The sequence below is a fragment of the Vibrio sp. YT-16 genome (genome assembly GCF_033337405.1).
Lineage (GTDB): Bacteria > Pseudomonadota > Gammaproteobacteria > Enterobacterales > Vibrionaceae > Vibrio > Vibrio alginolyticus.
Window position 1 is genome coordinate 115,344 of record NZ_JAWOQQ010000004.1, and the last position, 115,343, is coordinate 230,686.

The 115,343-nt window shown below is 44.5% G+C and carries 111 protein-coding genes, 1 tRNA gene, 1 riboswitch and 1 other annotated feature (2 of these 114 cut by a window edge); of the genes, 77 read left to right on the top strand and 35 right to left on the bottom strand.

What is annotated here, in order from left to right:
• The 21 genes from aspS to R7F07_RS09010 all read left to right on the top strand — a co-directional run.
• Nucleotides 1-1,124, top strand: partial view of an aspartate--tRNA ligase gene (gene aspS, locus R7F07_RS08910; protein ID WP_005378401.1) — the 3' portion only. It extends 655 nt beyond the left edge of the window; the window shows 1,124 of its 1,779 coding nt (coding positions 656-1,779); its start codon lies off the left edge, out of view; the stop codon is at nucleotides 1,122-1,124.
• A gap of 142 nt (nucleotides 1,125-1,266) precedes the next feature.
• Nucleotides 1,267-2,013 (top strand): YebC/PmpR family DNA-binding transcriptional regulator, encoded by a 747-nt coding sequence (locus R7F07_RS08915; protein ID WP_005378402.1) that lies wholly within the window; start codon nucleotides 1,267-1,269, stop codon nucleotides 2,011-2,013.
• A 92-nt stretch (nucleotides 2,014-2,105) separates the two neighbouring features.
• Nucleotides 2,106-2,627 carry a crossover junction endodeoxyribonuclease RuvC gene (gene ruvC / locus R7F07_RS08920; RefSeq protein ID WP_005387909.1) on the top strand — a complete coding sequence of 174 codons (522 nt, stop codon included), beginning with the start codon at nucleotides 2,106-2,108 and terminating at the stop codon, nucleotides 2,625-2,627.
• 67 nt (nucleotides 2,628-2,694) lie between these two features.
• Nucleotides 2,695-3,306 (top strand): Holliday junction branch migration protein RuvA, encoded by a 612-nt coding sequence (gene ruvA, locus R7F07_RS08925; protein ID WP_017820041.1) that lies wholly within the window; start codon nucleotides 2,695-2,697, stop codon nucleotides 3,304-3,306.
• 286 nt (nucleotides 3,307-3,592) lie between these two features.
• Complete coding sequence (gene ruvB, locus R7F07_RS08930) at nucleotides 3,593-4,597, top strand: Holliday junction branch migration DNA helicase RuvB (protein WP_005378312.1); 1,005 nt, start codon at nucleotides 3,593-3,595, stop codon at nucleotides 4,595-4,597.
• Between the two features lie 461 nt (nucleotides 4,598-5,058).
• Entirely contained in the window at nucleotides 5,059-6,645 is a 1,587-nt protein-coding gene (cydA, locus tag R7F07_RS08935) for a cytochrome ubiquinol oxidase subunit I (RefSeq protein ID WP_005378311.1), read from the top strand.
• Between the two features lie 17 nt (nucleotides 6,646-6,662).
• Nucleotides 6,663-7,799 carry a cytochrome d ubiquinol oxidase subunit II gene (gene cydB / locus R7F07_RS08940; RefSeq protein WP_318110483.1) on the top strand — a complete coding sequence of 379 codons (1,137 nt, stop codon included), beginning with the start codon at nucleotides 6,663-6,665 and terminating at the stop codon, nucleotides 7,797-7,799.
• A gap of 12 nt (nucleotides 7,800-7,811) precedes the next feature.
• Nucleotides 7,812-7,919, top strand: a complete 108-nt coding sequence (cydX, locus tag R7F07_RS08945) for a cytochrome bd-I oxidase subunit CydX (protein WP_000270284.1) — start codon at nucleotides 7,812-7,814, stop codon at nucleotides 7,917-7,919.
• Nucleotides 7,912-8,214, top strand: coding sequence for a cyd operon protein YbgE (ybgE, locus tag R7F07_RS08950; RefSeq protein WP_033905055.1), 303 nt, complete (start codon nucleotides 7,912-7,914; stop codon nucleotides 8,212-8,214). Before cydX ends, ybgE begins: the two co-directional genes overlap by 8 nt.
• Nucleotides 8,215-8,386: 172 nt before the next feature.
• Nucleotides 8,387-8,806 (top strand): tol-pal system-associated acyl-CoA thioesterase, encoded by a 420-nt coding sequence (gene ybgC, locus R7F07_RS08955; RefSeq protein ID WP_318110484.1) that lies wholly within the window; start codon nucleotides 8,387-8,389, stop codon nucleotides 8,804-8,806.
• Complete coding sequence (gene tolQ, locus R7F07_RS08960) at nucleotides 8,796-9,494, top strand: protein TolQ (protein ID WP_005378301.1); 699 nt, start codon at nucleotides 8,796-8,798, stop codon at nucleotides 9,492-9,494. The genes ybgC and tolQ overlap by 11 nt, the downstream gene beginning before the upstream one ends.
• A gap of 3 nt (nucleotides 9,495-9,497) precedes the next feature.
• Nucleotides 9,498-9,941 (top strand): ExbD/TolR family protein, encoded by a 444-nt coding sequence (locus R7F07_RS08965; protein ID WP_005378298.1) that lies wholly within the window; start codon nucleotides 9,498-9,500, stop codon nucleotides 9,939-9,941.
• A 13-nt stretch (nucleotides 9,942-9,954) separates the two neighbouring features.
• On the top strand, nucleotides 9,955-11,022 hold the full coding sequence (gene tolA / locus R7F07_RS08970; protein ID WP_054575111.1) for a cell envelope integrity protein TolA: 1,068 nt from the start codon (nucleotides 9,955-9,957) through the stop codon (nucleotides 11,020-11,022).
• Between the two features lie 12 nt (nucleotides 11,023-11,034).
• The gene (gene tolB, locus R7F07_RS08975; RefSeq protein WP_005387925.1) at nucleotides 11,035-12,387 is read left to right on the top strand and encodes a Tol-Pal system beta propeller repeat protein TolB; all 1,353 of its coding nucleotides are present in this window, start codon (nucleotides 11,035-11,037) and stop codon (nucleotides 12,385-12,387) included.
• Nucleotides 12,388-12,417: 30 nt separating this feature from the next.
• Entirely contained in the window at nucleotides 12,418-12,942 is a 525-nt protein-coding gene (gene pal, locus R7F07_RS08980; RefSeq protein ID WP_054575112.1) for a peptidoglycan-associated lipoprotein Pal, read from the top strand.
• 15 nt (nucleotides 12,943-12,957) lie between these two features.
• On the top strand, nucleotides 12,958-13,710 hold the full coding sequence (ybgF, locus tag R7F07_RS08985) for a tol-pal system protein YbgF (RefSeq protein ID WP_005387926.1): 753 nt from the start codon (nucleotides 12,958-12,960) through the stop codon (nucleotides 13,708-13,710).
• Between the two features lie 251 nt (nucleotides 13,711-13,961).
• Entirely contained in the window at nucleotides 13,962-15,023 is a 1,062-nt protein-coding gene (gene nadA, locus R7F07_RS08990; RefSeq protein WP_053349445.1) for a quinolinate synthase NadA, read from the top strand.
• A 118-nt stretch (nucleotides 15,024-15,141) separates the two neighbouring features.
• Nucleotides 15,142-16,185, top strand: coding sequence for a potassium channel protein (locus tag R7F07_RS08995; RefSeq protein ID WP_053349446.1), 1,044 nt, complete (start codon nucleotides 15,142-15,144; stop codon nucleotides 16,183-16,185).
• The gene (locus tag R7F07_RS09000; RefSeq protein ID WP_005378281.1) at nucleotides 16,185-16,601 is read left to right on the top strand and encodes a DUF350 domain-containing protein; all 417 of its coding nucleotides are present in this window, start codon (nucleotides 16,185-16,187) and stop codon (nucleotides 16,599-16,601) included. Before R7F07_RS08995 ends, R7F07_RS09000 begins: the two co-directional genes overlap by 1 nt.
• 8 nt (nucleotides 16,602-16,609) lie before the next feature.
• Nucleotides 16,610-17,179 (top strand): DUF1190 domain-containing protein, encoded by a 570-nt coding sequence (locus R7F07_RS09005; protein WP_318110485.1) that lies wholly within the window; start codon nucleotides 16,610-16,612, stop codon nucleotides 17,177-17,179.
• A gap of 8 nt (nucleotides 17,180-17,187) precedes the next feature.
• Complete coding sequence (locus R7F07_RS09010; RefSeq protein ID WP_171342749.1) at nucleotides 17,188-18,354, top strand: glutathionylspermidine synthase family protein; 1,167 nt, start codon at nucleotides 17,188-17,190, stop codon at nucleotides 18,352-18,354.
• Nucleotides 18,355-18,427: 73 nt separating this feature from the next.
• On the opposite strand, the gene R7F07_RS09015 is transcribed toward R7F07_RS09010, so the two are convergent.
• Nucleotides 18,428-19,039, bottom strand: a complete 612-nt coding sequence (locus R7F07_RS09015; protein ID WP_005378278.1) for a YecA family protein — start codon at nucleotides 19,037-19,039, stop codon at nucleotides 18,428-18,430.
• 51 nt (nucleotides 19,040-19,090) lie between these two features.
• Here R7F07_RS09015 and R7F07_RS09020 point away from each other — a divergent pair, with 51 nt between their 5' ends.
• From R7F07_RS09020 to R7F07_RS09035, 4 genes are all read left to right on the top strand, one after another.
• The gene (locus R7F07_RS09020) at nucleotides 19,091-21,511 is read left to right on the top strand and encodes a hybrid sensor histidine kinase/response regulator (RefSeq protein WP_171342762.1); all 2,421 of its coding nucleotides are present in this window, start codon (nucleotides 19,091-19,093) and stop codon (nucleotides 21,509-21,511) included.
• Between the two features lie 502 nt (nucleotides 21,512-22,013).
• Complete coding sequence (locus R7F07_RS09025) at nucleotides 22,014-22,463, top strand: L-alanine exporter AlaE (protein ID WP_005378276.1); 450 nt, start codon at nucleotides 22,014-22,016, stop codon at nucleotides 22,461-22,463.
• 144 nt (nucleotides 22,464-22,607) lie between these two features.
• Nucleotides 22,608-22,695, top strand: a tRNA-Ser gene (locus R7F07_RS09030).
• 93 nt (nucleotides 22,696-22,788) lie between these two features.
• Nucleotides 22,789-24,492 (top strand): site-specific integrase, encoded by a 1,704-nt coding sequence (locus tag R7F07_RS09035; protein ID WP_318110486.1) that lies wholly within the window; start codon nucleotides 22,789-22,791, stop codon nucleotides 24,490-24,492.
• Nucleotides 24,493-24,619: 127 nt separating this feature from the next.
• On the opposite strand, the gene R7F07_RS09040 is transcribed toward R7F07_RS09035, so the two are convergent.
• From R7F07_RS09040 to R7F07_RS09065, 6 genes are all read right to left on the bottom strand, one after another.
• Nucleotides 24,620-25,558 carry a hypothetical protein gene (locus R7F07_RS09040; RefSeq protein ID WP_234702563.1) on the bottom strand — a complete coding sequence of 313 codons (939 nt, stop codon included), beginning with the start codon at nucleotides 25,556-25,558 and terminating at the stop codon, nucleotides 24,620-24,622.
• A 191-nt stretch (nucleotides 25,559-25,749) separates the two neighbouring features.
• Nucleotides 25,750-26,304, bottom strand: coding sequence for a recombinase family protein (locus R7F07_RS09045; RefSeq protein ID WP_025794773.1), 555 nt, complete (start codon nucleotides 26,302-26,304; stop codon nucleotides 25,750-25,752).
• 159 nt (nucleotides 26,305-26,463) lie between these two features.
• Nucleotides 26,464-27,279, bottom strand: coding sequence for a YecA family protein (locus R7F07_RS09050; protein WP_258484312.1), 816 nt, complete (start codon nucleotides 27,277-27,279; stop codon nucleotides 26,464-26,466).
• A 504-nt stretch (nucleotides 27,280-27,783) separates the two neighbouring features.
• Nucleotides 27,784-27,912, bottom strand: coding sequence for a hypothetical protein (locus R7F07_RS09055; protein ID WP_005378275.1), 129 nt, complete (start codon nucleotides 27,910-27,912; stop codon nucleotides 27,784-27,786).
• Between the two features lie 349 nt (nucleotides 27,913-28,261).
• The gene (locus R7F07_RS09060; protein WP_171342748.1) at nucleotides 28,262-29,254 is read right to left on the bottom strand and encodes a cytochrome d ubiquinol oxidase subunit II; all 993 of its coding nucleotides are present in this window, start codon (nucleotides 29,252-29,254) and stop codon (nucleotides 28,262-28,264) included.
• A 2-nt stretch (nucleotides 29,255-29,256) separates the two neighbouring features.
• Complete coding sequence (locus R7F07_RS09065; RefSeq protein WP_005388402.1) at nucleotides 29,257-30,588, bottom strand: cytochrome ubiquinol oxidase subunit I; 1,332 nt, start codon at nucleotides 30,586-30,588, stop codon at nucleotides 29,257-29,259.
• Between the two features lie 816 nt (nucleotides 30,589-31,404).
• Here R7F07_RS09065 and R7F07_RS09070 point away from each other — a divergent pair.
• Nucleotides 31,405-31,653, top strand: a complete 249-nt coding sequence (locus R7F07_RS09070; protein ID WP_005378271.1) for a hypothetical protein — start codon at nucleotides 31,405-31,407, stop codon at nucleotides 31,651-31,653.
• A gap of 5 nt (nucleotides 31,654-31,658) precedes the next feature.
• Here R7F07_RS09070 and R7F07_RS09075 read toward each other — a convergent pair whose 3' ends face one another.
• On the bottom strand, nucleotides 31,659-32,648 hold the full coding sequence (locus tag R7F07_RS09075; protein ID WP_005388404.1) for a Solitary outer membrane autotransporter beta-barrel domain: 990 nt from the start codon (nucleotides 32,646-32,648) through the stop codon (nucleotides 31,659-31,661).
• Nucleotides 32,649-33,422: 774 nt separating this feature from the next.
• On the opposite strand from R7F07_RS09075, the gene R7F07_RS09080 reads away from it, so the two are divergent.
• The 4 genes from R7F07_RS09080 to R7F07_RS09095 all read left to right on the top strand — a co-directional run bounded on the left by R7F07_RS09080 (nucleotide 33,423) and on the right by R7F07_RS09095 (nucleotide 40,472).
• On the top strand, nucleotides 33,423-35,060 hold the full coding sequence (locus R7F07_RS09080) for a methyl-accepting chemotaxis protein (protein ID WP_017635041.1): 1,638 nt from the start codon (nucleotides 33,423-33,425) through the stop codon (nucleotides 35,058-35,060).
• Nucleotides 35,061-35,525: 465 nt separating this feature from the next.
• Nucleotides 35,526-36,665, top strand: a complete 1,140-nt coding sequence (locus R7F07_RS09085; RefSeq protein ID WP_042522092.1) for an efflux RND transporter periplasmic adaptor subunit — start codon at nucleotides 35,526-35,528, stop codon at nucleotides 36,663-36,665.
• Nucleotides 36,666-36,667: 2 nt separating this feature from the next.
• Nucleotides 36,668-39,829, top strand: a complete 3,162-nt coding sequence (locus R7F07_RS09090; RefSeq protein ID WP_171342747.1) for an efflux RND transporter permease subunit — start codon at nucleotides 36,668-36,670, stop codon at nucleotides 39,827-39,829.
• 187 nt (nucleotides 39,830-40,016) lie between these two features.
• The gene (locus R7F07_RS09095; RefSeq protein WP_017635039.1) at nucleotides 40,017-40,472 is read left to right on the top strand and encodes a MarR family winged helix-turn-helix transcriptional regulator; all 456 of its coding nucleotides are present in this window, start codon (nucleotides 40,017-40,019) and stop codon (nucleotides 40,470-40,472) included.
• A gap of 44 nt (nucleotides 40,473-40,516) precedes the next feature.
• Here the strand turns inward: R7F07_RS09095 and R7F07_RS09100 are convergent, their stop codons facing one another.
• A complete protein-coding gene (locus tag R7F07_RS09100) occupies nucleotides 40,517-41,473 on the bottom strand; it encodes an AEC family transporter (RefSeq protein WP_005388415.1) in 957 nt (318 codons plus the stop codon).
• A 601-nt stretch (nucleotides 41,474-42,074) separates the two neighbouring features.
• Between R7F07_RS09100 and trpS the strand changes: the two genes are divergently transcribed.
• Entirely contained in the window at nucleotides 42,075-43,097 is a 1,023-nt protein-coding gene (gene trpS / locus R7F07_RS09105) for a tryptophan--tRNA ligase (RefSeq protein ID WP_025766897.1), read from the top strand.
• 84 nt (nucleotides 43,098-43,181) lie between these two features.
• On the opposite strand, the gene R7F07_RS09110 is transcribed toward trpS, so the two are convergent.
• A complete protein-coding gene (locus R7F07_RS09110) occupies nucleotides 43,182-44,138 on the bottom strand; it encodes an ATP-dependent dsDNA exonuclease (protein ID WP_171342746.1) in 957 nt (318 codons plus the stop codon).
• On the bottom strand, nucleotides 44,135-45,463 hold the full coding sequence (locus R7F07_RS09115; RefSeq protein ID WP_171342745.1) for a sphingomyelin phosphodiesterase: 1,329 nt from the start codon (nucleotides 45,461-45,463) through the stop codon (nucleotides 44,135-44,137). Before R7F07_RS09115 ends, R7F07_RS09110 begins: the two co-directional genes overlap by 4 nt.
• Before the next feature lie 291 nt (nucleotides 45,464-45,754).
• On the opposite strand from R7F07_RS09115, the gene R7F07_RS09120 reads away from it, so the two are divergent.
• Both R7F07_RS09120 and R7F07_RS09125 read left to right on the top strand, forming a co-directional pair.
• Nucleotides 45,755-46,021 (top strand): hypothetical protein, encoded by a 267-nt coding sequence (locus R7F07_RS09120; protein ID WP_025766895.1) that lies wholly within the window; start codon nucleotides 45,755-45,757, stop codon nucleotides 46,019-46,021.
• Nucleotides 46,022-46,176: 155 nt separating this feature from the next.
• Entirely contained in the window at nucleotides 46,177-47,805 is a 1,629-nt protein-coding gene (locus R7F07_RS09125) for a methyl-accepting chemotaxis protein (protein ID WP_047100808.1), read from the top strand.
• A gap of 125 nt (nucleotides 47,806-47,930) precedes the next feature.
• Here the strand turns inward: R7F07_RS09125 and miaE are convergent, their stop codons facing one another.
• The gene (miaE, locus tag R7F07_RS09130; RefSeq protein ID WP_005388968.1) at nucleotides 47,931-48,701 is read right to left on the bottom strand and encodes a tRNA isopentenyl-2-thiomethyl-A-37 hydroxylase MiaE; all 771 of its coding nucleotides are present in this window, start codon (nucleotides 48,699-48,701) and stop codon (nucleotides 47,931-47,933) included.
• Nucleotides 48,702-48,798: 97 nt separating this feature from the next.
• Nucleotides 48,799-49,563, bottom strand: coding sequence for a hypothetical protein (locus tag R7F07_RS09135; protein WP_005378247.1), 765 nt, complete (start codon nucleotides 49,561-49,563; stop codon nucleotides 48,799-48,801).
• Nucleotides 49,564-49,876: 313 nt separating this feature from the next.
• Here R7F07_RS09135 and cysB point away from each other — a divergent pair, with 313 nt between their 5' ends.
• Nucleotides 49,877-50,851, top strand: a complete 975-nt coding sequence (cysB, locus tag R7F07_RS09140; protein WP_005388967.1) for an HTH-type transcriptional regulator CysB — start codon at nucleotides 49,877-49,879, stop codon at nucleotides 50,849-50,851.
• 53 nt (nucleotides 50,852-50,904) lie between these two features.
• Complete coding sequence (locus tag R7F07_RS09145; RefSeq protein WP_171342743.1) at nucleotides 50,905-52,101, top strand: methyltransferase; 1,197 nt, start codon at nucleotides 50,905-50,907, stop codon at nucleotides 52,099-52,101.
• A 93-nt stretch (nucleotides 52,102-52,194) separates the two neighbouring features.
• Here R7F07_RS09145 and ald read toward each other — a convergent pair whose 3' ends face one another.
• Nucleotides 52,195-53,319: an alanine dehydrogenase gene (ald, locus tag R7F07_RS09150; protein WP_005378241.1), complete on the bottom strand. Its 1,125-nt coding sequence runs from the start codon at nucleotides 53,317-53,319 to the stop codon at nucleotides 52,195-52,197.
• Nucleotides 53,320-53,475: 156 nt separating this feature from the next.
• Here ald and lrp point away from each other — a divergent pair, with 156 nt between their 5' ends.
• From lrp to R7F07_RS09190, 8 genes are all read left to right on the top strand, one after another.
• Nucleotides 53,476-53,970 (top strand): leucine-responsive transcriptional regulator Lrp, encoded by a 495-nt coding sequence (lrp, locus tag R7F07_RS09155; RefSeq protein WP_005378234.1) that lies wholly within the window; start codon nucleotides 53,476-53,478, stop codon nucleotides 53,968-53,970.
• 152 nt (nucleotides 53,971-54,122) lie between these two features.
• Nucleotides 54,123-57,170 (top strand): DNA translocase FtsK 4TM domain-containing protein, encoded by a 3,048-nt coding sequence (locus tag R7F07_RS09160; protein ID WP_171342742.1) that lies wholly within the window; start codon nucleotides 54,123-54,125, stop codon nucleotides 57,168-57,170.
• A gap of 61 nt (nucleotides 57,171-57,231) precedes the next feature.
• Nucleotides 57,232-57,858 (top strand): outer membrane lipoprotein chaperone LolA, encoded by a 627-nt coding sequence (gene lolA / locus R7F07_RS09165; RefSeq protein ID WP_005388103.1) that lies wholly within the window; start codon nucleotides 57,232-57,234, stop codon nucleotides 57,856-57,858.
• Entirely contained in the window at nucleotides 57,859-59,214 is a 1,356-nt protein-coding gene (locus R7F07_RS09170; protein WP_216624858.1) for a replication-associated recombination protein A, read from the top strand.
• Between the two features lie 91 nt (nucleotides 59,215-59,305).
• Nucleotides 59,306-60,613, top strand: coding sequence for a serine--tRNA ligase (gene serS / locus R7F07_RS09175; protein WP_005437179.1), 1,308 nt, complete (start codon nucleotides 59,306-59,308; stop codon nucleotides 60,611-60,613).
• Nucleotides 60,614-60,816: 203 nt separating this feature from the next.
• The gene (locus R7F07_RS09180; RefSeq protein ID WP_171342740.1) at nucleotides 60,817-61,719 is read left to right on the top strand and encodes an N-acetylmuramidase domain-containing protein; all 903 of its coding nucleotides are present in this window, start codon (nucleotides 60,817-60,819) and stop codon (nucleotides 61,717-61,719) included.
• The gene (locus R7F07_RS09185; protein WP_053349537.1) at nucleotides 61,709-62,137 is read left to right on the top strand and encodes a hypothetical protein; all 429 of its coding nucleotides are present in this window, start codon (nucleotides 61,709-61,711) and stop codon (nucleotides 62,135-62,137) included. Before R7F07_RS09180 ends, R7F07_RS09185 begins: the two co-directional genes overlap by 11 nt.
• Nucleotides 62,138-62,274: 137 nt before the next feature.
• Entirely contained in the window at nucleotides 62,275-62,541 is a 267-nt protein-coding gene (locus R7F07_RS09190; RefSeq protein WP_005437185.1) for a DksA/TraR family C4-type zinc finger protein, read from the top strand.
• A 69-nt stretch (nucleotides 62,542-62,610) separates the two neighbouring features.
• Here the strand turns inward: R7F07_RS09190 and bioA are convergent, their stop codons facing one another.
• Nucleotides 62,611-63,891 carry an adenosylmethionine--8-amino-7-oxononanoate transaminase gene (gene bioA / locus R7F07_RS09195; protein ID WP_005388097.1) on the bottom strand — a complete coding sequence of 427 codons (1,281 nt, stop codon included), beginning with the start codon at nucleotides 63,889-63,891 and terminating at the stop codon, nucleotides 62,611-62,613.
• A 130-nt stretch (nucleotides 63,892-64,021) separates the two neighbouring features.
• Between bioA and bioB the strand changes: the two genes are divergently transcribed.
• From bioB to bioD, 4 genes are read left to right on the top strand one after another with little or no spacing between them, the layout of a single operon-like run.
• Entirely contained in the window at nucleotides 64,022-65,074 is a 1,053-nt protein-coding gene (gene bioB / locus R7F07_RS09200; RefSeq protein ID WP_086369529.1) for a biotin synthase BioB, read from the top strand.
• Nucleotides 65,061-66,212 carry an 8-amino-7-oxononanoate synthase gene (gene bioF / locus R7F07_RS09205; protein ID WP_171342739.1) on the top strand — a complete coding sequence of 384 codons (1,152 nt, stop codon included), beginning with the start codon at nucleotides 65,061-65,063 and terminating at the stop codon, nucleotides 66,210-66,212. The genes bioB and bioF overlap by 14 nt, the downstream gene beginning before the upstream one ends.
• Entirely contained in the window at nucleotides 66,212-67,033 is an 822-nt protein-coding gene (bioC, locus tag R7F07_RS09210; protein WP_005388087.1) for a malonyl-ACP O-methyltransferase BioC, read from the top strand. The genes bioF and bioC overlap by 1 nt, the downstream gene beginning before the upstream one ends.
• Entirely contained in the window at nucleotides 67,030-67,716 is a 687-nt protein-coding gene (gene bioD, locus R7F07_RS09215; RefSeq protein ID WP_171342738.1) for a dethiobiotin synthase, read from the top strand. The genes bioC and bioD overlap by 4 nt, the downstream gene beginning before the upstream one ends.
• An 81-nt stretch (nucleotides 67,717-67,797) precedes the next feature.
• On the opposite strand, the gene R7F07_RS09220 is transcribed toward bioD, so the two are convergent.
• Nucleotides 67,798-67,965 (bottom strand): hypothetical protein, encoded by a 168-nt coding sequence (locus R7F07_RS09220; RefSeq protein ID WP_005378215.1) that lies wholly within the window; start codon nucleotides 67,963-67,965, stop codon nucleotides 67,798-67,800.
• Nucleotides 67,966-68,474: 509 nt separating this feature from the next.
• Between R7F07_RS09220 and htpX the strand changes: the two genes are divergently transcribed.
• From htpX to R7F07_RS09265, 9 genes are all read left to right on the top strand, one after another.
• Nucleotides 68,475-69,344, top strand: a complete 870-nt coding sequence (gene htpX, locus R7F07_RS09225) for a protease HtpX (RefSeq protein WP_005388085.1) — start codon at nucleotides 68,475-68,477, stop codon at nucleotides 69,342-69,344.
• 209 nt (nucleotides 69,345-69,553) lie between these two features.
• Nucleotides 69,554-69,973: a nuclear transport factor 2 family protein gene (locus tag R7F07_RS09230; protein WP_005378211.1), complete on the top strand. Its 420-nt coding sequence runs from the start codon at nucleotides 69,554-69,556 to the stop codon at nucleotides 69,971-69,973.
• Complete coding sequence (locus R7F07_RS09235; RefSeq protein WP_054702694.1) at nucleotides 69,970-70,695, top strand: SDR family oxidoreductase; 726 nt, start codon at nucleotides 69,970-69,972, stop codon at nucleotides 70,693-70,695. Before R7F07_RS09230 ends, R7F07_RS09235 begins: the two co-directional genes overlap by 4 nt.
• Nucleotides 70,696-70,707: 12 nt before the next feature.
• Complete coding sequence (locus R7F07_RS09240; protein ID WP_171342737.1) at nucleotides 70,708-72,018, top strand: NAD(P)/FAD-dependent oxidoreductase; 1,311 nt, start codon at nucleotides 70,708-70,710, stop codon at nucleotides 72,016-72,018.
• Nucleotide 72,019: 1 nt separating this feature from the next.
• Nucleotides 72,020-72,838, top strand: coding sequence for a DUF1365 domain-containing protein (locus R7F07_RS09245; protein WP_047100784.1), 819 nt, complete (start codon nucleotides 72,020-72,022; stop codon nucleotides 72,836-72,838).
• Nucleotides 72,832-74,088 carry an SAM-dependent methyltransferase gene (locus tag R7F07_RS09250; RefSeq protein ID WP_171342736.1) on the top strand — a complete coding sequence of 419 codons (1,257 nt, stop codon included), beginning with the start codon at nucleotides 72,832-72,834 and terminating at the stop codon, nucleotides 74,086-74,088. The genes R7F07_RS09245 and R7F07_RS09250 overlap by 7 nt, the downstream gene beginning before the upstream one ends.
• A 6-nt stretch (nucleotides 74,089-74,094) precedes the next feature.
• On the top strand, nucleotides 74,095-74,607 hold the full coding sequence (locus R7F07_RS09255) for a DUF2878 domain-containing protein (protein ID WP_171342735.1): 513 nt from the start codon (nucleotides 74,095-74,097) through the stop codon (nucleotides 74,605-74,607).
• Complete coding sequence (locus R7F07_RS09260; RefSeq protein WP_171342734.1) at nucleotides 74,567-75,160, top strand: hypothetical protein; 594 nt, start codon at nucleotides 74,567-74,569, stop codon at nucleotides 75,158-75,160. Before R7F07_RS09255 ends, R7F07_RS09260 begins: the two co-directional genes overlap by 41 nt.
• Nucleotides 75,160-75,693, top strand: coding sequence for a DUF3833 domain-containing protein (locus tag R7F07_RS09265; RefSeq protein ID WP_137281853.1), 534 nt, complete (start codon nucleotides 75,160-75,162; stop codon nucleotides 75,691-75,693). Before R7F07_RS09260 ends, R7F07_RS09265 begins: the two co-directional genes overlap by 1 nt.
• Nucleotides 75,694-75,826: 133 nt before the next feature.
• Here the strand turns inward: R7F07_RS09265 and purB are convergent, their stop codons facing one another.
• From purB to mnmA, 3 genes are all read right to left on the bottom strand, one after another.
• Nucleotides 75,827-77,197, bottom strand: coding sequence for an adenylosuccinate lyase (gene purB, locus R7F07_RS09270; RefSeq protein ID WP_005378198.1), 1,371 nt, complete (start codon nucleotides 77,195-77,197; stop codon nucleotides 75,827-75,829).
• 153 nt (nucleotides 77,198-77,350) lie between these two features.
• Nucleotides 77,351-77,968: a high frequency lysogenization protein HflD gene (gene hflD, locus R7F07_RS09275; protein WP_005378194.1), complete on the bottom strand. Its 618-nt coding sequence runs from the start codon at nucleotides 77,966-77,968 to the stop codon at nucleotides 77,351-77,353.
• A gap of 10 nt (nucleotides 77,969-77,978) precedes the next feature.
• The gene (mnmA, locus tag R7F07_RS09280; RefSeq protein WP_005378192.1) at nucleotides 77,979-79,103 is read right to left on the bottom strand and encodes a tRNA 2-thiouridine(34) synthase MnmA; all 1,125 of its coding nucleotides are present in this window, start codon (nucleotides 79,101-79,103) and stop codon (nucleotides 77,979-77,981) included.
• Between the two features lie 188 nt (nucleotides 79,104-79,291).
• Between mnmA and R7F07_RS09285 the strand changes: the two genes are divergently transcribed.
• Together R7F07_RS09285 and R7F07_RS09290 are read left to right on the top strand one after the other, a co-directional pair.
• Nucleotides 79,292-79,561, top strand: a complete 270-nt coding sequence (locus R7F07_RS09285) for a hypothetical protein (RefSeq protein WP_005378190.1) — start codon at nucleotides 79,292-79,294, stop codon at nucleotides 79,559-79,561.
• A 117-nt stretch (nucleotides 79,562-79,678) separates the two neighbouring features.
• Nucleotides 79,679-80,983, top strand: a complete 1,305-nt coding sequence (locus tag R7F07_RS09290; RefSeq protein ID WP_137281855.1) for an inosine/guanosine kinase — start codon at nucleotides 79,679-79,681, stop codon at nucleotides 80,981-80,983.
• Between the two features lie 127 nt (nucleotides 80,984-81,110).
• On the opposite strand, the gene R7F07_RS09295 is transcribed toward R7F07_RS09290, so the two are convergent.
• Entirely contained in the window at nucleotides 81,111-81,518 is a 408-nt protein-coding gene (locus R7F07_RS09295) for an H-NS family nucleoid-associated regulatory protein (RefSeq protein ID WP_005378185.1), read from the bottom strand.
• 582 nt (nucleotides 81,519-82,100) lie between these two features.
• Nucleotides 82,101-82,283: riboswitch (Lysine riboswitch) on the top strand.
• A 109-nt stretch (nucleotides 82,284-82,392) separates the two neighbouring features.
• Between R7F07_RS09295 and tet(35) the strand changes: the two genes are divergently transcribed.
• The 9 genes from tet(35) (at nucleotide 82,393) to hisIE (ending at nucleotide 91,540) form a co-directional block, all read left to right on the top strand.
• Nucleotides 82,393-83,994 (top strand): tetracycline efflux Na+/H+ antiporter family transporter Tet(35), encoded by a 1,602-nt coding sequence (gene tet(35), locus R7F07_RS09300; protein WP_017634691.1) that lies wholly within the window; start codon nucleotides 82,393-82,395, stop codon nucleotides 83,992-83,994.
• Between the two features lie 180 nt (nucleotides 83,995-84,174).
• Nucleotides 84,175-84,312, top strand: a sequence feature (His leader region).
• A 53-nt stretch (nucleotides 84,313-84,365) separates the two neighbouring features.
• Entirely contained in the window at nucleotides 84,366-85,262 is an 897-nt protein-coding gene (gene hisG / locus R7F07_RS09305; RefSeq protein ID WP_005378180.1) for an ATP phosphoribosyltransferase, read from the top strand.
• A 5-nt stretch (nucleotides 85,263-85,267) separates the two neighbouring features.
• Complete coding sequence (hisD, locus tag R7F07_RS09310; protein WP_171342733.1) at nucleotides 85,268-86,566, top strand: histidinol dehydrogenase; 1,299 nt, start codon at nucleotides 85,268-85,270, stop codon at nucleotides 86,564-86,566.
• Nucleotides 86,567-86,578: 12 nt separating this feature from the next.
• Nucleotides 86,579-87,619 carry a histidinol-phosphate transaminase gene (gene hisC / locus R7F07_RS09315; protein WP_158156141.1) on the top strand — a complete coding sequence of 347 codons (1,041 nt, stop codon included), beginning with the start codon at nucleotides 86,579-86,581 and terminating at the stop codon, nucleotides 87,617-87,619.
• Nucleotides 87,620-87,688: 69 nt separating this feature from the next.
• A complete protein-coding gene (gene hisB / locus R7F07_RS09320) occupies nucleotides 87,689-88,762 on the top strand; it encodes a bifunctional histidinol-phosphatase/imidazoleglycerol-phosphate dehydratase HisB (protein WP_005378173.1) in 1,074 nt (357 codons plus the stop codon).
• A gap of 26 nt (nucleotides 88,763-88,788) precedes the next feature.
• Nucleotides 88,789-89,403, top strand: a complete 615-nt coding sequence (hisH, locus tag R7F07_RS09325) for an imidazole glycerol phosphate synthase subunit HisH (RefSeq protein ID WP_017821716.1) — start codon at nucleotides 88,789-88,791, stop codon at nucleotides 89,401-89,403.
• A gap of 12 nt (nucleotides 89,404-89,415) precedes the next feature.
• A complete protein-coding gene (gene hisA, locus R7F07_RS09330) occupies nucleotides 89,416-90,153 on the top strand; it encodes a 1-(5-phosphoribosyl)-5-[(5-phosphoribosylamino)methylideneamino]imidazole-4-carboxamide isomerase (RefSeq protein ID WP_005390889.1) in 738 nt (245 codons plus the stop codon).
• A complete protein-coding gene (hisF, locus tag R7F07_RS09335) occupies nucleotides 90,135-90,908 on the top strand; it encodes an imidazole glycerol phosphate synthase subunit HisF (RefSeq protein WP_004749837.1) in 774 nt (257 codons plus the stop codon). The genes hisA and hisF overlap by 19 nt, the downstream gene beginning before the upstream one ends.
• A complete protein-coding gene (gene hisIE, locus R7F07_RS09340) occupies nucleotides 90,905-91,540 on the top strand; it encodes a bifunctional phosphoribosyl-AMP cyclohydrolase/phosphoribosyl-ATP diphosphatase HisIE (protein WP_005378160.1) in 636 nt (211 codons plus the stop codon). The genes hisF and hisIE overlap by 4 nt, the downstream gene beginning before the upstream one ends.
• Before the next feature lie 275 nt (nucleotides 91,541-91,815).
• Here hisIE and R7F07_RS09345 read toward each other — a convergent pair whose 3' ends face one another.
• The 4 genes from R7F07_RS09345 to R7F07_RS09360 form a co-directional block, all read right to left on the bottom strand.
• Nucleotides 91,816-92,331: a YchJ family protein gene (locus R7F07_RS09345; protein ID WP_005378159.1), complete on the bottom strand. Its 516-nt coding sequence runs from the start codon at nucleotides 92,329-92,331 to the stop codon at nucleotides 91,816-91,818.
• Nucleotides 92,332-92,418: 87 nt separating this feature from the next.
• A complete protein-coding gene (locus R7F07_RS09350; RefSeq protein ID WP_005378158.1) occupies nucleotides 92,419-93,633 on the bottom strand; it encodes an EAL and HDOD domain-containing protein in 1,215 nt (404 codons plus the stop codon).
• A 98-nt stretch (nucleotides 93,634-93,731) separates the two neighbouring features.
• Nucleotides 93,732-94,469, bottom strand: coding sequence for a UDP-2,3-diacylglucosamine diphosphatase (lpxH, locus tag R7F07_RS09355; protein ID WP_005378157.1), 738 nt, complete (start codon nucleotides 94,467-94,469; stop codon nucleotides 93,732-93,734).
• 60 nt (nucleotides 94,470-94,529) lie between these two features.
• Nucleotides 94,530-95,024 (bottom strand): peptidylprolyl isomerase, encoded by a 495-nt coding sequence (locus R7F07_RS09360; RefSeq protein WP_005378156.1) that lies wholly within the window; start codon nucleotides 95,022-95,024, stop codon nucleotides 94,530-94,532.
• Between the two features lie 202 nt (nucleotides 95,025-95,226).
• Between R7F07_RS09360 and cysS the strand changes: the two genes are divergently transcribed.
• Entirely contained in the window at nucleotides 95,227-96,609 is a 1,383-nt protein-coding gene (gene cysS / locus R7F07_RS09365; protein ID WP_005378155.1) for a cysteine--tRNA ligase, read from the top strand.
• A gap of 87 nt (nucleotides 96,610-96,696) precedes the next feature.
• Complete coding sequence (locus R7F07_RS09370) at nucleotides 96,697-97,275, top strand: thymidine kinase (RefSeq protein WP_132936565.1); 579 nt, start codon at nucleotides 96,697-96,699, stop codon at nucleotides 97,273-97,275.
• A gap of 60 nt (nucleotides 97,276-97,335) precedes the next feature.
• Here R7F07_RS09370 and R7F07_RS09375 read toward each other — a convergent pair whose 3' ends face one another.
• Genes R7F07_RS09375 through R7F07_RS09385 form a run of 3 tightly spaced genes read right to left on the bottom strand, consistent with a single transcriptional unit; the run spans nucleotide 97,336 to nucleotide 99,695 of the window.
• Complete coding sequence (locus tag R7F07_RS09375) at nucleotides 97,336-97,974, bottom strand: YdcF family protein (RefSeq protein WP_017821723.1); 639 nt, start codon at nucleotides 97,972-97,974, stop codon at nucleotides 97,336-97,338.
• On the bottom strand, nucleotides 97,971-98,798 hold the full coding sequence (locus tag R7F07_RS09380; RefSeq protein WP_017634682.1) for an NAD-dependent epimerase/dehydratase family protein: 828 nt from the start codon (nucleotides 98,796-98,798) through the stop codon (nucleotides 97,971-97,973). The genes R7F07_RS09375 and R7F07_RS09380 overlap by 4 nt, the downstream gene beginning before the upstream one ends.
• 18 nt (nucleotides 98,799-98,816) lie before the next feature.
• On the bottom strand, nucleotides 98,817-99,695 hold the full coding sequence (locus tag R7F07_RS09385) for a LysR family transcriptional regulator (RefSeq protein WP_005378151.1): 879 nt from the start codon (nucleotides 99,693-99,695) through the stop codon (nucleotides 98,817-98,819).
• An 89-nt stretch (nucleotides 99,696-99,784) separates the two neighbouring features.
• Here R7F07_RS09385 and R7F07_RS09390 point away from each other — a divergent pair, with 89 nt between their 5' ends.
• Nucleotides 99,785-100,231: a PACE efflux transporter gene (locus R7F07_RS09390; RefSeq protein WP_005378150.1), complete on the top strand. Its 447-nt coding sequence runs from the start codon at nucleotides 99,785-99,787 to the stop codon at nucleotides 100,229-100,231.
• Nucleotides 100,232-100,274: 43 nt separating this feature from the next.
• Here R7F07_RS09390 and R7F07_RS09395 read toward each other — a convergent pair whose 3' ends face one another.
• Nucleotides 100,275-100,508 (bottom strand): TIGR02647 family protein, encoded by a 234-nt coding sequence (locus R7F07_RS09395; RefSeq protein ID WP_005378148.1) that lies wholly within the window; start codon nucleotides 100,506-100,508, stop codon nucleotides 100,275-100,277.
• A 299-nt stretch (nucleotides 100,509-100,807) separates the two neighbouring features.
• Between R7F07_RS09395 and focA the strand changes: the two genes are divergently transcribed.
• On the top strand, nucleotides 100,808-101,668 hold the full coding sequence (gene focA / locus R7F07_RS09400; protein ID WP_005378146.1) for a formate transporter FocA: 861 nt from the start codon (nucleotides 100,808-100,810) through the stop codon (nucleotides 101,666-101,668).
• An 85-nt stretch (nucleotides 101,669-101,753) separates the two neighbouring features.
• On the opposite strand, the gene R7F07_RS09405 is transcribed toward focA, so the two are convergent.
• Both R7F07_RS09405 and R7F07_RS09410 read right to left on the bottom strand, forming a co-directional pair.
• Nucleotides 101,754-101,891, bottom strand: a complete 138-nt coding sequence (locus R7F07_RS09405; RefSeq protein WP_005378145.1) for a hypothetical protein — start codon at nucleotides 101,889-101,891, stop codon at nucleotides 101,754-101,756.
• A gap of 354 nt (nucleotides 101,892-102,245) precedes the next feature.
• Nucleotides 102,246-103,058 carry an ABC transporter permease gene (locus R7F07_RS09410; RefSeq protein WP_054574026.1) on the bottom strand — a complete coding sequence of 271 codons (813 nt, stop codon included), beginning with the start codon at nucleotides 103,056-103,058 and terminating at the stop codon, nucleotides 102,246-102,248.
• A gap of 462 nt (nucleotides 103,059-103,520) precedes the next feature.
• Here R7F07_RS09410 and torE point away from each other — a divergent pair, with 462 nt between their 5' ends.
• The 4 genes from torE (at nucleotide 103,521) to R7F07_RS09430 (ending at nucleotide 109,362) form a co-directional block, all read left to right on the top strand.
• The gene (gene torE, locus R7F07_RS09415; RefSeq protein ID WP_005378141.1) at nucleotides 103,521-103,700 is read left to right on the top strand and encodes a trimethylamine N-oxide reductase system protein TorE; all 180 of its coding nucleotides are present in this window, start codon (nucleotides 103,521-103,523) and stop codon (nucleotides 103,698-103,700) included.
• A gap of 50 nt (nucleotides 103,701-103,750) precedes the next feature.
• On the top strand, nucleotides 103,751-104,935 hold the full coding sequence (gene torC / locus R7F07_RS09420; RefSeq protein ID WP_005378139.1) for a pentaheme c-type cytochrome TorC: 1,185 nt from the start codon (nucleotides 103,751-103,753) through the stop codon (nucleotides 104,933-104,935).
• A 26-nt stretch (nucleotides 104,936-104,961) separates the two neighbouring features.
• The gene (torA, locus tag R7F07_RS09425) at nucleotides 104,962-107,424 is read left to right on the top strand and encodes a trimethylamine-N-oxide reductase TorA (RefSeq protein ID WP_318110487.1); all 2,463 of its coding nucleotides are present in this window, start codon (nucleotides 104,962-104,964) and stop codon (nucleotides 107,422-107,424) included.
• 198 nt (nucleotides 107,425-107,622) lie between these two features.
• The gene (locus R7F07_RS09430) at nucleotides 107,623-109,362 is read left to right on the top strand and encodes a glycoside hydrolase family 36 protein (protein WP_171342732.1); all 1,740 of its coding nucleotides are present in this window, start codon (nucleotides 107,623-107,625) and stop codon (nucleotides 109,360-109,362) included.
• 78 nt (nucleotides 109,363-109,440) lie between these two features.
• Here R7F07_RS09430 and R7F07_RS09435 read toward each other — a convergent pair whose 3' ends face one another.
• Entirely contained in the window at nucleotides 109,441-110,655 is a 1,215-nt protein-coding gene (locus R7F07_RS09435; RefSeq protein ID WP_017820871.1) for a putative manganese transporter, read from the bottom strand.
• 186 nt (nucleotides 110,656-110,841) lie between these two features.
• Between R7F07_RS09435 and R7F07_RS09440 the strand changes: the two genes are divergently transcribed.
• Both R7F07_RS09440 and R7F07_RS09445 read left to right on the top strand, forming a co-directional pair.
• Nucleotides 110,842-111,747 (top strand): manganese-dependent inorganic pyrophosphatase, encoded by a 906-nt coding sequence (locus R7F07_RS09440; RefSeq protein ID WP_017634678.1) that lies wholly within the window; start codon nucleotides 110,842-110,844, stop codon nucleotides 111,745-111,747.
• Between the two features lie 68 nt (nucleotides 111,748-111,815).
• Nucleotides 111,816-112,205 (top strand): DUF2750 domain-containing protein, encoded by a 390-nt coding sequence (locus R7F07_RS09445; RefSeq protein ID WP_171342731.1) that lies wholly within the window; start codon nucleotides 111,816-111,818, stop codon nucleotides 112,203-112,205.
• A gap of 82 nt (nucleotides 112,206-112,287) precedes the next feature.
• Here R7F07_RS09445 and R7F07_RS09450 read toward each other — a convergent pair whose 3' ends face one another.
• The 4 genes in view from R7F07_RS09450 to R7F07_RS09465 are tightly spaced (each overlapping or abutting the next) and all read right to left on the bottom strand, a layout consistent with a single transcriptional unit that may run on beyond the window.
• Entirely contained in the window at nucleotides 112,288-113,079 is a 792-nt protein-coding gene (locus R7F07_RS09450) for an ATP-binding cassette domain-containing protein (protein ID WP_005393308.1), read from the bottom strand.
• Nucleotides 113,076-114,071: an oligopeptide/dipeptide ABC transporter ATP-binding protein gene (locus R7F07_RS09455; protein WP_005378126.1), complete on the bottom strand. Its 996-nt coding sequence runs from the start codon at nucleotides 114,069-114,071 to the stop codon at nucleotides 113,076-113,078. Before R7F07_RS09455 ends, R7F07_RS09450 begins: the two co-directional genes overlap by 4 nt.
• On the bottom strand, nucleotides 114,071-114,958 hold the full coding sequence (locus tag R7F07_RS09460; protein ID WP_005378123.1) for an ABC transporter permease subunit: 888 nt from the start codon (nucleotides 114,956-114,958) through the stop codon (nucleotides 114,071-114,073). Before R7F07_RS09460 ends, R7F07_RS09455 begins: the two co-directional genes overlap by 1 nt.
• Nucleotides 114,945-115,343, bottom strand: the 3' end of a protein-coding gene (locus R7F07_RS09465) for an ABC transporter permease (RefSeq protein ID WP_005378122.1). 564 nt of this gene lie beyond the right edge of the window; only the last 399 of its 963 coding nucleotides appear in the window; its start codon lies off the right edge, out of view — the gene reads right to left on this strand; the stop codon is at nucleotides 114,945-114,947. Before R7F07_RS09465 ends, R7F07_RS09460 begins: the two co-directional genes overlap by 14 nt.

Below are 115,343 nucleotides of genomic sequence, written 5' to 3' on the forward strand. Positions count from 1 at the left end.
AAGACTTGCGTGCTGACCGTCAACCAGAATTCACTCAGATCGATATCGAAACGTCATTCATGACGGCTGACCAAGTTCGTGCAACGACTGAGAAAATGGTTCGTGAAATGTGGCAAGAGCTACTAAACGTTGACCTAGGTGAATTCCCAGTAATGCCGTTCAGCGAAGCGATTCGTCGTTTCGGTTCTGACAAGCCAGACCTACGTAACCCACTGGAACTAGTAGACGTTGCTGACCTAGTGAAAGACGTTGAGTTCAAAGTATTCTCAGGTCCAGCAAACGACGAAAAAGGCCGCGTTGCCGTTATTCGCGTTCCAGGTGGTGCTTCTCTGACTCGTAAGCAAATTGATGGCTACGGTGAATTCGTTGGCATCTACGGTGCGAAAGGTCTAGCTTGGATGAAGGTTAACGACCGTGCAGCGGGCATGGAAGGTATCCAATCTCCAGTCGCTAAGTTCCTAAATGAAGACGTGATCAACGGCATTCTAGATCGTACTCAAGCGGAATCTGGTGACATTATCCTATTTGGCGCTGATAAAGCGGGCATCGTTGCAGAAGCAATGGGTGCGCTACGTTTGAAACTAGGTAAAGACCTAGAGCTAACGGATGAGTCTGCATGGGCTCCACTATGGGTTGTTGACTTCCCAATGTTCGAAGAAGATGACGAAGGCAACCTACACGCGATGCACCACCCATTCACATCGCCTCTAGGTGTGACTGCAGAAGAGCTAAAAGCAAACCCAGCTGCGGCAAATTCTAACGCTTACGATATGGTTCTAAATGGCTACGAAGTGGGCGGCGGCTCTGTTCGTATCCACAACGCAGATATGCAAGAAGCCGTATTTGATATTCTAGGCATCACACCTGAAGAGCAACAGCTTAAGTTCGGCTTCCTGCTTGATGCGCTGAAATTCGGTACGCCTCCACATGCTGGTCTTGCATTTGGTCTAGACCGTCTAGTAATGCTGCTATGTGGTACAGAGAACATCCGTGATGTTATCGCGTTCCCTAAAACAACAGCAGCGGCGTGTCTACTAACAGACGCACCAAGTATTGCGAACCCAGCAGCGCTAGAAGAGCTAGCAATCGCAGTAACTGCAGCGAAAGAAAAAGACGCAGAATAAGCGCACAACATTTGAAGAAAACTCCCGCAACTGCGGGAGTTTTTGTTTAAATAAACCCAAGAAACTTCCAAAGCAATTTCCCAAGCAACGCTTTTAGAACATGTTTTGTTATTAAGCGTCAAAATACATTAAAAGGTGAATTATGGCTGGTCATAGTAAATGGGCGAATATTCGTCACCGTAAAGCAGCGCAAGATGCGAAGCGCGGCAAAATTTTTACTAAATTAATCCGTGAAATCGTTGTTGCGGCAAAAGAGGGGGGCGGTGAGCCAGAAAATAACCCACGTTTGCGAGCAGCAATTGATAAAGCACTGTCTAACAACATGACACGTGACACTGTCAACCGCGCTGTCAGCCGAGGTGCTGGTGGTGAAGGCGACGACAACATGGAAACCGTGATCTATGAAGGTTATGGTCCAGGTGGTACGGCGGTCATGGTTGAATGTATGACGGATAACCGAAATCGTACGGTATCTGGCGTACGCCATGCATTCTCAAAGTCAGGCGGTAATCTGGGGACGGATGGTAGCGTCAACTATCTTTTCGACAAGAAAGGCGTGATTTCATATGGCCCAGGTTTAGATGAGGATGCGGTAATGGAAGTGGCATTAGAAAGTGGTGCTGATGACATTGAAACGGCAGAAGATGGCTCGATTGATGTCTACACGGCCCCAGGCGACTTTGGACTCGTAAAAGATGCCCTTGATGCCGCAGGTTTTGAGGCAGAGAACGCGGAGGTGTCGCTGATCCCATCTACGAAAGCAGATTTGGACGCGGATACTGCGCCAAAACTACTTCGTTTGATTGACGCTTTGGAAGATCTGGACGACGTTCAAGAGGTTTATCACAATGGTGATATCTCTGACGACGTTGCGGCTACGCTAGATTAAACTCAAGGTGTCGGGAGCGGTATTTGCTCCGAAGTTAGCAAGTAATAATAAAAAGACTGAGGCCGAATTAGGCCTCATTTTTAGGAACATTCATGTCAATTATTTTGGGCATTGACCCAGGTTCGCGCATTACCGGCTATGGGGTCATTCGTCAAAATGGACGCCACTTGCAATACCTTGGTAGTGGCTGCATTCGTACTTCAGAAAAAGAACTTCCGGGTCGGCTTAAACAGATTTATGCAGGCGTCACGGAAATCATTACCCAGTTTCAACCGGACGTTTTCGCGATCGAGCAAGTGTTTATGGCCAAAAACGCGGATTCAGCGCTAAAACTTGGCCAAGCTCGTGGCAGTGCAATTGTTGCTGCGGTGAATGCGGAGTTGCCGGTATTTGAATACGCGGCTCGTCTTATTAAGCAAGCTGTCGTCGGCACTGGTGGCGCGGACAAAGCGCAAGTTCAGCATATGGTTCAGCAGATGCTTAAATTGCCCGCCAAGCCTCAAGCGGATGCAGCCGATGCTTTAGGTGTGGCGATTTGTCATGCCAATACTAACAAGACTCTCGTTGCGTTAGCGGGCAAAGCAACCAGTGCCAGAAAAGGGCGCTACCGTTAAAATTAACTGGATGTCTATCCAGTTCTTTATTATCCTGTCGCAAATTCATTTCCAAAGAGTATTTATAGTGATTGGACGTCTTCGTGGCATACTGATTGAAAAGCAACCACCTGAAGTATTAATTGAAGTTAATGGCATTGGCTATGAAGTCCAGATGCCAATGAGCTGTTTTTACGAACTGCCAAATGTTGGCGAAGAAGCCATTATTTATACTCACTTTGTTGTCCGTGAAGATGCGCAATTGCTATACGGTTTCAACACGGTAAAAGAACGAGCACTTTTCCGTGAAGTGATCAAAGCCAATGGCGTTGGTCCTAAACTCGGTCTTGGTATTCTCTCTGGTATGACAGCAACGCAATTTGTTACTTGTGTGGAACATGAAGACGTTTCTACGCTGGTTAAGCTTCCAGGCGTTGGCAAGAAAACCGCAGAGAGATTGGTTGTTGAAATGAAAGACCGCTTGAAAGGGTGGGGCGCTGGCGATCTATTTACACCATTTACGGATGCTGCTCCTGCGGATTCTAGTGCGACATCCAACAACGCGGAAGAAGAAGCAATCAGTGCGCTTCTAGCTCTAGGTTACAAGCCGACTCAAGCGTCGAAAGTGGTATCTCAGATCGCTAAACCGGACATGAGCAGTGAGCAAATGATCCGTGAAGCTCTAAAATCAATGGTGTAACGCTGGTTGCACAGTGAACATTTGTTCAAGATAACTCATTCTCTAAGGTTAATGCCAATCGCTTAACGATGTTTTTTGTGTCATTCCAGCGAGCCTGGCGAGACTGGGAATCTAATAGCAGCACGCTGAGCGGTTAATGAAACAATTTGACCATAAATCGCTCGGATAGAAGATCCTGTATCACGCTCCTTCGTCGCTGTACAGGATGACGAGATATAGAAATATGCCACTTGCTGTTAAACGAGCGGCATTATTCTCTCAGGTAACCATTTTTCAAGGTAAAAAGATGATTGAAGCCGATCGTTTAATCGCGCCAGAAAACCCTGCCTTTCGTGATGAAGATGTCATTGATCGTGCTATTCGGCCAAAAAAATTAGCGGATTACCAAGGTCAGGACCATGTCCGTGACCAAATGGAGATCTTCATTAAAGCTGCTCAGTTACGTAGCGAAGCACTTGATCACCTTTTGATTTTTGGTCCCCCAGGTTTGGGTAAAACCACACTTGCGAACATCGTTGCCAATGAAATGGAAGTGAACATTCGCACTACTTCAGGCCCTGTACTTGAGAAAGCAGGCGATTTGGCCGCGCTGTTAACCAACCTCGAAGAAAACGATGTGTTGTTCATCGATGAGATTCACCGCTTGAGCCCGATGGTTGAAGAGGTGCTATATCCGGCGATGGAAGATTATCAACTGGATATTATGATCGGTGAAGGTCCGGCCGCTCGTTCTATTAAGATCGATTTACCACCGTTTACGTTAATTGGTGCGACGACCCGAGCGGGCTCTTTGACGTCACCATTGCGCGACCGCTTTGGTATTACTCAGCGCCTTGAGTTTTATAAGATAAAAGACCTCCAAGATATCGTGCAGCGAAGCGCGGATTGTTTAGGTTTATCAATGGAACCTGAAGGTGCATTGGAAGTGGCAAGACGTGCGCGTGGCACACCACGTATTGCTAACCGTTTGCTACGCCGTGTTCGTGATTATGCGGAAGTAAAAGGCAATGGTCACATTTGTGCCGATGTTGCCGATAAGGCGTTGAATATGCTTGATGTGGACGCCGAAGGCTTCGATTACATGGACCGTAAGCTACTACTCGCGATTATGGAAAAATTTGGTGGTGGTCCGGTCGGGCTCGACAACATGGCAGCGGCGATAGGTGAAGAAAAGGACACTATTGAAGACGTTCTTGAACCTTATCTTATTCAGCAAGGTTATTTACAACGCACTCCGCGTGGAAGAATCGCGACAGATCGTGCGTATTTGCATTTCGGAATTGAAAAATAAGATTCCCTCGCTGGGCCTTTGTTGCCCAGCGCTTCATTAAAGTTGACCAAACTCACATTTTTTGAATTTTTTCTCATACTGGTTTAGTAAGTAAAAAGCATTGATTGTTAACTCGATGTTTGCTTGCAACTGGTTAATTTCTCTCCTGATTACTCTCTCTTAACATCCGTATCCAATACTGGTTGATCTAGATCAATGTGATGGATTTTTGTGCAAATTCCGCGCATAAACATTGATGTATATCAAAGCGCGTTACGGCTATAAACCTTTTGAAACAATCTGTTTTTACAAGTAATATTAGCCCCAGCTATATTAGCTGATGCTTAACAATTAACTAACCAATGAAGCACATTTTTGCAACAATGAGTTGTGATAATTCAACATTTTTCAAGTGTAAATAACACCTGAATATGGATTGCAATATGTAGAGAGTGTCATTCAGCCGACACATAGGAGTTACCATGATTGACGTAGTTGATCTATCGCGGTTGCAGTTTGCACTGACAGCGATGTATCACTTCCTATTCGTACCATTGACCCTTGGTATGGCCTTCCTTCTGGCCATTATGGAATCGATGTACGTAATGACGAACAAGCAAATCTATAAGGACATGACCAAGTTCTGGGGTAAGCTATTCGGTATTAACTTTGCACTTGGTGTGGCGACAGGCCTTACCATGGAGTTCCAGTTTGGTACGAACTGGTCTTACTACTCCCACTATGTAGGTGATATCTTCGGTGCACCGCTAGCGATCGAAGCACTTGTCGCATTCTTCCTGGAGTCAACTTTTGTTGGTCTATTCTTCTTCGGGTGGGATCGTCTATCTAAACGCCAACACTTAGCGGTTACCTGGCTTGTGGCACTAGGCTCTAACTTCTCTGCTCTTTGGATTCTTATCGCAAACGGCTGGATGCAAAACCCAGTAGGCGCAGATTTCAACTTCGAAACCATGCGAATGGAAATGGTGAGCTTCTCTGAGGTTGTACTAAACCCAGTTGCTCAGGTTAAGTTCGTGCATACGGTTGCTTCTGGTTACACTTGTGGCGCAATGTTTATTCTAGGCATCAGTTCATACTACCTATTAAAAGGTCGTGACATTGCGTTTGCTCGTCGTTCGTTTGCTATTGCTGCTTCTTTCGGTATTGCAGCTATCTTATCTACCATCGTTCTTGGTGACGAATCTGGCTACGAGCTTGGTGAAGTTCAAAAAGTGAAACTCGCTGCAATTGAAGCAGAGTGGCACACTGAACCTGCACCTGCCGCATTTACGTTATTTGGTGTTCCTAACCAGGAAACGATGCATACCGATTACGCAATTAAGATCCCTTACGTAATGGGTATTATCGCGACACGCTCTTTTGATGAGCAAGTAACAGGTCTTCGTGATTTACGTGATGAACACGTCGATCGTATTCGTGACGGCATGTACGCTTATGAACTTCTAGAGAAGCTTCGTGCGGGCGACAAGTCAGAAGAAAACATGACTGCGTTTGATGAAGTGAAAGGTGACCTAGGTTACGGTCTACTTCTAAAACGCTACACAGACAATGTTGTTGATGCAACAGAAGAGCAAATCCAAGCTGCTGCGGACGACTCAATCCCAACAGTATGGCCGCTATTCTGGTCATTCCGTATCATGGTTGCTTGTGGCTTCATCATGTTGTTTGTCTTTGGTGCGGCGTTTATCCAAACGTGTCGTCAGAAGATTGAACAGAAACAATGGATTCTAAAAGCTGCACTATTTAGCATTCCACTACCTTGGATTGCAATTGAAGCGGGTTGGTTCGTCGCTGAGTACGGCCGTCAGCCTTGGGCTGTAGGTGAAATTCTACCAGTGCATGTTGCAGCTTCTGCGCTAACTGCAGGTGAAATCTGGACTTCACTCTTCGCAATTCTGGCGCTATACACGGTATTCCTGATTGCAGAAGTTTACCTAATGTTGAAATTCGCTCGTAAAGGCCCAAGTAGCCTGAAAACGGGTCGCTACCACTTCGAGCAAAATGCTGACTCTGTTGAAGACAAAGTTAGTCGCCAAGTAGAAGCGTAAGGTAAGGAGATAACAAGATGTTTGATTACGAAATCTTGCGACTCATCTGGTGGGTACTAATCGGTGTTCTACTAGTTGGTTTTGCAGTAACAGACGGCTTCGATATGGGTGTAGGCGCGCTTGTACCTATCATCGGTAAAAACGACACGCAACGCCGTGTCATGATTAACTCAATTGCTCCTCACTGGGATGGTAACCAAGTTTGGCTTATCACTGCTGGTGGTGCACTGTTCGCAGCTTGGCCTTTGGTTTACGCAACGTCATTTTCAGGCTTCTACTTAGCGATGATTTTGACACTAGCAGCGCTATGGCTTCGTCCTCTTGGCCTAGACTACCGCTCTAAAATCGAAGATCCAAAATGGCGCAATAGCTGGGATATCTGTATCTCAATCAGTGGTTTTGTTCCGCCAATCATCTTTGGTGTAGCGTTTGGCAACCTTCTACAAGGTGTACCATTCCAATTGAGTGAGTTCTTGATGCCAACATACCATGGCTCATTCTTTGGTCTACTAAACCCATTTGCACTGTTGTGTGGTCTAGTAAGCTTGTTCATGATTTTGATGCAAGGTTCTACTTGGCTACAAATGAAAACAACAGGCGAAGTGCATGTGCGTGCGCGCAACGTTGCTCAGTTGGCTGGTTTACTGACGGTTGCTGCGTTTGTAGCGGCTGGTTTCTGGATCCAAAATATCGATGGCTACGTCATTGTTGGCGGTATCGACACTAACGCAGCTTCTAACCCTCTAAACAAAGAGGTTATCCGTGAAGCTGGTGCGTGGATGAAGAATTTTGAAAACTACCCATTACTACGGGCTGCTCCTGTACTAGGTGTTGCAATGCCGCTTCTCGCTGTATTGGCATCTCGTCTTGAAAAATGTGCGATTTCGTTCATTACTTCAAGCTTGGGTGTTGCTGGTGTTATCTTTACTGCAGGTTTTGCGATGTTCCCATTCATCATGCCTTCAGACTTAATGCCAAGCCACAGCTTAACAATTTGGGATGCAACGTCATCTGAGCTGACTCTGAACCTAATGACAGGCGTTGCGTTTGTTATGGTGCCAATCATCCTTGGCTACACATCTTGGACTTACTACAAGATGTTTGGTCGCCTTGATGACCAGTACATTGAAGACAACAAAAACTCACTTTACTAAGGAGCATTTACTATGTGGTATTTCGCATGGATTCTAGGTGTACTACTTGCTTGTGCATTCGGTATCATCAACGCTCTTTGGCTAGAGCACTCAGAAATGATGGATAAAGACAGTGAGTAACCTCGCTGATAAGGTAGCGAAACTTCACGCACCAATGGATAAGACTCTGCTACGAGTCTTATCTCTCATCCTTGGCTTTATGCACATAGGATTGGTGATGTGGGACCCTGAAGCTTACCATCAAGCAATTGGTGGTTTTAACTCAATCATCGCACCAGCACTGATTTGGTCTGTATGTTCAAGCATGGTGTATGGGGTGGGCTTCAAGCCAAGAAACTGGTACTGGCAAGTTTTGTTTAGTCCTTATTTCTCGTTAGCTATCTTAATTTATCTAACGGCACTTTATTTCATTTAGGCTGAAATATGCTGTAATAAAGTCGGTTACTAAATCATCGAATAAAAGCTAGGTATCTCGCCTAGCTTTTATTTTTTCTACAAATTTCAAAAATATTTCCTTAGCTCGGTACCAATTGCTGTCGCTTCAGTTATAGTAATTACTTTAAAGAATTGAATATATTGGTACTCCCTTGCAAGGCACATCAAATCTCTTTCACTGGCTGATCACCGTGTACTATGAAGACACTGATGCGGGCGGTGTTGTATATCATTCTAATTATCTAAAATTCTTTGAGCGCGCACGGACAGAGATGTTACGTGCTAAAGGCATTTCTCAACATGTGTTACTGGAACAAAATATCGGCTTTGTTGTCCGACACATGGATATCGATTTCAACCAAGGGGCTAGGCTGGACGAGCATCTGACAGTCGTAACCCGAGTGTCAGAAATAAAACGTGCTTCTCTGCAATTCTGTCAAGAGTTGGTCAATGATCAAGGCAAGATATTGTGCAAGGCCTCGGTTAAGGTAGCATGTATCGATAATAAGAAAATGAAACCAATAGCTATTCCAACCTTTATAAATTCGGAGCTAACAAATAGTGACTGCTGATATTTCCATTTTAGATCTCTTTCTTCAGGCCAGTCTGTTGGTAAAGCTTGTGATGCTGACGTTGCTTGGCATGTCAATTGTGTCATGGGCAATGATCATCAAGCGCAGCAAAGTGCTTTCTCAAGCGTCAAAAAATGCAGAGCAGTTTGAAGACAAATTTTGGTCGGGTACTGATCTTTCTCAGCTTTACCAAAAAGTAAAAGCGCGTAAAGACGAAATTGAAGGCACAGAAGAAATCTTCTACGCAGGTTTTACAGAGTTTGCTCGCCTACGTAAGAGCAACGCAAATTCACCAGCTTACATCATGGAAGGCACTGGCCGCGCAATGCGCGTTGCTGTTTCTCGTGAAGTTGATGAGCTAGAAACAAGCTTACCGTTTTTGGCAACAGTCGGTTCTATAAGCCCTTATATCGGCCTATTTGGTACCGTTTGGGGCATCATGCACGCCTTTATTGCGCTGGGTGAAGTAAAGCAAGCTACGTTGTCTATGGTTGCACCGGGTATCGCCGAGGCACTTATCGCGACAGCGATGGGTCTATTTGCGGCTATTCCGGCAGTAATGGCGTACAACCGCCTAAGCAATAAAGTGAGTAAACTAGAGCACACTTACGCAACATTTTCTGAAGAATTCCACAGCATCCTTCATCGTCAAGCGATGGCTGGCCGAGACAGCGCGGATAAGGAATAAAGCATGGCGGGTTATCAACCTAAAAAGCGAAAAATGACAGCGGAGATCAACGTTGTTCCGTATATCGACGTAATGCTCGTACTGTTGATCATTTTTATGGCGACCGCTCCATTTGTGACTCAAGGCGTCGACGTTGATCTTCCGAAAACATCGACTGCAGAATCTATGCAAGACCTTGCTGGCGAGACTGACAGTAGCTTTATTATCATCGAAATTGATAGCGAGGGTAATTTAGGCCTAAGCGTCAATGATGAAGAAGTTCAGCGAGGTTTGTCGTTGCAAGATGTTATTGTGCGAGTGAAAGCGGAGCGAGAGGTTAAGCCGGATTCACCAGTTGCGGTAGGTGGCGACGCGGCAACACCATATGCCGATGTTGTTCTATTGCTGGATGAACTAAGTCGAGCTGGTATCCCTAAGGTAGGTCTAATGACCGATATCAGGGAATAGACATCAATTATCTATGAAAGATCACAAGAAGAAACCCAACCAATACACCAAACCGATAGCAATATCGGTTGGTTTGCATGCAATTCTAGTTGCAGCCCTGCTTTGGGGGACGGACTTCAATATGTCTAAACCAGAGCCTACAGGGCAAATGGTTCAAGCTGTTGTCATCGATCCAAAACTTGTGCAGCAACAAGCGAAAGAAATTCGCCAGCAACGCGAAAAGGCAGCGAAAAAAGAACAAGAGCGTCTTGATAAACTGAGACGCGAAGCAGAGCAGCTAGAAAAAAACCGCAAAGCTGAAGAAGAGCAAATTCGCAAGTTGAAAGAGCAGCAAGCGAAAGATGCTCAAGCGGCACGAGAAGCAGAAGCTGCGCGTAAGAAAAAAGAGCAAGAGCGCAAGCAGGAAGAAGAACGTGTTCGCAAAGAAAAAGAGCGAGCTGCTAAGCTAGAAAAAGAGCGCAAGGAAAAAGAAGAAGCCGTGCGTAAAGCTGAACAGCAGCGTTTAGCAAAAGAGGCGGCTATCGCAAAAGCTGAGCAAGAACGTTTAGCTCGTGAAAAAGCAGCAAAAGAAGCGGAAGAAAAAGCACGTCGTGAGCGTGAAGCAGCTGAAAAAGCTGAACAAGAGCGCATCGCAAAAGAGAAAGCGGCAAAAGAGGCAGCGGAGCGAGAGCGTAAAGCGAGAGAAGCAGCTGAGCGTGCCGAGCGTGAGCGTAAAGCTCAAGAAGCCGCGTTAGATGATATTTTTGCGGGTCTCGAGGATGAGGTCAGTAAAAACAGTGCTGCGCGCAATCAATTTATTGACGACGAACTTTCTCGTATGTCATCCATCTATACTCAAAATATTCAGCAAAAGCTGATTAAGGATGACTACTTGCTGGGAAAGGAGTGTAGGGTAAACATCAAATTGATTCCGACAGGAACTGATATGATGGTCTCTGGTGTTACCGTTTTGAGTGGTGATGCTCGAGTATGTGCTGCGGCGAAGCGAGCAATAGCTCAGGTAGGGACGTTCCCTAAATCTTCAGAATCAGCGGTCAATGAAAGACTAAAAGACATCAACATAACTGTTGCTTTGGACTAAAAGGAATAAGACGTGATTAGACGCCTTTTACTAGGAATGTTTGTACTGTTTAGCAGTATGACAAATGTGGCGAATGCCGCATTAGAGTTGGTCATTACCGATGGTATTGATTCAGCACGACCAATTGCTGTTGTTCCGTTTAAGTGGGAGGGCACACAAGCGCTTCCAACGGATGTTTCTGCTGTTATCGCCTCGGATTTACAACGTAGTGGTAAATTTAGCCCAGTTCCAACGAGCAAAATGCCACAAACACCGTTCAGTGAATCAGAAGTTAATTTTGATGCTTGGACCAATTTAGGCGTGGATGCGCTATTGACTGGTTCAATCAAGCAAAACGACCAAGGTGACTACGTTATCAACTATCAACTTGTTGATATTGTGCGTGGTCAGTTAACGGGTGGGAAGAGTAAGGCGCTTGGTAGTGACGGTGAATTGGTTCTGTCAAAAGATCATGTGCTGTTCAATAAAGTAGCCACTGTTCAAGGGCCTCGTATGCGTGAGTACGCTCACCGTATCTCTGATTTGGTGTATGAGCAGTTGACTGGCGACCGTGGCGCTTTCATGACTCGTATCGCATATGTGGTAGTGAACGATAAAGACCGTTTCCCTTACCAACTTCGAGTCGCTGATTACGATGGTTACAATGAGCGTCTGGTTTTACGCTCTAAGCAACCATTAATGTCACCAGCGTGGTCACCAGATGGTAAAAAGCTTGCGTATGTTAGCTTCCAAAATGGCCAAGCAGAAATCTTCATAATGAACATCTACACCGGTGAACGTGAGAAAATTACTTCATACCCACGTCACAATGGTGCACCAAGATTTTCGCCTGATGGCAATAAGTTAGCGATTGTTCTTTCTAAAACAGGCTCGCTTCATGTTTATACGTTTGACCTTAACACTCGTAAACTGACGCAAATTACGCGTGGCAGATCAAATAATACGGAACCGTTCTGGCATCCGGATGGAAAATCGTTGATTTTCACATCGGATAGGGGTGGTAAACCACAGATTTATCAAGTAAATTTGGGCAGCGGTTCTATTGACCGTTTGACTTGGCAAGGCAGCCAAAATTTGGGTGGTCAGATTACTCCTGATGGGCGATTCCTAGTTATGGTGAACCGCAGCAACGCAGGATTTAATTTGGCGAAACAAGATTTGGAAACTGGTGCTCTTCAAGTCTTAACTAAGACCTTGCTTGATGAGTCTCCTAGTATTGCCCCAAACGGTGGCATGGTTGTGTATAGCTCGATTTACAACAAGAAAAACGTACTATCGATGGTGTCAATTGATGGTCGATTCAAAGCTAGATTACCGGCAACAAATGGGCGTGTTCGAGCGCCTGCATGGTCACCGTTTTTGTAGTAATAAGTTTGATTAATAAAGGAAAATAAGATGCAACTGAACAAGGTTATAAAAGGGCTACTAATCGCGCTTCCTGTAATGGCTGTTACAGCGTGTAGTTCAAGCGACGACGCTGCTTCTAACACTGGTGCAGCAACAAACAACAATGGCGCAGTGGAAACAACAGTAGCTACGCCAATTGATCAAAGCGGTCAGTTGACAGAGCAAGAGCTAAAAGAGCAAGCGCTACGTGAAACTCAAACAATCTACTTTGCTTTTGACAACTCAACAATTGCAGCAGATTACGAAGAGATGCTAGCGGCTCACGCTTCTTACCTAAGCAAGAACCCAGCACTTAACGTAACTATCGAAGGTCACGCTGATGAGCGTGGTACTCCTGAGTACAACATCGCTCTAGGTGAGCGTCGTGCACAAGCAGTAGCGAACTACCTACAAGCACTAGGTGTTCAAGCTGACCAAATCTCAATCGTTAGCTACGGTGAAGAGAAGCCACTTCTTCTAGGTCAATCAGATGAAGTTTACGCTAAGAACCGTCGCGCGGTTCTAGTATACTAATTCGAGGTAATCCTCATGTTCAGTAACACTAAGCGCGCTGTTGCGCTTACGTTACTGGCAAGTGCAGCGAACTTTGCGTTCGCTGCACCAGCTCCAGTATCCGATCTCAACAGCACATCATCCGTCTCTAAGAGCCGTTCATCTGAAACGGAAGTAGAGCGTCTAGAGCGCTTGCTACAAAACCGCAATCGCGTTCAGCTCCAAATGCAACAGCAAATTGACCAAATGTCACAAGAGATCAGTGAATTACGTGGTCAATTAGAGCGAAATAGCTACGAAATGAAGCAAATGTTGCAACGTCAACGAGAGTTGTTTGTCGAGCTGGATCGTGTTCGTGGAGAGATAAAATCCGCGCCTGCGCAAGAAGCGAAACCGGCTAAAACAGGTGGTCAGTACACACCAAATGTTGATGAGCAAACGGCATACCAAAATGCAGTCGACCTCATCCTCAAGAAACGTGACTACACTGGCGCAATTGCAGCGTTCCAGCAGTTCCAGAAAGATTATCCTGATTCTACATATTCAGCGAATTCTCACTACTGGCTAGGTCAGTTGTACTTCGCTAAAAAGCAGGATGAGGATGCAGTGAAAAGTTTTGCCGCTGTTGTGTCTTATAAAGACTCCAATAAGCGAGCCGATGCGTTGCTTAAGTTAGGCGAAATCGCTGAGCGTAATAACAATGCAGCTCAAGCGAAAAAGTACTACCAACAAGTGGTTGATGAATACCCAGGTAGTGCATCTGCAAAACTTGCCAGCTCTAAGCTGTAAGACGTTATGTTTTGAAAAGGAAGCTTCGGCTTCCTTTTTCTTTTCCATTTTCTGTTGGTGCAGAACGGCTAAGTCGATAGCAATGATGCAGAGCCTCTGACCTTATGTTGCACCGAATTTCGCTACTCGGAAATGCTACCTGTAACAAAGATATACGGCTAGACCGCTAGAAATCCCCGCGACAAGTTGGTTTTTGAAAATTAACGAGGTTACAATACTCGGATTAAAGGAAGTTGCGTAGAGCAAGAGCAATGAGCCATATATTAGATAAAATCGACACTGTTTACCCATTCCCACCGAAACCAGTTCCATTAAGCGAAGAAGAAAAAGCATCTTACATTGAGCGTATTAAAAAGTTACTCAAAGAAAAAGATGCGGTACTTATCGCGCACTACTATACCGACCCTGAGATTCAAGCCCTAGCTGAAGACACTGGCGGGTTTGTTGGTGACTCGTTGGAAATGGCGAAGTTTGGTAATCGTCACCCTGCAAGTACATTGATTATTGGTGGTGTTCGCTTTATGGGCGAGTCGGCCAAAATTCTGACACCAGAAAAGCGCATTCTAATGCCAACGTTGGAAGCGGAATGTTCGCTTGACCTTGGCTGTCCTGCGGATAAGTTCAGCGAGTTTTGTGATGCTCACCCTGATCATACGGTTGTAGTTTACGCAAACACCTCAGCAGCGGTTAAAGCCCGTGCCGACTGGGTCGTTACATCGAGTATTGCGCTTGAAATCGTGGAGCACTTAGACGCTGAAGATAAGCCAATTATTTGGGGACCAGACCGTCACCTAGGATCGTACATCGCTAACAAAACTGGCGCAGATATGCTGCTTTGGCAGGGTGAGTGTGTGGTTCATGATGAGTTCTCTGCTGATGCGCTACGCAAAATGAAGAGCGTGTATCCAGATGCGGCTATTTTGGTTCACCCTGAGTCACCAGCAAGCGTCGTAGAACTTGCCGATGCTGTTGGATCAACGAGTCAGCTGATCAAAGCAGCGAAAGAGCTTCCTCACAAACAAATGATCGTTGCGACAGACAAAGGTATTTTCTTTAAAATGCAGCAACTTGTGCCAGAAAAAGAACTTATCGAAGCACCAACCGCAGGTGCAGGCGCAACATGTCGCAGCTGTGCACACTGTCCTTGGATGGCAATGAACGGTTTGAAAGCAATTGAGAAAGCGCTTAGTGAAAGTGGTGAAGAGCACGAAATTTTTGTTGATGAAGAACTGCGTGTTAAATCCCTTATACCGCTTAACCGCATGCTAGATTTTGCTGAGCAGCTAAATATGCAAGTGAAAGGTAATGCTTAAAAAGTAGGCGTAACTGAAAGTAAATCTCAAAAACCAGCCGAATATGGCTGGTTTTTTTGTGTCTTACTATCAATGAGTTACTATTGATGCAATCAATGAATATCGAGGTCATAAATTTATGGCGGTGTGGTTAGTAGTTAAAAAGTGGCTTAGTTCACACCTTTTTAAATTGAGCAACCGAAGCCTTCTCATCTTTAGTGGCTTATATGTGAGCCTTTCATGGTGGCTGCTGGTTCTCGCTGGTGAAACAGCATTAACAGACAGTTTCGCTAACTTTATCTATTACCTCATGGTTACGGCGAGTACGGTGGGTTATGGCGACCATTCTCCAGTAACAGATATGGGGAAATGGGTTGTCGTACTATTTGTAATCCCCGGCGGTTTGAGCTTATTCGCCGCATTATTGGGGCGTGTCGCTGGATCAGCGATGGACTATTGGCGAGCGGGTATTTTAGGAAAACGGAGAGTAAGAGTGGAAAACCATATTGTATTGTTGGGCTGGAATGGATCGAGAACGATGCACCTTATTCGCATGTTACAACATGAAGAAGAGGGAAAGCGCCCGATTGTTTTATGCAGCCGTTCAGAAATAGAGAACCCGTTACCTGGCGAAATCAGTTTTATCAAAGTGACCAGTTATACCGATTCGCAAGAGATGAAAAACGCCAATATTGCCGAAGCCGCTTGCATTATTGTGGATAATCTCTCGGACGACATTACCTTGTCAGCCGCTCTATACTGCGCATCTGTAAACCCTTCCGCTCATTTGGTCGCTTACTTTAAAGATGAAGCGCTAGGCCGACTTCTAAGTCAGCATTGCCCGAAAGCGGAATGCATACCTGCTGTTGGCGCAGAAATGTTGGCAAAAGCGGCGGTTGACCCGGGCTCAAGTGCGCTTCATCAGGAGCTTTTGGCTTCAACACGAGGTATGACGCAATACTCAGTTATTTATCCTGAGGGGCAGTCTGCCACCACTATTGAGAATCTCTTCGTTTTTCTCAAAAGACGCCATCATGCCACGCTGATTGCTTTTGATATTGGCGATGGTATTCAACTCAACCCAGATTTAGATGCTGAAGTACCCGCGAGTACCAAGCTGTTTTACATTGCAGATGAACGTATTGAAGATTTTGCCTGGAAAGAAATGAACAAGGAACAATAATGCACATGATTGCCGGCCTGTTAGCAGGCTTCCCAAACTTTTTACTCTATTTCTCTGTTTCTATTATTTTTGTATTGGCGTTTAAGTTCATCTACGTCAAGTTGACGCCATACGATGAGTGGCATCTGATTAAAGAAAAACAAAATACAGCAGCAGCGATTGCGCTAAGTGGGGCTTTCCTTGGTTACTGTCTCGCGATTTCGGGGGCGGCAAAAAACTCAGTCAATATCGTCGATTTTATGGTTTGGGGCGTTGTCGCAATGCTTGCTCAAATTATCGCATTTGCAATTGTACGCTTTATTTTACTTCCGAAAGTGGCAGAGCGTATCGAAAAAGATGAACTGCCAGCCGGTATCGTATTAGCAGCAGTTTCTGTTTCGGTCGGCGTATTGAATGCCGCGTGCATGACTTACTAGGAGGAACGATGAAGCGGAGTTCTAACGTTAAACGTTCTTCCATGGACAAAAGCTTAAAGCTTGGGAAAATTCTTCCCTTTGCTGCCTTTGGTGGTATTTTCTTCTTTGCTACGTACGAGTCAAAAACAGAAGGGTACATTTTTTCTGATGCCGATGAGTGTAAATCTAACTCGCCTGAGTTTAGTGAACAGTGTGACATTGCATACCAAGAAGCTTTAGCTCGTGCCGAACAAAATGCCCCTCGCTACCGCAGCGAGTTCGAATGCGAGAATGATTTCTACGAGGATGATTGTTACTACAGTTCCAGTTCCCGAGCTTATGTACCTAACTTTGGCGGTTTTTTTTACAGTCGCTCATTAAGCGGGTTGAAAGGTTATAACAAGAGCTATTACTCAGAGCCGATGTACCGTTATAAATCCAAATTCTATAATGGAGCAGGACAATTCTTTGGCTCCTACCGAAATCAGCCGACCAAAGTCGCGACGAATAGCCTTAACAAACGTGGTGGCGGCACCATTGGCAGGGCGATGTCTCGAGGCTGGTTTGGTAAAGCGGTGTCGGTCAGTCGAGGCGGTTAAAAAGCACTATGTTTCGACGAGAAATACAAGAGCGCGAAAACTGGCGTGAATTAGCACGCCAGTTTTGTTTTGGTTTCCATACCATGTATGACCAACCGTATTGGGATGAGAGTGCTTACTATCAATTCACGCTGGAGCAAATTGAGCGCGATATAGAAGCGCCCACTGAAGAGCTGCATCAGATGTGCCTGGCTATTGTGGATGAAGTCGTTCGGAGTGAGCGGTTGCTGACGCAATGTGCGATCCCTGAATCTATGTGGGAGCAGGTCGCTTCTTCATGGAGACGAAGCGAACCTTCGCTTTATTCGCGGCTGGATTTCGCGTACAACGGGACCTCGCCAGCAAAATTACTGGAAAACAATGCGGATACGCCAACCAGCTTGTTTGAAACTGGCTTTTGGCAGTGGGTGTGGCTAGAAGATGTTGTAAATAAAGGTCGAGTTCACCAGAGCGCGGATCAATTCAATGTTCTTCAAGACTTTTTGATCGAGCGCTTTGCCGAAATAGCAAAATACCAACCAGGACAAACACTTCACTTTAGCTGCTGCAAGTACACTGAAGAAGATAAAGGGACTGTCCAGTATTTAGAGGATTGCGCGCGAGAGGCAGGGTTAGCAACGGCATTCGTGCATGTCGAAGATATTGGAGTGACGGAAGATGGTCTGTTTGTGGATGCTGACGACAGAGCGATTCGTTGGATGTTTAAGCTTTACCCTTGGGAGTTTATGTTTGAAGAGGAATATGCGAAGTACTTAGCGACTGCGAACGTAAACTGGTTAGAACCGATGTGGAAGTCGATTCTATCCAATAAAGCACTTTTACCGTTATTGTGGGAGCGTTTTCCTAACCACCCGAACCTTTTGCCCGCTTATTTTGCTAACGATTCAAAAGCGAACACTATGAGAGATTATGTCATCAAGCCACTATTTTCTCGAGAGGGCGCGAACATCGAGATCGTCATCGATGGAAAACGTTTTGTTAAAACGTCAGGGCCTTATGAATCTAAATTTAATATCGTCCAGCAATACCATCCACTACCTAAGTTTGGGCAAAACCATACGTTAATTGGCAGTTGGTTGGTCAATGATAGAGCTGCCGGTATTTCGATTAGGGAAGACAGTAGCTTAGTGACTCAAGATATGGCGCGGTATATTCCACATGTAATTTTAACATGATCAAAAAAGCTCTCCATTTGGAGAGCTTTTTGTCTATTCAGCCGTTCAATCTTGATGGTCGACAGCGTTGCGTCTATTGTTCTTCAGCTAATGCAACACCGCGCTGGGTAAGACCACATAACATCACTGGCATTGCATTGAAGATTTCCTCAAACTGCTCTAAGCCTTCCATACCTTGTTCGGCCAATGTTTCAATGGTCGTTTCTGGGTCGTAAAGCATAGTAAGAGAAAGTAAAACACCACCGAGTAGGGCATTATCTTCGCTATCCTCAGGCATCAACGTTTCCCAGTCATCACGCGCAAGTTGCCAGCCTTGTAATACACCTTCACAGAAATCGCGAGCCTGACTTGTTACAATGTCTTGCTCATCTAGCGCGCACCCTGCAGGCCACTGCCAAGTGCCTTCTAGGAGAGCGGGACGAGTTTGGTTCCACATTTGTACAATCTCGTCAATGTACTGCTCTAGTTGTTCACCGTCAGTAAATGGCGCTGTTTCTTCTCCACCCCATAAGAATGGCAACCACTCTTGAGGCATTAATACGTTTGGCGCTGCAGCCATCGCTGTTACAAAGCCTTGAGTTTTTGCCAGGTTTAGTAGTTTACCGTCAAGTTCTGGGAGAGAAAGGATGTCTTGTAGTTTCAAAATAGAATACCATTTGTTAATGGGCTGGTTGATTGCGCTCATCTTACCAATCAATTAGTGATAAATCGATATTAGGGAATGATTCACACATCTATGGAAATTCGCTCATCACTTAGAAAAAAAAGCATTCTCGCCCTAACACTTTACCTGTGCTTCTTTATCGCCACTATCGGTTCTGTCGCCTATTTGGTTGTTGAGCCACCGGTTAGACAAAAGCTAGAGCAAAACCTAGAGTTACGTACCCAACTTCTGGCTCTTGAGATCAAAGAGCCCCTCCTCAGTTCTACAGGTGTATTGAGCAGCTTAGTAGGGCTAGCCCAAGGGACTGAAAATATTCAATCTCTCAACACAATAATTCCACATATTCTTCAATTGAGTGACAAGATGCTTGTTAGTGGTGGCGTATGGCCTAAACCCGAGCTCAAAGCAGAACAATGGAGATATAGAAGTCTATTCTTCAATAAAAACAGTGCTAGTGGTATTGACCAAATTCACTCCTACAATAACCCCGAATCTGGCGGTTATGATAATGAACCCTGGTATGTCGCTGCCGCCGATGCTCCGGTAGGTTCTGTTAGTTGGTCTACGGTTTACATCGATACCTTTACTCAGGTCCAGATGATTACCGCGTCTTCTCCGTACTACCAAAACGGTCGATTCGCTGGAGTTGTAACGGTAGACCTATCACTTGATGCACTTTTTCAGTTTATTCGAGAGCACACGAACCAGCATTCTTTGGGGGTAGTGGTTCGCGATGCTGACTCAAACGTGATTATTGAACACAACTTTCAACTGACGGACGAAATTTATGTCAGCGAGCTTGATTTCGGAGAGTTCGATTGGCGCATGGAAGTTGTCAACGCAAAAGCTAAAGTCGCTGATCAAGTGTTTGAACAAGTGATGAGCGTTGAGGGGAGGATCATTCCATTTTTGCTCTTGTGTGTCTTGGTCGGTTACTACTTACTGAATCGCTATATTGTTGAACCAATTGTTCGCATTGCCGCTAAGATTGATGACTCGAAAACTGGTGGGATCATAGATATTGACTACGATAGCGATGACGAAATCGGACAGCTTATCGAGAAGTTCAATGAAAAGACGATCTATTTAGAGCAGGAGAGAATAAAAGCTCAGGCTTCGACAAACGCTAAAACGGCATTCTTAGCCACATTGTCCCACGAGATTCGCACACCAATGAACGGTGTACTAGGAACTGCCCAGATACTGTTAAAAACACCACTTACCGATGAGCAGCGTAAGCACCTGAGAACACTTTATGATTCAGGTGATCACATGATGACATTACTCAATGAGATTTTAGATTACTCAAAAATTGAACAAGGGCATGTTGAGTTTGAAAATAAGCCTTTCCCAATTGAGTCGATTATCGGCAGTATCAAGAGTGTTTATCAAACTCTATGTGCAGAAAAAGGTCTTCGCTTTAGAGTAGTCTCGCATTTACCAACGGGTCGTTGGTACAACAATGACAAAGCCCGTTTGCGTCAAGTACTGTTCAATCTACTCAATAACGCTGTTAAGTTCACCGATCGTGGCATCGTAGAGGTAGAGCTAGCCGAGAAATCGAGTAAGGCAGGCACCAAGCTGATACTAAAGGTAAAAGATACAGGAATTGGTATTTCAAAAGAGGCACAAAAACGCATTTTTCGTCCTTTTGAGCAAGCGGAGTCATCAACGACTAGGCGGTTTGGTGGTACAGGGCTTGGTTTAGCAATAGTCAAAGAAATCGCGGAACATATGGGTGGGCAAGTGGTTGTAGAGAGTCAGGAGGACGCTGGAACGACTTTTACTGTCGAAATTGCCCTTACACCTTGCAAGCCAGGTAAAGTAGAGTCAATCAATACACATAAATTGAACTGTAAAGGGTTGAAAGCACTCATTGTTGAAGACAACCGAACAAATGCGATCATTATGGAAACTTTCCTCCGAGCCAAGGGCTTTGAGTGCACAAGTGTCGAAAATGGTCAGCTTGCAGTCGATGAGGTTGCGATCAAACCATTTGATTTGATACTGATGGATAATCATATGCCTGTTCTAGATGGCGTTGGGGCCATATCAGCCATTCGAGCAATGAGTTCACCTGCTAAGTCGGTACTGATTTTTGGCTGTACAGCGGATGTGTTCAAAGAAACACAAGAGCGTATGATTAATGTAGGAGCAGATCACATAATAGCGAAACCAATAGTGGAGTCTGAATTAAATGATGCACTGTATCTTCATGCGACACAGTTATATCAGTACCAATCGGACTTTGATGGAAATGCAGCAGATAGCTTTAATGCTGAAAAGTGGTTACTCAACTTCTATGTCGCTCTAGATAATGGACATCTTAATGAAGCACTTGAGGCTATTTCAGCGATCATTGCGGAGGCTCCCCTTGAACTCAGTGACGACGTTTCTTCAGTCGCTGAACGGATAAGAAGTAACTTAAAGCGTCAGCAATCCCCAGACCAAGATGATATCGATACATTAACGATTTTGCTGGCCTCACCATAACTGAATCAATATGGCGCAACTGTGAATTGTTCTTACTATTCATACGTCATCCAGCTTCGTGACAAACTCTTCTAACCTGCAATGAACAGGCTTGCAGTTTTACTTTTACGAGTAAAGCAGCAAGACCTTCTACTGTGATTATATCGGTAATACTCTGAATTTTCGCAGCTTGGTAGCATAAGCTATAGGAGTGACTGTTTACAGTCCGAGTTTTGTTCTAACTTTACGTCAAAATAATTATCGTAACCCCTTTTTATGTAAGTGAAATCCGTGTTTTTGTACCATTTTTACGTAATTTTAGGCGTTTTTACTCGCCATTGGTGAAAAAAACTACTTTTACTTTAAAAGTTGGTTATAAATTTACAACTTAATTTTAAATACAGAACCATAAGCTAGTTTTTGTGTGTTCTAATTGCATCATTAGCTGGCTTGATGTCTTTTTAGTGGTTAATAGTTTTATTATTTTTATTAATTGCAGTGTTTGATTTTAAGGGTTTTGTAAATGAAGTCTCGTGGACCATTTTGTATTCGTCACGCCGCAGCGGATACCTTTGCTATGGTTGTTTTTTGCTTTATCACAGGGATGATTGTCGAGATTTTGATTTCAGGGATGACATTTGAGCAATCTCTAGCATCGCGTACGCTATCGATTCCAGTGAATATCGCTATTGCTTGGCCGTATGGGGTTTTTCGTGATTGGGTGCTGCATCAAGGTAGTAAGGTGTCACCGTCTTCCTTTATGAAAAACATCTCCGATCTGGTCGCTTATGTACTATTTCAATCTCCAGTTTATGCGGGTATCTTATTCGCAGTTGGCGCGTCTACAGATCAAATTGTGACCGCAGTGGCAAGTAACGCTGTTATTTCTTGTGGCATGGGTGTGTTGTATGGGTACTTCTTGGATATGTGCCGCCGTTGGTTCCGTGTTCCCGGTTATTCTCAAAGCATGTAAATGCCCCAGTTTTGCTCAATTTAGTTACTTAGTGAGCAATCGATTCGAAAAGGGCGCTTTTTTTTATGTTTAGCCTTGACCATCAGGCACATAATCATTAAATTAGCGCCTCGTTAGCCAATGATGCTAACCAAAATTTGATTCGGTGAGTTGTCCGAGTGGCTGAAGGAGCACGCCTGGAAAGTGTGTATACGGCAACGTATCGAGAGTTCGAATCTCTCACTCACCGCCACATTCTATAAGCCCTTGTAGTGTAAGAACTTCTTATAATACAGGGGTTTGGTGTTTTAATGTAAGCTGCCTACTGGTACAAAGAGTAGGTACAATGTCGAACATCATGGCAAGTCCTTATAAGCATCCTCAAACTGGTGTTTACTACTTTAGAATGGCTGTCCCAAAAAAGCTGGTTCCTATAATCGGTAAGACAGTCTTCAAGAAATCTCTTCAAACGAAAAACCTTTCTGAAGCAAAGCAGCGATTTCCTCAGCATCTTGATGATGCGCTCAAGCAAATCGACTTCGCTAATTTAAAGCTATCTAATTCATCTGATATTGAGCTTAATGTCCGTGATTGCGCGATCATTGCCGAGCGTTGGTATCTGCGTGTTAAAGATGAGGTTGATGGTAATGGTAACTATGATTGCTATCTTCGATATGAATGGTATGGCGTTGAGGGCGATAAGCGTCTCCACGTATTCGGCTTGTCTGACACATTTGAGTTTAGTGGTCTAGATGCGTCAAAAGCTACTGAAGAGGAATACCAAGAGCTTTTGGAAGGTTTTAAAGACTTCATTGAGGAGCAGCTAAAAATAGAAGGTTTAGTTGTATGTGAGACAAGCGCTTCATATAGACGTTTGGTCTGTGCCTTTTATGATTACGCCCGTCGAGTTGAGTCTCTCTGCTTGGCTCGTCACAAGCGAGACTTTGGGTATGAGCCAGTGACCAGTTCAATCGCTAGTGAGCCCATTTCAGTGTCTAAGCCTGATAAGATACCGTCTAGGGTTTTGAAACCATCTCAGAACTCCATTTCGAGCCTATTGAAGCGTTACCTTGAGTCTGCATCTATTAATGGCAAAGCTTCTCAATCCTTGGCAGAGGTTGAGTCTCAGATAGAGCGTCTTATAGAGATAATAGGGGATCTAGACGTTGCTGATGTAACCAGAGGTCATATCTCAAAATACAAAGATACCCTGTTACAATTACCTAAGTCTAAAGCTAAAGAAATTAGAAACAAATCAGTACCTGAGCAGCTTGAGCTTATTAAGACAAAGGGGCTCGAAACAATAGCTCCTTCAACCGTTAAGACTATTCTCAGAAAGACTTCTCCTGTATTTGGCTATGCTGTTGAGCTTGGTCTGATAGACGTCAACCCATACAAAGGTGTAACACTTCCTAAAGTGCAGAATAAGTCAGCGGTTGCCGAAGCTAAAGGCTTTAGCCCTAGTGAGATCAACCAGTTATTTCAGTTTGATATATTCACTGACGCTACTGCTAATAAGCCTTATGGCATGGCTTGTTATTGGGTACCACTTCTATGCAGGTATACGGGCTCTCGGATTGAAGAAATGGTTCAACTTAGAAGGTCAGATATACAACAGTCAGACGAAGGTATTCATTTTATTTATGTTCGTGAGGGTGAAGAGCAGAACGTAAAAAACGTTAAGTCAGTTCGACAAGTACCGATTCATGATCATCTCATTGATTTGGGCTTTTTGGATTATGTGGCGTCCTGTGGAGAGTTTTTATTCCCTGAGCACAAGCCAAACAAACACGGTAAAAGGTCTGGTGCTATTGGTAAGTGGTGGAGTAAACAAGTCAAGACGTTAGGTATAACCAAGCAGCCATCACACTCGTTTAGACACTCTTTGAGAACAGCTTTGCGTGGCCTAGGAGTGGTTGATTCTGTTAGTGATGCTATCACTGGTCACGCTCCGGCTAATATCGGAGCAGCATACGGTACGGTTGATATGAAGGCTAAGAAGAAAGCAATAGACTGTTTGCCTAGGTTGGCTGTCCAACGTCTTTGGTAGCTTTTAGTTAGTGTCTTTACACTGTTGTGTACACCTAAAGTCTCCCCACTGTACACACGTGTACACTTTGGTTTGAATTAGCCCGTAGGCCTTGTGGGATAAGGCTTACGAGCTCACAATGTCATTTCTATAACTCGTAGTTTTCTGTTACGTTAGGGGCTTTATTTCCACTATTTTTATCTTGAATACTTCCTTCGATAGTCCCAGCTTTTTCCAGCCACTTACTCCGTTGAGATATCGAGATACCTAGTTGAGAGCCCCTAGTGAACTTCCTTAAGCCTTCCCTGAAGATATCCTCTCCAAAGAACTCAACGAGGCGGCTGATGCTCTTTGAGACGTCTTTAATTTGCTTTTGCTCCCACTGCTCATCATCTTTGTCAGGCACATACTCCTTACCCTTAAAAGCATCTGAGAGTCGTCTAATCTTCGGGAAACCCTTAGAGTCCCAACAGCTTTGGGGTAGGTAATAACGTGACTCCAAGCCAAACTTGAGGTTTTCAACAAAGCTCTCTAAGTCGTTCATCTCGATGTCATTCCCTAATGCTTCTTTGCAAGCTTTTAAGCCGTTAGCGATGTGTCCAGCTTGACCACGGCTACACCCAACAAGCTCCTCTATTTGAGAGACGCTTAGGCCAAACTCTCGGTTAACAATTAGCTTGCGAAACTTAGCTTGCGTTGCTTCATCTTTAGTAACTCCAACCCCATGTGCTTGGTTGACATCTTGGGCTGCTGAGAATGCCTCAGCGTAGGTACGGTTTTCTATGATCAACGAGTTAATCATTAATTCAGCATCAGGGTTTTCTTCAAGGTACTTCAAACAAGCTCCAGTGCGGTGGAAACCATCCACTACGTAATACTTGTCATCAATCACAAAAACAGTGATCGGTTGCCTTATAGGCTGTCCATTACGAAGGTCTTCAAGAATCTCCTTACTTTGGCTCTCTTGCTTAATCTCTTGCGCTGAACGTTCTCGTTTGTCTTTTATGAGTTCAACGTCACGGGCTTGCATCGCGGGATCGAGTATGAGAGTTCGAGGGTCTAAATACGCAAATCTGCTATCTGCCATGAATTGATTCATAGTGTGTTATGTACCTGTAGGTCAATGATTAATTATTAATGTTTCTCTTTTGGGTTTGATTGGAACCCTAGGAGGGGGGGAGGGTTCGGGGTAATACATATCGAATACGATTGCGGCGTACCGTTACGCACACACAAAACGTGATTTATAAAACTTCATTTTTTTGTATTTAGGGTAGTCTAAGCTTTTGCCAAGGCTCTTTGAACTGTGGATAAGGATACTCCCACTTCGGACGCTATCTTTCTCAAGGAAAAACCTTGTGAACGTAACTCAGCAATACGCTGGTGGTTAGTTGTGTTAGTTGGTCTACCTTTATATTTCCCTGCGGCTTTAGCTTTCTCTATGCCCTCCTGACGTCTTTCCTGAATCATTGCTAACTCGAATTGAGCTACGGCTCCTAGCATGTTCAGCATGAGCTCAGACATATGATCACTTCCACCAGCATTGAAGCTTAGGCTTTCCTTGTGGAATTTCACGCTAACACCTTGGTTAGTCCAGTCGTTTATTAACTGCTTCAAATCAACCAAATTACGAGCTAGGCGGTCGATGCTATGAACGTGGATTGTATCTCCTTCTCGAACGTAGTCTTTAAGAGCTTCTAATGCTGGTCGTTTAGTTGAACCACCACTGCATTTATCTGTAAAGCTCTTATCAAAGGGGATACCAGAATCTGTAAGTTGACGGTCTGTATTTTGGTCTGTGGTCGAAACACGTAGATAAGCTATGTGTGCCATTAGGTGTACCCGTTTAACTCTTAGATGATAGAAATTTTATTGTGGTCACAATTCAAATTCAACCCTATTGGGTACTGTTTGATCAAGGTTTGACCGTAGTCGTTTGGGTATACCTAACGCACACATATGTCAGTGTGGCATATTCTCAATTTCTAGTGACTAAGCTCTTTGTAATCCATAAGGATGGCATTTTTTTGCTTTCACTCCACTTCCACAGAGGCAAGGCTTGTTCCGTTGGTTTCCTTTTAACTTAGACTTAGGTTGTACTGGAAGTGCATCGGATGGTTGGATACGGTTGGAGTTGTCTATTACAGGCATCTCTTCTATGGAACGCAATAGAGTCTCTATTTGCTCTTCTAACTCCAAAACCCTCCTGTCTGACTCACGCTGAGTCTGTTCTGCTTCAAATTTACGCTTATCCAATTCGTACTGTTTTTGTTGAATAGAAACTGCGTTTGCTTGCGTATCATTAGATTCTTTAGCCAAGTCATTAGCCTCTGATTGTTCTACGTAGCTAGCAATAGTAAAAACAAGGGTTAGTACTAAAAGTAAAGTTTCTACTACTTTTTTAAGATCTTTCTCTGGTAGGGACTTAATGTAGTTTTTGAATTTAGCAAATCTTGGATCTACTTCACTCAATGCATCCGCTAACTCGTTAGCAGTAATCTCATCGTTAGCAGCTTCATATACATGCTCTTGGAACTCTCGGAGACGTACAACATTGTTTATGTTGCGTATCTCGTTCACCATCTCTCGTAACTGAAAGTTACCTTGTGAGTCGATGTCCCAATCTTGTTGTATTGCCCAAGAGCCACAGCGTTCACATGGAACTCGCGTTCCTCGAACATGAATATCTCTTGAGTTACCGCTTACGAAGATAGGATTACGACTTAAGAAAGTGTGTCCACAGCTAGGCTTTGTACATTTAGTTACCAAGAGGTCAGCTGCTTGGTTTTGTTCTGCGTGTGCTCGCATCGCATGTTCTCTTTTAAAAGAATGAATCTGTATATACTGCCACTTTAGAGATAACTGCTCAACTTCTTGCATACAGGGTTCTGTGGGGTATCACACTCACTAAGTATGCTCCCTAAAGAGTACAAAAAAGTGGTACAAAGACGATAGATGTTGTATTGTTAAGTTGTTGATTTTAATTGCTTTAAACTTGGTAGCTTGCAATCGAGAGTTCGAATCTCTCACTCACCGCCACATTCTAAAAGGTCTGATTTGTCAGGCCTTTTTTCGTATCTACACTAAAGTAATGCGTCATTGAAAGTACACAAGAGTGCTCAAGGTGCAAGCGCCATTCTATCTACAAGCCAACTATTCACATCTCACCTCTATACAACGCCAAAATTGAAGATGCTATACAGAGGCAGCCATAATCTGATTGGTGCGGGTTAGCACATCCGCTTTAATCTAGAATTTAGCACCCATATCACATGAGGTATGAATACGGCCACAAGAATGAACGTAGTGCTACTAGATGCTAAGCAAAACAGCCATGAACACGAATACAACAGCAATCATACCAAAGAGATCTGTGTTTAGATTGAGGTCATCAGGGTTAAATTTTTCAATGCTTTGCGTCGTTTTGCATCTTATCTTCATGTTCTTGTCCTTATTTCATGTACGATTTCAACAGCAACATAACATGCAATTGAGAGTTCACAAGTCATAAAAAGCATAAGTATACTTGCTCCTCATTGAGCGCAAAAAATACTCAAAGCGTTTTAAAGTGGCGGTCTACCTTTTGTAACATCAAATATTCTTTCTGTTTTTGTGCCTGTATCGCTATAGTTGAGAAGCGGTTATCTCGTTCTAGTTAGGAACAAACTACTGGCTGCCGCTACATTCTCTCAGCGTTCCCACTCAGTCGCCTTGGGTAGATACTTTAGTCGTTGAGTACTGCAAAAAAACGCCGCATGAGCAGCGGCGCTTTGTTGAGGAATTCCCTTTCCTACTTGTAGCTAAGTTCTGTCGCTTTGCCTTTGAAGATCCGGTATACCACAAAGGTGTAAAGCAATATCACCGGCATAACAATCATCACACCGTAGCCCACGATTATTAACGTCGCAGGCGAGGAGGCAGCTTGTTGTGCGGTCATTAATCCCGGCACAACTTCTGGGAAGAAGCTATACGCAAGCCCGAGAAAGCTCAACGCGAAAATGACAGTGACACCAAAGAAAGGCCAGCGCACACCCAGATCATTCACCATTGGAACCTGACGCAAATAGCGATCAACTAGGAAGATGGTTGCCAATACAATTAACGGAACTGGGGCAAGCAACAAGATTTCTGGGAAGCTGAACCAACGCAAGGCAACTTGTTGATTTACAATTGGGTTTACAACGCTAACCACCAAGATTCCTAAGGCTGCTAACCAACCAGCACGGCGAGACCAACGGGCCGAGCGTATTTGCAAATCACCTTCCGTTTTTAGTACTAACCATGCGCCACCGATGTAAACGTACGCCGCCGCTACACAAAGTGCGCTTAACCAAGCAAAGCCAAATGCTTCGGTTGATTGTTCAAATCCCATGATGTAACGACCCACCATGTAGCCTTGGGTTAGCGCGGTGACTAACGAGCCAATTCTGAAGCACCAATCCCAGTGAGGTTTATGACCCGAGTTCGCTTTGGCTCGGAAGTCGAACGCCACGCCACGCATGATCAGTGCGATAAGCATAATCGCGGTCGGCATATAAAGTTCCGTCAAAATCAAGCTATGAGCAGTAGGAAAGGCAATCAGCAGAATACCGACGGCTAACACCAACCACGTTTCATTCGCATCCCAGAAAGGGCCGATAGACGCTATCATTCGGTCACGTTGCGCTTCATTATCACTCGGTAAAAGGATACCGACGCCAAGATCGTAGCCGTCGAGCACGGCATACATAAAGACCGAGAAGCCAAGCAGCAGAAGATAAATTTCTGGTAGATAGTCGAGCATGATTAGGCCTCTTGTTGTGTCAGTGGGACTTCATGGGCTGCAACGTCTTTGCGCGCCAAATAGAATAGGGTATGGATGTACGCAACCAGCAATGCAGCATAAATGGCTAAGTACATAATGAGCGAAGTCATCACGCTACTGCTCGCAACCGTGGTGACGGCTTCGGATGTTCGCAATACACCGCTGACCAACCAAGGTTGTCGACCAATCTCAGTAACATACCAACCCGCCAGTGTGGCTATCCAACCAGAGAACGTCATGGCTAATACCGTGTACAGGTAAGGTTTAGGTAGCGCTTTTTTACGTGCTAGCTTCACCGCGCCATACCAGCTAACAAGCAACATAAGGACACCAACACCAACCATCACGCGGAAACCAAAGAACAAGGGCTTCACTGGCGGGTGGTCAGGTGCAAACTCGTTAAGTCCTTGGATTTCCCCATCTAAGTCATGCGTAAGAATCAAACTCGCCAGCTTTGGGATGCCCACTTCAAAATCATTGCTGCGAGTTTCTTCATTTGGCATCGCAAACAGAAGAAGAGGCGCGCCTTGCTCGGTCTCCCACACGCCTTCCATCGCTGCGATTTTTGCAGGTTGATGTTCAAGCGTGTTTAACCCGTGAAGGTCACCGACAAAGATTTGAATTGGGATGAATCCAGCCGCCGCGAACAGCGCGACTTTTAGGCCAAGTTTGGCTGAGCGGTGATCTGGCTTTTTCATTATTTGATAAGCTGAGATACCCGCAATCAAGAAGCTGGCAGTCAGCGCCGATGCTAATAGCGTGTGCAGAAGACGGTAAGGTAAAGAAGGATTGAAAATAACTTCTTTCCAACTGGTCACATGTACAATTCCGTCAATCACTTCATAGCCGCTTGGTGTGTGCATCCAGCTGTTAAGCACCAGAATCCAAAATGCGGACATACTTGTTCCGACCGCAACTAGAACGGTTGCGAGAGTATGAACCCATTCCGGTACTCGTCCACGCCCAAACAGCATCACACCAAGGAAGGTCGCTTCCATAAAGAAGGCGGTCATCACTTCGTATCCGAGCAATGGCCCTGCTACGTTTCCGACTCTTTCCATAAAGCCTGGCCAGTTGGTACCAAACTGGAAACTCATCGTAATGCCGGATACCACACCTAAGGCGAAAGTAAGAGCGAATATCTTGACCCAGAAGTAATAAACATCGAGCCATACGGGAGCTTGGGTGCGGTTATATCGCCACTTGAAAAACACCAACATCCACGCCAACGCGATGGTGATGGTCGGGAAGAGAATGTGAAAGCTGATATTGGCCGCGAACTGGATCCGCGACAGCATGAGGGTATCTAACATCTTGGTTCCTCAAAAACGTGCCATACTAAAAATCGAGTCTATCTGTAATTTAGTTACGAAAAGTCGGGCAGTTTGGATTCATGTATCGAGAAATACAGGTGATTCTGTTTTCTTCTAACCATGATTTATATCAACTAAGGGAAAGAAAGGAGTGTAGGAAATTGTCTCAAAATGCCACTAATAGTCGCGAGAAGTGAGTAAAAGAAAGCAAATGTAACTGAAGGAGCATAGATTAAGATTAGTTCGAATTATCCTTATGATGGTTTCGATAATCCTGAAATAAAATTACATAAACAATATTTTAGTAAGGAGATTTGCGTTGCCTTCACTTTGAACCTCCATACTATTTATGCACTAGTCATGTCGAGATCATCTTAAACACAGCAAGCTTACTGACAGTTAAGGTGGGGGAACTTTAGCTAATTGATAAACTTAAAATTGCACCGCTAATGACATATGCATCATAAGTTTGTTAGGACTCGACCAGAAGTGCGATAGGCTAGATTTTTATACTAGCGAACGATTTAGCGCTAGGTAATTCGGCTTTCACTAGATCAACAAGTCGACTGTGGACCATTTTCGATTCCTGATGAGTTTCAATCCAAACTGACACTTACTTTTCAGCAAGTGTGCTAGTGTCTTTCTTGTTATTTATTAAATAATTAATAAATGCCTATATGGTAAAGAGAGTTGTGGGCAGCTATCTCGAGCAGTAGACTGGCGCTAGCCAGAGAGTCTGACTTTGAGGGGGGCATTCTACATGAACCTTGGATTCTGCCACCGCAAAGCTGATATTGAATTTGATGGAGATGGATAATGAACGACAGTTGGGCTAATTTCTTTCCTTACTTTGCTGGAGCTTTTAAGCTTATTGTATTAGGGATAGGAGCCTACTTAGCCATTAAATGGCATTTTGACGAAGAGCGAAGGGTAAGAGAAGCGGAAGGTGTGGTGTTTGATAACCCAAGTCTCATGAAAAAGTTTGCGAAGACGCTAACTCTGCCATTCCTTTTGTGTCTTCTCGTTCTTCTTGTTATATATGCTACCAACTGGTTCCTGTACTGACAGCGTTATTGTTTGTTGTAGTAAAGTTGAATGCTGCCACCTCTGAGAGTCGAGCCGTAGTTGAAGTTAACGCCTATGCCGAAATTGTCCAACCAATCAAAGGGCTTTGGTGCATAAAATAGCCATCCTATAGAAGCTTCGTAGTAATGCGGACTTCCCAGTTCATCGCTTAAATCATGCGAAAGGTCGACTCTTTTAATCCCGGTAAATAAAGCTTGCTCACCGTGATAAATATTGTAGTAACCGGTGATTTCATTAGATAGGTACCAACCTTTAGGGTTGCCTATATTGCCGTTATTTGCGCTTCCCCAGCTGTGCCCAATGAATGAATTCAATGTCGAACTGGCATGCCATTTCCCCCAACTTGTGGGAGACGTGTATTTGGCTTTAATGGATGGTTGAACTATTGCCGCCCATGCTGAAACGTTAACGGCACGGCCGTCTAGGATTCTTCCAATGATGGAGGAAAGTTTATTATCGGTAGAGAATGAGTTTTCATAACGCATAAGGTGAGTCGTCGTTCTGGTGCTAAGGGTGACGTTTTCACTTGCTTTGTATAGATACCCATAACCAATCGACGCGCCGTATGTCCTTTCCTTGAGAAGATCCTTACTTGTGCCGAATAGTTTGAGATCATTCTCTGTTTGTATCGTAAACGCCTTAAACGACAGCTCATGTAAATCCTCGCTGCCCTCAATGTCAAAGTTAGTCGTGTAAGGGAGAACATATACGGATTTGCTTCGACGTTCATTGATTGACTCGTCAGTCCCGAACTCTGGGTTGGCGGTATCAAATAATGCATTCGGATCAAAGTCGCCAATACCAAACGCAATTGCGTCAGTATCGGACAGCAACACCGCGATAGAAAAACGTTGTTGAAGAAGGTTGCTAATTTCCTTATCTAGTGGATCCGCATGAGCAGTATGAGGTAGAGAGAGTAGGAGAGCGAGCGAAACGACTCGCCACTCCACTGAGGCGAAGTTGGGTTGGAACATTTTGGCTCTTTTAAATGGTTCATGCATGGAGTTTTCGGACGTGTCGGTACGCTAACATTAGTTTAATCGTTGAATGGTCTGTGTAACTTTGAGAAATCTATGTTTTCTCATATTGATATGAAAAAGTTCCTTAAACGAGTTTAGCTTCAATGTGTATGCTGCACCAGATTTGTTTAGCAACATCATTCTTTTCTGAAGATGTAGCAAGACTTTGTGGCTAGGTTGCATTATTTTCTTGAATGCGTCTCTTGAAAGCAAAATAGCAAACTTTTTTATTGCCTTGGCGCTCAAGAAAATCTGAATCGTTCACTGTGCTACTGGTTAACTTCGAAAACTTGTAAGCATCCTGTCTGCCAACATCACGACTAATATCCTCACGGAGTAACCCTAAATACGTCAGATAAACAATGGTTTTTTTGAGCTTTAGAAGAAATGTTCGGACCTTTGCATATTACGCGGTCGTGCTCAATCCAAAAACTGTATTTTGTATGTGTTCTCAGTAAATCATTGATTCGATCTATTCTTCAAAATGTGGTCCCTTTTAATTCACTTTCTGTTACATATTTTTCGTTTTGAAAGAGCATTTTAATTTGCATCTTTTGAAAAGATCTCTTTGTTAAATTTTGTATAAAATCAACTAATTGTTGAAATTAGAACCCTTGTCAAAAAGTCATTAGATTTCATGTTTAATAGCCTCTTTTACCTAATGGTATACTCTATTTGTTTGATATAATTTCCGGCAGTTTGTATACCATAAATAAAGAGAGTCTATTCATGTTCCAGAACTTAACGATCAAGCAGAAGATAGTGATTCCGCTGTCATTGATTATTGGATTGTTTATTGTGAGCTCTGTATTAAACGTTATGACAAGTTGGAAGCAATCTGAATTGAGTGAGACACTCAACGAACAGATCGTGCCGAACTTATTAACGATTGAGGATGCTTATCGCGATCTTTACCAAGCAACATCTGCAATCCAAGGTGTTGCACTTTCTGATACTCAAAACGATATTGATCATCACATCGGTGAATACAAAGACAACGCCTACAAAGCACTGCCACGTATGGAACAAATGATTGAGCTATCACAAGCCGGTGTGATGCCTTCTACACATGGTAATGAAGTTCGAACGCTTGTCTCTTTGGGTGAAAAATGGTTAGTAAGTTATGAAGCGATGCTACGTTTACCTCAATCTCAATGGCGTGGTTACTATAATGAGCACAAACATACCTTTGAAGACCAATTTATCGAGGTTAGAGCGCAGCTTAACGTTGTAAAAGATGCAATAGAAGAAAAGCAAAGCCAATTGAAGGACGAAATATCAGCGGCTGCAACAAGAGCAGAACTCATTCTTGAGGCTGGCATTGTGATTGTTATTTTTGCCGCTATCGCGATGGCTTTTTTGTTGTTACAAACGGTTGTGAAGCCTATCAATGATATTAAAAATGCGATGACAGAAATTGCGTCCGGTGAAGGTGATCTAAGTCAGCGAATCGATGTAAAAACACAAGACGAAATTGGCAATTTAGCAGACGCATTTAACCAGTTTGTGTCCAAAATTCAAATGACAGTCGCTCAGGTAATTGAAAGCTCAAATACCTTACGTAACGAAATGGCAAATCTTAGCTCGTTGACCACGACCATCGCGAACTCGACCGTTTCTCAGCAAAAAGATAGCGAGGCGGTAGCGGCGGCAGTGCATGAAATGCAAGTCACCAGCAGAAATGTAAGCGATAGCGCTAACGAAGCTGCGGTTGCGAGCCAAACAGCGAATGATGAACTTACCAATACCAATGTTATTTTGGATCAAACGGTTAGCTCAATTCGTAGCCTCGCAAGTGAAATCGAAAGCGCAAGCCACGTCATTAACACATTGGATCATGATGTGAGTAACATTGCGTCCGTACTGGATGTAATTCGTGGTATTGCCGAGCAAACAAACTTATTAGCGCTTAACGCAGCCATTGAAGCGGCTCGCGCTGGAGAGCAAGGGCGAGGCTTTGCTGTGGTAGCGGACGAGGTTCGTTCTTTAGCCAGTCGTACGCAACAGAGTACGGGAGAAATCCAAACCATGATTGAAAAGCTACAATCTGGTGCAGGACAAGCTGTAGAAGTGATGCGCGGTAGCCAAAATAGCAGTGATGAAACGATCAAGTCCGCTGGCCGAGCGAGTGAATCCCTTTCTGAAATCTTGAACGCGATTTCACGTATGAACGAGATGAATACACACATTGCAACGGCTGCGAGCCAGCAAAGTACAGTAAGTGACGAAGTAAATAGCAATGTACAAGGCATTGCAGACAGTAGCACTTCAATTGTGGAAATCGTAAACCAAGCGCAAGCTTCTTTAGCCATGTTGTCAGAGCAAACTCAACGTTTAGATCATCAGGTCAGTCAGTTCAAAGTATAAGCTTGAGAACAGCAGTCTCACTGATGAAATAACCCGCTTCTTAGCGGGTTATTTTTTAGATAAGTGGCGAACCTGACTTGTGAAATATCGACTATATTTACAATCCTTTCTCACTTTAGTTCGTATACCAGAGTGGCCAAAAACCCTAGACAGCAGTAACAAACTCTGTACAGCGTGATGATGCTTTTATCATCACTTTTGCTGCTTTTTAACCATTGTAATTGCTCACAGGAAAATGTGATTTCCAACCCAAAATCTTCAAATTTGAGAACTTCATAACACCTTTACCATAAACGTTTTTCGTAAGCGTATAGAACTGTAAATTTTGTTGTATGTACAACACTGGGTATTTATCATCCTAATTAATTTGTTCTGGATATACATCCGTTAGTCATTATTAAGTCATTCTAGAAGCTTTTAATAAGGAATCTTGAAGGCTTGTCGGTAGATAAGAGAGAAAAATTCATGAGACGTAAAACCACGCTATCTCTGCTGATTGCGTCGAGCCTTTTTGTGGTTGGATGTCAACCTAGCGAAGAAGGATCGAGCCAAGGTGGTGGTCCTGCGCCCGCAACCGAAGTAGAAGTGTTAACAGTGCAGCCAACGCGCCAAGCATTGACAGTAGAGTTGCCGGGTCGTAGCAGAGCATTCAAAGAAGCAGAAGTTCGTCCGCAAGTCACTGGCATTATTTCGGAGCGAAATTTTGTTGAAGGTGGCCTTGTTGAACAAGGACAGTCGCTATATCAAATTGATGATTCATCATTTCAGGCGGATTTGCTGAGCGCTGAAGCGGAATTAATCCGTGCGCAAGCTGCGGCAGAGTCGACCTATGCCACGGTGAAGCGTTACAGAACCTTGATCACCAAAAAATCCATCAGCCAACAAGACTTGGATGAAGCAGAAGCGGCATACAAAGAAGCGAAAGCGCAGGTCTTAGTCGCAAAAGCCAAGATCAACACAGCAAAAATCAACTTAGATTATACGCAAGTCAAAGCTCCGATTAGCGGGGTGATCGGTAAATCGAGTGTGACAGCGGGTGCGTTGGTTACGGCTAATCAAGCTGCCAAATTAGCGACCATTCAGCAGCTTGACCCTATCAATGTTGATATTGTGCAATCATCCGCGCAACTGCTGCGTTTGAAAGCATCACTCTCCCAAGGCCATATGCAAGAAGATGACTCTGCGCAAGTTACATTGATGCTTGAAGATGGCAGCACTTACGAACACAAAGGCACAATGAAATTTACTGAGGTTAATGTGAACGAAAGTACGGGCAGCGTGACGCTTCGTGCCGAATTCCCAAACCCTGACGGTTTGTTGCTACCTGGAATGTTTGTTCGTGCGACGGTCATTACTGGTGTCGACCCTGATGCGATTCTAATACCACAAAATACGGTATCTCGTGATGCGACAGGTAAAGCGACAGTGATGACGGTTAATGGCGAGAACAAAGTGGAAGCGAAACCAGTGAAGACAGCTGAAGCGATCAATAGCCAATGGCGCATTATTGATGGTTTGAACGCGGGTGATAAAGTCATTACCGCCGGTTTACAAAAGGTAGGGCCAGGCAGTTCGGTAACTATCCAAAACGGTGAACAGGAGTAATCATGGCACGATTTTTTATCGATCGTCCGGTATTTGCTTGGGTTCTCGCGATTCTAACGATGTTGGCGGGGGTAATGTCATTATTCAATTTACCCGTCTCGCAATACCCAACGATTTCACCGACGACGATCACCATCAGTGCTCGCTATCCAGGTGCATCAGCAAAAACCGTTGAAGACTCGGTAACGCAGGTTATCGAGCAAAACATGACAGGATTAGATTACCTTCGCTACCTATCATCGAGCAGTGATGCATTTGGTAATGCGACAATTACCCTGACGTTTGATAGCGAAGCTGATCCTGATATCGCGCAAGTACAGGTGCAGAACAAACTGCAATTGGCATTGACTTCATTGCCGATGGAGGTACAAAACCAAGGTATTGTCGTCAATAAATCCAATACGGCATTTCTCATGGTTGTCGCAGTTTATTCTGAAGATCCTGACTTTACAGAAAACGATATCGGCGACTTTGTTGTAACGAATATTCAAGACCCGATAAGTCGTGTAACTGGCGTAGGACAAGTGCAGGCGTTTGGTGCGCAGTATGCGATGCGAGTTTGGCTAGATCCATTTAAGCTTACGCAGTTCAACTTGACCGCGATCGACGTAGCAAATGCAATCAGTGAACAGAACGCGCAAGTTTCTTCAGGTCAACTTGGTGCGGCACCTGCGCAGGAAGGTCAGTTGTTGAATGCTACGATTTCTTCTGCAAGTCGTTTGAGCAGTGTAGAAGAGTTCCAAGACATCATTCTTAAGTCCGACGCCAGTGGTTCGAATGTTTATTTGAAAGATGTAGCTCGCGTTGAGCGTGGTGCAGAAAGTTATGATATTCGAGGCCAATATAATGGCTTCCCAGCATCGGGGTTAGGTATTTCATTAGGTACTGGCGCAAACGCGCTTGAGACCGCCAATGCGGTAAAAGAGCGCTTAGAGCAACTGAGTGCAACGTTCCCAGAAGGGTTGCAGATTGCTTACCCATTTGAAACAACGCCATTCGTCAAAGCCTCGATTCAAGAAGTGGTTAAAACGCTATTAGAAGCCATTCTTCTTGTGTTCTTAATCATGTACCTGTTCTTGCAGAACTTCCGTGCGACGATCATTCCAACGATCGCAGTGCCTGTCGTATTGCTCGGAACCTTCGCTATTTTGTACGCGACTGGATTTAGCGTAAACACGTTAACCATGTTCGCGATGGTTCTGGCTATCGGTTTGCTGGTGGATGATGCCATCGTTGTGGTAGAAAACGTCGAGCGTGTGATGCATGAAGATGGTTTAGAGCCCAAAGAAGCGACCAAAAAATCGATGGGACAGATTACTGGTGCCCTGATTGGTGTCGGTTTGACGCTTTCAGCGGTATTCGTCCCTATGGCGTTTATGTCTGGTTCTACCGGGGTTATTTACCGTCAGTTTTCAATAACTATTGTGGCGGCTATGACGCTTTCCGTTTTGGTTGCGATAATTCTGACTCCAGCATTGTGTGCTACGTTGCTGAAAAAAGGCGATGCTGAGCTTCTAGAGAAGAAAGGCTTCTTTGGCTGGTTTAACCGCAAGTTTGATGCGATGACAGCAGGCTATGAAACCGGCGTTGCCAAACTTCTAAAACGCACAGGTCGCATGTTGGTTGTATTTTTGGCAATGAGTGCAGGTGCTGGCTGGTTATTTATGAACCTTCCGACGTCATTCTTGCCGGATGAAGACCAAGGCACGGTATTCTCAATGGCCATTTTGCCGCCTAACTCAACGCAAGAGCAGACGGAAAAAACACTTGAGAAAATGCGCGACTTTTACCTTGTGGATGAGAAAGACAACGTGAAATCCGTTTTCTCCGTTGCGGGCTTTAGTTTTGCAGGCCAAGGCCAAAACATGGGGATGGCATTTATCGGCCTGAAAGATTGGTCTGAGCGTGAAGCGCCTGACGCTGATGCGGCTTCCATTACGGGCCGAGCGATGGGGCACTTCTCTACCATTAAAGAAGCTTTGGTGTTTGCGTTCGCCCCTCCAGCGATTCAAGAGCTAGGTAACTCGACAGGTTTCGATTTCTATCTCCAAGACTCGTTGAATAAAGGGCACGATGCATTAGTTGCGGCTCAAGGGCAACTTCTGGGCATGGCAGCACAAAACCCAAAACTTGTCGGTGTTCGTCCAAACGGTCAGGCAGATGCGCCAATGTACAAAGTGAACATTGACCACGTCAAACTTCGTGCTTTGGATGTCAGTATCAATGACGTAAACCAAATCCTGTCAGCTGCATGGGGCGGGGCTTACATTAACGATTATATTGACCGAGGTCGTGTGAAGAAAGTGATGGTGCAAAGTGATGCGGAATACCGCATGCAGCCAAAAGACTTCGATTCATGGTACGTACGCAACGCTAAAGGAGAGATGGTGCCTTTCTCTGCTTTTGCGAGTGGCGAGTGGACCTATGGTTCTCCTCTTTTGCAGCGCTTTGATGGTTTGCCAGCAATGAATATTCAAGGCGGTGCAGCTCCTGGTGTAAGTACTGGTGAAGCCATGGAAGAAATTGAAGCAATGGTAGAAAAGCTACCAGAAGGTTTCACGGTGAACTGGAATGGTATTTCGTATGAAGAGCGCCTTTCCGGAAACCAAGCGCCGATGCTATATGCGCTATCTATCCTCGTCGTATTCTTAGTTCTTGCCGCTTTGTATGAAAGTTGGTCAGTACCTTTCGCCGTGGTGTTAGTTGTTCCTCTTGGTGTGCTTGGTGCTGTGCTTGCGGTAATGACGCGCAGTATGGATAACGATGTGTTCTTCCAGGTGAGCTTATTAACGACGGTCGGCTTGGCAACCAAAAACGCCATTCTGATTGTTGAGTTTGCAAAGGACTACTATGAGAAAGGCGCTGGGCTTATCGAAGCAACCTTACATGCTGTTCGCGTTCGTCTGCGCCCAATTATCATGACATCGCTTGCTTTTGGTTTGGGTGTGGTACCACTTGCTATCAGTTCAGGTGTGGGATCGGCAGGTCAAAACGCAGTGGGTACCGGCGTACTTGGTGGCATGATCAGTGCCACGATATTGGGTATATTCTTCGTCCCAATCTTCTTTGTAGTGGTTGAGCGATTGTTTGATCGACGTGCGAGAAAAGAGTCGGAGGCAGAGTTGTCTGAGACCAGCACTAAACCCACTCAGCAAAGCGAGTAGGACTTGCTTGTTTTAACTGAGTTATACTAGTGATAATAAACACGATTAAAGGGCGCTTCGGCGCTCTTTATTTTATGTTTTCACTTGGTGGTTACCGTCTATGACGCGAGCCTGAAAGACGGCGTGTTGTGTGCAGTATCAGCACAGCCTTTTCGGCCGAATGAAAGCCTAAAGAAGAAAAACGACGATGAAAGATCAGAAAATTTCCCCAATTTCCGTTTTGGATCAAAGCCCTATGTTTGTCTGCGGTGTGATGCAGCGCATGTACCGCAATCGTGCCCAAGCCGAGCTGTCTCGGCAAAATTTGATGACACTAGAAATGGCAAGTGCACTGGCCGCTTTAGAAGAATTTCAACCTATGAGCCAGCAAGCGTTGGCTGATGCGGTTCGAACTGAGCGAAGTGTAGCAAAGCGGATGGTGGACAATCTGGAAAAGAGAGGGTTTGTTCAAGTTTCTAAAAGTAAATCGAATCAGCGCCTTAAAATGCTAAGCATGACAAAAGAGGGAGCAAATGCTTTAAAGCAAGTTCATCAAATCATGACGAATTTACAGAAAGAGTTTTTTTCTTGTTTGTCGGAATCTGAAGCGAGTGAATTTTTTCGTCTGGTAAGAAAGCTCACTTTTGCGAATCACGACCAGTAACTTACATCAATGCCGTCTAGCGTCTTTATTTTATCGCTGGCCAATTATATTAAGTTGTAGAACTTAAGAAATAGGATGCCCAACGTACAGGTCACGGTAGAAAGCACCGTAGTGAGTGCGATGATATTTGCAGCTAACGTGGCATTGCCTCCCATGGAACGCGCCATGACATAGCTGGCAGCAGCGACTGGAGAGGCGTTCATAAAGAAAAGAATACCTAGCTCAATTCCTCGAAACCCTACTAAGTAAGCTCCCATGGTGATGATGACTGGCGCTACGATGAGCTTGTAACTGCTCGCAAACCAAGATGGACCTTTCTCTTTTCTCATCAAGCTAAAGTCAAGTGAGCCGCCCGTACACAACAGCGCCAAAGGCAATGTCATTTTGGACAAGTAGTCTCCTGCGTCAATAACCACATTCGGTACTGGAATAGCGAGTAAATAAAAAGCCATTCCTAGAACAATGGAGATTATGAGCGGATTCCTAGTCAGTGTTCGGCCCATCATCTTTGCTGCTTGCGAGGCAGACGTTGCCCCCTTGGGCGATAAGCAAATTACCGCTTGGACGTTATAAATAAATGTGGTGACCGCGACATAGAGCGCTGCTAGCGCCACACCTTGAGAACCATACGCATTGGCAACGTAAGCGATGCCAATAATACCTGTATTTGCTCGGAACCCACCTTGGATAAGAACGCCTTGGTCAGGCGATGCTTTGAACAGAAGTTTGACGGAAAGGTAGGTGAAAATGAAAAACGAAATACTAGCGATGACGCCGAAATTGACAAATCCACTTGCCGCGGAAAAGTCGTGTTCTGAAGCCACAATGCTGACAAATAACATTGCAGGCAAGGTAACTTGAAACACCAGTTTAGAGCCTACTTCGATAAAATTATCGTTGATTAGACCAAAGCGCTTAAAAAGAACGCCAAGTACCAACATCAAACAGATAGGTCCGGTTATCGACAAAGAGAATTGCAACTGATGTAAAACAGCTTCCATGTAAGTATCCGCAGCAAAAGAAAAAAGTGTTCCTGTTGCCTATTAAGCCACAAACCCGGAGGGTAGGATAGTAACGTGATGAAATTTTCTTCTGTTGTAGGTTCCGGAGTCATTTACACTCCAAGTTATGGACGAGGTCCCAATTTAACAAAGCGGTACTGGTCCTACGTGCGATATGTTGGTTAACTCGTTGTCGTGATGCATCCACATGCGTATTAGATGTGAGGGCTGGTCATCGTAGTTATGGATAGGAGTTCATCAATGAAAAGGAAACACAACAAAACTGTACTGTGTGCGTTTGTCTCTGGTTCGGTATTTGGTGCGGTTTTGGTCATTGCGATGTCTTTACCAATGTAATCCTCTTAATTGGCTGTTGGAACACTCACACTAATTCAGTACAAAACAGATTGAGTTCTGCGGTGTGTGCTGTTAGTTTAAAAAACATGAAAATACACGTTCGCCCTTCATTAACAACCTTCTCTTGGTGGCGCTCTAAATAGAGCGGCGCGGAATACTTACATTCTTAAGCTGCTGGATGGTAGCTAAGAGTGTTTGATCTTTTTATCTCCAGTAGCGATCTATTAAATACTTGGAGACAAATATGAATAGCCATAAAAATACATCTCAGCGTGAAATTATACTTACCGGAGATCGAGCAACAGGTCCATTACACCTCGGGCACTATATTGGTTCATTGCAACAACGAGTCAAATTGCAAACGGAGCACGAGCAAACGATCTTGGTTGCGGACATGCAAGGGCTGACGGATAACGCGCATAACCCATCAAAGGTATCCTCTAATATTCTCAATGTCGTTGCAGATTATTTGGCTGTTGGTATCAACCCCGCTCAAACTACGATCACGTTGCAGTCTCAAATTCCAGCGTTAGCCGAGTTGACAATGTATTACAGTAATCTTGTTTCTATCGCACGATTAGAGCGAAACCCCACGGTTAAAAATGAGATTCAAAGTAAAGGCTTTGAACGCTCTATTCCCGCAGGCTTTTTAACGTATCCAATTTCTCAAGCTGCTGATATTACGGGGTTTCATGCGACGCTAGTACCAGTGGGTGATGACCAGCTGCCGATGTTAGAGCAAACTAATGAAATCGTGAGAAAAATAAACCACCTGGGTGGAAAAGAGGTTCTTAGGGAATGCCGTCCATTACTTAGCGATGCACCTCGTTTGCCGAGTACTGACGGTAAAAATAAGATGTCTAAAAGCATGGGGAACGCAATCAACTTAGGCGCCTCCGAAAAGGAGATTTCCGCGGCAGTGAAATCTATGTATACCGATCCCAATCATCTGAAAATTGAGGACCCTGGCCAAGTCGAAGGGAATATTGTATTCATCTACCTCGATGCTTTTCATCCTGATAAAAATTATGTCGAACAGCTAAAAGACCACTATCGACGAGGTGGATTAGGTGATGGTTTGACCAAGAAAGTGTTAGAAGAATGCTTACAAGAGATGCTTCGCCCTATTCGAGAAAAGCGCGCTATGTATTTGAATGATAAAGCGCAGCTGATTGATATTTTAAAACAAGGTAGTGAGCGTTCTCGCGAGAAAACCGAAAAAGTGCTATTTGATGTGAAAGATGTATTTGGTTTAAATTTGTTCTGAATTAAAAGTAGAGAGTTGAACATAAGGCACGACGGCTGGTTAGCAACGTGCCTTTTTAAGTTCCCAGTCAGTCAAAGCGCATTATTAAGAAGAAAAAAATTCACGACGAAAATCCGCGACTTCTTGTTGGTAATAGCTTTGCCATTCCGGTTCTGACAAATGTGAATGGCTAGAGGCTCTTTGCGTTCTTAGTTTGGACTCAAGTTGCTGTAATGCTTGTTGATAATCTTTGACTCGTTTTTTTTGCTCTGTAATTTGCTGCTGACGAGCATGAATGTTTTTACTTTCTTCTTTCGTTAAGTAAGTTCGTTCTAGCTCTGCGATGAGCGCCAAGCGATCTGGTAGGCTTATACTATTAGGAATCAGGGTGACCGCACGCTCATATTTTTCCTGGTCGCTTGTTAGCCCGATAGCACCTGCATGTTCTTGCCAGTCAATGGTGAGTTGCTCGAAAGCTCGCAAAAAGTTATCTGGGCTTTGAGTGTCCAGCTTTTGGGCTTCTAAGTTGAAATCGTACAGCGCGAACTCATCCGCGAAAACAACATCAGCCAATTCTCCCCAGATGCGTCTTGCTTCGTTCTTCAGCTGTGCAATACGCGACGCCAGTGATTGCTGCTCATCAAATAACAAATTTCCTACACTCTCTTGCCATTGGCTGCTGAGCTGAGGGTAGTTCGCCAAAAGCTGGAATCGAGCTGAAGATAAATGCGCCTCAAACAAGGCGACCTGCTCTTCACAACTACGGTCCAACATACACTCTTGCCAAAACGTCTCAAGTTCAGCGACAAGTTTCCTGCCTTTGAGTTGAGTTAATCGCTCAGTCGTTATTTGAACTGTGGAAGGGAGCTTAGTTGTTTGTGGTGAAGTATCTGTATCGGGCACGATGCTGCTTGTTTGTGGTGAGGTACTGGAGACACTCTGATTTTTTGTCTTAGGGGAAGGAGAGGAAGCGAGCTCTTTTTTTTGAACATCGTGATTGAAAGTTAAAAATATCATGCCCGCCATAATGGCGGACATGATTATCAAAGCGATTTTCTTCATGGCTTGATTGTTGCGCTTACTGGGAAATGGTCAGAAAGGTTGTAGTGTTTCCATAAACTCTCTGCGGTTGTGCGGGGCACGTCTACACGGTTGTCATTGAATGATTTCACCCCGTACTCACTACTCACCATAACATAGTCAAGGTATTCCACGTTTTCGCCACCTGATAACGCTTCACCTGCGAAGTTATTGATACGGGGATCAAAGGTTGACTCCGTGTAACCAGAGTAGTGAGGCTCTATGGCACTTAAGTTAGCGATCATTTGTTGGTAGTCACCAGGGAACTTTCTTTTGTTTACGTTAAAGTCGCCGCTGTATACCACAGTTTCGCTTGAAGGAATGTTAAGAGATTGGGCGAGTGTGCGGATTTGTTTGAACTGGCGCTGACGATACTCACGGGCGGTGTCTGTATCGAAAGATGCGGTATGGGTAGCAAACACATGGTAAGCCTGACCACCTTTAATTATTTCCGCATAATTTACGCCTTTATCGGCAAAGCAGTCTGTACCAGAGCAATCGGGAAAGACATATTGCGCTTCGTTCACGATAGGGTAGCGACTAACTATGATTACGCCACCATCATGAATATTAACGCCTTCTTTATCTAACATCTTTGTTTGGTAAGGATATTCCTTGGCTAACTCACGTAAGAATGCTTCACGACCGCTGGCAAACACCTCTTGCAGCGCCAAAACATCGTAACCTTTTACATGTTGAGGAATCAGTTCGTAACGATCTCCAATGTGCGATGCAATAGCCGTCAACGCCCAGATGTTATAAGTCATCAACTTAAGGTTTTGTTCTTCGTTGTCGACAGACTCCGCTACCTTGCTTGGCGTGATGGTGTAGTAAAGATCATCATATCGAGCGGTACTGTCTGACTTAAATGCCAGTTCGGTTTCTCTCGTACCAAAAGCGTTAGTGTTGGCACGATGAATGTTACGATCATCTTTGAGAGATAACTCGACATCGGCTGCGGACAAGCCGTATTCAATGGTCGAATTGTACCAATGGCCTTCCATTATTTGATTGAGTGTTATGCTTTCACCTTCGGGGCTAGAAACCACCGTTTCAAAACGGTAAGTTTGATTTGATTTCACGCCCTCCCAGCGGTTGAAGCTTAATACAGATTTAGTTTCCCACGGACCAAGTACCTGCACATGTTGTTGCCATTCTTCTCCGTATTGAAGCAAATCACTGCCTTCATGTTTTACTTGAATAGTTAACGGTTGCTCAGAGTTATTCGTTAGGTAAACGTCGGTATCTGCAATGCTGGGTAACGCTATCAAGCTACTTAATAAAAGGCTCCACTGCGAAAATTTCATCTTATTTTTCCATCATTTGAACTAGAGCAATCATTCTTGTTTATAAATGTTACTTGCACGTTAAATATGGATGACATCTAAGCCAGTGTTGAAAATTGTTATCAGAATGTGATCTTTATTCAATGGTGAGGGTGGAGGTATTGAGTGTGTTGCCGTTGAAGCGGTGGAAAATAATACCAACAGTCAACGAATTGCATTCACTGCAATCAAGCTGTCATCTTTGCTCTATAAGTTGTGCGGCGTCATTCATCTAGCCATATGGCTAGAACTCAAATTGATAGATGGAGCACCATGGCTAGAGCAGTAAATCCAACCGATGAAACCATCATTAAATTGTTACAAGAGCAAGGTCTGATTAGAAGTGAAGCAGAAGCGCGTTTAAAGAAAGAGGTGTACCGCTTGCAGCCTAATGAGATAGCAAAAGTAAAAAATTATGCCCAGCATTTTGGGATAAACGCGAAAGAAAAGCTCATCGATGAGATCTTGGATCTGCGCCGAGAAGCGCTCATGAAAAGATGTAGACACAATAAGGAGCATACGAGCCTATCTCTAAAATAGCATGTGATAAAACTATCAATTACTGGTCAAGATTTGATCTCTCAAGCCGATGTATATAAGAGCGTTCAATGATATCGAGCGCAAAAAACAGTGTGTTTTAGAGGTTAAGCTTTCACTTAAGTGAGAGGTTTGGAAAGGCTGCGGGGAGAAAGTGCATGCGTATTAAAGACTTAAGTGTCGTAAAGAAAATATCGGTTAGTTATTTAACCGTTTTTGCCGTGTTTGGTTTAGTGTCAGTAATGTTGGTGCAAGGTTTGTTAACACTGAATAAAGACATCTCAGTGTTAACAGATAAAAGTTTACCTTCTGTTGCGATTTTGAAAGGTATCCAAGTTGATATTACTAAAGTGCGTAAAGATGAGTTCTCTTTATTGCCAAACGCAAATCACCCCAAAATTGGTGAGTGGTTAAAAGGCCTCGACCAATGGCGTTCTGATGTGCAGGCTGGTATTGCAGAATACGAAAAGCTCGACCTTAATAAGCGTGAAACGCAGTCTTTTAGCGTTTTTAAAGAAACTTGGAATCAATACATCAAAGAAACGAAGACTTACAACGCACTGCTAAGCCAAGGTGATGCTGAAAGTGCAAATGATGTGATTTTATCGAGTTTCGATACCTACTCAAAAGCGTTGAGCAGCTTGGATGATACCCTCGCGTTGAACGATGAGTTGGTGAATTTGATTGGTGAAGAAGTACAAAGTGAAGCGGCATTTACACAATACAGCGCTGCTGTTGGTGCGCTCGTCGTCGCATTGGTCATGGTAATGTCTGCCATGTTGCTTTCTCGAGTCATTTGCGGGCCTGTTGATCGAGCATTGGAATTCGCTTCTAAAATCGCCAAGGGTCAATTGAATAATCAAATCGACGAAAGTGAATTGAGCAAAGACGAGTTAGGAACGTTGCTTAAAGAGCTTGTCGGTATGCAAACAAACTTACATTCGCTGGTTTCTGAGATTAATGACTCAACGATTCAGCTAACGGCAGCAGTAGAGGAAGTGAGTGCTATTTCTTCTCAGACCGCCTCTGGTATGCAAAATCAACAAATTGAACTTAGCTCGGTGGCTTCTGCGATGACAGAGATGCAAGCTGCTGTAAGTGAAGTGGCACAAAATACCGAAGTTGGCGCAACCTCTGCTTATTCGGCTGCGGAAGTGGCAAAGCAAGGAACGGCGACGTTACAACAAACTATCGCAGTAATTGAGCGTGTATCACATACGATCCAAGAATCAGATGAACTGGCACGTGAGCTTGAATCGAGCTCAAACAATATCAATGTGGTCGTCGATGTGATCCGCGGGATTGCCGAGCAAACAAACTTGTTAGCACTGAACGCCGCAATTGAAGCCGCTCGGGCTGGTGAACAAGGACGTGGGTTTGCTGTTGTGGCAGATGAGGTTCGTTCTCTGGCGCAACGCACTCAAGACTCCACTTCACAAATTGTGGAAATTGTTAATCAGCTACAAGAGAGCAGCAGTAAAATAGGGCATTCAAGCCGTGATTGTCAGGAGGGTATTTCTCAGTGTGTTGAGCAAGTTAATGACGCTGATAGCCAGATAAAAGAAATTGAACATTCTGTCGATAACATAGCGCAAATGAGCACACAAATCGCAACGGCGTGCAGTGAGCAGAATTCTGTATCCGAAGAGCTGAATCGCAGTGTGGAGCATATTAATAGTGCTTCAACAGAGATGGCTGAGGGAGCTTCACAAACGGCTGTGGCTTGTCAGCAGATTAGTAGCCTAGCGCACAACTTGAAAACTCGAATGGGTTCATTCCAGCTCTAGTTGTTGTGTTTCAGCTTTATTCCTAACCTCATTGCTACAATAAATAAGCCGGACGAAATGTCCGGCTTATTTATTCTCTGTCTATATAAGTTCAGAGTATGCTCAACCTTGGGAGAATATGCTCGCTAGGCTGGGATACCACTGTGAAACTTAAAATCTGTATCTGGCGTAGAAATTAAATCTGCCTCTATACGTCCAAAGTAGGCGATGCGCTCGCTGATATCTTTGCCTGCGATTTGCTCCGCTAATACAAGATAATCCTGGTAATGGCGTGCTTCTGAACGTAATAAAGAAATGTAGAACTTTGCGATATCGTCATCCATATGTGGTGCTAGTTTGGCAAAACGCTCACAAGATCGGGCTTCGATGTACGCACCAATGATGAGTTTATCGATCAGCGTTTCTGGCTCATGAGTCTTCATATGCGAAATCAGTCCTTTAGCATAGCGACTTGCTGGAATATTTTTATACTCAATTCCACGACTTTCCATGATCTCTAAAACTTGATAAAAGTGGTGTAACTCCTCTTTTATCAAAAGCACCATCTTATCGATCAAATCTTGGCTGTATGGTGAGTCGGACTTAGCCATGATTGACTTAGAAATATTGCTCTTGCCTTTTAAAGTTTCCAATGAGCCTACGTTACGGTAAGCAAAATCTTCGTAGGGCTTAAACCAGTCAAGTAGAGCATGTGAACTGGATTGGTCAACGGCATACTTACGAATTAAAAACATGGCAGATTGGCCTGCTTTTAGTTCGCACAGTAGGTGGTCTAACAAAATGGTTTGAAGGTTCTCTGGTTTCTTTGCTTCCTCTACCCATTCATCAGGTGTACTGCATTGCAGAAATTGGTTAATGGGAGCAAGAAGATCTTGATAGGCGTCTAGATTCATCATTTTAGTTTTAGTACTTCACATTTTTATTGGGCATATCCGTTGTCTTGCGGATAGAAAAAAGGCTGCAATTGCAGCCTTTTTTGACCTGAAGTGAATGTTACCACTTTTTCTTCTCGCCGAAGAGAGCTTCCATGTCATTGTCACGCTCTTTGTCAGCAATCTGCTGCATTTCGGCATCGCTTTTATCTTGGCGCTTTTTATCTAAGTCACCTAACATCTCTTCAAGCTTTTGTTTCGCTTGAATAGAATAAGGATCGCTCTTAGTGCTCAAAGCATCGATACCTTTACGCAGCAGTTGAAGTGCGGTGCCTGGTTGACCACGAGCGATAGAGTCATTTGCTCTTTTGATGACATTTTCAATGTTGATGCGAATTTGCATCGTTTCCAAGCGCGCATTTTCAGTGACGTAAGTCTGGGTATCCAATCGGCCTTTGTTGTGCTCGTTACGGATAGTGTCGCGAAGTCGTTTAACCAGCTTAAGCATGACGATAGCTTGTTTGTCACTACTCGGCATCTTGAAAGTGGTACTCTCGCCAGTAGGACCATTCTCTTTTAGCTGCGTAATCTGCTGCTTCATATTTTCGATACGTTGAGCAAGTTGCTTGTTCTTCGGGTCCAGCTCATGCATGCTCTCTAGCGCGTCAAGAATACGATTGTTTAGACACAGCAACAGCTCTTTACTAAAAGGGATATGGTGCGCATGACCAATCAACTCTTCAGTACCATCTATCAAGGCTACATATCGCGCTGATTCCTGCCTTTTTGCGGTTTCAACTTTAACCTTATATTGCAACATAATGTTATAGCCTAGGATTAACACCAGTAGGATGGCTACCAAAGCGATTATTAAACCAATATTCATATCTTTGCGTCTGCTTTACTTTTCTGCGGCTAGCGTTAAAGAATACATGAATCTTATCTTACTCGGCACCTTATTTGTTTGATTATTTTGTCTCTCCCACGTTTTAGTTACTGATAGAAGTCACATCATAGAACTTCGGTCATTTATTGGCTCAACTTTGTGCATATTGTTTCTTGCTTGAAGATTATTAGTATGTGATTGAGGTATAAGTTAGAAATTGCTGTTCATTTCGATTTGAACGCGTTATAACTAATTATTATATCGCTCGCTTGAGTGGCCAATAAACTCTCTCATGAATAAGTAAGGGATTACGATGAAACTGCAGCAGCTGAAGTATATTGTTGAGGTTGTAAACCATAATCTGAATGTATCTGCAACGGCGGAAAGCTTATATACCTCTCAGCCAGGTATCAGTAAACAGGTTCGGTTGCTGGAAGATGAGTTAGGCATTCAGATTTTTGAACGTAGCGGTAAGCACTTAACGCAAGTGACGCCAGCTGGTGAAGAAATTGTACGTATCTCGCAAGAAATTCTCGCTCGTGTAGAAAGTATCAAAGCGGTGGCTGGAGAGCACACCCATCCAGAAATGGGGACGCTGAATATCACCACGACACATACGCAGGCTCGTTATGCACTGCCAGATGTCATCAAAGGTTTTACTTCTCGTTATCCAAAAGTGTCGTTACACATGCACCAAGGTACACCGTCACAAATGTCTGAGGCGATAGCTAAAGGCACAGCGAATTTTGCGATTGCGACAGAAGCGCTTCACTTATATCAAGATGCCATCATGCTGCCTTGTTATCACTGGAATCGTTCAATAGTTGTGCCTAAAGACCACCCACTAGCGAAGAAAGACAAAGTAACGATCAGTGATCTTGCCGCTTACCCATTAGTCACTTACGTGTTCGGTTTTACTGGCCGTTCAGAGCTGGATACAGCATTCAACCGCGAAGGTTTAACCCCGCGAGTGGTGTTCACTGCAACTGATGCAGACGTCATTAAAACTTACGTTCGTATGGGTATTGGTGTGGGTGTGATTGCAAGCATGGCTGTGGATGAAGAGCAGGACGGTGACTTGGTTGCAATAGATGCGAGCCATTTGTTTGGCGCGAGCACCACGAGCATCGGCTTCCGCCGTGGTACATTCTTACGCTCTTACATGTTCGATTTTATGGAGCGTTTTGCACCGCACTTAACGCGTCCAGTGGTTGAGCAGGCGATTTCGTTGAAGTCTAATGCAGAAATCGAAGAGATGTTTAAAGACATCGAGCTTCCGGTGAGATAACACTTCATTGATGTTTCGATTCCCTCTACAATGCGCTCGTTGTAGGGGGAGTTATGAAAACGCAATTTCAATTTATTAATGACTGCTTAATCGAAAACCAATCTTTGTGGCGATTCGAGCCTTTTAAAAGCAGCATTCACACATCATTACCTTGGCAGGAGCAACATCCTCGACTGTGCCAATGGCTAGCGTCTCTTACTCCCTCTCAAATCGAAGAATACAAAGCAGCACCAGAACTCGCGTTAAAAGCACTTAGTCCGTTTTTGCCTGAGCTTGAACAACTCGCAGAACTGACTCATTTAGAGCTTTTGTCGTTAAACGGCTTGGAACTCGCTCGTGGTTTAGATAACGGTATTCCGGGACGTAAGTTGGAGCAAATTAGCTCGATGGGTGAAGCTGCAATTCAACAACACTGTGGCGAAGAATGGCTAGAATGGTGCTCAGGTAAAGGTTACTTGGGGCGAATCCTGACAACGCAAACCGATCAGCCTGTAACCAGCTTTGAATACCAACAAGCACTGTGCGATTCGGGGCAACAAGCAGCCAATGAACATCATTGGAAGATGACGTTTATTCAAGGCGACGCGTTTGATAGCAAAGCGAAAGCCGTGTTTAAGCCAACGCAACACGCAGTAGCACTGCATGCATGCGGTGACCTTCACGTTCGTCTAATGCAGTACGGCAGTGAAAATGGGATTGCTGCGATGACCATATCACCTTGTTGTTACCACTTGATTCAGTCGGAACAATACCAGCCGATGTCGGAATCGGGCAGGGCTTCTTCTCTCTCATTGTCTAAGCAAGAACTGCGTATCCCATTACAACAAACGGTGACGGGAGGAGAGCGCGTGCGTCGTCATCGTCAGCAGGAAATGATGTTTCGTCTTGGGTTTGATTTGATCACGCGACAAGCTTTGGGAATGGCAGAGTATCAGCCTGTGCCGAGTATCCGTAAGTCGCAATTAAGTGATGGTTTTGAATCGTTCTGTCGCTGGGCAGCGGAGCAAAAAGGCATTGTTCTTCCTCAAGAAATCGATTTCTCTCATTTTGAAAAGTTAAGCGAACAACGCTTCTGGCAAATGGAGAGAATGAGCTTAGTGCAACTTGTTTTTCAACGTCCGTTGGAGATCTGGCTCGCATTAGATAAAGTGCTTTATCTTGAAGAACGTGGTTACCGTGTTAGATTGTCAGAGTTTTGCCCTAAATCGGTCACACCTAGAAATATTTTAATTTGTGCATATAAGATTTAGTTATTCTTTATAGCCAAACGCTCTATATGAAAAAGCCCACTTATGAGTGGGCTTTTGTAAACAAAACGTGACAAGTTATGTTTTATTTTGTCATTAATTAAACATAGCGATAGCTTGAGTTGGTTCAACGTATTCCAAGTCAAAGCTTTCTGCTACTTCTTTACACGTTACTTTTCCGTGAATAACGTTTAGACCTTCAAGGAAGCCTTTATCTTCTAGAAGTGCTTCGCGGTAGCCTTTATTTGCTAACTTCACGATGTATGGAAGTGTAGCGTTGTTGAGTGCAAATGTTGAAGTGCGAGCAACTGCGCCAGGCATATTTGCTACACAGTAGTGAACCACTTCATCAACGATGTAAGTTGGATCTGCGTGAGTTGTCGCGTGCGAAGTTTCGAAACAACCGCCTTGGTCAATTGCCACGTCAACCACTGCCGCACCAGGCTTCATCTTAGCAATGTGCTCTTTAGTGACCAGTTTAGGTGCTGCTGCGCCAGGAATTAGAACGGCACCGATAACAAGGTCCGCTTCTAGAACATGCTTCTCGATAGCGTCTTCAGTAGAATAAACCACTTTTGCGCGACCTTGGAATTCTTCGTCAAGCTTACGAAGTGTGTCTACGTTACGGTCTAGAATGGTGACGTCAGCGCGAAGGCCAACCGCCATACGAGCAGCGTTTGCACCAACAACGCCACCACCAACGATAACGACTTTTGCAGGTTCAACACCAGGTACGCCGCCTAGGAGCAGACCACGACCGCCGTGCGATTTTTCCAACGTTTGCGCGCCAGCTTGGATAGACATCCGACCTGCCACTTCTGACATTGGTGCTAACAGTGGCAAACGACCCATATTATCTGTTACAGTCTCATAGGCTATACAGACAGCTTTGCTCTTGATTAGCTCATCAGTTTGTGGAAAATCTGGTGCTAGGTGTAAATAAGTAAATAAAATTTGCCCTTCGCGGAGCATTGCTCTCTCTACTGCTTGGGGTTCTTTTACTTTTACAATCATGTCTGCTTGCGCAAATACGTCAGCAGCATGAGGGAGAATGGATGCGCCGACAGCGATGTAATCATCGTCTGAAAAACCAATGCCGGCACCTGCATTGGTCTCAACTAAAACTTGGTGACCATGTGAGATGAGTTCTCTCACGCTAGCTGGGATCATACCAACACGATATTCGTGATTCTTGATTTCCTTAGGTACGCCAATGATCATCCTGTATCCTCTTTCTATAATGGTTGTATTAACTGTTAGTAGGGTGTTATTGTCGAATTAATAACTAGTATAGTTATAGATTTGTAAAATTTGGCACCAAATATTAAAAAGTTGTAGTATATTTTTTTGCAAGGAAGTAATAAGGTGGAATAAAAAATGGCAGACAACTATAAAAAGCCGTCCAAGGAACTAGACCGTATCGACCGCAACATTCTTAATGAGCTGCAGAAAGACGGTCGTATTTCAAACGTTGAGCTTTCAAAACGTGTGGGACTTTCTCCAACGCCATGTTTGGAGCGTGTACGTCGCTTAGAGCGTCAGGGTTATATCACAGGGTATACTGCATTATTGAATCCGCAGTTCCTGGATGCATCACTATTAGTATTCGTTGAGATTACGCTAAACCGTGGTGCGCCGGATGTGTTTGAGCAGTTTAACTCAGCTGTTCAAAAGCTAGACGACATACAAGAGTGTCATCTTGTTTCAGGTGACTTTGACTATCTTCTTAAAACCCGTGTATCAGATATGGGTGCTTACCGCCGACTATTGGGCGATACGTTACTACGTCTACCTGGCGTAAATGACACTCGCACATACGTTGTTATGGAAGAAGTGAAACAATCTAACCAGCTTGTGATCAAAACTCGTTAATTTCTTGCAAAGAAAGCGGTATATGCTTCCGCTTTCGCCAGAGAGTAATTGGGTTTTTCTCCTTGATATGGTTAAATCAATTTACCGAGCGGCTTGATGCCGCTCGGAATGTTTTGCAATTTCCTATTTCATTTCCATATTCAAGTTGATTTATGTTCAAAGAGAACGCAAAGAAAGTCGAAACCATTATCAAAACCAGTGAAGAGCCCCAGTCTTCACGCTTAAATGGCTTCCAACGCTTAAAAGAGTGCTGCTTTATCGTTGGCGTTCTTAGCTCGGTATTGCTTGCGGTTGCACTATTTACCTTCAGTCCGGCCGATCCTTCTTGGTCCCAAACCGCATGGGGAGGGGATATCGATAATGCTGGTGGCCTTTTCGGCGCTTGGCTAGCTGATACTCTATTCTTCACATTTGGCTCTCTCGCTTACCCAATCCCTTTCTTGCTAGCGGCGGCTGCATGGGTGATTTGCCGTAAACGAGGAGAAGATGAGCCAATTGATTTCATGCTATGGGGTACAAGGCTGCTCGGTCTTGTCGTCCTTATTATGACCAGTTGCGGTCTTGCCGATATTAATTTTGATGACATTTGGTATTTTTCATCCGGAGGTGTGGTCGGGGATGTGTTGTCTAGCCTCGCTTTACCTACATTGAATGTACTCGGTACCACATTGGTACTGCTGTTCTTGTGGGGAGCGGGCTTTACGCTCTTCACTGGCATCTCATGGCTTAACATCGTGGAATGGCTTGGTGATCGTGCATTAGCACTAATTGCCGCGCTTGCAAATAAGGCAAGAGGCTCAGAGCAGGAAGTTTTAGAACCTCAGCTTGATGAGTTTGTAGAAGATAAAGTCTCTACGCCTAAACATAATGTAGACCATGAAATTGATGATGAGCCGCTTCCTCATTTAACGGCGTACGATGTCGATGAACCGAAAGAGTCGGCGCCGGCGCATGAGTACCCTATTTATATGCCGCAAGCTAAACCTGATAAGCCTGCAGAACAGGCGATGGTAGAACCGACGCCACCACAACGCAAGGCTACGGTTAATGCTGCGTCAGTCTATTCTGAACCTGAGCCTCAAATACAACCTATCCATACGGTTAACACGGATAACGTTGATCCGCTCTTGGAACGCACCAAGCAACTGAATGTTACGATAGAAGAGCTTGAAGCAGCGGCGCAACAAGCAGATGACTGGGGAACTGACGAACAGGCAGCCCCATCATTTGCAGACACTTACTCTTCCTATGTAGAGCAACATACAGCTACAGAAGAACCGATCAGTGTTGAACCAGATTATGCGGAGTACGAACAATTTGAAGCAGAGCAAGTACAGCAGCCAAGTATTGAGCATCCTGTACATGAAGAGCCTGCAATTGATTCTGCTGTATTAGATAGCATCACGGCGCAAACAGAGTCGAGCCAACATATTGAGCCTACGATCTCTGACTTTGATGTGTTAGATGATGAAGACGAAGTGGAGTCTCAGCCTGCGCAGCAAGTACAGCCAACAACGCCTCATCAGCAAGCAGCAACACCTTCAACAACATTTGAACCTGCTCCTCAAAAAGTGGAAGTAGAAGAGGTCCAAGACAACGACCAAGACGTTACCGCATTCCAAGATATGGTTTCCAATGCACAAGCCAAAGTCGCTGCAACACAGAACCCATTTTTGGTACAGAAAGAAGAAAATTTGCCAGTTCCGGAAGAGCCACTCCCAACGCTCGAGTTGCTTTATCATCCAGAAAAACGTGAAAACTTTATCGACCGTGATGCGCTAGAGCAGGTCGCTCGATTGGTAGAGAGCAAACTCGCTGACTACAAAATCAAAGCCGATGTGGTTGGTATTTATCCTGGACCAGTGATCACTCGTTTTGAGCTTGATTTGGCGCCGGGGGTGAAAGTAAGTCGTATTTCTGGTCTTTCAACTGACTTAGCGCGTGCATTGTCTGCGATGGCGGTACGTGTTGTGGAAGTAATCCCTGGCAAGCCTTACATCGGTTTGGAACTGCCAAATATGAGTCGTCAGACGGTCTATTTATCTGATGTCATCAGTAGCCCTCAGTTTGAGCAAGCAACGTCACCAACAACGGTTGTGTTAGGTCAAGACATTGCGGGCGAAGCTGTGGTGGCAGATCTTGCGAAGATGCCTCACGTGTTAGTAGCAGGTACAACAGGTTCTGGTAAGTCGGTGGGTGTGAACGTGATGATTTTGAGCATGCTGTATAAAGCAGGTCCAGAAGATGTACGCTTCATCATGATTGACCCGAAAATGCTAGAGCTTTCTATTTATGAAGGTATCCCTCATCTTCTTTCTGAAGTTGTGACTGATATGAAAGACGCATCAAACGCTCTACGTTGGTGTGTGGGCGAGATGGAACGTCGTTACAAATTGATGTCGGCATTAGGTGTACGTAATGTGAAGGGCTTCAACGAAAAATTGAAGATGGCAGCAGAAGCGGGCCACCCAATCCATGACCCGTTCTGGCAGGAAGGCGACAGCATGGATACTGAACCGCCATTGCTAGAAAAGCTGCCTTACATCGTTGTTGTTGTTGACGAATTTGCTGACCTGATGATGGTGGTAGGTAAGAAAGTTGAAGAACTGATTGCTCGCTTGGCGCAAAAAGCGCGTGCGGCAGGTATTCACTTAATTCTTGCGACTCAGCGTCCATCGGTTGACGTTATTACCGGTCTAATTAAAGCGAACATCCCAACTCGTGTTGCGTTTACGGTATCGACTAAAACGGACTCTCGTACAATCCTAGATCAAGGCGGCGCAGAATCACTACTTGGTATGGGTGATATGTTGTATCTACCGCCGGGATCAAGTCATACAACTCGTGTTCACGGTGCATTTGCATCAGATGATGATGTTCATGCTGTTGTAAACAACTGGAAAGCGCGTGGTAAACCGAACTACATTGAAGAGATCATCAGTGGAGATCAAACTCCAGAAAGTCTATTGCCAGGTGAGCAAATGGAAGCGGATGAAGATGTAGACCCGCTCTTCGATCAAGTTGTTGAGCACGTGGTTCAATCACGTCGAGGTTCGGTTTCCGGTGTTCAGCGCCGATTTAAGATAGGTTACAACCGTGCCGCCCGTATTGTAGAGCAGCTTGAAGCGCAGGGCATCGTAAGTGCTCCGGGTCATAACGGTAACCGTGAAGTACTGGCACCTGCGCCACCAAAAGATTAATGAACTTGTGTTACTCACCTCAGTCCAACTGAGGTGAGTGGTTCTAATAATAGGTATCTGAATGAAAAAACTATTTTCAGCGAAACTTTTCTCCGCGCTTGTTTTAAGCTTTTCCCTCTTCTCTACTGCACACGCAGCATCTCCTAAAGATGAATTAAACAAACGCCTTTCTATGAATGATGGCTTTAGTGCAGATTTCTCTCAGCAGGTTATCAGCCCTGAAGGCGAAACGGTTATGGAAGGAGAAGGTACGGTTGAAATTGCCCGCCCAAGCCTGTTCCGTTGGAGCACAACATTCCCTGATGAGAACCTATTGGTCTCTGACGGTAAGACATTGTGGTACTACAGCCCATTCATCGAGCAAGTGAGCATCTATTGGCAAGAGCAAGCAACAGAGCAAACGCCATTTGTTTTGCTAACGCGTAACCGAGCAAGTGATTGGAATAACTACAAAATATCTCAAAAAGGTGACCAATTCACTCTCATTCCTACTGCAGTAGACTCCACACAAGGTCAATTCCAGATTAATATTGATGCCAAAGGTGTGGTGAAAGGCTTCAATGTGGTTGAGCAAGACGGCCAAAAAGGTTTGTTCACTTTTAACAACGTGAAGCTGGGTAAACCAAAAGCAGACAGATTCACATTCACAATTCCAAAAGGTGTGGAAGTGGATGACCAAAGGAATTAATTGGTAGTGAGTAATTACACATTAGATTTCTCGGGGGACGAAGATTTTCGTCCCCTTGCTGCTCGTATGAGACCGGAAACAATCGAGCAATACATTGGACAGCAGCACATTTTAGGCCTTGGTAAGCCACTGCGCCGTGCGCTAGAGGCGGGTCACATTCACTCTATGATCCTTTGGGGACCACCAGGCACAGGCAAAACGACATTAGCGGAAGTGGCTGCAAACTATGCCAATGCTGAAGTAGAGCGCGTGTCTGCCGTGACGTCTGGTGTGAAAGAAATTCGTGCTGCAATCGAGAAAGCACGTGAGAACAAAATGGCGGGCCGCCGCACCATCTTATTTGTGGATGAGGTGCATCGCTTCAACAAATCTCAACAAGATGCGTTTTTACCGCATATCGAAGATGGCACGGTTACCTTTATTGGTGCGACGACAGAAAACCCATCGTTTGAGTTAAACAACGCATTGCTGTCACGTGCACGTGTCTACAAGCTAACGTCTCTCGATAAAGATGAAATCTCACTGGCGCTGAATCAAGCGATCAGTGACAAAGAGCGTGGCTTGGGCAATACACCCGCACATTTCGCTGATAACGTATTAGACCGCCTAGCAGAACTGGTCAACGGTGATGCTCGCATGTCTCTCAATTATCTTGAGCTGCTCTACGACATGGCAGAAGACAATGCGCAAGGTGAAAAAGAGATCACGCTTAAGTTGCTGGCTGAAGTGGCAGGGGAGAAAGTCTCTCGCTTCGATAACAAAGGTGATATCTGGTATGACTTAATCTCTGCGGTCCACAAATCCATTCGTGGCTCTAACCCAGATGCGGCGCTTTACTGGGCTGCACGTATGATTGCTGCGGGTTGTGATCCTCTTTATATTGCCCGTCGATTACTTGCGATAGCATCAGAAGATGTCGGCAATGCGGACCCTAGAGCCATGCAAGTGGCACTCTCCGCGTGGGACTGTTTTACACGCGTTGGCCCAGCAGAAGGTGAACGTGCGATTGCACAGGCGATCGTGTACTTAGCATGTGCGCCAAAAAGTAATGCTGTTTACGTGGCGTGGAAACAAGCGCTAGCGGACGCTCATAACTTACCTGAATATGAAGTGCCGCATCACCTTCGAAATGCGCCAACCAGTTTGATGAAAGACATGGGTTATGGGGCTGAGTATCGTTATGCTCACGATGAGCCTGGTGCTTACGCAGCAGGTGAGCAATATTTGCCGCCTGAAATGGGCGATCGTAGGTACTATCAGCCGACAAATCGTGGTCTGGAGACCAAAATCGGCGAAAAGTTAGATTACTTGGCTACTTTAGACGCAAATAGCCCACAAAAGCGCTATGAAAAGTAGGCGTTTTTGGATACATTTGTTTAGTAAATTTTTTTAACGCGTACGCTTGGAAAGTGCGCGTGATTTCACAACAAAAAGCATAGGATTAACAATGCTGGATTCTAAATTACTTCGTACAGAGCTGGATGAAACAGCTGCTAAACTGGCGCGTCGTGGCTTTAAGCTAGACGTAGATACTATTCGTAAACTTGAAGAACAACGTAAGTCCATTCAAGTAGAAGTAGAAAATTTACAATCCACGCGTAACTCCATCTCCAAGCAAATCGGCCAAAAAATGGCGGCTGGCGACAAAGAAGGCGCAGAAGAGATCAAGAAACAAATCGGTACGCTAGGTAGCGATCTTGATGCGAAGAAAGTTGAACTTGAGCAAGTAATGGCTCAACTAGACGAATTCACGCTTTCTGTACCAAACATCCCAGCAGATGAAGTGCCAGATGGCAAAGATGAAAACGACAACGTTGAAATCTCTCGTTGGGGTGAGCCAAAGTCTTACGACTTCGAACTGAAAGATCACGTTGACCTAGGCGAAATGGGCGACGGTCTAGACTTCGCAAGTGCAGTTAAGATCACTGGCGCACGTTTCATCGTGATGAAAGGCCAATTTGCTCGTCTACACCGTGCAATCGCTCAGTTCATGCTGGATCTTCACACTGAAGAGCACGGCTACACAGAAATGTACGTACCTTACCTAGTAAACTCTGACAGCCTATTCGGTACTGGTCAGCTTCCTAAGTTTGGTAAAGATCTTTTCCACACTGAGCCGCTAGTAGAAAAAGTAAACGACGAAGAGCCACGTAAACTGTCTCTAATCCCTACTGCAGAAGTACCTGTAACGAACCTAGTTCGTGACACGATTTCTGACGAAGCGGATCTACCAATTAAGATGACAGCTCACACGCCATGTTTCCGTTCAGAAGCAGGTTCTTACGGTCGTGATACTCGTGGTTTGATTCGTATGCACCAGTTCGACAAAGTTGAGCTAGTACAAATCACTAAGCCAGAAGATTCAATGAACGCACTAGAAGAGCTAACAGGTCACGCTGAGAAAGTTCTACAACTTCTAGAGCTTCCTTACCGTAAAGTGGTTCTATGTACAGGTGACATGGGCTTCGGCGCTCGTAAGACTTACGACCTAGAAGTTTGGGTTCCTGCTCAAGAAACTTACCGTGAAATTTCTTCATGTTCTAACATGTGGGATTTCCAAGCTCGTCGTATGCAAGCACGTTTCCGTCGTAAAGGCGAGAAGAAACCTGAGCTTGTACACACGCTAAACGGTTCTGGTCTTGCTGTAGGTCGTACAATGGTTGCTATCCTAGAAAACAACCAAGAAGCAGACGGCCGCATTGCAATCCCTACAGTACTTCAGAAGTACATGGCGGGCGCAACGCACATCGGTTAATCCATTAACCACTAGAACACCAAAACCCAGCCTTAGTGCTGGGTTTTTTGTTATCTGCGTCGAGTGAAAATACGTTGTTATGTAAATGTAGGATGAGGTATTGCATAGTTAGCCTAAATTATTAAAACCAGTCCCTAATGATATTTTTCTAAGCTTCATTGAGCATGACAAGCTCCTCCAAAATATAAAGAGGAGGTACTTTCATGGCTTCAATAAGAATAAGCGGCTCTGTTGGCTTGGGTGGTAAAAATGTGGATGGTGACATTCGTACGGTACAAAGGTCTATTAACCAATTGCTTGGTTCTTTAAAGGGAGTAAAGGAACTTAAAGTGGATGGGAAACTAGGCTCTAGACCGGAAAACTCCAAGACTGTCGCCGCAATTAAAGCTTTTCAGAAAAACCTTGTTGGGATGGCTCGTCCAGATGGAAGGATAGATGTGAATGGAAGAAGCCATCGTAAGCTAAATGAGTATTTAAAACGAACACCTGAGACTGCGGTGGCATATACGTTACCCTTGGTTGGCTCAAGAGATGCGTTGACGGACTTGGATTATAGCAAAGTAGCTGAAACTCTTGGATGCGAAGTCGCTGCTATTAAAGCTGTAGCTGAAGTTGAGAGCCGAGGAGAAGCCTACTTTAGCAATGGTAAGCCAAAGATTTTGTTTGAGGCTCATATATTTTCGAGACTCACTTCAAGAGCCTACGATAACAGTCATCCGAGTATTTCAAGTCGGCATTGGAATCGAAGTCTGTACGTTGGTGGTGTCTCAGAATACGTACGTTTAAATAAAGCGATTGAACTGAATTCAAATGCAGCAATCCGCTCCGCATCTTGGGGACGTTTCCAAATTATGGGCTTTAATTTCAAGTTAGCTGGTCATGTTACCGCTGAATCCTTTGTTAAAGCTGTATTCGAGTCGGAGAAGAAACAACTTGAGGCTTTTGTTACGTTTATCCAAAAGTCTGGCTTAGGTGAACATATAAGAGATAAAAATTGGGCTGCCTTTGCTCGTGGTTACAATGGTTCTGAGTATCAGAAAAATCAATACGACGTCAAATTAGAAAAGGCTTACAAAAAATATGCTTCGATTAAAAATGCTGCGTAACATTTCTTTGCTTGGACTTATTTTTAGTTCATCTGCTTGTGCTTCCAGCCACACTAATACTGCGCTATTTAAGTGTGATGTTTCACATCCTAACCGTCTAGAAATATCAATAGAAAATATAAACAGTCAGGTTCTACTGTCGGAGCTTAATTTAGGGGGGAGCAGTATTGAAAGAACCTTAGTTATAAAGGACTTTAAATTAGACCAGTATCATCGAGCGTTGGTAGATGAGAAGTCACTGGAATTTAGTATTGGTGAGCGCGTCATATTAGTCAGTGAGTACTTTAGCGAGGAGTTTGGTGAGGTAGAGAAGATACTCAGTGTTACTTTGAGAGAGCCTGAGCAAACGCAGTACTTTGAATGTGAGGAAGGGAGTATGAGTAACCTTGCATTGCTTTTCCATGAGAGTGTTGAATAATCGATTGCAGAGTAATTATTACCAAAGCGTAATAGTGTTTTCGAATTTACCCTAATTATCTTGTTATTTGTAATCGATATAATCGTCCACCTTACCACGGTAAGTAGATTTTCTCATTCAAGTAACGAGGAGGGCTTATGGCCGTAGGGTGGGCAAACGACGATAGTGTCAGCCAACAAATTCAAAACACAATAGACGACGAGATTTCTCGTGTTCGTGGCAGTATCACAAAGGGTGAGAGCGCCCATTACTGCGATGAGTGTGGTGATGAGATTCCGGAAGCTCGTCGTCTTGCTATGAAAGGCGTTCGTCTGTGTATCGAATGTCAGTCAACAATCGAATTGGTATCTCAACGCCAAGCATTGTTCAATCGACGAGCGAGTAAAGACAGTCAACTCCGATAACTTTACTGTTCTAATAAATAATGAGACGGTTTGAGTCTCATACTCAAACCGTTTTCGTATTGAATTGGACTATGAAGCGAAGCAGTCTTTACGTTGCAACGCCGCATCAATCGCGTTAACTAGCTTCTCAATATCTTCCGGCTTGCTGATGAACGGCGGCATCATATAAATCAGTTTGCCAAATGGACGAATCCAAACTCCGTGTTCAACAAACAAGGCTTGGATGGTTTCCATATTCACAGGGCGATGCGTCTCCACTACGCCAATGGCACCTAGCCAACGGGTGTTCTTCACCAACTCGTATTCTTCAAGTTTTGGTAGTAACTCAGAAAACAGCGTTTCAATTTGTTGGGTTTGTTGCTGCCAATTACCTTGCTCAATCAATTCCAAACTTGCGGTGGCAACAGCACAGGCGAGTGGATTCCCCATAAAGGTTGGACCGTGCATAAAACAGCCTGCATCACCACCACAAACGGTGTCTGCTACGTGTTTGCTCGCCAGGGTCGCAGAGAGGGTCATGTAGCCGCCAGTGAGTGCTTTCCCGACACACAGAATGTCTGGTTGAATGTCTGCATGTTCGCAGGCAAACAACTTACCGGTACGACCAAATCCGGTAGCGATCTCATCTGCAATCAATAACAAGCCGTATTTGTCGCAAAGCCTACGCACGCCTTTGAGAAATTCTGGATGGTAGATGCGCATGCCGCCTGCGCCTTGAACAATAGGTTCTAGGATCACCGCAGCAAGTTCTTCATGGTGCGTTTCAATCTTGTGCTCGAAGTCGGTAAGGTCCTCTGGCTTCCATTCATCCCAATAACCACAAGTTGGTGACTCCGCAAAGATATGCTCAGGCAAAAAGCCTTTGTAAAGAGAGTGCATTGAGTTATCAGGATCGGTAACCGACATAGCCGCAAAGGTGTCGCCGTGATAACCGTGTCGCAAAGTAAGAAACTTCGGTCGGCGTTCGCCTTTTGCATGCCAATATTGCAGTGCCATTTTTAAGCTGACTTCTACGGCAACGGAGCCTGAATCGGCAAGGAATACATGTTCAAGGTTATTTGGTGCAAGGGACAATAGCTTCTTACACAAACTGATTGCTGGCTGGTGGGTAATCCCGCCAAACATCACGTGAGAGACCTGATCGATTTGCTGGTGAGCGGCTTGATTTAAATGCGGATGGTTGTAGCCGTGGATCGTCGACCACCAAGAAGACATGCCATCGACCAGCTCAGTACCGTCTTCCAATTTAATATGAACACCATTTGCCGATGCCACTGGGTAGCAGGTCAGAGGTGTCAATGTCGAAGTGTAAGGATGCCAGATATGCTGGCGGTCGAAGGCGAGATCCATGTGCGATTCCAATAATAATTGAGGTTAAAAAACAGACAGATGTAAACTTTGTTCTTTTGCGTTGTGTTGACAGTTTATCGAGACTCAGTAGACTGTCAACACAACAACAAAAGTGACTAAAGGAATACACGTGGAAGTTCGTCATAACTGGACGCATGCTGAAGTGCGCGATCTCATGGAAAAACCATTCATGGATCTCCTATTCGAAGCGCAGCTTGTACATCGTCAATATCAACAAACCAACCATGTTCAAGTAAGCACGCTTCTGTCGATTAAGACAGGTGCTTGTCCAGAAGATTGTAAGTACTGTCCTCAGAGTGCTCGTTACACCACAGACATCGAGAAAGAGCGTCTGATGGAAGTAGAACGCGTACTCGATGCTGCGCAAAAAGCCAAAAATGCTGGTTCTACTCGATTCTGTATGGGCGCAGCATGGAAAAATCCAAAAGAGCGTGACATGCCGCATTTGACCGACATGATCAAAGGCGTGAAGGACATGGGTTTAGAAACGTGTATGACATTAGGTATGTTGACACCAGATCAAGCAAAGCAATTGGCAACCGCAGGTCTGGATTACTACAACCACAACCTAGATACCTCACCTGAGTTCTACGGCAACATTATTACCACACGTACTTACCAAGACCGTTTAGATACTTTATCTCACGTACGTGATGCTGGCATGAAGATCTGTTCCGGTGGCATCATCGGCATGGGTGAAAGTGCTAACGACCGAGCAGGTTTGTTGGTTGAATTGGCTAACTTGCCGGTACACCCTGAAAGCGTTCCAATCAACATGCTCGTGAAGGTAAAGGGGACACCACTGGAAGAAGTGGATGATGTTGAGCCTTTCGATTTCATTCGCCTGATTGCGATTGCACGAATCATGATGCCTCAATCAGCCGTTCGTTTATCCGCCGGCCGTGAAAACATGAACGAACAAATGCAAGCGCTGTGTTTTATGGCGGGTGCAAACTCCGTTTTCTATGGCTGCAAACTTCTGACCACACCAAACCCTTCTGAAGACAAAGACATGATGCTGTTCAACAAGCTCGGTATTAACAGCCAAGAGGTGTCTCAAAAACCTGATGAAATCGAAGAAAACGAGTTACTCGATCGCGTCGTAGAGCGCGTTGCTGCTCGTCCAACAAAAGACGACCTTTTCTACGATGCCAGCGTTTAAATCTCGTATCGAGTCCGCCCTTGCTGAGCGTAAAACGCAAGGGTTGAATCGTTCTATGAATGTGGTGTTTGCCGGTAACCAGTCCGTTTTGGAACACGAAGGCAGACGCTACATTAATTTCTCAAGTAATGATTATTTGGGCTTGGCCAATGACCAAGCGCTTGTTCGGGCTTGGCAGCAAGGTTTAAGCGTATACGGCAGTGGCAGTGGGGCATCACCAATGGTGACTGGCTTTAGTGCAGCACACAGCAATTTAGAAGCCGCACTAACTGAATGGTTGAGCTACGACAGAGCAATTCTGTTTGGTTCTGGATTCAGTGCTAATCAAGCCTTGTTGTTCACCTTGTTAGAAAAAACAGACGTATTGATCCAAGATCGTTTGAATCATGCTTCACTGATGGAAGCGGGGATGTTGTCACCAGCTAAGATGAAGCGTTTCAAGCACAATGACATCGAGCACCTGAAGTCGCTGATTAATAGCGAAGGCAACCATCTAGTTGTGACTGAAGGGGTATTCAGCATGGACGGTGACTGTGCACCACTCGCTGATATCGCTGCTGTCGTTGATAGCCACAATGCATGGTTTGCTGTCGATGACGCTCATGGAATTGGTGTTCTCGGTCAATCCGGTGGTGGTTCTTGCGAGTTGGCAACGGTTAAGCCTGAGTTATTGGTCATTACCTTCGGTAAAGCGTTTGGTATGTCTGGCGCGGCTATTTTATGTGACCACGCAACGGGGGACTTTTTAACTCAGTTTGCTCGTCACCATGTGTATTCCACGGCGATACCGCCAGCACAAGCGTATGCGTTGACTCATGCAGTCTCGATGGTTCAAGAGCAGTCTTGGCGACGTGAAAAGCTCTCTGAGCTTAGTGAAGTGTATCGAGATAGCCTTAGCGACCTTGAGGGGTTTGTTGAGACTCAAACTTCGATTAAGCCCTTTTTGATTGGTGAATCTGAATTGGCTTTGCGAGTAGCAGGTGCTTGTCGCCAAAACGGTATTTGGGTGACTGCTATTCGCCCTCCGACGGTGCCTAAAGGAACGTCTCGTCTTCGAATCACACTCACTGCCAATCACACTAATGAACAAGTTAAAACGCTTTCAATCGCATTGAAGCAAGCATTAGGAGCGCTGTAATGGATAATGCAACTACCGCATTAGCGCAAACGCTCGCGTTAGAGAGTTTCCATCAAGATAAAGACGCGATTGCCTCTTCGTTTGGTAAAGCAGCAGAAACATACGATAAACATGCGGCTTTTCAACGTGATGTCGGGCATCAGCTGCTTGATAAACTTCCTGAAAACTTGACGGGAAAACGTGTATTGGATTTAGGTTGTGGCACGGGTTATTTCTCCCAACTACTTCAACAACGCGGTGCGGAAGTCGTCTGCGGCGATATCTCTCAAGCCATGTTAGATAAAGCAGAGCAGCGTTGTGGTGCAGTACGAATGCATTACCAAGTTGCTGATGCTGAAAACTTACCATTTGACGATGATAGCTTCGATTACGTGTTTTCAAGTTTAGCGCTGCAATGGTGTACAGATTTAAGTTACCCACTAAAAGAAGTGCGCCGCGTGCTAAAAAATGGTGGGAAAGCGTGGTTCTCTACACTGGTTGATGGATCACTGTATGAGCTGCGTGCATCATGGGAAAAAATTGATGCATATCAACACGTCAATAACTTTCTAACGCTCAATCAGGTAAAAATTGCGTTAGCGCAATCTCGATGTGACAGCCATCAACTAGACTTGACCACCATCACAGTTTGGTACGACTCTGCATTTTCAGTTATGCGTGACCTCAAAGGTATAGGTGCAAATCACGTAAGCGGGCGCTCACACGGTTTAACTAGTCGCGAGACTTTGTTAAAAGTTGAGCATGCGTACCAAGCGTTTAAAAACGATCAAGGTCTTCTACCTGCAAGTTATCAGGTTTGTTTTGGAGTAATACATCTATGATTGATGCTTTTTTTATTGCTGGTACGGATACTGATGTTGGAAAGACGGTAGCGTCTAAAGCCATTTTGCAAGCGATCGCCGCAAAAGGACTAAACACTATTGGTTATAAGCCAGTGGCAGCAGGGAGTGACAAGACTGAAGCCGGATGGCGTAACTCTGATGCTTTACACTTACAAGACGCCGCAACACTCGATGTGGCCTATGATGATGTGAACCCATACGCTTTAGAGTTGCCTGCTTCTCCCCACATTGCAGCGAAGCATGAATATGTCGAAATAAGTTACGATGTTCTGAGTCAAAAACTGGCTCAACATAAGCAGCAAGCCGATGTTGTTCTCGTTGAAGGTGCTGGAGGCTGGCGTGTGCCAGTATCCGATACGGACTGTTTATCTACATGGGTAAAAGAAGAGCAGTTACCTGTTGTACTGGTGGTTGGCATTAAATTAGGCTGTTTGAGCCACGCTTTACTCACAGCAGAGAGTATTAAAGCGGATGGTTTGAATCTTGTTGGCTGGGTGGCAAACCGCGTCAACCCAGGCACAGAGCACTACGCTGACATTATCGAGATGCTAGAAGCACGTATCGATGCACCTAAGCTTGGGGAAATTCCATATATTCCAAGTGCTAAACGTAAAGAGCTAGGCAAGTACATTAATGTAGAGCCGTTGCTAAACACTGACTAATGGTGTTTAGGGTAAAAGACTAAAAAACCAAAGGGCTGCGCAATGCAGCCCTTTCTTGTTGGTGTAACCTAAAAAGTCAGATTACTTATCTTGGCTGAGCCCCATCAATGCTTGTTGTGTTTCTGCAACACGCTGAGACATATGATGATCGGTTGAAATACCAAGTTGTTGCTTTGCCTCGTCCTCTGAGATGCCTAGGTGACAACGCAGTAAATCAATAGCCATTTGATAGTCGTTAGTTTCTACCATGGTTTTTCCCTCAATACATGGAGTTTTTGAGCTCACCCAATGCACTTTTTGCAATGTACTTAGAGTGGCTCTGTTTTGTTCATCTCATTCGAATTTAGCATGTCCATGTAGCCGCACAATAAGACCAAAGTCTATAGCAGAGCTAACGTACTGTTTTTGGTCTATTAAAAAATTTCTAGCTAAGTTGCTAAGAGGTGATAGATTTAACACCAAGATCATCTATCAATAGATGATGGGTAGCTCAGAGCTTATTTTATCATTTTGATAAATGTATATGAACGGAGGTTCCGGCTCCTACCAAAGCATGTTTTGAAATCGCTTGAATCAAATATTTCAGTCCCGAAAACAAATGTTGCAATTTATTGCTTAACCTTGTTTTTATCGCGGATAGACTATATCTATAACGCACGGAACATGAAAATCAACGGAATTGGCTTTTATAGCGATTACCATTTGTTCCTTATAACAATCCGTTTTAAAAAAACGATAAGCTTCCTCGGAGAAAAGTAATGAAGCGAATTATGTTATTCCTAGCAACTAACCTAGCTGTCGTGCTAGTGCTTAGTGTTGTTCTGAATATTGTTTACGCTGTAACTGGAATGCAACCAGGCAGTCTGTCAGGTTTACTTGTAATGGCTGCTGTATTTGGTTTTGGTGGCGCATTTATTTCGTTGATGATGTCAAAGGGTATGGCGCTACGCTCGGTTGGTGGTATGGTCATTGAAAGCCCGCGCAACGAAACGGAGCATTGGTTAGTCGAAACTGTGGGTCGTCAAGCTCAACAAGTGGGTATTGGTATGCCAACGGTGGCTATTTATGATTCACCAGATATCAATGCATTTGCGACAGGTGCAAAACGAGATGACTCTCTTGTCGCCGTTTCTACTGGTCTTTTACACAATATGACTCGTGATGAGGCAGAGGCAGTACTTGCACACGAAGTGAGCCATATTGCAAATGGTGATATGGTCACGATGACGTTGATGCAAGGTGTCGTGAACACGTTTGTTATCTTCCTATCACGCTTTATTGCCAATATCGTGGCATCGAACGATGATGAAGAAGGCCAAGGTACAAATATGATGGTTTACTTTGGCGTATCCATGGTGCTTGAACTGGTATTTGGTTTCCTAGCTAGCTTCTTGACTATGTGGTACAGCCGTCATCGCGAATTCCACGCGGACGCAGGTGCTGCGCGCCTCGTTGGCAAAGAAAAAATGATTGCGGCTCTAGAGCGTTTGAAGGTGAGTCATGAATCTCAACTGGATGGCACCATGATGGCGTTTGGTATCAATGGCAAGCAGTCGCTGACTGAGCTATTAATGAGCCACCCTCCGCTAGATAAACGTATTGCAGCGTTGCGAGGCCAGCAATACTAATTGTTCCTACTTAAATAATTGTTAATCTGCTGAAAAGGCTTGGTTTTGACCAAGCCTTTTTTTTCGCCGATTGATCGCGTGCGAACTTCATCACGTACTACTTACAGAAATAAAGTTATACAAAATTATTTTTGTACAACTTTGGTGGAATGAACTATCTTGTACATATAATAATTTTGTACAACTTAATGGGCGTGTAGGAGTAAAAAATGGACATACAGTCTGTTGGCAATATCTATCAAAAGCTCAACAAAGCGAACTTACATCTACTTAAGGATATATATCACCAAGATGTAGTATTTGAGGACGCAGCGCATCGTTTAGAAGGATGGCCAGCACTTTCGGATTATTTCACCTCATTATATGCCAACGTCATCAGTTGTGATTTTGTAATCCATGAGCATCAACAAGTCGGAGATACAGGCTTCCTAACTTGGACAATGGACCTTCAGCATCCCAAACTTCAGAAGGGGGCGCCTATTCTCGTCAATGGTGTTTCGCACCTCAAATTTAGCGAAGGTCAGGTCATTTATCACCGAGACTATTTTGATCTCGGAGAGATGCTCTATGAGCATTTACCGTTACTTGGTTCAGTCGTTAAAACCATCAAGCAGAGGTTAGGACAATGAACTACACCATCTTAATCACAGGCGCCACCTCCGGAATAGGAAGACAGCTTGCCCTAGATTACGCGAACTCAGAATGGAATGTGATTGCTTGTGGTCGGAATCAAGATGTTCTTGCAGAACTGGAGGCAGTTTCCTCCAAAATTCATACATTGCAGTTTGATGTGACAAATTATGAGGAAACTCAGCAGGCGCTCTCTAATTTGCCCTTTACGCCAAACACATGGGTTTTTAACGCAGGCGATTGTGAGTACATGGATGAGGGAGTGGTCGACGCGAAACTCATGGCGCGTGTGATGAACGTAAATGTTGTCGGTGTTGCTAACTGCGTCGAAGGCTGCCAAGTGCATTTAGAGAGAGGGCACCGCATTGTTATTGTTGGCTCTATCGCATCAGAAGTGGCACTGCCTCGTGCTGAAGCTTACGGCGCATCCAAAGCGGCAGTCAGTTATTTTGCACGCACGCTCGCCGTCGACTTGAAAAAGAAAGGGATCAAAGTGGTAACGGTGTTTCCTGGTTTTGTTGAAACGCCGTTGACTGACAAAAACGACTTCGAAATGCCAATGATCATTTCTACTCAGCAAGCGTCGGACTCTATCAGGAAGCAGTTAGCCGCCAACAAGACCTATATCTATTTCCCAGCGAGATTTACCAGTATTTTACGTTTTATCTCGTTACTTCCATACAGTTGGCAAGCTCGCCTAACTGCTAAACTCGTATCATAAGAAGGAATAAAAATGAAAACAGCAGGAAGAAAGAAGATAGCGATTGTGGGAACGGGAATCTCTGGCCTTACTTGTGGTTATTACTTGCATAAAGAACATGATGTAACGCTGTTTGAAGCGAACGATTACATCGGTGGCCATACTGCAACCGTTGATGTGAGCCTTGATGGTAAAGAATACGCGATAGATACTGGGTTCATCGTCTATAACGACCGTACGTACCCTAATTTCATTAAAATGATGAGCGAGATTGGCGTTGAAGGTCTGCCGACTCAAATGAGCTTCAGTGTCAGAAACGATGGGAACGGACTAGAGTACAACGGCCACACAGTGTCGACATTGTTTGCTCAAAAACGCAACTGGGCAAACCCTAAATTTTATCGATTTATCTTCGAGATACTTCGTTTCAATAAACTTGCCAAGCGCTTCGCTAGCGAGCAATCCTCGCACTCTCAGACGTTAGGTGAGTTCCTTGATGAACACAAATTCAGTGCTTTCTTTACCGATAACTACATATTACCGATGGGTGCTGCGATTTGGTCGTCGACTTTAGCTGACATGCGCGCATTCCCTCTTATGTTCTTCTTACGTTTCTTCCTCAACCACGGTCTGCTAGATGTGACTAACCGACCACAATGGTATGTGATTAAAGGTGGTTCACGTTCATACATTCCACCATTGACCAAAGGCTTTGCGGAGAATATTCGTCTTAATAGTCCTGTCGAAAAAGTGGTTCGCAACGAAAAAGGGGTTGGCGTTCAAGTTCGCGGAGAAACGCATTGGTTTGATGACGTTATCTTTGCTTGTCACAGTGATCAAGCAATGAGAATGCTAGAGGATATCAGCCCAATTGAGCAGGAAATCTTGGGGGATATGACATACCAAGCAAATGAAGTTGTTCTTCATACCGACTCTGCCGTACTACCAAAACGTAAGGCAGCATGGGCATCATGGAACTACCTATTGGAAGGCAGTGAGGAGGAACAGCAACGCCTCCCTTCGCTCACTTATAACATGAACATTCTTCAGCATATTCAATCAGAACACACGTTTTGTGTAACGTTGAATAGTACTGAGCAAATTAACTCAAATAAAGTCTTGCGTTCGTTCACTTATCATCATCCAGTATTCACCACTGAGTCTATTGCAGCGCAGCAGCGCAAAAATGAGATACAGGGTAAACAAAGTACCTGGTTCTGCGGCGCTTATTGGTACAACGGTTTTCATGAAGATGGCGTGCGTAGCGCGCTTGATGTTGTGAAAGAACTAGAAGAAAAGTACCGCGAACAAAATGTGGTTCCTTTCGAAAAAGGCGCAGCGTGATATGGATAGCCAAATGAACAGCCGATTGTTTATAGGCAACGTTCGTCACCGTCGATTCACGCCTGTGAATCATGAGTTGAACTACTCTTTATTTATGCCCGCCATTGATGTAGACGAGATCGATGCTTTAGAGAAAAAAGTATGGGGTTTTGGTTCGCGTTGGTGGCATTGGGCTCGCTTCAAGCGCAGTGATTACATTGGTGAAGGTAGCGTCAAGTCGGCAGTGCACAGCAAAATTGAAGAACTGACAGGTGTCCGCTGTACCGGCAAGGTAATCGCAGTCTGTCACTTGCGTTATCTAGGACTTTATTTCAGTCCCGTTAATTTCTACTACGTTTATAACGCGGAAGGAGAATGGAAGTATCTCCTCGCAGAGGTGAGTAACACTCCTTGGAATGAACGACATTACTACGTGGTGTCAGCAGATAAAGAAGAAGAAAAGTTTGGTTGGGAACAAGATAAAGCATTCCATGTTTCACCATTCAACCCGATTGACCAACTCTACCGCTGGAGAATTAAACCTTTGACAGACAAGTTGAATATTCATCTTGAATGTCACAAAGGAGAGAAACACTTTGATGCCACCATGGTTATGAAAGCCAAGCCACTTTCAAGCAAAACCTTATTGAGGTGTTTGATCGTTACACCAATACAAACGGTAAAAGTAATGGTTGGTATTTATTGGCACGCATTAAAACTTTGGGTGAAAGGCGCACCTTTTTATTCTCATCCTAAATATTCAACGCATGAAGAAATAGAAGCCGATACTGAAAAAACAGACAAAAAAAATAAAAAGCATAAGGAGAATTCTGCATGTTAAATACTAGTTCTATGACATTGCCGCGTAAATTGACGACAACGCAAAAAGCGGCTCGCGGAGTTATTTTTCAATGTCTGCAAAAAATGGAAATCGGCTGCTTAACAGTTATTGAAAGTTTTAAGACGGAAACGACAGAGCGAAGCGAGCGTTTTAGTGCGCCAAATGGGGAGTACAGTGGTCAACCTGTTGTCGCTATTATAGAGGTAAAACATCCAGGCTTTTATTCACGGATCTTGCAGGGCGGCAGTATTGCTGCTGGTGAGGCTTATATGGATGGGTGGTGGGATAGCCCCGATTTAACCTCATTAATGAAACTGATGGCCCTTAACATGCGTGCTCTAGATAAACTCGAAGAGCAAGGCAGTTGGTTGACTAAAATACTGTACAAGTTCAGTCATTGGTCAAACAGAAACTCTGAAGAGAACTCACGTAAAAATATCCATGCGCATTACGACTTGGGTAACAACCTATACGAAGCGTTCCTTGATACCAATATGCTGTACTCGTCGGCGCTTTACAATCATGCGGATGACTCTCTAGAGCAGGCTCAAATCAACAAAATGGATCGTCTATGTCAGCAACTTGAGCTGAAGCCCACTGATCATGTTGTTGAAATTGGCACTGGGTGGGGCGCTATGGCGATTTACATGGCTGAACAATACGGTTGTCAGGTCACCACAACAACGATATCTGAAGAGCAACACGCGTACGCGGAGCAAAAAATCAAAGAGCGTGGCTTAGAAGACAAAATCACTCTACTCAAAGAAGATTACCGAAACCTAACCGGCACTTATGACAAGCTCGTTTCTATTGAAATGATTGAAGCTGTGGGCAAACAATTCCTGCCTTCGTACATTAAGGTCTGTGAGTCTTTATTGAAGTCTGGTGGCTTGATGGCGATTCAAGCGATTACGATTGCCGATCAGCGTTACGATTACTACAGTAACAACGTCGACTTTATCCAAAAGTACATTTTCCCGGGTGGTTTTTTACCGTCGGTAACCTCACTAACCCAAGCAACAACAAAGTACAGTGACTTAGTGACGCGAGACTTGTTCGATATTGGTTTGGACTACGCCAAGACGCTGAACGAATGGCACCTTCGTTTTAATCGAGCAGAGAATGAAGTGCGCTCGTTTGGCTACGACGACCGCTTTGTGCGTATGTGGCGCTACTATTTGAGCTACTGTGAAGGTGGCTTTTTGGCTCGCACGATCAGTGCCGTTCACATGACGTTTCAACGCCCGTAGTTCGTTATGAAGGTGTTTCTTGCTTCGACATGGTTCCAACTCTGCTGGTTTGCAGCGGTGCTTGGAACCTATCAATGGCAATGGGTGACGTTATTCCTTACTTTGGCAACCCTACTATATTGTTTGAAAAGCGATGCATCTTCGCTTAAAAGTATTAGTGTGATCGTCACGGTCGGGCTCGTGCTTGATACGCTCAATCAACAACTCTCGGTCTTTGTCTTTCCAACCCCATGGCTGCCAGTCTGGTTATTATGCTTGTGGGTTTTGTTTTCTTGGTATACCTATCAACTTAAGTCAATTTTGTACCGTTTCCCAAAAACCTACGTATCAATAGTAGGCGGTATCGGAGGAACGGCGAGCTACTTTGCTGGCCATAAACTCCAAGCCGTTGAATTTGGATTCAGCACTGGCGCTACACTGGCAATGTTGTTTGTCGAATGGTGCGTCATGATGCTCTTGATACTCAAGGTGTACGGAAATGAAAAGCTTGAAGAGAGTTTTAACTCAGAGACTGACTAGGCTGCTTGCGTTGGTAATAGTAACTGGCTCTTTTGCTCTGCAAGCTCAACCTGTTGGAAATAGCGAAGCTGCCAGCAACATTGCGAATTGGAAGGGATGGAAAACTGTTGGAGAAGCCCAACTTACTTGGTTCATCTTCGATATTTATCACTCAAGATTAAAAGCGCCTGATGGAAAGTTCATCGTAAGCGATGACGTATCGCCACATCCCCTTGCGTTGGAAATTAATTACAAGAGAGACATCAGTAAGCAACAGCTGCTTGATGTGACGGATGAGCAGTGGGCGAAATTGGGTTTTACGGACTCATATCGAAAAGCTTGGATCAGCGAGCTCGATTGTATGTTTCCTGATATTCAAAAAGGTGACGAGCTTACTTATCTAACAGATGGAAAATCTGGTCAGCTGTTTTATAAGCAGGTTGGGGACGTGCAAGTAAAGAACGTTGGCATCATTGAAGACGAACGAATGAACGATGCATTTTTGGCTATATGGTTATCACCCAACACAGAATTTCCGAAACTCCGAAAACAATTGATAGGGCAGGTTAGATAGTGTTTAAACGAATTTTTAAAGCAGCGACTTTAGTGGCAGCTGTTTTTCTTTCGGCATGTTCCGCAGACATTGATAATTACCGCTCTTCTACACCGACTTTTGACGTATTCGGTTATTTCGAAGGCGACATAAAGGCGTGGGGGATGGTGCAAGATTATACCGGACAGCAAACGCGTCGCTTTGAGGTCGATATAGTGGGTACTGTAGCGGGTGATACGCTGACGCTGGTGGAAGACTTCGTGTTTGATGACGGAGAGGTGGACCAGCGAATTTGGGTTATCACTAGATTAGAAGACGGTCGTTATGAAGGTAAGGCAGACGATATTATAGGTGTAGCAACAGGGGAAGAGCAGGGCAATGCGCTACAGTGGCAATATGACTTTGAGCTACAAATGGAGGATTCATCAGTGACAGTTGCTTTTGATGATTGGCTTTATCGTCAGGATGACAGACACGTTTTCAATCTAACGAAAATAAAAAAGTTTGGTGTGGAAGTAGGAACAATAACCTTGTTCTTCCAAAAGCAGCCATAACAAATGGGGCTGATCTTCAATTAATAATCCATTCCATATAACTAAAATTATTTTCTCCCGACCTAACTCTCCTAACTAAAAAAGGTTGACGCTTTCGCGTCAACCTTTTAGGTATCTGGTCGTTACAGGAGGATTACAGCTTATCTGTCAGCTCGATTGCTTGACCGATATAGTTCGCTGGCGTCATCTCTTTCAGACGTGCTTTCTCGTGCTCAGGAAGCTCAAGACCGTCGATGAAGTTACGCATTGCTTCGCCGTCTACACGCTTACCACGAGTTAGCTCTTTCAGCTTCTCGTATGGCTTCTCGATGCCGTAACGACGCATAACTGTTTGTACTGGCTCAGCTAGTACTTCCCAGTTCTTGTCTAATTCAGCAAGAAGCGCTTCACGGTTTACTTCTAGCTTGCTGATGCCTTTAAGCGTAGAAGTGTAAGCGATGATAGCGTAGCCAACACCAACACCAAGGTTACGTAGAACCGTTGAGTCAGTTAGGTCACGTTGCCAACGAGAGATAGGCAGTTTCTGTGCTAGGTGGCCGAATACAGCGTTCGCAAGACCTAGGTTACCTTCTGAGTTTTCAAAGTCGATTGGGTTAACTTTGTGAGGCATTGTTGAAGAACCGATCTCACCAGCAATAGTTTTTTGCTTGAAGTGGCCTAGTGCAATGTAACCCCAAACGTCACGGTCGAAGTCAATCAGGATAGTGTTGAAACGAGCGATAGCGTCGAACAGCTCAGCGATGTAATCGTGCGGTTCGATTTGAGTTGTGTAAGGGTTCCAAGTTACGCCTAGAGACTCTGTGATGAACTCTTCAGAGAACTTGTGCCAATCTAGCTCTGGGTAAGCAGAAAGGTGTGCATTGTAGTTACCTACTGCACCGTTGATTTTCGCTAGGATCTCAACGTTTTCGATTTGCTTGAATTGACGCTCCATACGGTACGCCACGTTTGCCATTTCTTTACCCATAGTAGATGGAGAAGCAGGCTGACCGTGTGTACGAGATAGAAGAGGAATGTCGCGGTATTCCACTGCTAGCGCTTTGATAGCGTCGATTAGGTTACGGATTTCTGGAAGAATCACGTTCTCACGCGCCTCTTTAAGCATTAGAGCGTGTGATGTGTTGTTGATGTCTTCAGAAGTACATGCGAAGTGGAAGAACTCGTTTACTGCGTGCAGTTCAGGAACGTCTGCTACTTTCTCTTTTAGGAAGTACTCAACCGCTTTTACGTCGTGGTTAGTTGTACGCTCGATCTCTTTGATACGGCGTGCATCTTCTTCAGAGAAGTTTGCAGCAAGGTCGTCTAGGAATTGGTTTGCTTCTGCGCTAAACGCTGGCACTTCTGCAATTTCAGCAGTAGCAGCAAGCTTTTGTAGCCAGCGGATTTCAACGATAGTACGGTACTTTAGTAGACCGTATTCACTGAAAATTTCGCGTAACGCAATTGTCTTGCTTCCGTAACGGCCGTCTACTGGTGAAACAGCAGTCAATGCTGACAGTTCCATGATGTTCTCCTGAATTGGGTTTCTAAATTTCGTGAGCTTTATACCAATAACTGTGGCAATTGTCACGAATATTGCGCAAACGTTTGCGCAATATTCGTTTTAGTCGAAAAAAATGAGCTCGCGATAAACGCGAGCTGCTTATTTGATATTTTACTACAGACGAGCAAGAAGGATTTGTGCTTGTTCTACCATCTTCTTGCGCCCGAAGATTAGGTGGCGACGCTTACCACCAACTTGACGCCAAAGAACTGCACTACGAATGCCAGATAACAACAGCGCACGAACTTTGTGTTGGCTTGCCGTCTGCTGCAGTACAGATGGCGTGCCCGTTACTTGAATGCGTGGGCCAATAGGGCTAACGACATCCAGATAGATGCTCGCTAAATTGCTGATCATTTGATCGTCTAGTAGCTCAAAGTGCTCTGACTGACGCTTGGCCATTTGAATACGATCACCAAGCTGAGACATAGCATCGTTACGAGAGCTTAACTTACGCTCTAACGCCATTAAACTAATAATGTAACGAGTAATTTCACTGCCTGATGGTGTGCTATCAATCCCTTTAACCAAGCATTCTAGGCCAAGCTTTAGATCGGCTTCGCGACCGAATACGCCAACTGTGTTAGCAGGGTTAGTGCTCAAAATAGCGTTGATTGATGTTTCAAAAGCATCTTGATCACAATGTCCGTTTCTCGCTACCTGTTGAACTAAAGCAACAGCTTGGCAAATCCCAGCGAAAGCGATAGTACGGTCATAAAGTGTATTCGCCACGTAACGACTCCTAAGCTTGAGAATATTTAATGCGTTGCTCGATGATGCCGCCACCTAGGCACACGTCACCTTTGTAGAACACTGCTGATTGACCTGGAGTTACAGCAATTTGTGGCTCGTCAAAGATAACTTTAATGTTTTCATCATCGATAGGGATGATTGTACAAGGAATATCTTCCTGACGGTAACGAGTTTTCACTGTGCACTTCATAACATCGCGAATTGGCTCACGATCTACCCAGTGAAGTTGTGATGCAAGTAGACCTTCTGATTTTAACATTGGATGGTCTTTACCTTGAACGGCAATCAAAACGTTACGTTCTAGATCTTTCTCACCAACGAACCATGGGTCCTCGTTACCACCGCCGCCTTTACGGCCACCGATGTGTAGACCTTTACGCTGACCAAGCGTGTGGTACATCAGGCCTTGGTGTTGACCAATCACTTCGCCTTCTGGAGTCTCGATATTACCAGGCTGAGCTGGAAGGTAGCGACCCAGGAATTCCGTAAACTTACGTTCACCGATGAAACAAATACCAGTTGAGTCTTTCTTCTTAGCAGTAATTAGGTCTTGTTCTTCCGCAATGCGGCGTACTTCTGGCTTCTCTAGGTCACCAACAGGGAATAGGCTACGTGCAATTTGCTCGTTGCTTAATGTGTACAGAAAGTAGCTTTGATCTTTGTTGCCATCTAGACCACGTAGCATCTGTGGTTTTTCACCGTTTTCTGGGAAAGAGCGACGCACATAGTGGCCCATTGCAATGTAATCAGCATCAAGTACTTCATCAGCGAATTCTAGGAATGCTTTGAACTTGATTTCTTTGTTACAAAGAATGTCAGGGTTCGGAGTACGGCCCGCTTTGTATTCAGCAAGGAAGTACTCAAATACGTTATCCCAGTATTCGGCAGCAAAGTTGATAGTGTGTAGGTGGATGCCTAGCTTGTCACATACTGCCTGAGCGTCAGCAAGATCTTCTGCCGCTGTACAATATTCTTCGTTGTCATCTTCTTCCCAGTTCTTCATGAAAAGGCCTTCTACTTGGTAGCCTTGCTGCTTTAGAAGATACGCGGAAACAGATGAATCAACGCCGCCGGACATACCGACGATGACTTTCTTTTGGCTGTTATCAGACATTACTAAACACCACTTAAATAAACGGGATGCAGATTCTATCAGAATCCACAGACCGGTGACAGATCCGAGATCGAAATCACAATTCGTTTCGCTGGATTTTTCTTCAACAAAGATTCGAACGAGTAATTTCGCAAGTATAGAAGAGGTATATATGGCATAGTTGGCCAAAATCCAAGAGGAAACATCAAATGACAGAAGAAAACCAATTTATGCAAGAAAGTGAGTTGATTGAAATTGTTGAAAATCAGCTCGAAGATGGCAACCCGCTTAAAGTAAAAGAAACCCTTATGCGTTTAATGATGACTGGCACACCACGTGAAGATGCGGTTGCGATGATGGCATGTGCGATGTCAATTGAGATTTTTGATGTGATGAAGAATGAAGGTGAGTTCAACCTAAAGCGTTATAGCGAGCACCTTGAGCAACTACCAGATCTCAGCTTTATGGAAGGTGAATAAGCCACCTAAAAGAAAAAAGTAGTCAGCAAACGTTTGCTATAATCGCTTTTATTGCTGCTTTATTATTAGCGGTATAGAATCCGCTCTCCTTTTCATCCCCTTACTCAGACTGACAATATGAAATTTCCTGGACAACGCAAATCGAAGCACTATTTTCCTGTTCATGCTCGTGACCCGCTGGTGAGCCAAGCACAAGAAAGCAAGAAGATGACGCGCACTCACATCATTGGTATTGACCAAACCTTGGTTGATATTGAAGCAAAAGTTACAACGGATGTGATTGAAAAGTACGGTCTGAGTAAAGGTCACTCTTTGGTTATCGATGACGATAGAGCAGAAGAGTTATACCAGCAACTGAAAGAAGAGAACTTGATTACCAATGAGTATGCGGGCGGTACAATTGGTAACACGCTACATAACTACTCCGTGCTAGCGGATGATCGCTCCACACTACTTGGAGTGATGAGCCAGGATATTAAGATTGGCAGCTACGGTTACCGTTATCTTTGTAATACATCAAGCCGCATGGATTTGAACTACCTACAAGGTGTAGATGGTGCAATTGGCCGTTGTTTTGCTCTTATCACAGAAGACGGTGAACGTACTTTTGCTATCAGCGAAGGGCAAATGAACCAACTCCATCCTGATAGCATTCCAGAGAAAATCTTTAAAAATGCATCAGCACTTGTACTGACGTCATATCTAGTACGTTGCAAAGACGGCGACCCAATGCCGGAAGCAACAATGAAAGCGATTGAGTACGCGAAAAAGAATGATGTGCCTGTTGTTCTGACTCTAGGCACAAAGTTTGTTATTCAAGATGATCCTAAATATTGGCAAGAATTCATTCGAGATAACGTTTCAGTCGTTGCGATGAATGAAGATGAAGCAGAAGCTCTGACGGGGGAATCTGATCCACTTGCTGCGTCTGATAAAACATTGGAGTGGGCTGATCTAGTATTGTGCACGGCGGGTCCTGTAGGTCTATTTATGGCTGGGTATACAGAAGATAGCGCGAAGCGCGAAACTTCTTTGCCATTGCTTCCAGGGTCAATTGCTGAATTTAATCGTTATGAATTTAGTCGTCCGGCGAAAAAAGACTCATGCGAGACGCCAATAAAAGTGTACTCGCATATCTCGCCATATATGGGTGGCCCAGAAAAAATTAAGAATACAAATGGCGCAGGTGATGCCGCGTTATCTGCGGTTCTTCATGATATGGCAGCAAATAAATACCATAAAGAAAATGTGCCTAATTCAAGCAAGCACAGTAACGAGTATTTAACTTACTCTTCTTTTTCTCAAGTCTGCAAATACGCAAACCGCGCGAGCTACGAAGTTCTCGTGCAACATTCACCACGATTGTCGCGCGGACTTCCTGAGCGAGAAGATAGCCTAGAAGAAGCATACTGGGAACGTTAATACGAAGCGGTTTAATTAACTATTCTGTAACTAAAGTAAAAGGCGCATTAAGAAATGTGCCTTTTTTATTTGTAATGGTTTAAATAAAAAAGGCTCCCTATGGGAGCCTTTTAAAAATAGCACGGATCTAGATTAGAAACTCATCCAGAGATTTACCTGCATCAAGTTGCTCTTGAATTGCCGAAGGTGTACGACCTTGGCCAGTCCAAGTTTTCTCATTACCGTTTGAATCTGTGTATTTGTATTTAGCAGGGCGAGGTGCGCGCTTCGCTTTGCCTTTCGTCTTAGTTTCGCCAGATAGCGCAGTAATAAGTGCTTCCACGTCAATACCGTCTTGAGCGATTTTCTCAGCAATCTCTGCAAGCTTAGCTTCTTGCTCTGCTTGTGCTGCGCGTTCTGCTTCTTCTGCTTCACGACGCTCATCTACGACAGTAGTGAGTTTATCTAGAGCTTCTTCCAATTGTTCTAGAGTCAGCTCACGAGAAAATGCACGAAGGCTACGGATATTTAGAAGGGTTTTAGTCAGCTCTGACATAACGATTCCTATTAAAAGGTTAATGTGTTGGGCACTTTTTATCGTTACGATTAAATAATGCCAATCTATAAATAAACAAAGAGTCCTTATATTTAACTTTATCTTTTCCTTATGTGCAAATGCTAAATCAAGATTTTGTTTAAATTTGACTATTTTTTAAAGCAATTAATATTATTACACTCGAAATAAATCATTATTAGATGAGAACTAAAATCAACAATCATTATTGTATAGAGAGAGCGACAGCTTGGTTTTTTATAAAAAAATTTGAGTTATTACTTAAAAATATGAAGCCTCCATCTTTAATGGTGTGTCATATATCCTTAATTTATTGATATAAGATAAACCATGATATTTCTAAGGTAGTAATAATGTTTCATAAATAACATGATTGATGTGATTTCAGTTGCACAAAACTTATGGAAGTAGGCAAGGTTTATAAATTATCTCAGTCATTATTTATTTGTTTAATTTAGTTTGATGTGTTGCATTGACTCTCATCATAAGTACAATGGCTGCCACCTGATGCAATATTGCAGACAATTTGTTGTTAATTTGTACAGTTAGTGGTTAATTGTTTGTTGTTGCCGTAGAGGCGCGGTCTCGAAGAGTAGCTATTATTGGGGTGATGCCAATGAATAATAGTGGAAGGCGAAGATTGCCGAAGTAAGTAACTCATCAAAGTTACTTGCTGGGGTTGTATCTGAAAGGAACAACACTGCCATAGTATATATTCACATTAAACTATGGAGCGCTACTGTAGGGTTGGGTGGAGTGTTCGCTTCCCTGTCGCTAAGTTCAACATGAGCACGTATCGTATGCTACGTGACTTGTCTGCAGTAGATCTCTAGCCAAACTTTGGTTTTTGAAGATCATGAATTTAATAGATTTTTCTAGTTCTCCTGTTTCATTATTGCCACCTATTGTCGCTTTGACTTTGGCGATTTTGACTCGACGTGTATTAGTTTCCTTGGGTGTAGGTATCGTGCTAGGTGCGGTGCTACTTAATAGCTGGTCTATCAGCGACACCGCAGGTTACGTCAGTTCTCAAGTTTCTTCTGTCTTTATTGAAGATGGCGGAATTAACACTTGGAACATGAGCATTGTTGGTTTCCTAATCTTATTAGGTATGACAACAGCTTTATTAACGCTATCTGGCGGTACTCGTGCTTTTGCTGAATGGGCACAATCTCGAGTGAAGAGTAAACGCGGCTCCAAACTTCTTGCCGCCTTTTTAGGCGTATTCATTTTTGTCGATGATTACTTTAATAGCCTTGCTGTTGGTGCGATCTCTCGCCCAGTAACCGATCGCTTTTATGTGTCTCGCGCTAAGCTTGCGTACATTCTAGACTCAACCGCTGCTCCAATGTGTGTAATTATGCCTGCTTCTAGCTGGGGTGCTTACATTATTACTATTATTGGCGGGATCTTAGTCTCACATGGGATCACAGAGTATTCGGCTCTTGGCGCATATGTTCGTCTTATCCCAATGAACTTCTACGCCGTTTTTGCGCTGCTAATGGTGTTCGCTGTTGCGTGGTTTGGTCTTGATATTGGTAAAATGCGTGAGCATGAGATCTCTGCATCGCAAGGTCGTGGCTTTGATAAAGACAAAGAAAATGACTCGCAAGAAGCGCATGACCTAAACGAAGAGCTAGATATCCGTGAAAGTGAAAAGGGTAAAGTGTCAGATTTGATACTTCCTATCGTGACGCTGATTATCGCGACTATCGCTTCAATGCTTTACACGGGTGGCCAAGCATTGGCTGCTGATGGTAAGGAGTTTGCGCTTCTTGGTGCTTTTGAAAATACAGATGTAGGTACATCACTAATCTACGGTAGCTTGCTTGGCTTAGCAGTTGCACTGTTTACTGTTGTGAAGCAAGGTCTACCAATGGCTGAGATCGCACGTACACTTTGGATTGGTGCTAAGTCTATGTTTGGTGCGATTCTAATCTTAGTATTTGCCTGGACCATTGGCTCTGTTATCGGTGATATGAAGACTGGTACTTACCTTTCGACAATGGCGCAGGGAAATATCAACCCTCATTGGCTCCCAGTTATCTTATTCCTGCTGTCTGGCCTGATGGCGTTCTCAACAGGTACTTCATGGGGTACGTTCGGCATCATGCTTCCAATCGCTGGAGACATGGCTGGCGCAACAGACGTAGCGCTAATGCTACCGATGCTGAGTGCGGTTTTAGCTGGTGCGGTATTCGGTGACCATTGTTCACCAATCTCAGATACGACTATCTTGTCATCGACGGGTGCACGTTGTAACCACATTGATCACGTATCAACACAGCTACCTTATGCATTATCAGTCGCGCTTGTTTCATGCGTCGGCTTTATTGCCCTTGGTATGACTGCTTCAATAGCGTTCTCGTTCATTGCAGCGTCGATAACATTCATTATCGTTTGCGCTATTTTGTCATGGCTTTCAAAGTCTAAAATAGCGTCTTGCCAGAGTGCGTAATTCACTGATTTAAAAAGTAAATTTATAGGAGGCTTCGGCCTCCTTTTTTATTTGTATTATACAATTCGAATTTTTTTAAAATTAAGGGTTGAAAAAAGTAATCAGCTTGGTTAGTGTTGTTGGTAACAAAGCAAATGAGAAGAGCCTTGAAATAAGTATGCGTAATTTTGTAATGAACATTCATCACCATCATCACCCAATCTAGTCTTTCGGGCGATGTACGCATACCCGGGAGGCAGGAAACTCCCGGAGGTAAAATCAAAGTAAAAGCAGATTTTAAACCCTCGGGAGACCTCAATCTCCCGAGGGTTTTTTAGTTTTATTAGTTTGAAAAATACTTAGATATCAAAATCTTGCATAGGGACAAAGCAATGCAAACACAACGTTTAAGAATCGCAATTCAGAAAAAAGGTCGTCTTAGCAAAGAGAGTCAAGCTCTACTAAAACAGTGCGGCGTAAAGTTCAACGTAATGGGCGAGCGTTTAGTTGTCCATTCTGAAAATATGCCAATTGATTTACTCTTGGTTCGTGACGACGACATCCCAGGTTTAATTATGGATGGCGTGGTTGACCTTGGCTTTATTGGCGAAAATGAACTAGAAGAAGTTCGCCTTGACCGCAAAGCATTAGGTGAACCCTGCGAGTTTGTTCAGCTTCGTCGACTTGATTTTGGTGGCTGTCGTTTATCTATCGCAATCGACAAGGACGAAGAGTACAACGGTCCACAAGACTTAGCTGGCAAGCGTATTGCTACAACGTATCCTCAACTTCTAAAAGCGTACATGGATGAAGCCGGCGTTCCATTCTCTACATGTATGCTGACAGGCTCTGTAGAAGTTGCCCCTCGCGCGGGTCTCGCTGATGCTATCGCTGATTTGGTTTCTACAGGTGCAACACTGGAAGCGAACGGCCTTAAAGAAGCTGAAATTATCTTTAAATCAAAAGCGACATTGATTCAACGCACAGGTGAGTTCGACGCAGACAAAGTGGCGCTAATCGAAAAGCTGTTAACTCGCATGCAAGGCGTGCAGCAAGCGAAAGAATCTAAGTACATTATGCTTCACGCCCCAGCAGAGAAGTTAGATCAAATTAAAGCACTACTGCCAGGTGCTGAAGACCCAACTGTTCTTCCTCTTTCTGCAGATAAGCAGAAAATGGCTGTTCACTTAGTGAGTTCTGAAAACCTATTCTGGGAAACAATGGAACAGCTGAAAGAGTTGGGCGCAAGTTCAATTCTCGTTCTACCAATTGAAAAAATGATGGAGTAAGCATCATGAGAACAGTCGTTTGGCAATCATTAAGTGAGAATCAGCAAGACTCTATTTTGGAGCGCCCTGCTATTGCAGAAGGTGCCAATATCACCACTGCTGTGGCCGAAGTTATTGCTAAAGTTCGAGAAGAAGGTGACTCTGCTCTTATTGAGCTGACAGAAAAGTTTGACCGTGTTAAGCCTGAATCCATTCGTGTTTCTTCTCAGGAAATTAAGGCAGCGTCAGAGCGTTTGTCAGAGTCAATGAAGAGCGCACTAGAGCAAGCTTACGCCAATATTTCTAAGTTCCACAAAGCGCAAAAGCCGCAACCGCTCAAGGTGGAAACGCAGCCAGGTGTTCTTTGTGAACAAGTAACACGTCCAATTCAAAAAGTGGGTTTGTACATTCCTGGTGGCAGTGCGCCTTTGCCATCGACTGTTTTGATGCTCGGCGTTCCTGCAAAAATTGCAGGTTGTCGTAAAGTCGTTCTTTGTTCTCCACCGCCAATCGCTGATGAGATCCTTTATGTCGCGAAGCTGTGTGGCATTGATGAAGTGTACAACGTCGGTGGTGGCCAAGCAGTTGCTGCAATGGCTTATGGCACCGAGACTGTATCGAAAGTAGATAAGATCTTTGGTCCGGGCAACGCTTACGTGACCGAAGCAAAACGACAGGTTAGCAATGATTTCCGCGGTGCTGCGATTGATATGCCAGCAGGGCCATCAGAAGTTCTTGTGATTGCCGATGAAACCGCAGATGCAGACTTTATCGCTGCGGATCTTTTGAGCCAAGCAGAACACGGTCCTGATTCTCAAGTGGTATTGGTGACTCCTTCTCCTGTGATTGCTGATAAAGTGACGGATGCGGTTCAACGTCAGCTTAAGGAGCTATCTCGTGCGGACATCGCAGAGCAAGCATTGGCTTCAAGCTTGATCATCATTGCCGAGTCTCTTACTCAATCGGTTTCCATTTCGAATTACTACGGTCCTGAGCACTTAATTGTTCAGACTAAGAACCCACGCGAGCTTTTACCTCTATTAGATAACGCAGGTTCTATCTTCCTAGGTGATTGGTCGCCTGAATCAGCAGGTGATTACGCATCGGGCACCAACCACGTTCTTCCTACTTACGGTTACACACGCACGTATTCAAGCTTAGGTTTGGCCGATTTCTCTAAACGAATGACGGTTCAAGAACTGTCTGCTGATGGCCTAAAGAACCTTGCACCAACTGTGGTCACCATGGCGGAAGCAGAAGGTCTGGATGCGCACAAACGTGCAGTGACCATTCGCGTAGAAAAATTAGCAAGTAAGAAAGAATAAGAGAGTAATGAGATGGAAAAGCTAGCGCGTAAACAAGTCCAACAGCTTACCCCTTATATGTCGGCTCGCCGAATCGGTGGTACGGGTGACGTATGGCTAAACGCCAACGAATCGCCATTCAATAATGAATATAAAACAGACTTTGCTCGTCTTAATCGTTACAGCGAATGCCAACCGAAAGAACTGATTTCCGCTTATGCAGCGTATGCGGGTGTGAAACCAGAACAAACGCTGACTTCTCGCGGTGCTGATGAAAGTATTGAACTACTGATTCGTGCTTTCTGTGAGCCGGGTGAAGATGCGATTCTTTACTGCCCACCGACTTACGGTATGTACGCCATCAGTGCAGAAACCATAGGTGTAGAGCGTAAAACCGTGCCGCTAACGTCAGATTGGCAACTAGACCTTGCAGGCATCGAAGCTAATCTGGATAACGTGAAACTGGTTTTTGTATGTTCGCCAAACAACCCAACAGGTAACTTGGTTAAGCGAGAGGACATTGTGTCTCTGCTTGAGATGACAAAAGACCGTGCAATCGTGGTGATGGATGAAGCGTACATCGATTTTTGTCCAGAAGCGTCAACGGTGGACCTACTGGCGCAATACTCGAATCTTGCGATTCTGCGTACTCTGTCGAAAGCTTTTGCGCTTGCAGGTCTGCGTTGTGGATTTACGCTTGCGAACGAAGAGCTTATTAATGTACTTCTTAAAGTTATCGCACCTTACCCAGTCCCAGTTCCAGTGGCAGAAATTGCGACTCAGGCGCTTTCGGAAGCTGGTTTAGCACGAGCGAAGTTTCAAGTTCTCGATTTGAATGCAAACCGTGCTTACTTGCAAGTTGGCCTTTCAATGATTCCGGGTTTGGAAGTGTTTGAAGGGTGGGGGAACTACCTATTGGTGAAATTCCCAGATGGCGATGACCTTTTCAAAGCGGCTTGGGATACGGGCATTATTTTGCGTAACTCGCCAATTGAAAACTGTGTGCGTATCAGTGTGGGTAACCGTGACGAGTGCGAAAAAACGCTTGGATTTATCAGAAACTACTACGCATAGATAGAGACAGAATTTATCGCTCTCGCTCAATAGCGGGAGCGCCAAAAGAATAGCAATAAGGAAGTTCGAGTGAGCAAACAACAAAAAATCCTTTTTATCGACCGTGATGGCACCTTAATTGTTGAGCCGCCGATTGATTTTCAAGTAGACCGTTTAGATAAGCTAAAACTAGAACCATTTGTTATCCCAAGCCTGCTGTCGTTGCAGGATGCAGGATATCGTCTAGTGATGGTCACGAACCAAGATGGTTTGGGTACAGACAGCTACCCACAAGCTGATTTTGATGCACCGCACAACATGATGATGGAGATCTTTGAGTCTCAAGGTGTGAAGTTCGATGACGTACTGATTTGTCCTCACTTTGATGAAGATAACTGCTCTTGCCGTAAGCCTAAACTAGGCTTGGTAAAAGAGTATCTTCAAGGTGGCAAAGTAGATTTCCAAAACTCTGTTGTGATTGGCGATCGTCAAACCGATCTTCAACTTGCAGAAAACATGGCAATTCGTGGTATTCAATACAACCCAGAAACCATGGGCTGGAAACAGATCCTAAAAGATCTCACAGTGAAGGCGCGCGTGGCTGAAGTGGTCCGCACCACAAAAGAAACAGACATCAAAGTATTCGTTAATCTTGACGAGCAAGGCGGTAATGACATTTCTACAGGTCTTGGCTTTTTTGACCACATGCTGGATCAAATCGCGACGCACGGTGGATTCCAAATGGTGTGCAAAGTGGAAGGTGACCTGCACATTGATGATCACCACACAGTGGAAGATACCGCTCTTGCGTTAGGTCAAGCGTTGAAGGAAGCACTGAGTGACAAGCGTGGTATTGGTCGCTTTGGCTTTAGCTTGCCAATGGATGAGTGTTTGGCGCAATGCGCACTAGACCTATCAGGTCGTCCTTACCTTAAGTTCGACGCGCAGTTTAGTCGTGAGCAAGTGGGTGATCTTTCAACAGAGATGGTGGTTCACTTCTTCCGCTCTCTGACTGACACATTAGCGTGTACGTTGCACCTTTCTTCGGCGGGCAACAATGATCACCACATCATTGAAAGTCTATTTAAAGCGTTTGGTCGTACGCTACGCCAAGCAATCAAAGTAGAAGGCACTGAGCTACCAAGTAGTAAAGGCGTGCTTTAAGGCTAACGTTAGCAAGGAGAAAAACAGTGACAGAACAGAAAGTTGTCATTATCGATACTGGCTGTGCCAACGTTTCTTCGGTGAAGTTTGCCATTGAACGCCTAGGCTATGACGTAACGATTTCAAAAGATCCGCAAGTCGTATTATCCGCAGATAAGCTATTCCTACCGGGTGTGGGAACCGCCAGCGAAGCGATGAAGAACCTAGAAGAGCGCGATCTGATCAGCTTGGTAAAACAGGTAGAAAAGCCATTACTAGGTATCTGTTTAGGCATGCAACTGTTGGGCAAAGTGTCTCAAGAGAAAGGGCAGAAAGCCGACGAGTTGGTTGAGTGTCTTGGACTTTGTGATGGCGAAGTGAAGCTACTACAAACTGGCGATTTGCCGTTGCCGCATATGGGGTGGAACACGGTCTCTGCAAAAGCAGGTAATCCACTTTTCAAAGATATTGAAGAAGGAGAGTATTTCTACTTCGTGCACAGCTTTGCGATGCCTGTTGGGGATTACACGATTGCGGAATGTGAATACGGCAACCCGTTCACAGCAGCAGTACAAAGCGGTAACTATTACGGCGTGCAATTCCACCCTGAGCGTTCTTCAAAAGCGGGCGCGAAGCTTATTCAAAACTTCTTAGAATTATAAAAGGGATTTAGTGTGATTATTCCAGCTCTTGATTTAATTGAAGGACAGGTGGTTCGCCTTTATCAAGGTGATTACGGCCAAGTAACTGAGTACAAAGTCGACCCAGCAGAGCAGTTCAACTTGTACCACCAAGCGGGTGCTAACTGGCTGCACTTGGTGGATTTAACTGGCGCGAAAGACACGACAGCACGTCAACTTGATTTAATTGCAAAGCTACTAGCAAGCACGCCAGCGAACATCCAAATCGGTGGCGGAGTGCGCACAGAGCAAGACGTGATTGATCTGCTAGAAGCGGGGGCTCAGCGTGTTGTCGTTGGCTCAACAGCAGTAAAACAGCCAGAGCTTGTGAAAGGTTGGATGGAAAAATACGGTGCAGAGAAAATCGTTCTCGCGCTAGACATCAACATCGATCAAGACGGCACACGTAAAGTAGCGATTTCTGGTTGGCAAGAAGATTCAGGCGTGACTATCGAAGCTCTGATCAACGATTACCTGACGGTAGGTTTGCAGCACGTGCTTTGTACGGACATTTCTCGTGACGGTACGCTAGAAGGCTCAAACGTAGAGCTTTATGTCGACCTATGTAAACAGTACCCACAAGTGCAGTTTCAATCTTCAGGTGGCATTGGCTCATTAGCAGATATCGAAGCGCTAAAAGGCAGCGGTGTGGCTGGTGTGATTGTTGGTCGTGCGCTGTTAGATGGTAAATTCACAGCAGAGGAGGCATTTGCATGCTGGCAAAGCGAATAATTCCATGTCTTGATGTTCGTGATGGACAAGTGGTGAAGGGCGTCCAGTTCCGCAACCACGAAATCATTGGCGACATCGTTCCTCTGGCGCAGCGTTATGCGGAAGAAGGCGCTGACGAGCTTGTGTTCTACGATATTACCGCTTCAAGTGATGGGCGTGTCGTTGACAAAAGTTGGGTCGCTCGCGTTGCTGAAGTGATTGATATTCCCTTCTGTGTCGCTGGTGGTATTAAATCAGCGGAAGATGCAGCGCGCATTCTTGAGTTTGGTGCAGACAAAGTGTCTATTAACTCACCTGCATTGGCTAACCCGCAACTGATTACTGACCTTGCTGATAAGTTTGGTGTGCAATGTATCGTCGTTGGTATCGATTCATACTACGACAAAGAGACAGGCAAGTATCAGGTTTACCAGTTTACTGGCGATGAAGAACGCACCAAAGCAACTCAATGGGAAACACGTGATTGGGTGCAAGAAGTACAAAAGCGTGGCGCTGGTGAAATCGTACTGAACATGATGAACCAAGACGGCGTACGTAACGGTTACGATATTGAACAACTTAACATGGTGCGTGAAGTGTGTAACGTGCCATTGATTGCATCGGGTGGGGCAGGTGCTATGGAGCACTTTGCGGAAGCATACCAAAAAGCAAATGTGGATGGCGCGCTTGCCGCATCGGTATTCCACAAACAAGTCATCAATATTGGTGAACTAAAGCAGTATTTGAAACAACAAGGCATTGAGGTACGACTATGAGTGTGAAAGCCGCCGAAGTAAGTTCGCTAGTTGAGCGAATCAACTGGGAAAAGGTGGATGGTCTGGTACCTGCTATCGTACAAGATTTCCAATCAAGCCAAGTGCTGATGATGGGTTATATGAACCAAGATGCGTTGGCAAAAACGGGCGAAACAGGTCAAGTGACGTTTTTCTCTCGTACCAAGCAGCGTCTTTGGACGAAAGGTGAGACCTCCGGCAACGTATTGCAACTAGTGAACATGCAGCTCGATTGCGACAACGATACGCTACTGGTGAAAGTGAATCCCATTGGTCCTACGTGTCACTTGGGTAACACAACTTGCTGGGATGTGGACCCTCAAGAGGAGTCACAAATGGTGTGGCTTCATCAACTTGAGCAGCTATTGGCTGCCCGCAAGAGTGCCGACCCAGATTCCTCTTATACTGCCAGTCTTTATGCCCGTGGCACCAAGCGTATTTCGCAAAAAGTGGGCGAAGAAGGCGTTGAAGTCGCGCTTGCGGCGACGTCGGGCGATAAGGCGGAGTTAGTGTGTGAATCTGCAGATTTGATTTATCACTTAATGGTATTGCTTCAAGACCAAGGCTTATCGATGAATGACGTAGTGAATAAACTGAAAGAGCGTCATAAGTAAGCTTGCGATAAGTGAAAGCCCCTATGCTCTCGAGCCTAGGGGCTTTTTACTTTAGTGTTCTTGATTCGGGGCAAAAACCGGCAACAGTGCTGGTGGCGATTAGATTCTGAATCACGCTCGTCCCTAGCTGTTCAGAATGACGGTATATTTTCTAATGGTACTTGCAGTAGAGTTATTTACTTCAAATAGGTACATATATTCACGTCACTCCAACGAACCTAGGCGAAGTCAAGAATCCAATTAAATCGAGCTCAATAAGCTAGGAGTGGATGATCTTACCCACAACACTTCTTAAATTTCTTACCGCTTCCACAGATACACGGGTCGTTACGACCTACTTTTAGGCTACTCACTGGTTGGTTTAGGCGAGGATCTTGTTCTGGTTCTTCTTCTAGCTCTTCTTCTGGAAACGTGCCGTCAATGTAGTACCAAAGCCCATTTTCTTTTACAAAGCGAGAACGCTCTGTCATGCAGTAGCGTTTGCCGTCTTCGTCAAAGTAAGCGTTGAATTCAACAAAACCTTCATTCTCGTTACAACCCGCTTCAGCTTTCACTACCTCAAGCTTGCACCAATCGCTGTCGATAGATTGGGCAATGCCTTCACGTTGCTCTTCTGCATTACAGCTTGGGTGGTATGTGTTCACCACGTAATCCACTAGACCTAACACATGCGCGCTGTAACGAGAGCGCATTAGCTGCTCCGGAGTGGTGACGTCAGCGTGGTTATTGTGGGCAATTTCACAACACTGTTGGTAGGTGCGGTTAGAGCCGCAAGGACAAGAAGAAGCCATAAAATGAAATCTCGATTAATTAAGCGGTAAAAACAAACAACCCCACATAAGTGAGGTCGCAGGTATTCTTTGGGGCATTATAGCCGTTTAGGGCGTTTGAGACAGCAGTTCTTGAGCCCATTCCGTCGATTGATTAAAAGCGTCTGCTAATTGAGGTTCGGTTAATTTAAGAACGGTGCAATATCGCTCGGCTAACTCCCAGTCCGCTTGTTCGTAGGCGATCGTCATCGAAAGTAAGTGACCAAGTACGCCTTTTCGACTGGTTAATGCGAGTTTTATATCTTCGTCAACGGGGATATCTTCAATGACATCCGAGAGCGGTTGATCGAGCAAAGATCCGAGCAAAGAAAACATGCCTGTCAAAAAAGCCTGCCCAGGGTCATACCTAGTGTTCATTTGACTAAGTAGCAGTTCACACATTCGTGCACGCTGAATCGCTAAAGAGTAAAGAGAGTCAGGTTTATCTTCTTGAACGGAGGCAATTGCAACTAAGGAAATAAAGCGTCGTAGTCGCTCTTCACCCAGATAAATAAGCGCCTGTCTGAACGATTTGATCTTAGTCGTTAATGTATAGCCTGAATTTACGTAAGTAAGCAGCTTGTATGACAGCGTCACATCAATCGAAAACAGACGTTCAACCTCATTGAAGTCGATGGGCTTATCTGCAATCTCTTTACAAAGTTGGATGACGGTAAGAAACGCGGGGTTCAACCGTTTTTTCTGGATCATCTCAGGTTTGCTAAAAAAATACCCTTGAAAATAGTTAAAACCGGCTTCTAGAGCTTGCTCAAACTCTTCATAGGTCTCTACCTTTTCCGCAAGAAAGTCGATTTTAAATGGGCTCAACGCCTGAATAAAAATGGCAGCTTTCTTGATCGGCACAAGTCTAATATCAAACTTGATCATGGAAACGTATGGAAGAAAACGCTTCCAAGCTTTCGTCGGAACAAAATCATCCAGAGCAATTTTGTACCCGCACTCATGAAGGTGCTTGATGGCTTCTAACAGTTCTTCTGTCGGTTCGCAGTCTTCAAGGACTTCAATGACGAGAGATTCTTTAGGAAACAAAGTTGGGACCAAGTTCACCAAGCTTTGATGCGGAAAGTTAACAAAGCCAAGTTTGTTTCCTAATGTGTTGTAATGCGTCGACAAAAAATGATCGGATAGCAGTCGACTAGTAGCCAGCTCTGGTTCTACTTCAGGGAAGGTATTTTTAGGGCCGTCTCGAAAGAGGAGTTCGTAACCTATGGTTCGTTTTTCTCTATCCAGAATCGGTTGGCGAGCTACGTAAGAATACTTCAATTAGGTACTTCGTTCTGTTTAACTTAGTATTATGATAATAGCGATTTTTTACAAAATATCTACGACTTGAGCGTGAATCTTCTACACGCTCTACATGCTTAACGCAAATTCTGTATGAACGGTCTCGTTTGCAGGTCAAAACTATCAGAATTTACTTTTAAAACTGAGCCTTGCGTATACCAATCCCCTAAAACAATTCGGGTCTTTTTAATGCCATCGACGTCAAAAAAATGTGTGTTCGGGCGATGTGTGTGACCATGAATCATTATGTTGACGCAGTTCTGAGACATCACTTTCTCGACCTCATTTTGGTTAACGTCCATGATATCTAATGACTTGCTCATTTTATCATCACGAATATCGGATTGAACTTTTGAGACAATTTTCTTCTTAATGAACCAAGGAATACGGTTAAACAACCATTGTAGCCATGGCTTGTGAACGGTTTTTCTAAACTCTTGGTATTTCACATCGTCAATGCAGAGCGTATCGCCATGTAGGATTACGGCTTTTTGACCATAAAGATCAATCGTGCAGACATCGTCGAGTAATGTCATACCGGTTTCTTTGCAAAAGCGTTTGCCGAGTAAAAAATCTCGATTGCCTTGGATGAAAAAAGTTGGCACACCCGCATCCGTCAGTGCTTTAAATTCTGCACGGATTTGGTCTGCAAAAGGGGTGTTGTCATCGTCACCAATCCAGAACTCAAACAGATCGCCGAGTACATAAAGTGCATCAGCTTTTGTTGCTTCTGTTCGCATGAACGTCACAAAACATTCCGTGATATCAGGACGTGATGGGGTAAGGTGAAGATCGGAAATAAATAATGTCGTCATAGAAATAAGGGGAAGCTATGCCTCCCCATTAACTTATCTTTTAAAAATAATTCCTAAGAATTACTCTTCAATTGTTGTACCAGTGATTACTACGTCTTCTAGAGGTACGTCTTGGTGCATGCCGTAAGAACCAGTGCTAACGCCTTTGATCTTATTTACGATGTCCATGCCTTCGATTACTTCACCGAACACACAGTAACCCCAACCGTCTAGGCTTTCGCTACGGAAGTCTAGGAATGTGTTGTTGTTTACGTTGATGAAGAACTGAGAGCTTGCTGAATGCGGCTCCATAGTACGTGCCATAGCAAGTGTACCCACTTTGTTGCTTAGGCCGTTGTTTGCTTCGTTCTTGATAGGTGCACGAGTCGCTTTTTCACGTAGACCAGACTCCATACCACCACCTTGGATCATGAAGCCGTCAATAACACGGTGGAAAAGCGTGTTGTCGTAGAAACCGTCGCGGCAGTACTGAAGGAAGTTTGCGCTTGTCTCTGGCGCTTTCTCTTCGTTTAGTTGAATCTTGATGTCACCAAAATTAGTGTGAAGGGTGATCATGCTACTTTCCTTTACTGTGTTGTGTTGAGCCCGAGATTCTAGCCTAAGTTCTAGTGCTTTAAAAACTCAGGAAGAGGAAATTCTTCGTTTTGTGCTTGAAGTTTAGCCGATTATCGTTTTATCGGTTAATTGCTATTACCTAACTAGGTTGGAGTTGATATACTCATCTTCTTTTATTCATTCACAATCATAGATAGAGATCATGTTAAAGATATATAACACACTCACAAGACAGAAAGAGGAATTCAAACCAATTACAGCTGGCAAAGTCGGTATGTATGTCTGTGGAGTTACCATCTACGATCTCTGTCACATTGGTCACGGTCGTACTTTCGTCTCTTTTGACGTTGTATCACGTTACCTTCGCTACTTGGGCTATGATCTGACGTTTGTACGTAACATCACAGATATCGACGATAAGATCATCAAACGTGCCGCAGAAAATGGTGAGTCTTGCGATTCATTGACTGAGCGTTTGATTGGTGAAATGCACGCTGATTTTGATGCTCTGAACATGAAACGTCCGGACGTTGAACCTCGTGCGACACAGTTTATTGCTGAAATCATCGAATTGGTTGAGAAGCTAATCGAGCGCGGTTTTGCATACGTTGCAGATAACGGTGACGTAATGTTTGAAGTGGGTAAGTTCAACGAATACGGCAAGCTTTCTAAGCAAGACCTTGATCAGCTTCAAGCTGGCGCGCGCGTTGATATCGAAACAGCAAAACGCAGCCCTCTAGACTTTGTACTTTGGAAGATGTCTAAGCCGGGTGAACCAACGTGGGAGTCACCATGGGGTCCTGGTCGTCCAGGTTGGCACATTGAGTGTTCAGCAATGAACTCTTCAATCCTAGGTAACCACTTCGACATTCACGGCGGCGGTTCTGACCTTCAGTTCCCACACCATGAAAATGAAATCGCGCAATCATGCTGTGCACACGATACACAATACGTGAACACATGGATGCACAGCGGCATGGTAATGGTAGACCGTGAGAAGATGTCTAAATCTCTAGGTAACTTCTTTACTATCCGTGACGTTCTTGGTCACTACGATGCTGAAACAGTGCGTTACTTCCTAATGTCTGGTCACTACCGTAGCCAGTTAAACTACAGCGAAGATAACCTAAACCAAGCACGTGCTTCGCTTGAGCGCCTGTACACATCTCTACGTGGTTTAGACCTAAACGCGGCGCCTGCTGGTGGTGAAGAATACGTATCTCGCTTCACTGCAGCGATGAACGATGACTTCAACACACCAGAAGCGTACTCAGTTCTGTTCGACATGGCGCGCGAAGTTAACCGCCTGAAGACAGAAAACCTAGAGAAAGCGAGCGAACTCGGTGCGCTAATGCGTGAACTAGCTGACGTGATCGGTATTCTTCACCAAGATCCTGAAGCCTTCCTAAAAGGTGATGCGGGTAACGATGATGAAGTGGCTGAAATCGAAGCTCTGATCAAGCTGCGTAATGATTCTCGCGCTGCGAAAGATTGGGCGAATGCAGATATGGCTCGTGACAAGCTGACCGAAATGGGCATTGTTCTGGAAGATGGTCCAGAAGGCACAACGTGGCGTCGTAAGTAATTGAATTTTCATTTTTAAAGGGCTGATAATTCAGCCCTTTTATTTTCCATTTCCATAAATTAAAACTTTAACTTTAGGTAATGCTCTGTGGCTCAGATGTATTTCTATTACTCAGCAATGAATGCGGGTAAATCAACAACGCTTCTTCAATCCTCTTTCAACTATCAAGAACGCGGCATGACGCCAGTTATTTTTACGGCTGCGCTAGATGATCGTTTTGGTGTCGGTAAAGTGAGCTCTCGTATTGGTCTTCAATCTGACGCACATTTATTTCGTCAGGGTACCAATTTGTATCAGGAGATCGCAGCTCTGAATGAGGTTGAAAAACGTCACTGTATTCTTGTTGATGAGTGTCAGTTCTTGTCGAAAGAACAAGTTTATCAACTTACTGAAGTTGTTGATAAGTTGCATATTCCAGTATTGTGTTACGGCCTTCGCACCGATTTTCTAGGCGAACTTTTTGAAGGCAGTAAGTATCTATTATCTTGGGCAGACAAGCTGGTTGAGCTCAAAACAATCTGCCATTGCGGCCGCAAAGCGAATATGGTTATTCGTACCGATGAACACGGCGTGGCAATTAAAGAAGGCGATCAAGTTGCGATCGGCGGTAACGATAAGTATGTCTCCGTATGCCGCCAACATTACAAAGAAGCGCTCGGTAAATAAGCCGTATTGATACATAAAAGCCACCGAACTTGGTGGCTTTTTGTTGTCGGTTAGAAAAAGTTAGACTAAGTCAAAACCAAACCGCTCGAGTAAAACCTGGTAAGAAGATTCGACTTGCTGAGGGATGTTCTGCTCGGTTTGAAATCCTTTCTCTGGATAGCTTTTTACGCGAGAGAAATCTTCCATTAGTGCTTCTAGCACCATCATTAATGGCATGTCTTCATTAATGTATTCAAAAAATGGAAGAGCCGCAGAGCTTACTTGGAGCTGAGTGTAGGGTGACTGCCACTGTTTTTCAAATGTCGCGATTGCTCTACGCTCCATAAACGGTTTTTGTACCAGAATAAACGAGGAACATTGTTTTCCTTCCTCTTTTAATCGTTGCTCAGTAAAGCGGACGTTTTCTCCGCTGTTTGTGGATTTAGTCTCGAGCAAAATTGCTTTGCTTGGAACGCCCGACAACTTTGCAATCTCGGCAAAGGTTTCTGCTTCGCTTTTTTCAAACAGTCCATCTGTGAAGCGACCTTCACCCCCTGAAAATACAATCAAAGGTGCCAACTTTTGGTGGTAGAGCTTGGCAGCGTGCTCCGCTACACGCACATCATTACTGCACATCACAAACAAACAGTCCGCAGGCTTCAGTTCATGTTTAAGTTGCATGTAATCCCAAAGCGTTTCTATATGTCTATAGAGTCTCATAGCGCATCCAAAGTTGAATTGAAGTGAAATCGATAACCAAGTGAGAGTAGTTTGTCAGCAAGAATACGCTTGTCAGCTTGCTCTGTGACGGGTGGAAGAGGTATCTCACTTCCGATTTTGTTTATGGCAGCTTGGTAGAACTCAGCCTTGCTGACAGTATGAGGTGTCGTAACATTAATGACTTGGTTGCTTAAATTGCCTAAGGCAAATTTCGCAGCCGAGACAGCATCATCTTGATGAAGCATATTAGCTGGTGCTTTACGACTAACTTGTTGAAGCCTTGCTGCAAAGCGAGATGGGTGTCTATCTGGCCCGATTAATCCGCTACAACGTAGAATAACAAAGCTAATATTCGAGTCGATAACATGCTGCTCTGCTTGAAGCATAATACGTGCATTGTCAGAGAAATAAGGGCTTTCGGCTGCTAAAGAGATTGACGCGTCAGCTTCTTCCATATCGGAAGCAAGGTTAGGGTAAACCGTTGTAGAGCTGATCATGAGAAGTTTTTCAACGTTGTTTTGCTTAGCTGCGTTGGCAAGTATTTGCCATTGCTGTGCATATTCTTGACCGCGTCCTTTACGAAATCCTGGAGGAAAAGCACCGATAACGTGCGTAATTTGATGCTGTTTGAGCAGCTCATCTAGCCGTGCTGTGGCGTTCAATTGATTGAAATCGAACAATGCGGAGTGAGTTAATGAGGTGGGTAACTCTTTTAATCGAGTTTGGCTACGACGAGTGACAACAACATAGTGTCCATCTTTCATCAATGTTTCTGCTAGCGGAGTTCCGAGCCAGCCTGCACCTACGATCAATGTATTTGCCATTTGGGTCTTCCTACTTACTTATGTCTGCCCGAATAGGTTGAGCAGTTCTGCTTTGGCTTGTTGATGGAGGGGATCTGAATGCCATTTCTGGTGCTGAATAAGGTCAACATTGACTTGCCAAGCCAGTTTTGTGAAATCATCCCCAACTTTTTTTAATGTATTAGGTGAATACGCGACTAAATGCTGTGGTAGAAAGCACCAACCAAACCCTTTATTCGCCAATTCCAACAAAATATAGTAGTTATCAGCGTACCAGATATCTGGGCTAAATGCTTGATTGAGACCACATGGCTCTGCACTTTTGGATCGTATGACCAATTGACGATGTTGTTTTAGTTGATCAATGTGAGTGATTTGCTGCTTTGCTAAAGGATGTGTTGAAGAGACATAGACATCAAATGCAATATTGCCAAGATTGGTGAAATCGATGTGCCTTGGCATTTGTAAATCACTCAAAATAATCCCAGTCGTGGCGCGTTCCGACTTAACCAATTCAATGATATCAGGGCTTGATGCCGTTAAGCATTCAACTTGTAAGTGTGGAAAGCGTTGCTCTAACTTCTTTAGCACATCCGGCAAGCGAGTCAGAGGAATCCCTTCATCAATAGCTAAGACTAATTTGTTCGTTGGCGTGGAAAAGAGCTGCGATGCCCTATTGTTTAGGCGGTCGAGTTGGCTGATTGTTGCTTGTGCATAAGGTACGAGCGCGAGGCCATTCTCAGTTAATTTAGGGTACCTGCCTGATCGATCAAAAAGCTCAACGCCACAGTCGATCTCCATATTCATGATGTGCTGGCTCACTACAGATTGAGCTCGCCCCAGTTTTCTAGCTGCTCCTGAAAATGATCCTGCTTCTGATGTAGCAATAAAAGCTTGCAGTTGTTCGATGGTAAACATATCGCTTAAACCGATGGTATCTAACTTTTGGTTATCTAAATAATAGATAAAATTCTAAGCATTGAGTAGAACTATTTGGACAGAGAAATATGACTCGTAACGAACGAATTTTTCATGCAGTACTTTTTGAGTTAATCGCACTCGCGATTATTGTACCAGCGGCTTCATTGATCACTGGAAAGGGCTCTAGTGATCTTGCGTTGGTTGGGGTCGGGTTGAGCATGTATACCGTGATATGGAACTACATCTACAACTTGTACTTTGATAAGTGGTTTGGTGGCAATCGAGCTGAGCGAAGTTTAGCGATGCGGCTTGGACACACTGTTGGTTTCGAGGGAGGATTGATCTTTATCTCTCTACCTGTGATTGCCTGGTTCTTAGAAATTACGCTTCTTCAAGCTCTGATGCTGGAAGCCGGCTTCCTCGTTTTCTTCCTATTTTATGCTACTGGTTTTAACTGGTTGTATGACAAGGTTCAACCATTTAGCAAAATGAAAAAGCGATTATTGCCGCAGGCATCGACAGGAAAAATATAGGACTAAAAAACGCCACCGAGTTCGGTGGCGTTTTTTGTTCAAATTACACAGACAAAACTCTTAAAATCTTATCTGCATGTTCTGCAACTTCAATGCCTTCGTCTGTTAGATAACCACCGTCAGGCTGTGTACAAAGTTGCTTCTCATATAGACGAGCAACGGCTGCCTGCATTTCTTCTGACGCGTCTGTATGAACTTTAATACCAGTTGCAGCACTACTTAGGTCGAACTGAAGAAGTAGATTCAATTCGGCGATATGTTCAGCTGAATATTTCATAAATGATTCCTTTGCGCTTTTTTTACCAAGCTAGTCTGAAAAGTAGCGTTGGGCAACATTCAACGACAAGAAGTGTTAAGTATGGCGCTATCAGGCTGATATAACGCAGGATCTTTGTTCGAAAGGCCGAATACTTGTTAAGTATCAATGATACTTACGGTAGCGAATGATAGGCGCTATTTATTGCTTGATCTCCCAATAACAACGATTTTAGTAAACACGCCAAATAGCACTTGAAAAAATAGCGAAATAGAGCGATTATCCGCGCCTCTTTAAATGTTTCTAAATGTTACACCAGAATGAACTTTAATCAGTTTGACTCACTATTACCGCCACAAGCTGCGGAACGCGCGGCTGAAGTGGGGGTAGGCAAAGCAACGAAAGCTCCAATCAAATCTTTTCTGCTCGCCATTTCTGCGGGGCTTCATATTGGTATTGCTTTCATCTTCTATACCACAGTAACGACAGGCGCAGGCGAGCTGCCTTGGGGCATTACACGACTCATTGGTGGTCTGGCATTTAGCCTTGGTTTGATTTTGGTGGTGGTTACTGGCGGCGAGCTTTTCACTAGCTCTGTGCTAACACTAGTTGCGCGTGCGAGTGGAAAAATCTCTTGGCAAGCACTTATCAAAAACTGGTTGGTGGTTTACTTTGGCAATATGGTTGGGGCCATTTTGCTCGTGGCCTGTATGCTAGTTACCAAGCAATATATGTTTGATCATGGCCAAGTTGGTCTTAACGCGATGGCGATCTCCCAACACAAATTACATCATGGTTTCTTTGCTGCTGTTGCGCTTGGCATTATGTGTAACGTATTAGTTTGTATTGCAGTTTGGATGACGTTTAGTGGGCGAACATTGACAGATAAAATAGCGGTCATGATTTTGCCTGTGGCTATGTTCGTGTCGGCAGGTTTTGAGCACTGTATTGCGAACATGTTCCAAGTACCTATGGCGATTGGTATTAAGTACTTTGCGCCAGAAGCGTTTTGGCAAATGACAGGGGCAGATATTGCAAACTACGCGGACTTAAACATGATGGGGTTCATCGTAAACAACCTAATTCCTGTTACGATAGGAAACATTATTGGTGGTGGCGTATTTGTTGGCATGTGGTATTGGATGATTTATCTACGCGATGAAGATAACCATTTGCGATAAGTTTAGAAGATCACAAGAAAGGCGAACCAGATGGTTCGCCTTTCTTTTTATTTGTCTCTGCAAATGTCAAATAAGTCGAGTCATGCTAAATCAACTCTTCGTTGATGCCAAAATCGGTTGGGAGCCAATGAGAAGTTACTTCCTTTGGTTCTTGAACGAGCCAATCCAGAGGTGCATCGGACAGGAGTTCATCGTAATTTTCTTTGATCATTAAGACATCCATGTACGTCTCTCCAAGTTTGTGGTCACTGCCTTTACTATAAAATTAGAACATGTCAGTCACGTGATCAATGCATGACGATTCGATTGATCACTTATGTTGCTATGTTTCTGGTTGCGTATGGGTTTTGGGGGCTTATCCACATTTTCTGTGGATAACCTGTATCAAAGGTCGTGCGTATCTAAACTTGCAAAGAAAATTTCATAAAATTAGAGGCTTATATCAAAAAGAATTCTGCCTGACTTTTCATCTGAAAGCGTCTTGATGAGTGCTCGAAGAATAGTTGAGTTATTCAGTTATAAGTACGTTCGACTTGGCAACATGAGTTGTTTAACGGGCTTTACCCACAAGCGCCAACTAACCGTGAGTTTTGGTCGATTCGGGTTGCTCGATTTTTATCTTGATTCGGCCTTCTTTGGTTTGTACCCAGCGCAATGTCATTTCTAACGTTATGGTTACGGAGGCACTCAACATGACGAAAATAGCCAGCATAATTACTAACTGGTATTTAATCGCAACCATCGGGCTCGCGCCACCTAGAATTTGACCGGTCATCATACCCGGTAAGGTAACCAGCCCTGTAGTGGCCATAGAAGCTAAAGTCGGGGCAAGGGACTTTCTAAGAGCATCCTGAATGAAGGGGAAGGATGCGTAGCGAGGAGAGGCTCCAAGTGAGATTGCAGCCTCATATTCTGCTTGTCTCTGCTCAAAAGCCGTAAACAAATTCTGAAGAGCGATGATATTACTACTCAAGCTGTTACCCAATAACATACCAGCAAGTGGGATCATGTACTGCGCATTGTAAATAGGGGATGGTTGCACTAAGCCTGCTGTAATTGCTATCAGAAGTGGTATTAGACCACAGGTAAGGCCCGTTAGTAGCGGAAGCATAAGTGGCTTTTTAGGTAAGCGAGCTTTTCCCGCAATTGAGCTGGCACCAATCAGTAGCATGATGGCAAGCCAAAGTATATTGACAAGTAAGCTGTTTAATTGAAAAAGATATTCTAAATACACGCCAATCAATATGAGCTGAAGTGTCATTCGGATAACACTGATTATGGTGTCTTTTGCTATCCCTAATTTGTAGCGGGCATTGATAAAGAAGGGGACCAATAAAATCAAACCAAACAGTGCCAGTTTGACCCAGCTTATATCCACCACGTTATCCATAATCGCTCCTTGAAAATACGCGAATAATTGTATCTAAGCCTCCCCTTTATATGAACCACTATGTGCACTTTTTGCTGTTCTTAAAGTAAACCTTGAGTGCTATTTTAGACATTAATACGCAGCATTCTGTTTACAAGTGGTTATCTTTTTCGGAGTTTTTAAGTCGATTTATGGCATGGTAATTACGATTTAAATGTGATCGATGTTTATTAAATGTTGGTTATTTAACAACTCCTTAAAAGACTTATTTTGTCACATCTGTTCATGTTTTTTAATAAATAACATCAATCCATCATATCTCTGGATGAGCTCAAAAAAGTGTTGAATTACAAGGTCTGAGGTCGCTTATTTGATTGAACCCTACTATTAGTATGGTCTAACATTTTCCATTAGAGATTGTAAAAAACTTAAGCTTGGTTACGCGGGCTTTTCAATAACACTAGATACAAAATAGGCAAATGTATGAGTGATGTTAATAAAATTGAGAGTGGTGAAAAACGCTCCCTGGAGTGGAAGTCGTTCCTCTTCATTGCAGTTGTTCTCTTCCCAATTCTGAGTGTGGCCTTTGTTGGCGGCTACGGGTTCATCGTTTGGATGTTGCAAGTCTTCTTCTTTGGGCCTCCAGGCGCGCACGGCATGTAAGCCAGTAAGCTCATAACCACACTTTTGAAAAGATTTTAAGAGAGCAAATAATGAAATCATTAATCATTAAACTGTGGCGTACCATGACGCGCCCAGCTGTACATATCAGCCTAGGTGTGCTGACTATGGGCGGCTTTATTGCTGGTGTTATCTTTTGGGGTGGCTTTAACACCGCTCTAGAAGCAACCAACACAGAAGAATTCTGTATTAGTTGTCACACAATGCGTGACAACGTGTACGTTGAGCTACAAGAAACGGTGCACTGGAAAAACCACTCTGGTGTTCGTGCTACCTGTCCTGATTGTCACGTTCCACATAACTGGACAGATAAGATCGCTCGTAAGATGCAAGCTTCTAAAGAAGTATTTGCACAAGTATTTGGCAACTACGACGAACCGGGTGTGTTCGAAGAGCGTCGTATCGAACTTGCTAAACACGAATGGGATCGTTTCTCGGCAAACAAATCTCTGGAGTGTAAAAACTGTCACAACTACGAATCGATGGATTTCGAGCAAATGTCTCCTACGGCTCGTATCCAAATGAAGCAAGCCGCTGAGAAAGATCAAAGCTGTGTTGACTGTCACAAGGGTATTGCGCACAACCTACCAGCAGGCATGGACAGCATTGGCGGTATCGTGGGTGATCTAGAGGGTATGACTTCTAACACTGATTACGGCGTTGGTCAGCAACTCGTGAGCGTTCGTCACCTACCAATTTACTTTGATGCGCAAGGCAGTAAAGAAGCTGGTCTTCTTAATCCTGCATCGACCGTTAAAGTTCTTGAAGACAAAGGCGAGTTTGTTGAGATCGAAATTGACGGTTGGCGCAAAGCAAAAGGTTTTGGTCGTGTAATTCAAGAAGACTTCGGTAAGAACATTGCGACTGCGTCTCTGATGAAAGAAGCAGCAACAGACAGCAACATTGTGACGACTGGTGAGAAAAAAGTGGATGAGTTAACAGGCCTTCCTTGGGAAAAAGTAGCGGCGAAAGTATGGATTAAGAAAGAGTCTATGCTGAACGACATCAATCCTGTTTGGGAAAAATCTCGTGAAGCCTACAAGACCAATTGTTCTGTATGTCACACTCAACCTGCGGAAGCGCACTTCGACGCGAACACCTGGCCAGGTATGTTCGACGGTATGTTGGCGTTCGTTAACCTAGATACAGACAGTGAAGCACTGATCTTGAAGTATCTACAGAAACACTCTTCAGATTATGCTGAAGGTCACCACTAATAAGCGTCGGATTGGAGTAATTTTAAATGGCTATTACACGAAGAAGTTTTCTTAAAGGTGTAGCAACCACAAGTGCAGCGTCAGTAATTGGTCCTAGCTTATTGGCGTCCGCCTCTGCAAATGCCGTTGAGACGACAGGTACTTGGAAAGTAACCGGTTCTCATTGGGGCGCGTTCCGCGCCCACATCTACGCGGGTAAAGTTCAAGAGATCAAGCCGCTAGAGCTAGACAAAAACCCAACAGAAATGTTGAACGGCATTAAGGGTATTATCTACAGCCCTTCACGTGTTCGTTACCCAATGGTTCGTCTAGATTGGTTGAAGAAACATAAATACAGCGCGGATACTCGCGGTAACAACCGTTTCATCCGAGTAACTTGGGATGAAGCGCTAGACTTGTTCTACCGTGAGCTAGAACGTATTCAAAAAGACTACGGCCCATGGGCGCTGCATGCAGGTCAAACAGGTTGGAACCAAACGGGTTCATTTAACAACTGTACTGCGCACATGCAACGTGCAGTAGGTATGCATGGCAACTTCATCACTAAAGTAGGTGACTACTCGACGGGTGCAGGTCAAACCATTATGCCGTACGTGCTAGGTTCAACCGAAGTGTACGCACAAGGTACGTCTTGGTCTGAGATCCTAGAAAACTCTGACAACATCGTTCTTTGGGCTAACGACCCAGTGAAAAACCTTCAAGTAGGTTGGAACTGTGAAACGCATGAGTCGTTTAAGTACCTTGCACAACTAAAAGAAAAAGTGGCGAAAGGTGAGATCAACGTTCTATCTGTAGACCCAGTGAAGAACAAAACTCAGCGCTACTTAGAGAACGATCACTTGTACATCAACCCGCTGACAGACGTAGCGTTCATGCTCGCTGTGGCACACGTGTTGTACAACGAAAACCTGTACGATAAGAAATTCATTGATACTTACTGTCTCGGCTTTGAAGAGTTCATTCAATACGTTCAAGGTAAGACAAAAGACAAAGTAGAGAAGACGCCTGAATGGGCAGCAGCGATTTGTGGTGTGAAAGCGGACAAGATCCGTGAATTCGCACGCATGCTAGTCAGCGGTCGTACACAGATCCTGATGGGTTGGTGTATCCAGCGTCAAGAGCACGGTGAGCAGCCATACTGGGCAGCGGCTGTGGTTGCTGCAATGGTTGGTCAAATCGGTCTACCTGGCGGTGGTATCTCTTACGGTCACCATTACTCAAGTATCGGTGTGCCTTCTACTGGTTTCGCGGGCCCTGGTGGTTTCCCTCGTAACCTTGACCAAGGTATGAAACCGAAGTGGGACAACAACGACTTTAACGGTTACAGTCGTACTATCCCAGTTGCACGTTGGATCGACTGTCTGCTAGAACCTGGCAAAGAGATCAACTACAACGGCGGTAAAGTGAAACTGCCAGACTTCAAGATGATGGTTATCTCGGGTTGTAACCCATGGCACCACCATCAAGATCGTAACCGCATGAAGAAAGCGTTCCGCAAACTTCAAACGGTTGTAACGATCGAGTTTGCTTGGACTGCGACATGTCGTTTCTCAGATATCGTTCTACCGGCGTGTACGCAATGGGAACGTAACGACATCGACGTATACGGTTCATACTCGAACAAAGGTCTGATTGCGATGCATCGCCTCGTTGATCCATTGTTCCAATCTAAGCCTGATTTCCAAATCATGAGTGAACTCACTCAGCGTTTTGGTCGCCGCGAAGAATACACTCGTGGTATGAGCGAGATGGAATGGATCGAAAGCCTTTACAACGATTGTAAAAAAGCGAACGAAGGTAAGTTTGAAATGCCAGAATTCAACGAGTTCTGGGAGAAGAGCGTACTAGACTTCGGTGAAGGTAAACCTTGGATTCGTCATGCGGACTTCCGTAAAGACCCTGAGCTGAATCCACTAGGTACGCCGTCTGGCTTCATCGAGATCACGTCTCGTAAGATCGGCCGTTACGGTTACGAACACTGTCAAGAGCACCCAATGTGGTTCGAAAAATCAGAGCGTTCACACGGTGGTCCTGGTTCAGATAAATACCCATTCTGGTTGCAGTCTTGCCACCCTGATAAGCGTCTTCACTCTCAGATGTGTGAGTCTGAAGAGTTCCGCGCGACTTACGCGGTACAAGGTCGTGAGCCGGTTTACATCAACCCAGCGGATGCCAAAGCAAAAGGCATCAAAGATGGTGATTTGGTACGTGTATTCAACGGTCGTGGTCAGCTGTTAGCTGGTGCTGTTTTGACTGACAGCTACCCACGTGGCGTTATTCGTATCGAAGAAGGTGCATGGTACGGTCCTCTAAACGAGAAAGAGGGCGCAATCTGTACCTACGGTGATCCTAACACGCTAACGCAAGACATCGGTTCTTCTGAGCTTGCACAGGCGACTTCTGCGAACACATGTATCGTAGACTTCGAGAAGTTCACAGGTAAAGTGCCGCCAGTCACTTCATTTGGTGGTCCGATCGAAGTTGCTTAATTAGTGCAGTTTGCATAAATCGAAATACCAGCCTCAGGGCTGGTATTTTTTTATCAAAATTTCAGTGAGCGTTGTCTCAATAGTAACTTCATAACGTTAAACAAGACTGGTATTCGTGATGATGGTAACGAATTGGGTGAGACAAGCAGGAGATAATGCGCCAAGCTAAACAATAATAATTAAGTGAGTAGACTCTTTATGGCTCAGAGCATTCAATTAGCAAATCACACTGAGATCACTGTGAATAACAATGACTTCCAAGTTGAAGTCAAGGGTAATCAATTACATTTTTCTTTTGCCGGTCTTCACAATAAAACCTTTACCGACCGTGAAGTGTTATTCGAAATGCCGTTTTTGTACGAGCACGAGGCCAACGTAATTGGGGATGGTTTTCAAATGTTGGCGCAAACGGCGGGAACGATCAATCACCCCGTTGATATTGGTCGCTGCCCAGACAATAATCCTTCTTATCGAATCTACCCTAAAGATGCCCCTAAGCGTTATTACAACTATTTAGTGGTGGAAGGTTCAGCGGGCTACACATTATTTGGCTTCACATCATGTCATCGCTTTGCAGGCTATTTTGATGTTGTGCTGCGTGATGGGCATTGGGTTTTATCAGCCGCAATTGATGGTGAGTTGACTCAAGTGGCGGATTGGGAAAGTAATCAACTTGAGTCCGTGGCGGTACTCTGCGGTCAATCGCTGTCCGAGCTTTATCAAACCTATGGCGAGATGATTGCAGAGCATCATCCTGTTCGCCAAGGTGTGACACAAGATGCGCCTGTTGGTTGGTGTTCGTGGTACGCGTACTACGCAGACGTGACAGAGCAAAACATCATGCAGAACGTAGATTGTATGAAAGATAAGCTCGAAGACCTAGAGTGGGTACTTCTGGATGATGGCTATCAAGCCTTTATGGGCGATTGGTTAACCCCATCAGATAAGTTTTCTGGTGGCGTAAAAGAGCTCATTCATAATATCCGTGCAAAAGGAAAAAAGCCGGCAATTTGGATGGCGCCTTTCATTGCACAGCCTGAGTCGGAGATCTTCAAACAGCATCCAGATTGGTTTGTGCGTCACAAGGATGGTGGCTTACTTAAAGCAGAAGATGTCACATACGGTGGTTGGCGATGCACGCCTTGGTACATACTCGATACCTCAAACCCAGAAGTACAAGACCATCTGACGAATGTAGTCTCTGTCATGAGACAAGAGTGGGGCGTTGAGTTGTTCAAGCTAGACGCGAACTATTGGGGCACCTTAAAAGGTGTTCGTAAACAATCTGGTATTACAGGCGTTGAGGCGTATCGCTTAGGAATGGAAGCGATTGCCAAAGGCGCTGGTGATGCGTGGCTTTTAGGTTGCAACGCGCCAATGTGGCCATCTCTGGGGCTTGTGGATGCAATGCGTGTTTCTGACGATGTAGAGCGTCATAGTCGTCGATTCGAACAGATAGCCAAAGAAACCTTTTACCGTAGTTGGCAGCATCGAAAATTGTGGCAAATTGACCCGGATTGCGCCACGTTCACTTCATTAGCTAATCAATCTGCATCCAGAGAAGAGTATGAATTTCATCGCACGGTGTTATTAGCGAGTGGTGGTTTGCTGCTGTCTGGTGACCCGCTCCCTGAGATTACGCCGTTTGCTAAGAAGACACTGTCTAAGCTCATGTTACGTCAACAACGTAACCAGCAATCTGCAAAGTTTACCGCTTTGAGTTTAAATCACGCGTTTTTAAAACTAACGACGAAGAATGACCTCCATTGTTTGTTTAATTATGCGAGTTACGGAGCGATGGAATTTACGCTGACGTCTGATCAACCGGTGGACTGGTATGATTACTGGACAGGGGAAAAGCTAAACCAAGAACCTTGCCAGTTGTTAATGGTGAGCGTGGATAAAGGGCTCAATGCGAAAGCGATCGTTACAGCATAAAACGTGAAGTAAATCGCCTAATACCAAGATCAAGAAAGGAGCCTATTGCGGCTCCTTTCTCGTTTGATGCTCTGAGCGTTAGAACTCGAATAAAAAGTAATACCCGTATCCAACAATAAACGCAGGAATGGACGAGTAAATAGTCGCGACCAAAGCAGCTTTCGGTGCCATTGCAATAGCGGGGAATAGGGCGTCACCATCGTTAGAAATCGCATTGGCCAGTTGCGCAGAAAGTGGCGCTGCACCAGAAATGTATAGGCTAGTGACTAAAATTTGCGGTCCACAACCAGGCAACATACCAATGGCTAGGCCAGCTAATGGCATCCAAATTCCCCAATGAGAAAAGGTTTCTACAAGGTCGAGTCCAGAAAAATAGGTCGTCAGTTCAAACGCCAGAAACGCCACGATCACCCAAGCACTGACGAAATTCGTATCTTGTGCTGCTTTTTGAATCGGGTGTGAGTCCACGATTTTTTCATCTTCAGAGACCGTTGACTGATAATCGCCGAGCTCTTTTGTCATAGCCCACAACGACATTGTGATCACCGCGAAGATAGCGCCCAGCCATTCAATGGTATTGGCCTGCAAAGACAACAGCTGATTAATATCGATTTGGAAAGACATTAACACAGCAACGACACTAGCAGGCACAATAAGCCATTTCCAAAATGCGCCTTGTAGATTGATTGCACGTTGTTCAAGGGGTGTGTGTCGGTCTGTCTGGTGTTGGCAACAAGCATGTGTCTGAGGTGCTTCTTTTGGTTCTGGTCGCAGAAAGTTATCAGCATGAAAAGCATTAACGACTAACCCTGAAAGAGTACCCACGATAATGCCTAATCCAACCACGCCTAATCCAACACTTGGTTTGGCGGCCAGAAGTAAAAAGGCAGCGTCACCCATTGTTGAAGTAAGTACCGCGACAATCGCACCAAATCCTACTCGGCCACTAATAAATTGCGTTGTCACAACAATAGCGCCACCACAGCCAGGCAAAGCACCCAACAAAGAAGCAAAGAAAACCTGATGATTACGCGAGCGATGATATAGCTCGGTAATTCGATTGGTTTTCGACATAAAGTTTGAAAGATAATGATAAATAGCCAATGTGGCAGCAACATAGCATGACACCGCCCAGAATGAGTCGGATAGCGTCTGTACGGCTACGTCACGTGTATTTTCATTGCCTAGCAAAATGAGCATGACGATAGGGATCAGCAATCGCTTATAAGCTAAACGAAACTGAGTAGGCTGAAACAACTGTTGTGCAGAGTGTAATAATTGGGTCGCGTTCATCGTTTACTCAAATGCAAATAGGAATAATTATCATTATATGTAAATGAGATTTATTCGCAATAGCATTGTGAACTTTTCTTCGTGTCAAACTCTCTGAAATCAGGTAAAGTATCGGCCTTTGTGAGCAAACACGCCCTAATTAACTGTATTAGGCGGCGTATAAAATTGACTTGAATAGGAAGAAACATGATTCTAGTTGTAGGTCATAAGAACCCAGACAGTGACAGTATTTGTAGTGCACTCGTTGCAACTGAACTTCTAAAAGCGCGTGGCGTTGAAGCTATGCCAATTCGCCAAGGCGAAATCAACCGTGAAACTCAGCACATCCTAGAAGTTGCTGGCGCTGAAGTTCCTGAGCTTCGCACATCAGTTGCGGGTGAGACCGTTTGGCTAGTAGATTACTCAGATCTAGCACAAGCACCAGACGATATCGCAGAAGCTGAAATTGCGGGTATTGTTGACCACCACCGTCTAGGTGACGTGATGACAGTAAACCCAATGGAAGCATGGATCTGGCCTGTTGGTTGTACCAACACTGTTCTATTCAACATGTTCAAGATTGAAGGTCACGCGATTACTCCACAAATTGCTAAGCTAATGATGTCAGCAATTCTATCTGACACAGTAGGTTTTGCTTCTCCAACTTGTACACAAAAAGACAAAGATGCCGTTGCTGAACTAGCGGCAATCGCAGACGTACAAGATGTTGACGCGTTCACTAAAGATCTTCTAATTGCTAAAACAAACATCGAAGGTCTATCAGCGGCTGAGCTTGTTGAGAAAGACCTTAAAGGTTACCCATTCAACGGTCGTGACGTAGTGGTTGGTCAGGTTGAACTTGCAACTCTTGAGCAAGTTGACGGTATGATCGAAGCACTAGAAGCAGACCTAGAATCTCGTTGTGAGAAAGATAACCTAGCGTTCGCTGCTGTAATGCTAACAGACATCACGACTGCTCAAACTCGTCTTCTATACAAAGGTGAGTGGGCTGAGAAGCTTGTTAAGCACGAAAAAGACGGCATGCTAATGATGGAAAACACGCTAAGCCGTAAGAAGCAAGGTTGGCCTTGGCTTCAAACTGAGCTAGCTTAATTTTCTAGCATATACTTTAAATGCCCGCCTAGCTGCGGGCATTTTTCTATGGGAAATAGGAGACGAATATGTCTGAGCAACTGACCCAAGAGCAGATGGATACCATTAATCGCTACAACGAAGAGCAACGTTTAAAGTACTGCGTAAAAGAGATTGTGGCGAATCGTAAGGTTTGGATTCTGAAAGACGAACATGGCTGTGTCATGTTAAATACAGAAGATGATGATTGTGTACCAGTATGGCCAAACGAAGAATTTGCTTTGCAATGGGCGAATGGTGATTGGGAAGATTGCGAGCCTGAGGCGATCTCTTTAAACAATTGGCACAGCCGTTGGACCTCTGGTCTAGAGGATGACGAGCTATCGATTGTTGTATTCCCAAATCAAAATGAAGAAGGGGTCGTATTGTTTCCTGACGAGTTTGATTTTGAACTGCGCAAACAAGCGAGCCGCCGTTAGTTTTTTGATTAGTACCCATGCAATAAAGAAGCCTGCGTTAAAGCAGGCTTCTTTACATTTGCACGATTACATCTTTGATAAGCTATTTTGTTTGATGGCTTGGCGCTTTATAAAAGTGGCTTTCGACTAGTCGTTGAGTAATAGGATGCTCGGGATGAGTCAATACTTGGTTGGTCTCGCCAAACTCGACCACTTCACCTTCATGCATCACCATCACTTTATCAGTAATATGCTTAACAATGCCAATATGCTGAGACACGTACACAAATGACAATCCCATCTCTTCTTGCAACTCGAGGAATAAGTTAATGATCTGCGAGCGCATTGCCATATCCAAACCGTTTAACGCCTCATCAGCGACAATGATGGAAGGTTGAAGAATAAGTGCACGAGCCAAACACACGCGCTGTTTTTGACCGGCAGCTAGCATTTGTGGATAAAAATAGGCGTGCTCAGGCAGCAATCCTACGCGGAGCAGGGTGTTCTTTACACGCTGCATGCGCGCATCTGGCGGCATGTTGGTATTTCGCTTTAGCGGACCTTCTAAAATACGACCAATCTGGATTCGTGGGTTTAACGATGTGTTTGGATCTTGGAAAATCATGCGGATGAGCTTGCAGCGTGTCGCGTAATCTTTGTGCTCCAATCGTTCGCCATTCACACGGATCTCTCCGGAGCTTGGTTCAACAACGCCAGCAAGCATACGAGCTAGTGTGGATTTTCCTGACCCGTTTTGACCAATAAAACCAATAGTTTGTCCTGGCTCTAAAGTAAAGCTTACCGGTTTAACTGCCTCATTAACCTGACGTTTGAACAGACGGGAGCGCGTAACAAATTGCTTCGATAAATTATCGACTTCAAGTAACGCACTCATGACTTTTTCTCCGTGTTCAATGGAAAGTGGCAGTTAAATTTATGATTCTTAATTCGTCTGGTGTGTGGAATTTCTACACATTGTTTCTGCGCATATGGGCAACGTGGTCCGAGGCGACAACCGATAGGCAGATGCTGCAATGGCGGAATCGAGCCCGGTAGGGATTGGAGTTTTTGCTTGTGTGGTACCCAATCATTAAAGTCAGGCATCGCTTTAAGCAAGGCATCGGTGTACGGGTGCTTGGGTGCCGCAATGATTTTACTGGTATCGGCAGACTCCACCGACTGACCACAATACATTACCGTAATACGTCCTGCCCACTGTGTTATGGTCGCTAAGTCGTGGCCGATAAGCAGAATGGTTGTGTTATTAAGTTGGTTCATGCGGCTCAACAGACGCAAAATTTGCGATTGGGTAATCGGGTCTAAGTCGTTGGTTGGTTCATCTGCTATCAGCAATTTAGGTTTGGTCGCAATCGCCATGGCAATCATGACCTTTTGACACTCACCATCAGTCAGTTCATAAGGGTAGCTACCCATTAAACGCTTGTGATCTTTAATACCCACTTTATGCAAAAGCGCGATGGCCTGTTTTTTACGCCATTTAAATCGCTCCCACCATTTCCCTTCAAATGCGCGAGATGGAATGGATTCAATCAATTGACGCCCGACTTCCTCTGAAGGGTCAAGACAAGTTGAAGGCTCTTGGAAAATCATCGCAATATCACGAGCAATGACGCGCCGACGCTCTTTTGGCGTAAGCTGAAGCAAGTCAATATTGCCAAGGCGCATACGGTCAGCGGTGATGCGCCAGTTATCTTTACTCACACCGACAATCGCTTTTGCAACTAAGCTTTTTCCAGAGCCAGACTCACCTACAAGACCACGAATTTCGCCTTCGTTCAAAGTTAGGCTCATTCGGTCAACGGCTTTGACCAACCCTTGAGGTGTTTCGATCTCAATGGTCAAATGTCGAATATCTAACAACGGCATTATTCGATCCCCGCATTAAGCGCTTGACGTACACCTTCACCTACTAAGTTTAGGGTAATAACAGTAAACATGATGGTCAGGCCGGGTAGGGTCACTGTCCAAGGTGCAATATAAATAAGCTCGACAGAGTCACCTAATATTGCTCCCCACTCGGTGCTTGGTGCCTGTGCGCCTAGGCCAAGAAAACCCAGTGCCGTAATATCTAAAATCGCAGCAGAGAGCGCGAGTGTGATTTCAGCGGCAATGACCGTCAGAATGTTAGGAAGAATTGAACTCCACAGTAAGTAGAAATCATTAGCGCCATCAAGGCGTGCTGCCATTATGTAGTCTTTTTCAACTTCGGTGTGGACTGCGATATAAACGGAGCGAATAAAACGCGGAATCAAAGCCAAGCAGATTGCGAGTAAAATATTGAACCCACCAAAGCCTAGAAATGCCACAAAAATGATTGCTAATAAGAGCGACGGGATCGACATGACGGTATCGAGCAAGTGGTTGAGAGTACTCGACAGTAAGCCTTTCGTCATACCTGCCAATACGCCAATTAAACAGCCTACAACGGCAGCAATTGCGGTGATGGCGACAGCAGCGCCAAATGTCAGCTGAGAGCCCATAATCAGGCGCGAAAGAATATCTCTACCTAAGTCATCGGTCCCCAAAAAGTAATCAACCGTTCCTGCTGGAGCCCATGATGGCGGCACAAGCAACTCACCTGACTGTGCTTGGGCGTCAAATGGTGCAAGTAGGGGGGCAAAAATGGTAATAAGGACGATAAACACCAAGCACCACAAGCCAAACATGGCTAGTCCGTTGGCGCGGTAGCTTCGCCAAAAACGCTCAAACTGTGTTGGAATGCGCTCTTCCTGATAAACGTTATTTGTTAGCATACCATTCCTTTCGAACTAAAGGGTTAATCATCGCGCCAATCAAATCCGAGAGTATGTTAGCGGTAAGAACCAAAGTCGCAAGTACCATCACGCCAGCTTGGATAGATGCATAGTCTTGGCTTGCTAGCGCATCTAAAAGCCAACGACCAATACCTGGCCAGTTAAAAATAGACTCCGTGATGATAGCTAAGGTAATCATACTCGAAAGTTGAACACCAACCTTGGGAATGATAGGCGGTATCGCATTCCGCAATACATGTTGAGTTACGATTTCGCGGTTAGAAAGACCTTTGATTCTCGCTGCACGGATGTAGTTTTGGCTCATCACTTCCGCTACCGAGGAGCGCATTAGTCCGACAACCTGGGTGGTTGGAGCCAAAGCAAG

Bases quoted from the DNA above. Each gene is read 5' to 3' on its own strand.
- R7F07_RS08915 (WP_005378402.1), top strand. From the start codon at position 1,267: ATGGCTGGTCATAGTAAATGGGCGAATATTCGTCACCGTAAAGCAGCG.
- ruvC (WP_005387909.1), top strand. From the start codon at position 2,106: ATGTCAATTATTTTGGGCATTGACCCAGGTTCGCGCATTACCGGCTAT.
- ruvB (WP_005378312.1), top strand. From the start codon at position 3,593: ATGATTGAAGCCGATCGTTTAATCGCGCCAGAAAACCCTGCCTTTCGT.
- cydA (WP_005378311.1), top strand. From the start codon at position 5,059: ATGATTGACGTAGTTGATCTATCGCGGTTGCAGTTTGCACTGACAGCG.
- cydB (WP_318110483.1), top strand. From the start codon at position 6,663: ATGTTTGATTACGAAATCTTGCGACTCATCTGGTGGGTACTAATCGGT.
- cydX (WP_000270284.1), top strand. From the start codon at position 7,812: ATGTGGTATTTCGCATGGATTCTAGGTGTACTACTTGCTTGTGCATTC.
- R7F07_RS08965 (WP_005378298.1), top strand. From the start codon at position 9,498: ATGGCGGGTTATCAACCTAAAAAGCGAAAAATGACAGCGGAGATCAAC.
- tolA (WP_054575111.1), top strand. From the start codon at position 9,955: ATGAAAGATCACAAGAAGAAACCCAACCAATACACCAAACCGATAGCA.
- pal (WP_054575112.1), top strand. From the start codon at position 12,418: ATGCAACTGAACAAGGTTATAAAAGGGCTACTAATCGCGCTTCCTGTA.
- ybgF (WP_005387926.1), top strand. From the start codon at position 12,958: ATGTTCAGTAACACTAAGCGCGCTGTTGCGCTTACGTTACTGGCAAGT.
- nadA (WP_053349445.1), top strand. From the start codon at position 13,962: ATGAGCCATATATTAGATAAAATCGACACTGTTTACCCATTCCCACCG.
- R7F07_RS08995 (WP_053349446.1), top strand. From the start codon at position 15,142: ATGGCGGTGTGGTTAGTAGTTAAAAAGTGGCTTAGTTCACACCTTTTT.
- R7F07_RS09000 (WP_005378281.1), top strand. From the start codon at position 16,185: ATGCACATGATTGCCGGCCTGTTAGCAGGCTTCCCAAACTTTTTACTC.
- R7F07_RS09005 (WP_318110485.1), top strand. From the start codon at position 16,610: ATGAAGCGGAGTTCTAACGTTAAACGTTCTTCCATGGACAAAAGCTTA.
- R7F07_RS09010 (WP_171342749.1), top strand. From the start codon at position 17,188: ATGTTTCGACGAGAAATACAAGAGCGCGAAAACTGGCGTGAATTAGCA.
- R7F07_RS09015 (WP_005378278.1), bottom strand. From the start codon at position 19,039: ATGAGCGCAATCAACCAGCCCATTAACAAATGGTATTCTATTTTGAAA.
- R7F07_RS09020 (WP_171342762.1), top strand. From the start codon at position 19,091: ATGGAAATTCGCTCATCACTTAGAAAAAAAAGCATTCTCGCCCTAACA.
- R7F07_RS09025 (WP_005378276.1), top strand. From the start codon at position 22,014: ATGAAGTCTCGTGGACCATTTTGTATTCGTCACGCCGCAGCGGATACC.
- R7F07_RS09035 (WP_318110486.1), top strand. From the start codon at position 22,789: ATGTCGAACATCATGGCAAGTCCTTATAAGCATCCTCAAACTGGTGTT.
- R7F07_RS09040 (WP_234702563.1), bottom strand. From the start codon at position 25,558: ATGGCAGATAGCAGATTTGCGTATTTAGACCCTCGAACTCTCATACTC.
- R7F07_RS09045 (WP_025794773.1), bottom strand. From the start codon at position 26,304: ATGGCACACATAGCTTATCTACGTGTTTCGACCACAGACCAAAATACA.
- R7F07_RS09050 (WP_258484312.1), bottom strand. From the start codon at position 27,279: ATGCGAGCACACGCAGAACAAAACCAAGCAGCTGACCTCTTGGTAACT.
- R7F07_RS09055 (WP_005378275.1), bottom strand. From the start codon at position 27,912: ATGAAGATAAGATGCAAAACGACGCAAAGCATTGAAAAATTTAACCCT.
- R7F07_RS09060 (WP_171342748.1), bottom strand. From the start codon at position 29,254: ATGCTCGACTATCTACCAGAAATTTATCTTCTGCTGCTTGGCTTCTCG.
- R7F07_RS09065 (WP_005388402.1), bottom strand. From the start codon at position 30,588: ATGTTAGATACCCTCATGCTGTCGCGGATCCAGTTCGCGGCCAATATC.
- R7F07_RS09070 (WP_005378271.1), top strand. From the start codon at position 31,405: ATGAACGACAGTTGGGCTAATTTCTTTCCTTACTTTGCTGGAGCTTTT.
- R7F07_RS09075 (WP_005388404.1), bottom strand. From the start codon at position 32,648: ATGTTCCAACCCAACTTCGCCTCAGTGGAGTGGCGAGTCGTTTCGCTC.
- R7F07_RS09080 (WP_017635041.1), top strand. From the start codon at position 33,423: ATGTTCCAGAACTTAACGATCAAGCAGAAGATAGTGATTCCGCTGTCA.
- R7F07_RS09085 (WP_042522092.1), top strand. From the start codon at position 35,526: ATGAGACGTAAAACCACGCTATCTCTGCTGATTGCGTCGAGCCTTTTT.
- R7F07_RS09090 (WP_171342747.1), top strand. From the start codon at position 36,668: ATGGCACGATTTTTTATCGATCGTCCGGTATTTGCTTGGGTTCTCGCG.
- R7F07_RS09095 (WP_017635039.1), top strand. From the start codon at position 40,017: ATGAAAGATCAGAAAATTTCCCCAATTTCCGTTTTGGATCAAAGCCCT.
- R7F07_RS09100 (WP_005388415.1), bottom strand. From the start codon at position 41,473: ATGGAAGCTGTTTTACATCAGTTGCAATTCTCTTTGTCGATAACCGGA.
- trpS (WP_025766897.1), top strand. From the start codon at position 42,075: ATGAATAGCCATAAAAATACATCTCAGCGTGAAATTATACTTACCGGA.
- R7F07_RS09110 (WP_171342746.1), bottom strand. From the start codon at position 44,138: ATGAAGAAAATCGCTTTGATAATCATGTCCGCCATTATGGCGGGCATG.
- R7F07_RS09115 (WP_171342745.1), bottom strand. From the start codon at position 45,463: ATGAAATTTTCGCAGTGGAGCCTTTTATTAAGTAGCTTGATAGCGTTA.
- R7F07_RS09120 (WP_025766895.1), top strand. From the start codon at position 45,755: ATGGCTAGAGCAGTAAATCCAACCGATGAAACCATCATTAAATTGTTA.
- R7F07_RS09125 (WP_047100808.1), top strand. From the start codon at position 46,177: ATGCGTATTAAAGACTTAAGTGTCGTAAAGAAAATATCGGTTAGTTAT.
- miaE (WP_005388968.1), bottom strand. From the start codon at position 48,701: ATGATGAATCTAGACGCCTATCAAGATCTTCTTGCTCCCATTAACCAA.
- R7F07_RS09135 (WP_005378247.1), bottom strand. From the start codon at position 49,563: ATGAATATTGGTTTAATAATCGCTTTGGTAGCCATCCTACTGGTGTTA.
- cysB (WP_005388967.1), top strand. From the start codon at position 49,877: ATGAAACTGCAGCAGCTGAAGTATATTGTTGAGGTTGTAAACCATAAT.
- R7F07_RS09145 (WP_171342743.1), top strand. From the start codon at position 50,905: ATGAAAACGCAATTTCAATTTATTAATGACTGCTTAATCGAAAACCAA.
- ald (WP_005378241.1), bottom strand. From the start codon at position 53,319: ATGATCATTGGCGTACCTAAGGAAATCAAGAATCACGAATATCGTGTT.
- lrp (WP_005378234.1), top strand. From the start codon at position 53,476: ATGGCAGACAACTATAAAAAGCCGTCCAAGGAACTAGACCGTATCGAC.
- R7F07_RS09160 (WP_171342742.1), top strand. From the start codon at position 54,123: ATGTTCAAAGAGAACGCAAAGAAAGTCGAAACCATTATCAAAACCAGT.
- lolA (WP_005388103.1), top strand. From the start codon at position 57,232: ATGAAAAAACTATTTTCAGCGAAACTTTTCTCCGCGCTTGTTTTAAGC.
- serS (WP_005437179.1), top strand. From the start codon at position 59,306: ATGCTGGATTCTAAATTACTTCGTACAGAGCTGGATGAAACAGCTGCT.
- R7F07_RS09180 (WP_171342740.1), top strand. From the start codon at position 60,817: ATGGCTTCAATAAGAATAAGCGGCTCTGTTGGCTTGGGTGGTAAAAAT.
- R7F07_RS09185 (WP_053349537.1), top strand. From the start codon at position 61,709: ATGCTGCGTAACATTTCTTTGCTTGGACTTATTTTTAGTTCATCTGCT.
- R7F07_RS09190 (WP_005437185.1), top strand. From the start codon at position 62,275: ATGGCCGTAGGGTGGGCAAACGACGATAGTGTCAGCCAACAAATTCAA.
- bioA (WP_005388097.1), bottom strand. From the start codon at position 63,891: ATGGATCTCGCCTTCGACCGCCAGCATATCTGGCATCCTTACACTTCG.
- bioF (WP_171342739.1), top strand. From the start codon at position 65,061: ATGCCAGCGTTTAAATCTCGTATCGAGTCCGCCCTTGCTGAGCGTAAA.
- bioC (WP_005388087.1), top strand. From the start codon at position 66,212: ATGGATAATGCAACTACCGCATTAGCGCAAACGCTCGCGTTAGAGAGT.
- bioD (WP_171342738.1), top strand. From the start codon at position 67,030: ATGATTGATGCTTTTTTTATTGCTGGTACGGATACTGATGTTGGAAAG.
- R7F07_RS09220 (WP_005378215.1), bottom strand. From the start codon at position 67,965: ATGGTAGAAACTAACGACTATCAAATGGCTATTGATTTACTGCGTTGT.
- htpX (WP_005388085.1), top strand. From the start codon at position 68,475: ATGAAGCGAATTATGTTATTCCTAGCAACTAACCTAGCTGTCGTGCTA.
- R7F07_RS09230 (WP_005378211.1), top strand. From the start codon at position 69,554: ATGGACATACAGTCTGTTGGCAATATCTATCAAAAGCTCAACAAAGCG.
- R7F07_RS09235 (WP_054702694.1), top strand. From the start codon at position 69,970: ATGAACTACACCATCTTAATCACAGGCGCCACCTCCGGAATAGGAAGA.
- R7F07_RS09240 (WP_171342737.1), top strand. From the start codon at position 70,708: ATGAAAACAGCAGGAAGAAAGAAGATAGCGATTGTGGGAACGGGAATC.
- R7F07_RS09245 (WP_047100784.1), top strand. From the start codon at position 72,020: ATGGATAGCCAAATGAACAGCCGATTGTTTATAGGCAACGTTCGTCAC.
- R7F07_RS09250 (WP_171342736.1), top strand. From the start codon at position 72,832: ATGTTAAATACTAGTTCTATGACATTGCCGCGTAAATTGACGACAACG.
- R7F07_RS09255 (WP_171342735.1), top strand. From the start codon at position 74,095: ATGAAGGTGTTTCTTGCTTCGACATGGTTCCAACTCTGCTGGTTTGCA.
- R7F07_RS09260 (WP_171342734.1), top strand. From the start codon at position 74,567: ATGAAAAGCTTGAAGAGAGTTTTAACTCAGAGACTGACTAGGCTGCTT.
- purB (WP_005378198.1), bottom strand. From the start codon at position 77,197: ATGGAACTGTCAGCATTGACTGCTGTTTCACCAGTAGACGGCCGTTAC.
- mnmA (WP_005378192.1), bottom strand. From the start codon at position 79,103: ATGTCTGATAACAGCCAAAAGAAAGTCATCGTCGGTATGTCCGGCGGC.
- R7F07_RS09285 (WP_005378190.1), top strand. From the start codon at position 79,292: ATGACAGAAGAAAACCAATTTATGCAAGAAAGTGAGTTGATTGAAATT.
- R7F07_RS09290 (WP_137281855.1), top strand. From the start codon at position 79,679: ATGAAATTTCCTGGACAACGCAAATCGAAGCACTATTTTCCTGTTCAT.
- R7F07_RS09295 (WP_005378185.1), bottom strand. From the start codon at position 81,518: ATGTCAGAGCTGACTAAAACCCTTCTAAATATCCGTAGCCTTCGTGCA.
- hisG (WP_005378180.1), top strand. From the start codon at position 84,366: ATGCAAACACAACGTTTAAGAATCGCAATTCAGAAAAAAGGTCGTCTT.
- hisD (WP_171342733.1), top strand. From the start codon at position 85,268: ATGAGAACAGTCGTTTGGCAATCATTAAGTGAGAATCAGCAAGACTCT.
- hisC (WP_158156141.1), top strand. From the start codon at position 86,579: ATGGAAAAGCTAGCGCGTAAACAAGTCCAACAGCTTACCCCTTATATG.
- hisF (WP_004749837.1), top strand. From the start codon at position 90,135: ATGCTGGCAAAGCGAATAATTCCATGTCTTGATGTTCGTGATGGACAA.
- hisIE (WP_005378160.1), top strand. From the start codon at position 90,905: ATGAGTGTGAAAGCCGCCGAAGTAAGTTCGCTAGTTGAGCGAATCAAC.
- R7F07_RS09345 (WP_005378159.1), bottom strand. From the start codon at position 92,331: ATGGCTTCTTCTTGTCCTTGCGGCTCTAACCGCACCTACCAACAGTGT.
- lpxH (WP_005378157.1), bottom strand. From the start codon at position 94,469: ATGACGACATTATTTATTTCCGATCTTCACCTTACCCCATCACGTCCT.
- R7F07_RS09360 (WP_005378156.1), bottom strand. From the start codon at position 95,024: ATGATCACCCTTCACACTAATTTTGGTGACATCAAGATTCAACTAAAC.
- cysS (WP_005378155.1), top strand. From the start codon at position 95,227: ATGTTAAAGATATATAACACACTCACAAGACAGAAAGAGGAATTCAAA.
- R7F07_RS09375 (WP_017821723.1), bottom strand. From the start codon at position 97,974: ATGAGACTCTATAGACATATAGAAACGCTTTGGGATTACATGCAACTT.
- R7F07_RS09380 (WP_017634682.1), bottom strand. From the start codon at position 98,798: ATGGCAAATACATTGATCGTAGGTGCAGGCTGGCTCGGAACTCCGCTA.
- R7F07_RS09385 (WP_005378151.1), bottom strand. From the start codon at position 99,695: ATGTTTACCATCGAACAACTGCAAGCTTTTATTGCTACATCAGAAGCA.
- R7F07_RS09390 (WP_005378150.1), top strand. From the start codon at position 99,785: ATGACTCGTAACGAACGAATTTTTCATGCAGTACTTTTTGAGTTAATC.
- R7F07_RS09395 (WP_005378148.1), bottom strand. From the start codon at position 100,508: ATGAAATATTCAGCTGAACATATCGCCGAATTGAATCTACTTCTTCAG.
- focA (WP_005378146.1), top strand. From the start codon at position 100,808: ATGAACTTTAATCAGTTTGACTCACTATTACCGCCACAAGCTGCGGAA.
- R7F07_RS09405 (WP_005378145.1), bottom strand. From the start codon at position 101,891: ATGGATGTCTTAATGATCAAAGAAAATTACGATGAACTCCTGTCCGAT.
- R7F07_RS09410 (WP_054574026.1), bottom strand. From the start codon at position 103,058: ATGGATAACGTGGTGGATATAAGCTGGGTCAAACTGGCACTGTTTGGT.
- torE (WP_005378141.1), top strand. From the start codon at position 103,521: ATGAGTGATGTTAATAAAATTGAGAGTGGTGAAAAACGCTCCCTGGAG.
- torC (WP_005378139.1), top strand. From the start codon at position 103,751: ATGAAATCATTAATCATTAAACTGTGGCGTACCATGACGCGCCCAGCT.
- torA (WP_318110487.1), top strand. From the start codon at position 104,962: ATGGCTATTACACGAAGAAGTTTTCTTAAAGGTGTAGCAACCACAAGT.
- R7F07_RS09430 (WP_171342732.1), top strand. From the start codon at position 107,623: ATGGCTCAGAGCATTCAATTAGCAAATCACACTGAGATCACTGTGAAT.
- R7F07_RS09435 (WP_017820871.1), bottom strand. From the start codon at position 110,655: ATGAACGCGACCCAATTATTACACTCTGCACAACAGTTGTTTCAGCCT.
- R7F07_RS09440 (WP_017634678.1), top strand. From the start codon at position 110,842: ATGATTCTAGTTGTAGGTCATAAGAACCCAGACAGTGACAGTATTTGT.
- R7F07_RS09445 (WP_171342731.1), top strand. From the start codon at position 111,816: ATGTCTGAGCAACTGACCCAAGAGCAGATGGATACCATTAATCGCTAC.
- R7F07_RS09450 (WP_005393308.1), bottom strand. From the start codon at position 113,079: ATGAGTGCGTTACTTGAAGTCGATAATTTATCGAAGCAATTTGTTACG.
- R7F07_RS09455 (WP_005378126.1), bottom strand. From the start codon at position 114,071: ATGCCGTTGTTAGATATTCGACATTTGACCATTGAGATCGAAACACCT.
- R7F07_RS09460 (WP_005378123.1), bottom strand. From the start codon at position 114,958: ATGCTAACAAATAACGTTTATCAGGAAGAGCGCATTCCAACACAGTTT.